108 protein-coding genes and 1 riboswitch (2 of these 109 only partly in view) are annotated in these 113660 nt (G+C 61.1%); of the genes, 34 read left to right on the plus strand and 74 right to left on the minus strand.

Going from position 1 to position 113660, the window contains the following annotated elements:
* From yegS to gutQ, 9 genes are all read left to right on the plus strand, one after another.
* A protein-coding gene (gene yegS, locus ATE40_RS14990) for a lipid kinase YegS (RefSeq protein ID WP_019452397.1) crosses the window boundary here: on the plus strand, positions 1–694 show its 3' portion. Its footprint begins 212 nt before the window's first position; 694 of the gene's 906 nt are visible here — the last part of the coding sequence; the start codon falls outside the window, past its left edge; its stop codon occupies positions 692–694.
* A gap of 272 nt (positions 695–966) precedes the next feature.
* Positions 967–2016, plus strand: coding sequence for a class I fructose-bisphosphate aldolase (fbaB, locus tag ATE40_RS14995; RefSeq protein ID WP_019452396.1), 1050 nt, complete (start codon positions 967–969; stop codon positions 2014–2016).
* A 235-nt stretch (positions 2017–2251) separates the two neighbouring features.
* Complete coding sequence (srlA, locus tag ATE40_RS15000) at positions 2252–2800, plus strand: PTS glucitol/sorbitol transporter subunit IIC (RefSeq protein WP_004941528.1); 549 nt, start codon at positions 2252–2254, stop codon at positions 2798–2800.
* Positions 2801–2815: 15 nt separating this feature from the next.
* On the plus strand, positions 2816–3796 hold the full coding sequence (gene srlE, locus ATE40_RS15005) for a PTS glucitol/sorbitol transporter subunit IIB (protein ID WP_063919872.1): 981 nt from the start codon (positions 2816–2818) through the stop codon (positions 3794–3796).
* 22 nt (positions 3797–3818) lie between these two features.
* Positions 3819–4181 carry a PTS glucitol/sorbitol transporter subunit IIA gene (gene srlB, locus ATE40_RS15010; RefSeq protein WP_019452394.1) on the plus strand — a complete coding sequence of 121 codons (363 nt, stop codon included), beginning with the start codon at positions 3819–3821 and terminating at the stop codon, positions 4179–4181.
* A 10-nt stretch (positions 4182–4191) separates the two neighbouring features.
* Positions 4192–4971 (plus strand): sorbitol-6-phosphate dehydrogenase, encoded by a 780-nt coding sequence (srlD, locus tag ATE40_RS15015; protein ID WP_025159563.1) that lies wholly within the window; start codon positions 4192–4194, stop codon positions 4969–4971.
* A gap of 45 nt (positions 4972–5016) precedes the next feature.
* The gene (gene gutM, locus ATE40_RS15020) at positions 5017–5373 is read left to right on the plus strand and encodes a transcriptional regulator GutM (protein WP_019452392.1); all 357 of its coding nucleotides are present in this window, start codon (positions 5017–5019) and stop codon (positions 5371–5373) included.
* Between the two features lie 83 nt (positions 5374–5456).
* A complete protein-coding gene (gene srlR / locus ATE40_RS15025; protein WP_063919873.1) occupies positions 5457–6230 on the plus strand; it encodes a glucitol operon DNA-binding transcriptional repressor SrlR in 774 nt (257 codons plus the stop codon).
* Positions 6223–7194: an arabinose-5-phosphate isomerase GutQ gene (gene gutQ / locus ATE40_RS15030; RefSeq protein WP_063919874.1), complete on the plus strand. Its 972-nt coding sequence runs from the start codon at positions 6223–6225 to the stop codon at positions 7192–7194. The genes srlR and gutQ overlap by 8 nt, the downstream gene beginning before the upstream one ends.
* A 39-nt stretch (positions 7195–7233) precedes the next feature.
* Here the strand turns inward: gutQ and ATE40_RS15035 are convergent, their stop codons facing one another.
* From ATE40_RS15035 to thiM, 3 genes are all read right to left on the minus strand, one after another.
* Entirely contained in the window at positions 7234–7692 is a 459-nt protein-coding gene (locus tag ATE40_RS15035; protein ID WP_019452389.1) for an inhibitor of vertebrate lysozyme family protein, read from the minus strand.
* A gap of 84 nt (positions 7693–7776) precedes the next feature.
* Complete coding sequence (gene thiD, locus ATE40_RS15040) at positions 7777–8577, minus strand: bifunctional hydroxymethylpyrimidine kinase/phosphomethylpyrimidine kinase (RefSeq protein ID WP_063919875.1); 801 nt, start codon at positions 8575–8577, stop codon at positions 7777–7779.
* Positions 8577–9368, minus strand: coding sequence for a hydroxyethylthiazole kinase (thiM, locus tag ATE40_RS15045; protein ID WP_063919876.1), 792 nt, complete (start codon positions 9366–9368; stop codon positions 8577–8579). Before thiM ends, thiD begins: the two co-directional genes overlap by 1 nt.
* Before the next feature lie 35 nt (positions 9369–9403).
* Positions 9404–9500: riboswitch (TPP riboswitch) on the minus strand.
* Positions 9501–9511: 11 nt separating this feature from the next.
* Between thiM and ATE40_RS15050 the strand changes: the two genes are divergently transcribed.
* A complete protein-coding gene (locus tag ATE40_RS15050; RefSeq protein ID WP_019452386.1) occupies positions 9512–9703 on the plus strand; it encodes a hypothetical protein in 192 nt (63 codons plus the stop codon).
* 132 nt (positions 9704–9835) lie between these two features.
* Positions 9836–10675: an AraC family transcriptional regulator gene (locus tag ATE40_RS15055; RefSeq protein ID WP_063919877.1), complete on the plus strand. Its 840-nt coding sequence runs from the start codon at positions 9836–9838 to the stop codon at positions 10673–10675.
* A gap of 6 nt (positions 10676–10681) precedes the next feature.
* Here ATE40_RS15055 and ATE40_RS15060 read toward each other — a convergent pair whose 3' ends face one another.
* The 4 genes from ATE40_RS15060 to ATE40_RS15075 form a co-directional block, all read right to left on the minus strand.
* Positions 10682–11002, minus strand: a complete 321-nt coding sequence (locus ATE40_RS15060; RefSeq protein WP_019452384.1) for an AzlD domain-containing protein — start codon at positions 11000–11002, stop codon at positions 10682–10684.
* Positions 10999–11709, minus strand: coding sequence for an AzlC family ABC transporter permease (locus ATE40_RS15065; RefSeq protein WP_019452383.1), 711 nt, complete (start codon positions 11707–11709; stop codon positions 10999–11001). Before ATE40_RS15065 ends, ATE40_RS15060 begins: the two co-directional genes overlap by 4 nt.
* A gap of 66 nt (positions 11710–11775) precedes the next feature.
* The gene (gene eno, locus ATE40_RS15070; RefSeq protein WP_063919878.1) at positions 11776–13029 is read right to left on the minus strand and encodes a phosphopyruvate hydratase; all 1254 of its coding nucleotides are present in this window, start codon (positions 13027–13029) and stop codon (positions 11776–11778) included.
* Position 13030: 1 nt separating this feature from the next.
* The gene (locus ATE40_RS15075) at positions 13031–14728 is read right to left on the minus strand and encodes a hypothetical protein (protein ID WP_156785433.1); all 1698 of its coding nucleotides are present in this window, start codon (positions 14726–14728) and stop codon (positions 13031–13033) included.
* Positions 14729–14811: 83 nt separating this feature from the next.
* On the opposite strand from ATE40_RS15075, the gene ATE40_RS24760 reads away from it, so the two are divergent.
* Positions 14812–15255: a hypothetical protein gene (locus ATE40_RS24760; RefSeq protein ID WP_154747528.1), complete on the plus strand. Its 444-nt coding sequence runs from the start codon at positions 14812–14814 to the stop codon at positions 15253–15255.
* A 51-nt stretch (positions 15256–15306) separates the two neighbouring features.
* Here ATE40_RS24760 and ATE40_RS15085 read toward each other — a convergent pair whose 3' ends face one another.
* Both ATE40_RS15085 and ATE40_RS15090 read right to left on the minus strand, forming a co-directional pair.
* The gene (locus ATE40_RS15085; RefSeq protein ID WP_063919881.1) at positions 15307–15705 is read right to left on the minus strand and encodes an aconitase X swivel domain-containing protein; all 399 of its coding nucleotides are present in this window, start codon (positions 15703–15705) and stop codon (positions 15307–15309) included.
* Positions 15702–17018, minus strand: coding sequence for an aconitase X (locus ATE40_RS15090; RefSeq protein ID WP_063919882.1), 1317 nt, complete (start codon positions 17016–17018; stop codon positions 15702–15704). The genes ATE40_RS15085 and ATE40_RS15090 overlap by 4 nt, the downstream gene beginning before the upstream one ends.
* 178 nt (positions 17019–17196) lie before the next feature.
* Here ATE40_RS15090 and ATE40_RS15095 point away from each other — a divergent pair, with 178 nt between their 5' ends.
* Both ATE40_RS15095 and ATE40_RS15100 read left to right on the plus strand, forming a co-directional pair.
* Complete coding sequence (locus ATE40_RS15095) at positions 17197–17622, plus strand: GNAT family N-acetyltransferase (protein ID WP_019452377.1); 426 nt, start codon at positions 17197–17199, stop codon at positions 17620–17622.
* A gap of 101 nt (positions 17623–17723) precedes the next feature.
* Entirely contained in the window at positions 17724–18404 is a 681-nt protein-coding gene (locus ATE40_RS15100; protein WP_063919883.1) for a class I SAM-dependent methyltransferase, read from the plus strand.
* Here ATE40_RS15100 and ATE40_RS15105 read toward each other — a convergent pair.
* On the minus strand, positions 18381–19610 hold the full coding sequence (locus ATE40_RS15105) for an MFS transporter (protein ID WP_063919884.1): 1230 nt from the start codon (positions 19608–19610) through the stop codon (positions 18381–18383). The two genes, ATE40_RS15100 and ATE40_RS15105, sit on opposite strands and share 24 nt — an antisense overlap.
* A 94-nt stretch (positions 19611–19704) precedes the next feature.
* Here ATE40_RS15105 and ATE40_RS15110 point away from each other — a divergent pair, with 94 nt between their 5' ends.
* Positions 19705–20145: a winged helix-turn-helix transcriptional regulator gene (locus ATE40_RS15110; RefSeq protein ID WP_025159561.1), complete on the plus strand. Its 441-nt coding sequence runs from the start codon at positions 19705–19707 to the stop codon at positions 20143–20145.
* Positions 20146–20250: 105 nt separating this feature from the next.
* On the plus strand, positions 20251–21120 hold the full coding sequence (gene rluF, locus ATE40_RS15115) for a 23S rRNA pseudouridine(2604) synthase RluF (protein WP_063919885.1): 870 nt from the start codon (positions 20251–20253) through the stop codon (positions 21118–21120).
* A 146-nt stretch (positions 21121–21266) separates the two neighbouring features.
* Here rluF and ATE40_RS15120 read toward each other — a convergent pair whose 3' ends face one another.
* Entirely contained in the window at positions 21267–24314 is a 3048-nt protein-coding gene (locus ATE40_RS15120) for an autotransporter family protein (protein ID WP_063919886.1), read from the minus strand.
* Positions 24315–24509: 195 nt separating this feature from the next.
* The gene (locus ATE40_RS15125) at positions 24510–24824 is read right to left on the minus strand and encodes a lipoprotein (RefSeq protein WP_004941478.1); all 315 of its coding nucleotides are present in this window, start codon (positions 24822–24824) and stop codon (positions 24510–24512) included.
* Positions 24825–24999: 175 nt separating this feature from the next.
* Between ATE40_RS15125 and ATE40_RS15130 the strand changes: the two genes are divergently transcribed.
* Positions 25000–25632, plus strand: coding sequence for a response regulator transcription factor (locus tag ATE40_RS15130; RefSeq protein WP_063919887.1), 633 nt, complete (start codon positions 25000–25002; stop codon positions 25630–25632).
* Complete coding sequence (locus ATE40_RS15135) at positions 25629–27410, plus strand: hybrid sensor histidine kinase/response regulator (RefSeq protein WP_063919888.1); 1782 nt, start codon at positions 25629–25631, stop codon at positions 27408–27410. The genes ATE40_RS15130 and ATE40_RS15135 overlap by 4 nt, the downstream gene beginning before the upstream one ends.
* Before the next feature lie 14 nt (positions 27411–27424).
* Here the strand turns inward: ATE40_RS15135 and ATE40_RS15140 are convergent, their stop codons facing one another.
* Positions 27425–28258 carry an enoyl-CoA hydratase/isomerase family protein gene (locus ATE40_RS15140; RefSeq protein ID WP_025159559.1) on the minus strand — a complete coding sequence of 278 codons (834 nt, stop codon included), beginning with the start codon at positions 28256–28258 and terminating at the stop codon, positions 27425–27427.
* 123 nt (positions 28259–28381) lie between these two features.
* On the opposite strand from ATE40_RS15140, the gene ATE40_RS15145 reads away from it, so the two are divergent.
* Positions 28382–28744, plus strand: a complete 363-nt coding sequence (locus ATE40_RS15145) for a winged helix-turn-helix transcriptional regulator (RefSeq protein ID WP_063919889.1) — start codon at positions 28382–28384, stop codon at positions 28742–28744.
* Between the two features lie 269 nt (positions 28745–29013).
* On the opposite strand, the gene guaA is transcribed toward ATE40_RS15145, so the two are convergent.
* Positions 29014–30591 (minus strand): glutamine-hydrolyzing GMP synthase, encoded by a 1578-nt coding sequence (guaA, locus tag ATE40_RS15150; RefSeq protein ID WP_019452367.1) that lies wholly within the window; start codon positions 30589–30591, stop codon positions 29014–29016.
* A gap of 101 nt (positions 30592–30692) precedes the next feature.
* Complete coding sequence (gene guaB / locus ATE40_RS15155) at positions 30693–32156, minus strand: IMP dehydrogenase (RefSeq protein WP_026036091.1); 1464 nt, start codon at positions 32154–32156, stop codon at positions 30693–30695.
* A 170-nt stretch (positions 32157–32326) separates the two neighbouring features.
* Between guaB and xseA the strand changes: the two genes are divergently transcribed.
* Entirely contained in the window at positions 32327–33703 is a 1377-nt protein-coding gene (xseA, locus tag ATE40_RS15160; protein WP_038872505.1) for an exodeoxyribonuclease VII large subunit, read from the plus strand.
* 3 nt (positions 33704–33706) lie between these two features.
* Here xseA and ATE40_RS15165 read toward each other — a convergent pair whose 3' ends face one another.
* Both ATE40_RS15165 and ATE40_RS15170 read right to left on the minus strand, forming a co-directional pair.
* The gene (locus tag ATE40_RS15165) at positions 33707–36073 is read right to left on the minus strand and encodes a glycoside hydrolase family 31 protein (RefSeq protein ID WP_063919890.1); all 2367 of its coding nucleotides are present in this window, start codon (positions 36071–36073) and stop codon (positions 33707–33709) included.
* An 11-nt stretch (positions 36074–36084) separates the two neighbouring features.
* Positions 36085–37395: an MFS transporter gene (locus ATE40_RS15170; RefSeq protein WP_019452363.1), complete on the minus strand. Its 1311-nt coding sequence runs from the start codon at positions 37393–37395 to the stop codon at positions 36085–36087.
* Between the two features lie 358 nt (positions 37396–37753).
* Here ATE40_RS15170 and ATE40_RS15175 point away from each other — a divergent pair, with 358 nt between their 5' ends.
* The 3 genes from ATE40_RS15175 (at position 37754) to ATE40_RS15185 (ending at position 40253) form a co-directional block, all read left to right on the plus strand.
* Positions 37754–38824, plus strand: a complete 1071-nt coding sequence (locus tag ATE40_RS15175; RefSeq protein ID WP_025159557.1) for a LacI family DNA-binding transcriptional regulator — start codon at positions 37754–37756, stop codon at positions 38822–38824.
* 62 nt (positions 38825–38886) lie between these two features.
* On the plus strand, positions 38887–39912 hold the full coding sequence (locus tag ATE40_RS15180) for a M4 family metallopeptidase (protein ID WP_019452361.1): 1026 nt from the start codon (positions 38887–38889) through the stop codon (positions 39910–39912).
* The gene (locus tag ATE40_RS15185; RefSeq protein WP_019452360.1) at positions 39912–40253 is read left to right on the plus strand and encodes a protealysin inhibitor emfourin; all 342 of its coding nucleotides are present in this window, start codon (positions 39912–39914) and stop codon (positions 40251–40253) included. The genes ATE40_RS15180 and ATE40_RS15185 overlap by 1 nt, the downstream gene beginning before the upstream one ends.
* 4 nt (positions 40254–40257) lie before the next feature.
* Here the strand turns inward: ATE40_RS15185 and ATE40_RS15190 are convergent, their stop codons facing one another.
* From ATE40_RS15190 to trmJ, 22 genes are all read right to left on the minus strand, one after another.
* Positions 40258–40479 carry a zinc ribbon domain-containing protein gene (locus tag ATE40_RS15190; RefSeq protein WP_019452359.1) on the minus strand — a complete coding sequence of 74 codons (222 nt, stop codon included), beginning with the start codon at positions 40477–40479 and terminating at the stop codon, positions 40258–40260.
* A 13-nt stretch (positions 40480–40492) separates the two neighbouring features.
* Entirely contained in the window at positions 40493–41449 is a 957-nt protein-coding gene (locus ATE40_RS15195; protein WP_019452358.1) for an AEC family transporter, read from the minus strand.
* Positions 41450–41548: 99 nt separating this feature from the next.
* Positions 41549–43039 carry a ribosome biogenesis GTPase Der gene (der, locus tag ATE40_RS15200; RefSeq protein WP_019452357.1) on the minus strand — a complete coding sequence of 497 codons (1491 nt, stop codon included), beginning with the start codon at positions 43037–43039 and terminating at the stop codon, positions 41549–41551.
* Between the two features lie 255 nt (positions 43040–43294).
* Positions 43295–44476, minus strand: coding sequence for an outer membrane protein assembly factor BamB (gene bamB / locus ATE40_RS15205; protein ID WP_019452356.1), 1182 nt, complete (start codon positions 44474–44476; stop codon positions 43295–43297).
* Between the two features lie 11 nt (positions 44477–44487).
* Entirely contained in the window at positions 44488–45108 is a 621-nt protein-coding gene (locus ATE40_RS15210; protein ID WP_019452355.1) for a YfgM family protein, read from the minus strand.
* A 13-nt stretch (positions 45109–45121) separates the two neighbouring features.
* Positions 45122–46396 (minus strand): histidine--tRNA ligase, encoded by a 1275-nt coding sequence (hisS, locus tag ATE40_RS15215; protein WP_025159556.1) that lies wholly within the window; start codon positions 46394–46396, stop codon positions 45122–45124.
* 139 nt (positions 46397–46535) lie between these two features.
* Positions 46536–47657, minus strand: a complete 1122-nt coding sequence (gene ispG, locus ATE40_RS15220; RefSeq protein WP_016929756.1) for a flavodoxin-dependent (E)-4-hydroxy-3-methylbut-2-enyl-diphosphate synthase — start codon at positions 47655–47657, stop codon at positions 46536–46538.
* Positions 47658–47702: 45 nt separating this feature from the next.
* On the minus strand, positions 47703–48677 hold the full coding sequence (gene rodZ, locus ATE40_RS15225) for a cytoskeleton protein RodZ (RefSeq protein WP_063919891.1): 975 nt from the start codon (positions 48675–48677) through the stop codon (positions 47703–47705).
* Positions 48667–49416, minus strand: a complete 750-nt coding sequence (gene pilW / locus ATE40_RS15230; RefSeq protein ID WP_025159554.1) for a type IV pilus biogenesis/stability protein PilW — start codon at positions 49414–49416, stop codon at positions 48667–48669. The genes rodZ and pilW overlap by 11 nt, the downstream gene beginning before the upstream one ends.
* Before the next feature lie 98 nt (positions 49417–49514).
* Positions 49515–50711, minus strand: a complete 1197-nt coding sequence (gene rlmN, locus ATE40_RS15235) for a dual-specificity RNA methyltransferase RlmN (protein WP_004941426.1) — start codon at positions 50709–50711, stop codon at positions 49515–49517.
* A 232-nt stretch (positions 50712–50943) separates the two neighbouring features.
* Complete coding sequence (ndk, locus tag ATE40_RS15240) at positions 50944–51369, minus strand: nucleoside-diphosphate kinase (protein WP_004941424.1); 426 nt, start codon at positions 51367–51369, stop codon at positions 50944–50946.
* A gap of 162 nt (positions 51370–51531) precedes the next feature.
* Positions 51532–52362, minus strand: a complete 831-nt coding sequence (gene sseB, locus ATE40_RS15245; protein WP_063919892.1) for an enhanced serine sensitivity protein SseB — start codon at positions 52360–52362, stop codon at positions 51532–51534.
* A gap of 89 nt (positions 52363–52451) precedes the next feature.
* Positions 52452–53747 (minus strand): aminopeptidase PepB, encoded by a 1296-nt coding sequence (gene pepB, locus ATE40_RS15250; protein WP_025159553.1) that lies wholly within the window; start codon positions 53745–53747, stop codon positions 52452–52454.
* A gap of 223 nt (positions 53748–53970) precedes the next feature.
* Positions 53971–54171: a Fe-S cluster assembly protein IscX gene (gene iscX, locus ATE40_RS15255; RefSeq protein WP_006327336.1), complete on the minus strand. Its 201-nt coding sequence runs from the start codon at positions 54169–54171 to the stop codon at positions 53971–53973.
* 32 nt (positions 54172–54203) lie between these two features.
* A complete protein-coding gene (fdx, locus tag ATE40_RS15260; protein ID WP_004941417.1) occupies positions 54204–54539 on the minus strand; it encodes an ISC system 2Fe-2S type ferredoxin in 336 nt (111 codons plus the stop codon).
* A gap of 2 nt (positions 54540–54541) precedes the next feature.
* Positions 54542–56392 carry a Fe-S protein assembly chaperone HscA gene (gene hscA / locus ATE40_RS15265; protein ID WP_063919893.1) on the minus strand — a complete coding sequence of 617 codons (1851 nt, stop codon included), beginning with the start codon at positions 56390–56392 and terminating at the stop codon, positions 54542–54544.
* A 32-nt stretch (positions 56393–56424) separates the two neighbouring features.
* Positions 56425–56946, minus strand: coding sequence for a co-chaperone HscB (hscB, locus tag ATE40_RS15270; protein ID WP_063919894.1), 522 nt, complete (start codon positions 56944–56946; stop codon positions 56425–56427).
* Between the two features lie 62 nt (positions 56947–57008).
* Positions 57009–57332: an iron-sulfur cluster assembly protein IscA gene (gene iscA / locus ATE40_RS15275; RefSeq protein WP_004941410.1), complete on the minus strand. Its 324-nt coding sequence runs from the start codon at positions 57330–57332 to the stop codon at positions 57009–57011.
* 54 nt (positions 57333–57386) lie between these two features.
* Entirely contained in the window at positions 57387–57773 is a 387-nt protein-coding gene (gene iscU / locus ATE40_RS15280) for a Fe-S cluster assembly scaffold IscU (RefSeq protein ID WP_004941408.1), read from the minus strand.
* A 24-nt stretch (positions 57774–57797) separates the two neighbouring features.
* On the minus strand, positions 57798–59012 hold the full coding sequence (iscS, locus tag ATE40_RS15285) for a cysteine desulfurase (RefSeq protein ID WP_015378780.1): 1215 nt from the start codon (positions 59010–59012) through the stop codon (positions 57798–57800).
* Between the two features lie 54 nt (positions 59013–59066).
* On the minus strand, positions 59067–59561 hold the full coding sequence (iscR, locus tag ATE40_RS15290) for a Fe-S cluster assembly transcriptional regulator IscR (protein ID WP_025159551.1): 495 nt from the start codon (positions 59559–59561) through the stop codon (positions 59067–59069).
* 193 nt (positions 59562–59754) lie between these two features.
* Positions 59755–60489: a tRNA (cytosine(32)/uridine(32)-2'-O)-methyltransferase TrmJ gene (gene trmJ, locus ATE40_RS15295; RefSeq protein ID WP_019452346.1), complete on the minus strand. Its 735-nt coding sequence runs from the start codon at positions 60487–60489 to the stop codon at positions 59755–59757.
* Positions 60490–60608: 119 nt separating this feature from the next.
* On the opposite strand from trmJ, the gene suhB reads away from it, so the two are divergent.
* A complete protein-coding gene (suhB, locus tag ATE40_RS15300) occupies positions 60609–61412 on the plus strand; it encodes an inositol-1-monophosphatase (RefSeq protein WP_004941400.1) in 804 nt (267 codons plus the stop codon).
* Between the two features lie 56 nt (positions 61413–61468).
* Here the strand turns inward: suhB and ATE40_RS15305 are convergent, their stop codons facing one another.
* Both ATE40_RS15305 and ATE40_RS15310 read right to left on the minus strand, forming a co-directional pair.
* Positions 61469–62491, minus strand: a complete 1023-nt coding sequence (locus ATE40_RS15305) for a nickel/cobalt transporter (RefSeq protein ID WP_063919895.1) — start codon at positions 62489–62491, stop codon at positions 61469–61471.
* On the minus strand, positions 62482–63117 hold the full coding sequence (locus ATE40_RS15310; RefSeq protein ID WP_063919896.1) for a DUF1007 family protein: 636 nt from the start codon (positions 63115–63117) through the stop codon (positions 62482–62484). The genes ATE40_RS15305 and ATE40_RS15310 overlap by 10 nt, the downstream gene beginning before the upstream one ends.
* A gap of 181 nt (positions 63118–63298) precedes the next feature.
* Between ATE40_RS15310 and csiE the strand changes: the two genes are divergently transcribed.
* Entirely contained in the window at positions 63299–64564 is a 1266-nt protein-coding gene (gene csiE / locus ATE40_RS15315; RefSeq protein ID WP_063919897.1) for a stationary phase inducible protein CsiE, read from the plus strand.
* A 6-nt stretch (positions 64565–64570) separates the two neighbouring features.
* Here the strand turns inward: csiE and ATE40_RS15320 are convergent, their stop codons facing one another.
* The gene (locus ATE40_RS15320; RefSeq protein WP_019452342.1) at positions 64571–65716 is read right to left on the minus strand and encodes a 3-phenylpropionate MFS transporter; all 1146 of its coding nucleotides are present in this window, start codon (positions 65714–65716) and stop codon (positions 64571–64573) included.
* Between the two features lie 156 nt (positions 65717–65872).
* Positions 65873–67126, minus strand: a complete 1254-nt coding sequence (gene glyA / locus ATE40_RS15325; protein ID WP_004941389.1) for a serine hydroxymethyltransferase — start codon at positions 67124–67126, stop codon at positions 65873–65875.
* A 356-nt stretch (positions 67127–67482) separates the two neighbouring features.
* Between glyA and hmpA the strand changes: the two genes are divergently transcribed.
* A complete protein-coding gene (gene hmpA, locus ATE40_RS15330) occupies positions 67483–68673 on the plus strand; it encodes an NO-inducible flavohemoprotein (protein ID WP_019452341.1) in 1191 nt (396 codons plus the stop codon).
* Between the two features lie 37 nt (positions 68674–68710).
* Here the strand turns inward: hmpA and ATE40_RS15335 are convergent, their stop codons facing one another.
* The 15 genes from ATE40_RS15335 to purL form a co-directional block, all read right to left on the minus strand.
* Positions 68711–69895, minus strand: coding sequence for a c-type cytochrome (locus tag ATE40_RS15335; protein ID WP_063919898.1), 1185 nt, complete (start codon positions 69893–69895; stop codon positions 68711–68713).
* Positions 69892–71802, minus strand: coding sequence for an NAD(P)-binding protein (locus ATE40_RS15340; protein ID WP_063919899.1), 1911 nt, complete (start codon positions 71800–71802; stop codon positions 69892–69894). Before ATE40_RS15340 ends, ATE40_RS15335 begins: the two co-directional genes overlap by 4 nt.
* A gap of 139 nt (positions 71803–71941) precedes the next feature.
* On the minus strand, positions 71942–73366 hold the full coding sequence (gene patD, locus ATE40_RS15345; RefSeq protein ID WP_019452338.1) for an aminobutyraldehyde dehydrogenase: 1425 nt from the start codon (positions 73364–73366) through the stop codon (positions 71942–71944).
* A 35-nt stretch (positions 73367–73401) separates the two neighbouring features.
* Entirely contained in the window at positions 73402–74208 is an 807-nt protein-coding gene (locus ATE40_RS15350; RefSeq protein WP_016929774.1) for an ABC transporter permease, read from the minus strand.
* A complete protein-coding gene (locus ATE40_RS15355) occupies positions 74198–75142 on the minus strand; it encodes an ABC transporter permease (protein ID WP_019452337.1) in 945 nt (314 codons plus the stop codon). The genes ATE40_RS15350 and ATE40_RS15355 overlap by 11 nt, the downstream gene beginning before the upstream one ends.
* Before the next feature lies 1 nt (position 75143).
* A complete protein-coding gene (locus ATE40_RS15360) occupies positions 75144–76172 on the minus strand; it encodes an ABC transporter ATP-binding protein (RefSeq protein ID WP_019452336.1) in 1029 nt (342 codons plus the stop codon).
* Between the two features lie 53 nt (positions 76173–76225).
* Complete coding sequence (ydcS, locus tag ATE40_RS15365; RefSeq protein ID WP_063919900.1) at positions 76226–77380, minus strand: putative ABC transporter substrate-binding protein YdcS; 1155 nt, start codon at positions 77378–77380, stop codon at positions 76226–76228.
* Positions 77381–77452: 72 nt separating this feature from the next.
* Entirely contained in the window at positions 77453–78916 is a 1464-nt protein-coding gene (locus ATE40_RS15370; RefSeq protein ID WP_025159549.1) for a gamma-aminobutyraldehyde dehydrogenase, read from the minus strand.
* 115 nt (positions 78917–79031) lie between these two features.
* Positions 79032–79955: a LysR substrate-binding domain-containing protein gene (locus tag ATE40_RS15375; RefSeq protein ID WP_019452333.1), complete on the minus strand. Its 924-nt coding sequence runs from the start codon at positions 79953–79955 to the stop codon at positions 79032–79034.
* Between the two features lie 216 nt (positions 79956–80171).
* Complete coding sequence (glnB, locus tag ATE40_RS15380) at positions 80172–80510, minus strand: nitrogen regulatory protein P-II (protein ID WP_004847623.1); 339 nt, start codon at positions 80508–80510, stop codon at positions 80172–80174.
* 11 nt (positions 80511–80521) lie between these two features.
* On the minus strand, positions 80522–82144 hold the full coding sequence (locus ATE40_RS15385) for an NAD+ synthase (protein WP_019452332.1): 1623 nt from the start codon (positions 82142–82144) through the stop codon (positions 80522–80524).
* 130 nt (positions 82145–82274) lie between these two features.
* Entirely contained in the window at positions 82275–83612 is a 1338-nt protein-coding gene (gene glrR, locus ATE40_RS15390; protein WP_019452331.1) for a two-component system response regulator GlrR, read from the minus strand.
* Entirely contained in the window at positions 83609–84481 is an 873-nt protein-coding gene (qseG, locus tag ATE40_RS15395) for a two-component system QseEF-associated lipoprotein QseG (protein ID WP_063919901.1), read from the minus strand. The genes glrR and qseG overlap by 4 nt, the downstream gene beginning before the upstream one ends.
* 3 nt (positions 84482–84484) lie before the next feature.
* A complete protein-coding gene (locus tag ATE40_RS15400) occupies positions 84485–85921 on the minus strand; it encodes a sensor histidine kinase (protein ID WP_019452329.1) in 1437 nt (478 codons plus the stop codon).
* Positions 85922–86808: 887 nt separating this feature from the next.
* A complete protein-coding gene (gene purL, locus ATE40_RS15405; RefSeq protein ID WP_063919975.1) occupies positions 86809–90699 on the minus strand; it encodes a phosphoribosylformylglycinamidine synthase in 3891 nt (1296 codons plus the stop codon).
* Between the two features lie 277 nt (positions 90700–90976).
* On the opposite strand from purL, the gene mltF reads away from it, so the two are divergent.
* The gene (gene mltF / locus ATE40_RS15410) at positions 90977–92437 is read left to right on the plus strand and encodes a membrane-bound lytic murein transglycosylase MltF (protein WP_019452327.1); all 1461 of its coding nucleotides are present in this window, start codon (positions 90977–90979) and stop codon (positions 92435–92437) included.
* Here the strand turns inward: mltF and tadA are convergent, their stop codons facing one another.
* On the minus strand, positions 92438–92944 hold the full coding sequence (gene tadA, locus ATE40_RS15415) for a tRNA adenosine(34) deaminase TadA (protein ID WP_019452326.1): 507 nt from the start codon (positions 92942–92944) through the stop codon (positions 92438–92440). It lies immediately after the preceding gene.
* Between the two features lie 117 nt (positions 92945–93061).
* On the opposite strand from tadA, the gene ATE40_RS15420 reads away from it, so the two are divergent.
* The gene (locus ATE40_RS15420) at positions 93062–94114 is read left to right on the plus strand and encodes a DUF2157 domain-containing protein (protein WP_063919902.1); all 1053 of its coding nucleotides are present in this window, start codon (positions 93062–93064) and stop codon (positions 94112–94114) included.
* Positions 94115–94162: 48 nt separating this feature from the next.
* Here ATE40_RS15420 and yfhb read toward each other — a convergent pair whose 3' ends face one another.
* From yfhb to murQ, 3 genes are read right to left on the minus strand one after another with little or no spacing between them, the layout of a single operon-like run.
* Positions 94163–94819, minus strand: a complete 657-nt coding sequence (gene yfhb, locus ATE40_RS15425; RefSeq protein ID WP_019452324.1) for a phosphatidylglycerophosphatase C — start codon at positions 94817–94819, stop codon at positions 94163–94165.
* Between the two features lie 3 nt (positions 94820–94822).
* Positions 94823–96190 carry a PTS transporter subunit EIIC gene (locus ATE40_RS15430; RefSeq protein ID WP_063919903.1) on the minus strand — a complete coding sequence of 456 codons (1368 nt, stop codon included), beginning with the start codon at positions 96188–96190 and terminating at the stop codon, positions 94823–94825.
* Positions 96191–96208: 18 nt separating this feature from the next.
* On the minus strand, positions 96209–97102 hold the full coding sequence (gene murQ, locus ATE40_RS15435; RefSeq protein WP_063919904.1) for an N-acetylmuramic acid 6-phosphate etherase: 894 nt from the start codon (positions 97100–97102) through the stop codon (positions 96209–96211).
* A gap of 167 nt (positions 97103–97269) precedes the next feature.
* On the opposite strand from murQ, the gene ATE40_RS15440 reads away from it, so the two are divergent.
* From ATE40_RS15440 to ATE40_RS15450, 3 genes are all read left to right on the plus strand, one after another.
* Positions 97270–98118 (plus strand): MurR/RpiR family transcriptional regulator, encoded by an 849-nt coding sequence (locus tag ATE40_RS15440; RefSeq protein WP_063919905.1) that lies wholly within the window; start codon positions 97270–97272, stop codon positions 98116–98118.
* Positions 98119–98261: 143 nt separating this feature from the next.
* Entirely contained in the window at positions 98262–99806 is a 1545-nt protein-coding gene (locus tag ATE40_RS24290) for a phosphoethanolamine transferase (protein WP_218186328.1), read from the plus strand.
* Between the two features lie 91 nt (positions 99807–99897).
* Complete coding sequence (locus ATE40_RS15450; protein WP_063919906.1) at positions 99898–100158, plus strand: YfhL family 4Fe-4S dicluster ferredoxin; 261 nt, start codon at positions 99898–99900, stop codon at positions 100156–100158.
* Between the two features lie 46 nt (positions 100159–100204).
* Here ATE40_RS15450 and acpS read toward each other — a convergent pair whose 3' ends face one another.
* The 7 genes from acpS to lepA all read right to left on the minus strand — a co-directional run bounded on the left by acpS (position 100205) and on the right by lepA (position 106757).
* Positions 100205–100585, minus strand: a complete 381-nt coding sequence (acpS, locus tag ATE40_RS15455; RefSeq protein WP_019452319.1) for a holo-ACP synthase — start codon at positions 100583–100585, stop codon at positions 100205–100207.
* Positions 100585–101316: a pyridoxine 5'-phosphate synthase gene (gene pdxJ, locus ATE40_RS15460; RefSeq protein WP_063919907.1), complete on the minus strand. Its 732-nt coding sequence runs from the start codon at positions 101314–101316 to the stop codon at positions 100585–100587. The genes acpS and pdxJ overlap by 1 nt, the downstream gene beginning before the upstream one ends.
* 71 nt (positions 101317–101387) lie before the next feature.
* Positions 101388–102119 carry a DNA repair protein RecO gene (recO, locus tag ATE40_RS15465; protein ID WP_019452317.1) on the minus strand — a complete coding sequence of 244 codons (732 nt, stop codon included), beginning with the start codon at positions 102117–102119 and terminating at the stop codon, positions 101388–101390.
* A gap of 6 nt (positions 102120–102125) precedes the next feature.
* Entirely contained in the window at positions 102126–103034 is a 909-nt protein-coding gene (era, locus tag ATE40_RS15470; protein ID WP_004929162.1) for a GTPase Era, read from the minus strand.
* Positions 103031–103711 (minus strand): ribonuclease III, encoded by a 681-nt coding sequence (gene rnc / locus ATE40_RS15475; RefSeq protein WP_004929158.1) that lies wholly within the window; start codon positions 103709–103711, stop codon positions 103031–103033. Before rnc ends, era begins: the two co-directional genes overlap by 4 nt.
* A 236-nt stretch (positions 103712–103947) precedes the next feature.
* Entirely contained in the window at positions 103948–104925 is a 978-nt protein-coding gene (gene lepB, locus ATE40_RS15480; RefSeq protein WP_063919908.1) for a signal peptidase I, read from the minus strand.
* A gap of 32 nt (positions 104926–104957) precedes the next feature.
* The gene (gene lepA / locus ATE40_RS15485; protein WP_019452315.1) at positions 104958–106757 is read right to left on the minus strand and encodes a translation elongation factor 4; all 1800 of its coding nucleotides are present in this window, start codon (positions 106755–106757) and stop codon (positions 104958–104960) included.
* Positions 106758–107276: 519 nt separating this feature from the next.
* On the opposite strand from lepA, the gene ATE40_RS15490 reads away from it, so the two are divergent.
* A complete protein-coding gene (locus tag ATE40_RS15490) occupies positions 107277–108113 on the plus strand; it encodes a hypothetical protein (protein ID WP_063919909.1) in 837 nt (278 codons plus the stop codon).
* Here the strand turns inward: ATE40_RS15490 and rseC are convergent.
* The 4 genes from rseC to rpoE are packed head-to-tail and all read right to left on the minus strand — an operon-like array spanning position 108110 to position 110801.
* Positions 108110–108586: a SoxR-reducing system protein RseC gene (gene rseC, locus ATE40_RS15495; RefSeq protein WP_063919910.1), complete on the minus strand. Its 477-nt coding sequence runs from the start codon at positions 108584–108586 to the stop codon at positions 108110–108112. The two genes, ATE40_RS15490 and rseC, sit on opposite strands and share 4 nt — an antisense overlap.
* Positions 108586–109542 carry a sigma-E factor regulatory protein RseB gene (gene rseB, locus ATE40_RS15500; protein ID WP_019452312.1) on the minus strand — a complete coding sequence of 319 codons (957 nt, stop codon included), beginning with the start codon at positions 109540–109542 and terminating at the stop codon, positions 108586–108588. Before rseB ends, rseC begins: the two co-directional genes overlap by 1 nt.
* Positions 109542–110195: an anti-sigma-E factor RseA gene (gene rseA / locus ATE40_RS15505; protein ID WP_019452311.1), complete on the minus strand. Its 654-nt coding sequence runs from the start codon at positions 110193–110195 to the stop codon at positions 109542–109544. Before rseA ends, rseB begins: the two co-directional genes overlap by 1 nt.
* 30 nt (positions 110196–110225) lie before the next feature.
* On the minus strand, positions 110226–110801 hold the full coding sequence (rpoE, locus tag ATE40_RS15510; RefSeq protein ID WP_004929136.1) for an RNA polymerase sigma factor RpoE: 576 nt from the start codon (positions 110799–110801) through the stop codon (positions 110226–110228).
* A gap of 214 nt (positions 110802–111015) precedes the next feature.
* On the opposite strand from rpoE, the gene nadB reads away from it, so the two are divergent.
* Positions 111016–112617 carry an L-aspartate oxidase gene (gene nadB, locus ATE40_RS15515; RefSeq protein WP_019452310.1) on the plus strand — a complete coding sequence of 534 codons (1602 nt, stop codon included), beginning with the start codon at positions 111016–111018 and terminating at the stop codon, positions 112615–112617.
* Positions 112618–112655: 38 nt separating this feature from the next.
* On the opposite strand, the gene trmN is transcribed toward nadB, so the two are convergent.
* Complete coding sequence (trmN, locus tag ATE40_RS15520) at positions 112656–113402, minus strand: tRNA(1)(Val) (adenine(37)-N(6))-methyltransferase TrmN (RefSeq protein ID WP_420819980.1); 747 nt, start codon at positions 113400–113402, stop codon at positions 112656–112658.
* Between the two features lie 132 nt (positions 113403–113534).
* On the opposite strand from trmN, the gene srmB reads away from it, so the two are divergent.
* Positions 113535–113660: the 5' portion of an ATP-dependent RNA helicase SrmB gene (gene srmB, locus ATE40_RS15525; protein ID WP_016929798.1), read on the plus strand. Its footprint extends 1197 nt past the window's final position; the window shows 126 of its 1323 coding nt (coding positions 1–126); it begins with the start codon at positions 113535–113537; its stop codon lies off the right edge, out of view.

Genomic DNA, 113660 nt, shown 5'->3' on the forward strand with positions numbered 1-113660 from the left:
CATCAACGAGGTGGCCGCCGCACTGGTGCAGTTGCCGACGCACGGCCGACCCGTGCTGGGCATTCTGCCGCTCGGCACCGCCAACGACTTCGCCATGGCCTGCAATATTCCCCCTTCGCCGGAACAGGCGCTGCAACTGGCGATCAAGGGCCGCTCGGTGCCTATCGATCTGGCCAGGGTCAACGGCGAACGCTACTTCATCAACATGGCCACTGGCGGCTTCGGCACCCGCATCACCACCGAAACGCCGGAGAAGCTGAAGGCGGCACTGGGCGGCGTTTCCTACTTCGTCCACGGCTTACTGCGCATGGATACGCTGCAGGCCGATCGCTGTGAAATCCGCGGGCCGGACTTCCGCTGGGCCGGTGAAGCGCTGGTGATCGGCATCGGCAACGGTAAGCAGGCCGGCGGCGGTCAGGAACTGTGCCCCACTGCGCTGATCAACGACGGCCTGCTGCAGCTGCGTCTGCTGATCGCCGATGAACTGCTGCCGGCGCTGGTCGCCGCCCTGTTCAACGACGAAGAAAGCAACAGCATCCTCAGCGCGGCGCTGCCTTGGCTGGAGATCGACGCGCCGCATGAAATCACCTTCAACCTTGACGGCGAGCCGCTCAAAGGCCGCCATTTCCGCATCGAAGTGTTGCCGCAGGCCATCGAATGCCGCCTGCCGCCTAACTGCGCCCTGCTGGGCTGATTCTGTCGGGCGCAGCCGCTGCGCCCGATCGCCCTGCAGAACACCGAGTGGTTCGAGATCGAATAATCAACCGCTTGGCAAGCCGGGGGCGATCGTCCCCGCGTATTTGGCCGCGCAAATGGCATTTCTTCTCAATCGCATCTATTGTTTGTCCTTGCCGGAGCAAGTTCGGTAGCATCGCTTTACAGCTTCAATCACCGCTTTTTTACTGCGCCGGTGGTCAAAAACCCATGCATTGCCGGTGTATGAAGAAGCTTAATCGGGAGTGAATCATGACTGATATTGTGCAGTTGCTAGGAAAGGAAGCGGAAGATCTGCTGCAACACCGCTGTACCACTATCCCCGCCGAGAATCTCTACCTGCCGGGCGCCGACTTCGTCGACCGCGTAATGATCGATAACAACCGCCCGAACACGGTGTTGCGTTCGATGCAAACCCTGTTCAACCACGGCCGCCTGGCCGGCACCGGCTACCTGTCTATCCTGCCGGTCGACCAGGGCATCGAGCACTCTGCCGCCGCGTCGTTCGCCGCCAACCCGCTGTATTTCGATCCGAAGAATATCGTCGAGCTGGCGATTGAAGCCGGCTGTAACTGCGTCGCCTCCACCTACGGCGTGCTGGCGTCGGTATCGCGCCGCTACGCGCACAAGATCCCGTTCCTGGTCAAAATCAACCACAACGAAACGCTGAGCTACCCGACCCAGTACGACCAGACCCTGTACGCCAGCGTCGAGCAGGCGTTCAACATGGGTGCGGTGGCGGTCGGCGCCACCATTTACTTCGGCTCCGAGCAGTCGCGCCGCCAGATCGAAGAGATCTCTATCGCCTTTGAGCGCGCGCATGAGCTGGGCATGGTCACGGTGCTGTGGGCCTATCTGCGTAATCCGGCGTTCAACAAGGACGGCGTGGACTACCACTCCAGCGCCGATCTGACCGGCCAGGCCAACCACATCGCCGCCACCATCGGCGCCGACATCGTCAAACAGAAAATGGCGGAAAACAACGGCGGCTACCGCGCGGTGAAATTCGGCTATACCGATGACCGCGTCTACGACAAGCTGACCACCGATCACCCGATCGATCTGGTGCGCTACCAACTGGCCAACTGCTACATGGGCCGCGCTGGGCTGATCAACTCCGGCGGCGCCGCCGGTGAGAACGATCTGCAGGAATCGGTGCGCACCGCGGTGATCAACAAACGCGCCGGCGGCATGGGCCTGATCCTGGGGCGCAAGGCGTTCAAGAAATCGATGAAAGACGGCGTAGCACTGATCAACGCCGTGCAAGACGCCTACCTGGACAAGAAGGTCACCATCGCCTGATGTGACAGACCACCTGTCCCAAAGCCCGGCTCGCCGGGCTTTTTTGTGCCCGTCCCCCACTTTTCAAGCCGCATACCTTCTCTTTCTTTCACTTTAAACTTTCAAAATAAAATATTTATCTTTCAAATTGTGATCTATTTAAAACAAATAGCCCAACAAAGTGACTACTGTAAGGCCCATGGCGACAGAGCCGCCGTTCGCTCCAGGCCATATAAGTCCATTACAGGAGAACATAATGATTGAGCTAATCACCCACGGCGCCGAGTGGTTTATCGGCCTGTTTCAGAAAGGCGGTGAAGTGTTTGTCGGCATGGTGACCGGCATTTTACCTTTGTTGATCAGCCTGTTGGTTATCATGAACGCACTGATCAAATTTGTTGGCCAGGAACGTATCGAACGATTGGCGCAGCGCTGCGCGGGCAACCCCGTCTCGCGTTATCTGCTGCTGCCGCTGATCGGCACCTTTGTCTTCTGCAACCCGATGACCCTCAGCCTGGGGCGCTTCATGCCGGAGAAATACAAGCCGAGCTACTACGCGGCGGCCTCTTACAGCTGCCACTCGATGAACGGTCTGTTCCCGCACATCAACCCCGGCGAGCTGTTCGTTTACCTCGGCATCGCCAGCGGCCTGACCACCCTCGGCCTGCCGCTCGGCCCGCTGGCGGTGAGCTATTTCCTGGTGGGGCTGTTCACTAACTTCTTCCGCGGCTGGGTTACCGATCTCACCACCAGCCTGTTCGAACGCAAGATGGGCATCCGTCTGGATCGCCAGGTGCAACTTTAATTCGTGGAGTGCAGCATGAGTGCTTATATCCGTATTGAAAAAGGCGCCAGCGGCTGGGGCGGCCCCCTGGAACTGCCGATCGAACCCGGCAAGAAAGTGGTGTACATCACCGCCGGTACCCGGCCTTCCATCGTCGATCGCCTCAGCGAATTGACCGGCTGGCCGGCCGTCGACGGTTTCAAAGAGGGCGAGCCGCCGGCGGACGAAATCGGCGTGGCGGTGATCGACTGCGGCGGCACCCTGCGCTGCGGCCTGTACCCGAAACGCCGCATTCCGACGGTCAACATCCACGCCACCGGCCAGTCCGGCCCGCTGGCGCAGTTTATCCTCGAAGACATCTATGTCTCCGGCGTGCGCGACCACAACATCAGCCGAATCGAAACGGCGGAAACCCCGCCCGCCGCCGCCGTGGCTGCGCCGCCCAAAGCGCGCGACTACGACACCAGCAAGAAGATCACCGAGCAAAGCGACGGGCTGCTGGCGAAGGTCGGCATGGGCATGGGCTCGGTGGTGGCGGTGTTCTTCCAGGCCGGGCGCGACACCATCGACACCGTGCTGAAGACCATTCTGCCGTTTATGGCGTTCGTCTCGGCGCTGATCGGCATCATCATGGCCTCCGGCCTCGGGGACTTTATCGCTCACGGCCTGACGCCGCTGGCCAACAGCCCGATCGGGCTGGTGACGCTGGCGCTGATCTGCTCGTTCCCGCTGCTGTCGCCGTTCCTCGGCCCCGGCGCGGTCATCGCCCAGGTGATCGGCGTGCTGGTCGGGGTGCAGATCGGCCTCGGCCATATTCCGCCGCAGCTGGCGCTGCCCGCGCTGTTCGCCATCAACGCGCAGGCCGCCTGCGACTTCATTCCGGTCGGCCTGTCGCTGGCGGAAGCCAAACAGGACACCGTGCGGGTCGGCGTGCCGTCGGTGCTGGTCGGCCGCTTCCTGACCGGCGCCCCGACGGTGTTGATCGCCTGGGCCGCCTCGGCCTTCATTTATCAATAGTGTGATTTTCAGGGAGACGTTCATGCACACCATTTTTCATACCACCATCACGCAAATCGGCGGCTGCGCCCGCGAGGCGTTGCTGGACAATATGCTGATCACCTTTCGTGAAGGCGCGCCGGCGGACATCGAAGAGTTCTGCTTTATCCACCGCCACGGCGCGACCGCCGGCGAACTGCAGGTGGGCGGCGTGATGGAGCTGGCGCAGCGGCGCTACGCCATTACCGCCGTCGGCAGCGTCGCCACGCAGAATCTGCGCGAGCTGGGCCATATCACCGTACGCTTCGACGGCGAAGCCGAAGCCGAATTCCCTGGCTCGATCCACGTATCCGGCCCGACGCCGACCGATATCCCGTTGGGCAGCACGCTGTCATTTATCGCATAAGGAGTAGACCATGTCTGAAGTAGCTGTAGTGATTGGCGGCGGCCAAACGTTAGGTGCATTTTTGAGCCACGGGCTGGCGCAGGCCGGTTATCGGGTGGCGGTGGCCGATCTGAACGCCGACAACGCCAATCGGGTGGCGCAGCAGATCAACGAAGAGTACGGCTCAGGCAGCGCCTGCGGTTTTCAGGCCGACGCCACCGACGAGCAGAGCGTGATCGCGCTGGCGGCGGCGGTTGACCGGGCGTTCGGCCAGGCTAATCTGCTGGTGTACAGCGCCGGCATCGCCAAGGCGGCGCCGATCACCGATTTCCCGCTGGGCGACTTCGATCGCTCGCTGCAGGTGAACCTGGTGGGCTATTTCCTCTGCGCCCGCGAGTTCTCGCGGCTGATGATCCGCGACGGCATCGCCGGGCGCATCATTCAGATCAATTCTAAATCCGGCAAGGTCGGCAGCAAGCACAACTCTGGCTACAGCGCCGCCAAGTTCGGCGGCGTGGGGCTGACGCAGTCGCTGGCGCTCGATCTGGCGGAGTACGGCATCACCGTGCATTCGCTAATGCTCGGCAACCTGCTGAAATCGCCGATGTTCCAGTCGCTGCTGCCACAGTACGCGCAAAAATTGGGCATCGCGCCGGATCAGGTGGAGCAGTACTACATCGACAAGGTGCCGCTGAAACGCGGCTGCGACTACCAGGACGTGCTGAACACCCTGCTGTTCTACGCCAGCGATAAGGCCTCTTACTGCACCGGCCAATCGATCAACATCACCGGCGGCCAGGTGATGTTCTGACGCCAATCGACGCCCCCTTCAGCAGAGGGGGCTAAGGAGAACTCCATGACACAAGCTCTGATCGCCTTCGCGCTGCTGGCCTGGCTGCTGCAAATCGCCTTCGGCTGGTGGCAACTGCAGCGCTTCAACCGCGCCTTCGACGGCCTGTGCCGGCTGGGCGTCGTCGGCGTCGGCCGTTCCGGTGGCCGTTTTCGCCCGCGAGTGGTGCTGGCGCTGGCCTTCGACGCCGACCGGCGGGTATGCGGCAGCCTGTTGCTGCGCGGCCTGACCGTTTTCGCCCGGCCCCGCCCGTTGCCTCGATTGCACGGTTTGCATCAGCAGGATTTACGCCCGGATGTGATCTTCCCCGAGGATCGCGCATGCCAGTCTGCACTATCGTTAGCGATTGAACCCAAATCGTGATATTTTCACATTAAAAGACATTACCTTTCATAGTGAATTATTCAGCGAGAGGAAATGCCCAACTCTTGTGAACGGGAATCGCGATGAAACCAAAGCAGCGGCAGGCCGCTATCCTTGAATATCTGCAGCAGCATGGCAAAACGGCAGTGGACGCCCTGGCCGAGCATTTCTCCACCACCGGCACCACCATCCGCAAGGATCTCACCCTGCTGGAAGAAGAAGGCGAGGTGATCCGCACCTACGGCGGCGTGGTGCTCAGCCGCGACGACGGCGATCAGCCGATCGACCGCAAAACCCATATCAACACCGAGAAAAAACGCCAGATCGCCAGCGCCGCCGTGGCGCTGATCGCCGACGGCGACTCGCTGATCTTCGACGCCGGCAGCACGGTGCTGCAGATGGTGCCGCACCTGGCGCAGTTCAATAACATCACGGTAATGACCAACAGCCTGACCATCGTCAACGCGCTGGTGGAGCTGGACAACGATCAGACTATCCTGATGCCCGGCGGCACCTACCGCAAGAAGTCGGCCTCGTTCCACGGCAGCCTGGCGGAATCGGCGTTTCAGCAATTCAGCTTCGACAAGCTGTTTATCGGCGCGGACGGCGTCGATCTCAACGCCGGCGTCACCACCTTCAACGAAGTGCACAACGTCAGCAAGGCGATGTGCGAAGCCGCCAGCCGCATTATTCTGTTGGTAGACTCCTCGAAATTCGGCCGCAAGAGCCCGAACGTGGTGTGCGAACTCAGCGCCGTCGACACGCTGATCACCGACAGAGACATCAACCCCGATTACCTCGCCGCCCTGCAGGCGAAAGGCATCAATATCTTTCTGGTAGGAGACCCCGATGAGTAACGCCAACGCCCTGCTCGCCTTCGCCCGCGAAACGCTGGAGATCGAGCTGACCGAAGCGCAGCGCCTGCTGGCGCGCCTCGACGACAACTTCGTCTGCGCCTGCGAGCTGCTGCTGAACTGCCGTGGCAAAGCGGTGATTTCCGGCATCGGCAAGTCCGGCCATATCGGCAAGAAGATCGCCGCGTCGCTGGCCAGCACCGGCACGCCGTCGTTCTTCGTGCACCCGGCGGAAGCGCTGCACGGCGATCTCGGCATGATCGGCGCCGACGACGTGGTGGTGTTCATCTCCTACTCCGGCCGCGCCAAAGAGCTGGACCTGATCCTGCCGCTGCTGGCGGAGAACGGCATTCCGGTGATCGCCATCACCGGCGGCAAAGAGTCTCCTCTGGCGCAGGCCGCGGCCTGCGTACTGGATATCGGCGTCGAGCGCGAAGCCTGCCCGATGGGGCTGGCGCCGACCTCCAGCGCGGTCAACACTCTGATGATGGGCGACGCCCTGGCGATGGCGCTGATGCGCCATCGCGGTTTCAACGCGGAAGACTTCGCCCGTTCGCACCCGGGCGGCAGCCTGGGGGCGCGCCTGCTGAACCGCGTGCATCACCTGATGCGCACCGGCGATCGCCTGCCGCGCGTGAGCGAAAGCGCCAACGTGATGGAAGCGATGCTGGAACTGAGCCGCACCGGGCTCGGGTTAGTGGCGGTCTGCGACACGCAGCAACGGGTGGTGGGGGTGTTTACCGACGGCGACCTGCGCCGCTGGCTGGTGAAAGGCAATAGCCTGCAGGATCCGCTCAGCCCGGCGATCACCCGCCCCGGCTATCGGCTGCCGGAGCAGTGGCGTGCCGGCGAAGCGCTGGAAGCGCTGCACGAACAGCACATCAGCGCAGCCCCGGTGGTCGATATGGACGGCGTACTGGTGGGGGCGCTCAACCTGCACGATCTGCATCAGGCCGGCATCGGCTGATCGGTGCTGGGGGCGCCTGCAGCGGCGCCCCCAGCCAGATTATTTCCAGTCAGGATTGTTCTCGAACTGCTGCTTCAGCAGTGCCTTCATATCTTCATCCGGCTTGCCGAGCCACTGATACTTGGCGTACTTCTTCGGGTGATCGACGGCTTCCGGCCGGTCCGCCACCTCGACCCGCACGCCCCAGGCCTGGGATTTATCCGCGCTGAACGCTACGATTAAAAAGTTGTTGCCGCAGTCGTGCGGTTTGCACAGGTTGCCAACCAGATACTCTTTGCCCTTCCAGTTCAGATTCTGCGCCGGCGTAGAGGTGCCGACGCCCTTGCGTGCCCAGCCCGGCATCCGCGCCTGGCCTTTCACCATATTTTGCCAGCTGGCCTGATACCCCGGCTGCTGAATCAAATCCGATGTGGTGACGATCTGCTGGGCCAAGCTGCCCGCGCTGAAGCTAAGCAGTACGCCGAAGAGGGCGCAACGCAGCGTCTGGTGTCCCGTCATAGTGCTTCTCCCTAGGTTAAATCAGGTTTCGCCCGTAAAACCGGGCCTGAACTAGTCAGACCACGGTTGCGGCAAAAAGTTGACTCACCACCAGGCGTGGAAATGATGCACCGGCCCGATGCCGTGCCCCACTTCCAGCGTATCCGCCTGTTGCAGCGCTTTTTGCAGGTAGTCCTTGGCGGCGGCTACCGTCGCCGCCCAGTCGGCATGGCGCGGGCGCAGCGCCGCCAGCGCGGCCGAGAGCGTGCAACCGGTGCCGTGGGTGTGGCGGGTGGCGACGCGCGGCGCGGTAAAGCGCTGCTCGCCTTCTGCGGTAAACAGCCAGTCCGGGCTCTCGCTTTCGCTCAGGTGGCCGCCCTTCATCAACACCGCCTGGCAGCCCATCGCCAGCAGCGCCCGCCCCTGTTCGCGCATCTGCGCTTCATCTTCCGCCGGCGCGCACGCCAGCAGCGCCGCCGCTTCCGGCAGATTCGGCGTAATGATCGACACCAGTGGCAACAGCTCGCTGCGAATCGAGGCCACCGCCTCTGGCGCCAGCAACGGATCGCCGCTTTTCGCCAGCATCACGGTATCCAGCACCACGAACTCCGGCCGATAATGGCGCAGGCGTTCGGCCACCGCCTGCACGATGTCGGCGTTGGCCAGCATGCCGATCTTGACGCTGTCGATGCGCACGTCGCTGAACACCGAGTCCAGCTGCGCGGCGACGAACGCCGGATCGATGTAATACACCGACTGCACGCCGCGGGTATTCTGCGCCACCAGCGCGGTGATCACCGAAGTGCCGTAGGCGCCAAGCGCCGAGAAAGCTTTCAGATCGGCCTGAATACCGGCGCCGCCGCTGGGATCGGTGCCGGCGATGGTCAGCGCGTTGATACGATTCATCACAGATCCTCCCCGCGCAGTTGATACAACGCGTCGAGGAACGCCGGTGTAAAGCTGCCCGGCCCGGCGGCCTGTTTGGCTGCGAGGCCGCCGCAATGGGACATCGCCCGGCAGGCGGTCGCCACGTTGTCCAGGCGATCGCCCGGCAGCGCGCAAAACGCCGCCACCACCGCCGACAGCGCGCAGCCGGTGCCCACCACCCGCGTCATCAGCGGGGAGCCGCCTTCGATCGCCCAGTCGCGCTGGCCGTCGGTGACGTAATCCACCACGCCGGTGACCGCCACCACCGCGCCGCTGCGCAGCGCCAGCTCACGCGCGGCGGGCAGTGCCGCCAGCGAATCGTCACCGCTGTCCACGCCGCGGCCGCTGGCCAGCAACCCGCTGAGCGCCATGATTTCCGAGGCATTGCCGCGTATCGCCGCCGGTTGCTCGTCCAGCAGCTGTTTAGCGAAGGCGGTGCGGTAGGAGAGCGCGCCGACCGCCACCGGATCCAGCGTCCAGGGCTTGCCGGCCTGATTGGCGGCGGCCACCGCCGCCCGCATCGATTCGGCGCGCAGCGCGTTGAGGGTGCCGACGTTGATCAGCAGGCCGTCGGCCAGCGCGCTGAACTGCGCCGCTTCTTGCGGCTCCACCACCATCGCCGGGGAGGCACCGAGCGCCAGCAACACGTTGGCGGTCAGCGATTGCACCACTTCGTTGGTCAGGCAGTGGATCAGCGGAGGCCGCTGTTGGAATTGGGTTAGACAGGCCGCGGCGCGAGCGCCGGGTAGTGCATCAGGTCGAGCGATCATATTCCTCCCAACCGGCGTTCAAGAAGGCGGCGCCGGTTGGGCGGCCGTGACTTCCCTACGCTGGCATTATCCAGATCAGGTAATACGGGTATTTCTCAGCCTTCACCAGGAAGGGCACCCCGAGTCATGAAAATCAATAGGTTGTGATCAACGCTGCGTTAATCCCTGAGCGGGATCATGCCAGCGGCGGCGCGGACAAACAAGCGATTAAATTGGCCGAGCGCCTGGCGGAGCAGACGCTGGGCAGAATGTGGCAGAAGCGGCCCGCCGTCGGCCTGCGGCCCGAAAACATCAAGTTTACTGATAATAAAAAAACTGACCGATGCCGTCATTGAGGCGGGAAAACACGCTCACTCCTTATCAAACCGGAGCGAAAACGTGACCTGATGCAAGCGACGCAAGCACGGGCTAGACACAACTCATCAATTCTCATTACTATAGCCACACATTTTATGAGTCATGATGCTATGCCAGAAATCACTGAATCCATCTTCGTCAATTCAGATCTGCTTAATGAACATTTTGACCCCGACGCCATCGATACGCCCATCGTGTCGATCTACGCCACTTTCTCAGATGAGAAAGAACATTCGTTACGTTCAAGAATGCATTCGCATGCCAAAGGCCAGCTGGTCTACGTCAAATCGGGCGCCGCTATCGTCATGCTGGAAGCGCGCATTTGCTCCGTGTTGCCGCATCAGTTGCTTTGGATCCCCGGCGGCGTTGCCCACAATGTGATCCTGCGCGACAACGTCGATTTTCGCGCCGTCTATCTCGACCAACAGCGCTTCGCTCCGCTGTCGAAAAACGTCGAGGTCTTTACCCTCACTCCGCTGCTGGAAGAGGTTATCGAAACCATGTGCCGTTCCCCTTTCCACACCGACTGGATGGCGGGAACCGAGTTCCATCTGCAATCTCTGCTCATCGACAAAATCCGCGTCGCCGCCCATTCCCCCGCCTGGCCGGCCTTGCCGAACGATGCCCGGGTGCGCAATTACCTGCAGTGTTACCATTTGAAAGGTGAAATGGTGCCGCGATTGAATGAGCTGGCGTCCCATTGCGGCGCTTCCGAGCGCACCATCCATCGTCTGTTCGTTCAGGGAACCGGCATGTGTTATCAGCAGTGGCGCCAGCAGGTGCGTTTGAAACTGGCCCTGGAGTTGCTGACCACCGATAAACCGATCACCGAGATCGCTCACTATCTCGAGTTCTCCACCACCAGCGCCTTCATCTCCTTTTTCAAACACCACCGGGACGTGACGCCGAAAAAATACCGCGACCAATTGCACAAGCCCAACACGCGCTGAGCGTTGTCAGCCAAGCCCGCGAATCAGCCAAAACGCCGCCATCCCGAGCAACAGCATCAAGGTGGCGTTGCGCGTTTTCCACATCACCAGCGTCGCCACGATCGCCGCGCACAGTTTCGGCGCGCCTTCGGCCGACAGCGCCGAGGGTGAAGCGATCAGGGCCGGCACGATCAGAGACACGATGGCCGTGGCCGGGATCAGTTTCAACCATTCGCCCACCCGCTCGGGAAACGGCACACGATCGTTGAGCCACAAAAAGGAATAACGCAGTAAAAACGTGCCCAGCGTGCTGATGGCCAGCACCCATAGAATCGTCGTCTCGCTCATGACGGCTCCTCGCTGCGTTGAGGCCCTCTGCCCTTGTGATACAAACCGCCGGCCAAGACGCCCGCGGCCATCGAAAACAAGAACCCCAGGTTATAGGGCCATCCGCAGGTAAAGGCGGAAACCAGCCCGGCAACCGCGGCCGCCACCACGATGGGGGCGTTTTTCAACATTGGCACCAGGAGCGAGATAAAGCACAGGGTGATGGCGAACTCCAGATGCCAGGCGGCGGGAATTAACGGACCGGCGAGGATCCCCGCCGCCGTCCCCGTTTGCCACACCAGCCACATCGGCAGCGCCGTGCCGAAGTAATACAGCGTTTTTTCTTTCGCGCTCAGCGGCTGGGCCTGGCAGCGCAAAAACGTCAGCGCGTAAGTCTGGTCGATCAATACCTGCGCCGCCGCCAGCTTGGTCAGCGGGCTGAACTGGAGCCTGAGCTGAGACAGCCCGGCGCTGTAGATGGCATAGCGAAAATTGATCGCAATGTGCGTGACGATCACCACCAACGGTGCGGCGCCGGCCGTCATCAGCGTGGCAGCGGCAATTTGCGAAGCCCCGGACATTAACAACAACGACGACAGTTGAGCCACCCAGGGCGTCATTCCCGCCTGAATGGCGCTGACGCCGGTCAGGACGGCGAAGGGCAGCAAACCCAGCAACAGAGGCATGGCGTCTTTACTGCCCTGAACAAAGAAAGGCATCGGCTTCATGGTAGGCTTCTCGTGGATCCCCCTTGCCCACGGTAACGGGGCAAGGGGTAAAAAGCGCGGGCGGGTTCAGACGGCCTGCGCATCGGCGATCGCATCCTGCAACCGCAGCAGCTGATTGTATTTGCCCATCGCCTCGGTGCGCGCCAGCGAACCGAACTTCACCTTGGTGGCGTTCAGCGCCACCGCCAAATCGGCAATGCTGGTGTCTTCGGTTTCACCGGATCGCCGTGAGAACACGACGCCGTATCCGGCTGCCTTGGCTGACGCCACCAGGCTCATGGTTTCGCTCAGCGTGCCGACCTGATTCGGTTTCACCAAAATGGAGTTGGCCATCTTCAGGGCGATGCCCTGTTCAAAACGCGCCAGATTAGTCGTGAACAGATCGTCGCCCACCAGCTCGATTTGGCCACCCAGCCGCCGCGTCAGCGCAATCCAGCCCTCGAAGTCGTCCTCCCCCAGCGGATCTTCCATCAGCACGATCGGATAGCGCTCGCAGAGCGACGCCAGGTAATCAATAAAGGCCGTGGTCGTCAGCGTCCGCCCTTCCGCCGCCAGGTGATAGCGGCCATCTTTAAAGAACATCTCGGCCGCGATGTCCATGCTCAAGCCGACGTCCACGCCCGGCTCATAGCCCGCTTTGCCGATGGCTTCCAGCAACAGCGCCAGCCCCTGCTCATTGGAGCTCAGCGGCGGCAGAAATCCCCCCGTGCCGGAAACGCCGGTGCCGATCCCGCGCGCCATCAGCAGGGCTTTCAGCGCCATATGCACGTTTTTACCCACCTGCAGCGCCGCTTCAAGATGCGCCGCATTCAGCGCGATCACCTGATAATCCTGAAAATCGCAGTTGCCGTCGCCATGCATGCCGCCGGACAACATCGAGAAAATGGGCTGCGGCATGGATTTCGCCTGCCCGCGGCTGACGTAATCGCACAGCGACTGATTGCTGTGCACTGCCGCCGCATTCGCCACCGCCAGCGACACGCCGAGGATCGCATTGGCCCCCAGCCGGCTTTTGTTGGCGGTGCCGTCCAACGCTATCAGCATGCGGTCTATCTCGTCTTGCGCATAGGGCGACATGCCGCGCAGCCGCGGCTTAATCACGGTGTGCACGATGTCTATCGCCCGCAAAACGCCCTGCCCGCTGAAGCGCCGCGGATCGTTATCACGCACCTCGATCGCCTCATGCTTGCCCTTGGAACACCCCGTTGGAATGATGCTGCGGCCACGCTTGCCGCTGTCCAGCACCACTTCGACCTCCAGCGTAATGTCCGCGCGTGAGTCAAACACTTCACGCGCGCGTATGTCCATAATGGTCGGCATGCTAGTGATTCCTTAAGTTTGCTGGCGCGGCCCGGAAGTCTTCAAGGGTGCGCGCAAGTTGCCCGCCGGGCAGCGTCAACGGCGTGAGCACCGCATCGCAATAGAGGCCCCAGCTCGCCAGAATGGCGGAATGCCCGCCCCGCCCCCCCGCGACCACCAGATCGATATCCTGGGCGCTGCGCGTCGCCGGCATGGGATCGCGGCCGGCAAACTGCGCCGGCCTCACGGGCACCAGACCTTTGCCCTGCACGGCGCCAAGCGGGTTATGGATATGTGCGTGCAGATATTCCCGCAGCGCGCTCTTGCTCCAGCCCGCGTTATGCAGCATCTGGGCGTGATCGGGCGTCAGGACAATCAAAATCCGTCCCGGAATGTACGCATTCATGCGCCCCAGGTGGGTGGCGCTGTCGACAATCACGTCGAGCAGGCTGCCCGCCGTTTGGCTCAGAAAATCAACCACGTCGGTCGGCGGTTCCGCCTTCATCAGATACACGCTGGTGGCTTCAGGCCCGAATCGTTCTTCGTTCAAGGTCGGCCAGGGGCTGTTGACCAGGCTTTCCGCAAAACAGTAAGTAAACTCGACCGGCGAGCCGAGGCAGCCCAGATCCGCCTTGCCCGGGTAGGCGCGGCACACGTTGAGGATGGTCAGGTTAACCGCACGGCCAATGGTGGCGTTGGCCCGGAACCCCGGCCCCATACAGCCCTGGCCGGAACTGATCCCCAGTTCAGCGGCGATCGGCCCGCTGACCAACACCAGATTGCCGCCGTTGTACGAGGTGGTGATGGATTGCTGGAAGTTGAATGCGGGATCGGCCATCGCGCGCAGCGTCGCCGTCACGATAGGTAAGAATGCGGGTTTGCAGCCGGCCAGGATGCTGTTGATGACCACATCGCGCACCCGAATGTCTTTGCCCGAGGGGCCCGCTTCCGGGATCAGCACGGTATCCAGCGGTTCGGGGCAGTAGGCCAGCATGGCGGCAAAACGCGCCGGCGTCGGCGGGATCACCGGCAAACCGTCACCGATAGACTGGCGTTCATACTCCGCCATCAGCGCGTCCAGGCCGTGGTAAGGCATCATGTCCGCCCCGGAATGGCCTCGGTCAAGATCCATTTTCGGATGAAGCGCCGCGGCGGCAGGCCTATCGCCGGCGCCGGTGAGCGCCTCCAGAACGTAAGCGCGCCGGGCGTCAACCTGCCGGCGAATATCGCTGACGGAGCTTGCCTGATAGATGTCGAGACGGCAAATGCACAGCTGCCCCGCTCGATAATGGGCCACGTGCTCGGCCAGATTGTCGCCGGGGGGCGAGGCGATCAATAACGTGGCGACGCCCCTTTTCTCCAACTCGATGGCGAGGATGGTGGTCATCACCGAAGTGCCCATGTCCGCTAACGCCACAACGGCGGCCTGCACCCCTGTTTGCGCCAACTGGTCAGCCAACACGCGGATCTGTGCCGTCATCGTGCCACGCACGGACTGACGAACATGTTCGATGTGATGAATGCCGAGTTCATTCAAGATCGTTTCAAGACGGGTGAATATTTCGCGGTAATGACAGAAGTCCAGCTTGGTATTGTCAAAAAACAGGACTTTGCCATCCCGTAATGCCTGCAGACTGGGGCGCGGCGCCAACTGTAATTCGTAAAAATGGTTCTCTCCACGCGGATCGAAAATAGCTTCGGCCAACTCATTGTTCATCATTATCATTGTTCACCCTGAGGTTTTCGGGATGAAAATAGTAGCAAGCCGTCTAAATGACGAAATATAAGAAATACGCCAGTTAATTGCCAAAGTCCGCCAAGCTAAGACCGCCTGCCGCGCTTTCACCTTTTCATCGGCGGGCATTTGCTTTACTCTGGGGCGGCGTATTTCCGCCCGCCGCGCGTTTTGGACAGACTACCATGCATCGACTCTACACCTACCTTTGCGCTATCCATGCGCTGCCGTCACCGGTGAAAACGGTCAAGACCACGGAAACCCTCGAGCGTTTCCCCGAGGGGGAAAACATGATCGAAGAACGCGAGATCCTTTACACCTTTAATAATGGCGTGCAGGTTTTATATAAAATGGAATCCGATACCTTCCAGTCGGATGATATTTGCCGGGAATGCTGGATAAGTTATGACGTGGTGCATGATGGCGGATACGCCATCTCGCCGCAGAAAAAGCAGTTTTATAACCGCTGCCAGGAAAGTTTCTGGCTGAAAATGCAGGCTGACCGCGATTGAAAATATAACAGCGCCAGCCATTCTCCAACCGGCGCTTTATTGATCCGTTGGCTAACCCGCCTCGATGGCGATATCTTCACCGTCGATCGCCACCCGTTGACCGTGCTTGAACAGCGCCAAGACGTCCTCGTCGAAGCGGTCAAAAATGGGGATGTCTATCGCCATCGCCGACTCAAACAGAATCGGATCTGCGTGATTGCAAATAATTGCCGCCGGGGCGTTGCCCTGCTGAAACGCCTCGTAAATTAAAAACGGCGCCATGGTTCCCCCTTTGCCGCCCGGGCACACCAGCGCCTTGCCCGCCAGCGACTCGCCATAGCGCGGATGATGCGGGATCAGCAGCGCCCCGGTCTGAGGATCAAAGTCGCCGATAAACGAAAACGCCTGTTCGACGAGAAACACCTCGGCAACCACCCAACCAGGGTTCAGCGGTCTGGCCTGTAATTTCATGCGGTCACCTGCGGTGTGAGAGGGGTGGAGTCAAGCAATGACCGGATGCAGCATTCGATGTCCGCAACGCCTACGGAGAGGCGTTTCTGGTTCAGCTGCGAGATGTAATGAGCGGCTTTCATCGACGACGTCATAACGGCGTTCACCTGCGCGGGTATAGGAGAGTCGGGAATGGTAGACATGCAGGCGCTGACCATGACACCGCCCGCACGCTCAATGGCCGCCACATAGCCCATTTCCCTGGCGAGCTGATATTGCTGATGCGCCAAGCCAATCCACAAATGTTTATGGCGCGGGATCTGCCGCCCGGCCAGTAGCTTAGCGAGTAAACGGATCTCCTGAATGCTGAGGTGCGGGCACCCCAGCACCACCATATCGGTCGCCGCCACCTCCCGCTGCGCCGTCACGCCGGCCAGTGGCGACAACAGGGGCCCCCCCGCCCCGCTCTGCGGCGCATAAAGCGCCAGCGAGCGCCGCAGGATCTCGCGATCGACCGAGATCTTTTTCACCGGGCGGCGCCCGCCTAGCGCTTCTTTCAGCGTGCCGGCTTCCGGCGTGACCCCGAGAACATGACAGACCCCCACGGCCCCCGTGACCGTCAGCGGGATCATGATCTGCTTGAGAAAGTCCATGCCAAGTTCACGATCGATGCCGTCGATCACGATATTGTGCGATTTGGCCTGCGCCCCCAGGTAATAGCCGATCGCGCTGAGCTCGGTTTTTGAGAGCCGATTCGCATCGAGGCCGTCAAACGTGACCGATACCTCCGCCAGCCGGTTGCTCTCCAGGAACAAACCATAATAAGGCGAACGCCCCGTAATGGCCGCCGCCAGCGTAAGCAGCGCCCCGTCTCGATTGCAGCGCGCACCGATCGTCGAATTCACCAATACCTGGCCACCGGAACCGATCCAGGAGACGTAGTCGCCTTTTTTCGGCAGGCTGCCCACCATCGCCGGGTAGCAGGTGTAGGTTTGGTTAAAGCCCTTCTCCGCGAACAGGGCCGCCCGGCGTTTCACATCGGGCAGTTTCGTCTGCGCATACTGCGTATCGATACCCATCGCTGGCCAGGCGCTGGGGCAAAGCGCCGACATGTGGGGATGCAAGGTGGTCATGACCGGCAGTGTCTCCACCCCCTCCGTCAGCGTTTCCAGCAGCCCCAAGGGTATATTGGGAATAACGTGTGCGCTGGCGATATTGACCAGCTTCGGCGCGCCAAAAGCGTTCGAGAAATTGACGAGCACCTGCATGCACTTTTGCGCGCCTGGCCCGGCCGCGCCGGCAAGATATGCCCGATCCGTTTCGGTGAGTTGCATAAGTCACTGATTCCTTGGAAGGAGCCCCAGAGCGGCCCCTGCAATATTGAGCGTGACGAAAAATTAACACCACAAACAGAATGGAAATATCAATAATCAGAAGATTAATAACAATAAGCGGCCAACTTGCGCCACGGCGATGCGCTATAGTTGGAAGCACAAACCACCGGGAGATGCCATGCAGATAAGACCTTACCAAGAGGCCGATCGCCCCTTCTTGCGCACGCTATACCTGGCATCGCGCAAGGCGGCGTTCGGTTGGCGCGATACCTCAAACTACCAGTTGGAAGATTTCGACAGCGCGACGCTGGGCGAAGCGATTTGGGTGGCGGAAGACGGCGGCACGCTGCTGGGATTCGTCTCCGTCTACCGCGAAGACAACTTCATTCATAACCTGTATGTCGATCCCCATCAGCCGCCGCGCGGCGTCGGCAGTGCGTTGCTGCAGGCGGCACAAGCTACCTTCACCGCCACCGGCTCGCTGAAATGCCTGGTGAAAAATGAAAAGGCGCTGGCGTTCTACCGCAAGCACGGCTGGCGCGTCATCTCTACCGGCAACGACGGCGAAGAAGATTATTACCTGATGCATTCGCCGGTTCGTTAGCGCCGCATGTCCTGTCACAGAATCCATTAACGATAATGGATTTCATTACCATTTAGGCATACCCTTCTTTGCTTCTCTCGATGAACTTTGCAAGGAAGGTTATGCAACATCAAACGGATACTCGCTTCCCCGATGCTGCGGCGGCAGACTACGATCGCCGTATTCTGACCCTGGTGCCCGGCTATCAGTTTGCCCAGGCGCTGCTGACGGCGACGCTCGTGCAGACGCTGCCGAATGACGCCACATTGTTGTTGGCCGGTTGCGGCACCGGCAGCGAACTGGAGGCGCTGGCCGCCGCCAACGTAAGCTGGCGTTTCAGCGCCGTGGAACCCTCCGCCGGCATGCTGGCGGCCGCACGCGCCAAGGCCGAAGCCGCAGGTTACACACAGCGGGTGAGCTTCCAGCCAACCCTGCTGCAACAAGCGCCGCAAACTCGCCACGACGCGGCGGTGTGCTCATTGGTGCTGCACTTTATCGCCGACGATGGCGCAAAACTGGATTTCCTGCGGCAGTTGGCACAGCGTCTCTCCCCCGCCGCACCGCTGCTGCTGTTCGACTATCAACCGGAGGGCCTGCCCGCCAGCCACTACCAACACTGGCTGCAAAGCACCGGGCATTCGGCGGCGCAGGCGCAGGAAACGATCGAACGCATCCGCCGTAACTGGCACCCGATGACGGCGGCGCGTAGCCGTCTCCTCCTGGCGGAAAGCGGCTTCACCGCGCCTCAGGCGTTGTGCGGTGCGCTGGGGTTCCAGCTTTCACTGCTCCACCGCCGCAGCTGAGCCCGGCATCCGGCGCAGCGTCAGCCACCAAAACAGCAACGCGCTCAGGCTGACGCCAGCACCCAGCCAGCAGACGCCGCGCCAGCCCGCCCAGGCGTACATATGGGTGCCGGCAAAGGCGCCCAGCCCGCTGCCGACGGCGTAAAACAACATGTAGCAGCCCACCAGGCGGCTGTGCGACTGAGGGTGGGCGCTGAAGATCATGCTCTGGTTCAGTACGTGGATCGCCTGCCCCGCCAGATCCAACAACACAATGCCCGCCACCAGCCAAGCCAGGCCGCTGCCGAGCAAACCGAGCGGCAGCCAGGCCAGCGTCAACAGCAGCAGACACACGCCGCTGGCCGCCTGCCCCAGCCCGCGATCCGCCAGATGCCCGGCGCGCACCGCCGCCAGCGCCCCCACCGCGCCGACCAGGCCGAACGCCCCCACCGCCGCATGCGTGAAGTTGAACGGCGCCTGGCTCAGCGGCAACACCAGCGAACTCCAAAAGAGGCTGAAGGCGCCGAACATCAGCAGCGCCAGCATGCCGCGAATTTGCAGCGTGCGATCATGCCGCAACAGGGTCAGCATTGAACACAGCAAGGCGGGATAACTCAGCGTGCTGGGAGAGGTGCGCGGCGCAGGCAGCAATCGCGACAGGATCGGCAGCAGCACCAGCGTCACCCCAGCGGAAAAGAAGTACACCGTGCGCCAGCCGCCGACGTCCGCCAGCGCGCCGGACAGGGTGCGCGCCAGCAGCAGCCCCAACACCACGCCACCCTGCGCTGCACCGACCACCCGTCCGCGCTCCTGCGGCGCAGCCAGTGCGGCGGCGAAAGCGATCAGTCCCTGCGTCATGGCGGTGCCCAGTAACCCCACCAGCAACATGCCCGCCAGCAGCCAAGGCGCGCCGTGCGCCCACCCCACCAGCAGCAGCGCGCCGATCAGCCCCAGCTGTTGCCCCGCCAGCAGCCGATGCCGGTTCAGCCGATCCCCCAACGGCACCACCAACAGTAGCGCCAGCGCACAGCCCAGTTGGGTCACGGTGATCACCATACCGACCGCCGCCAGACTGATGGAAAAATCACGGGCGATGGCGTCCAGCAGCGGCTGCGCATAGTAAACGTTGGCCACGCTAAAGGCGCTGGCGGCGGCCAACAGCAGCACCAGGGAGGCCGGCAGGCGCCCCAGCGCCGCACAAGGAGGATCCAGCAGTTTGTCGCTCATGCACACCTCAGACTGGTTTCATTATTAAACCCAATGAACTTTAGGCGTGGAGGTTTTATAATGCAACCAGAATGTGCAGCTGGAGATAACCGCCGTGAAACGTAAAAGCCTGGAAGACGCGCCCTGCCCGGTGGCGCGCACGCTGGATGTGATTGGCGACTGGTGGTCGCTGCTGATCGTGCGCGACGCCTTCGACGGCGTCACCCGTTTCAGCGAGTTTCAAAAAGGGCTGGGGATGGCGAAGAATATCCTTGCCACCCGGCTGCGCGCCCTGGTGACGCACGGCGTGCTGGAGATCGTGCCCGCCGCGGACGGTAGCGCCTATCAGGAATATGTGCTGACCGAGAAAGGCCGCGCGCTGTTTCCGGTGATCGTCGGCCTGCGCCAGTGGGGGGAGGATCATCTGTTCGCCGAGGGAGAACCGCATTCGACGCTGGTGGAAAGCGACAGCGGCCGCCCCGTACCGCGCCTGACGCCGATCGGCAGCGCCGGGCAGACGCTGACCCCGCTCAATACCCGGGTGGTGAAGGTATGAAGGGTCTTAATAAGGCCTGCGTTACCTTGCGCTATTGCATCTATTCTCGAACAGCTTCCGCAATCCCCTGCGGGTAATGTATAGTCCGCGTTTTACGGAGATCCCATGCTGACTAACTCATCCATTCGTCTGAACAAATACATTAGCGAGAGCGGCATCTGCTCACGCCGCGACGCCGATCGATACATCGAACAGGGCAACGTTTTCATCAACGGTAAACGCGCCACCGTTGGCGCTCAGGTATTTGCCGGCGATGTCGTGAAGGTTAACGGCCAGCTGATCGAACCGCGTAATGAAGAAGATCTGGTGCTGATTGCGCTGAACAAACCGGTCGGTATCGTCACCACCACCGAAGACGGCGAACGCGACAACATCGCCGACTTCGTCAACCACAGCAAACGTATCTTCCCGATCGGCCGTTTGGACAAGGATTCGCAGGGGCTGATCTTTCTGACCAACCACGGTGACCTGGTCAACAAGATCCTGCGCGCCGGCAACAATCACGAGAAAGAGTATCTGGTGACGGTCAACAAGCCGGTGACCGACGAGTTTATTCGCGGCATGGGCGCCGGCGTGCCGATGCTGGGCACGGTGACCAAAAAGTGCAAGGTGAAGAAAGAGGCGCCTTTCGTGTTCCGCATCACGCTGGTGCAAGGGCTGAACCGCCAGATCCGCCGCATGTGCGAACACTTCGGCTACGAGGTCACCAAGCTGGAACGCACGCGCATCATGAACGTCAGCCTGAAAGGGTTGCCGCTGGGCGAGTGGCGCGATCTGACCGATGACGAGCTGATTGAGCTGTTCAAGCTGATCGAGGGCTCTTCGTCCGAGGCCAAGCCGGCGAAGAAAGCCCCGGCCAAATCCGCCCCGGCGAAAAAGCCGAGCGCCGGTGGGCCAAAAGGCGCCGACAAAGCCGCTGTGCCGGCCGGCCGCAAACGCTTTACCCAACCAGGGCGCAAGAAAAAAGGGCGTTAATCCCCCGCTCGCTCTCGCCAAGCCCACCCACCATGGCGCGGGCTTTTGCATCATAAAAGTCCGTCGCAAGCCGCCACTGAGCTCTCACCATAAAAAAGGCCCGCATCAAGCGGGCCTGTAAGTACCAGAGAAGTCTAGAGGAAAAATCAGAACGACCAGCGCAAATTGGCGTTGACCGAATTGACGCGGGTATCTGCGCCAAATTGCCCCTGATAGCCGACATCCAGCGTCGCGGCGCGCGACAGCTTCACGCTCACGCCGATATCGCCCACCATCACGTTGTCATCCACGGCCTGGCCCTGCGTGACGAACGCGTCGCTGCCGGCAAACGCCATGCGCGATGAGGTGTTCTTATCGCCGTAGGCATGCTGCCAGCCGAGCGAGCCGTAAAGGCTGACGTTCTTCGGCAGTTCGGTCACGCCGCGCACCCCGAGCGTGGAGTAGAAGGTGTTCATCGTTTCATTGCGCACGCTCAGCGCCGCCGCGCCGCCCGACTCCTGGAAGCTGTCGGTATGCAGGCGGATGTAGCTCAGATTGATGAACGGTTCGATGTTCATCTCAGGCTGGCCGAAACGGTAACCCGCTTCGGTGAACGCCAGCAATGAGTTGGCGTCGTAATCCGACTTCAGCCGATCCGAGAAGCCGCTGAAATCGACGTTGCGCTTACCTTCAATCTTGTGCCAGGTGTAACCCAGCGCGCCGCGCAGCGAGAACGCATCCTGCTGCCCTGCCGCATACAGGCCGAGGTGGTAGTTCTCGGTATCGGCCTTGGAACGGCGGCTGTCGACGTCATAATCGCCGCGGCTGTAGCCGAAGTAGCCGCCGATGCGTACGTTATGATCGGTCAGCTTGCGATCCGCCCCCAACAGGAAGCCGGTGGTATTACCGTCCAGCTTGCCCACGTTGCCGTTGCCGCTGTTTCTGCCCCAGGAGCTGAAGGTCTGCCCCCAGACGCCGCTGTTTTGCGCCGGCGCCGGTTGCACCAGCGACATCGCCAACGGCGGCACCGGCAGGCTGTCGTTGTCGAACAGGCGCAGCATGCGCTGGTTCAGCACGTTGAACAGCTGGGTGCTGCCGGCGATCAGGTTAGACTGCATCGACGGATAGACTTCGCCGGACAGCTGATTGAACGCCTCGCGCGCTTCCGGCGCGCTCAGCAGCAGCAGCGAGTTATACAGCGCCAGCGAAGGGCCGCTCTGCGTCAGCGTTGAGAGCGCACCGGCGGTATTCCATTGGTTGCCGCTCTCGGCCACCGTTTGGAAAATGCCCGGTTTGCCGCTGCCCGGATTCTCACCGCCTGGGTTTTCACCCCCCGGATTCTCGCCCCCCGGATTTTCACCGCCTGGGTTTTCCCCGCCCGGATTCTCGCCCCCTGGATTCTCACCGCCTGGGTTTTCCCCACCCGGATTCTCGCCGCCTGGATTTTCACCGCCCGTATCTTTCTGCGCGATGGTCAGATCGACGGCGTTGGCACTGTGGTTCAACGCCACATCGAGGAAAGCAGACTTGGAGACCGCCGCCGCGAACTGGCCATCAATGCCGCCGTCCGAGGTCAGAATGCGGTAGCTTTGGCCGGTTTTATAGCTGGTTTGCGGATCCAGCGCCGTAACCTGCACCTTGGCCCGATCGCTGATGGTGGTTTTGCCCGCCACCAGCAGCTGGTCACTGCGGCCGTCGCCGGCGATATCGACGTCGTAGAAGGATTCGCCGATAAAGTTCAGGTAGCGTTTCAGCGTCAGCGTGCCGATATTGCCGTCGCCGGGCGAGATATGGCCGCCGGACTGGATCTCGGTCTGGCCCAACGTGCCGTTGCCGCCCAGCGTGCCGCCGGCCTTGATCGAGGCGGCGCTGCTGTAGCCCTGCCCGTTATTGACGTCGGAGCCCGCCGTCGCGTTGAGGATCAGTGTGCCGCCGTTCTCGGCACCGAGAGTTTGGATCTCGAAGATATCGTCTTCTTTCTGGGTATTGATGTCGCTGGCGATGATGAGCTTGCCGCCGCGCGCGGTGACGTTGGCCTGCAACTCAGTGAGATCGCCGTTCAGCGTGGTGTGCCCGGCGGTGTTGATCACCTCGCCTTCGCCGCTCATCTTGTTGCTGAAAACGTAATTGCCGTCGGTATGGTTAAAGTACACATAGCTGCGGAACAATCCGCCCCGCAGGGCGATCGCCGTCTGGGCATCGATGGCTCCAGCAGCGCCCGCCGCGCCGAGCGTCGGCTCGGTCAATCCGGTGCCGGTATCCATGTTGCCGCGGCTGCCGATAATCAGCGCGCCGCGGTTCGAGCCGGAGCCGGTCTTGCCCAGCACCACTTCGTTGGCGCCGGCGGAGAATGTCCCGCCGTCCATGACCGCCAACACGCCGTTGCCGTAATCGCCGACGTTGACGCTGCTGCCGCTGGTAAAGCGCGAGCCGCTGCCGGCGACCACCAGCTCGGCGGTTTTACGCGCGCCGGAGACGCCCGCCACCTGAATATTACCGACGTTGACCACGCCGCCGTTCAGCACATCCAGATCGCCGTAAAGCGTGAGCGCGCGGCCAACGTTCCACTGGGAATTGGCCCCCGTGACCGTGGCTTTCGGGCTCAGCGTATCGGTCTCGTTCGGCCCGCTGCCATTACCGATGCGCGCGTCAAAGGCGGTGTTCAGCACCGCGCCGTCTTCAATCGCCAGCGTGGATCGCGCCCCTAAGTCGGTGCCGACGCTGAGAAAATTGCTGGTGACGCGGGAACCCGCGCCGGTGGCGATCAGGTGGCTGTCATAGCCACGCGTGGTACCGACCACGATCTCTTTTGCGCTGGCCAGCGCGCCGTCTTCAACCCGCAAGGTGCCCCGCCCCAGATTCAGGCCGCCGCGCAGTACGAACTGATCGTTCACCGCGTTCAGCTCGGCGTTCGGCCCGCGGACCGTGACCAGGCTGTCATGAATTTGGCCGTTGAACATCCGGCCGATATTGATGTTATAGGCGCTGATCTTGCCATTATCGATCAGCAGGTTGCCGCTTTGATTACGGCCGACGTAAACGTCCCCGGTGTAGGCCAATGATTCGGTAATGCGTGAGTCGCCGTCAAAAATGGCATCGTCTGCACGAGCGAGATCGGCGGGCGCCAGCATCAACAACGGCGCGGAAAATAGAGCGAGGTAAAGTTTGGAAAGCGGCGTTTTAACCGCTAAAGGGTGCGATGTCTTGTCATTCACGGGCTATCTCCGTACTCATTAGCGTGATGTCGCGGAATTTATTGTTATCGAGAAACTCAATGCGCTAGAGGAGGTATGAGGCGTTATTCCGCGCACGCCGGTTTATTGATCGTCGAAGCAAAAGCTTATTGCCCCCCGGCGCTGGCGCTCCGACGATGGAAAACCAAGAAGCGGTAATACCGCCCCCAAAGCGAATTATTTATGCGTGACGACCGGCGTACAGGTCGGCGCGCTCAGCGATGGCGAGGAACCTAAAATTCCCGGCATCATCAACGACGAGCAATCGAAAATTCGGCCCTTTTCCGTGGTGGCGCGATATGAAAGTTTTTGCCCGCCCAGCGCATCCGGCTGCGCGCCATTGACGTTGGTCACGGTAATTTCGTCCGATGAGCCGAGGCCCAACATTTTGGCGGTTTCCGCCTGCAGCAGCGGAATGGCCTGATCGGTTTTCAGGGTGGAACAACCGGCTAGCATCATCGTAACGGTTAAAGCGATAAGTGGTTTTTTCATAAATTATCCTTTATAACCAATCAGTTGAATTTATTGATTGGCTTTATGTTTTCTCTTATCCAAATCCTCGAATAATATATTTCCCTTTCCTAAACGAAAAAACCCTCCTAAAGTAGGGAGGGTTGATAATAATTCATCAGACCTATCTGATATTTGAAGGCGAAAGGAGAATCCTTTGGGGCAGGATTATGCGTTGGTCGTTGATGACCATCCATTGGTAGCAAGCGGCATCGCTAATTTTCTCAGCACGCATTGCCGATTCAAACAGGCGCATGTGGTGACCAATGAGGAAAATTGCTACCGTCATATTAGGGAAAATGGCCCACCGCGTTTACTGGTGATCGATTTCTGGCTCTCTTCCGCTACGGCGTTGAAATTACTTAAGGAAGTCAAACAGCTTTATCCCCAGGTGCGAATACTGGTGGTGAGCGGCGACGAGAATAACGATATCTGGCAGAAAGTGCATAATGCCGGCGGGCACGGATTTATATTAAAAAACGAGCCACCTGAATTATTCGCCAAGGCAGTTTTTGCGCTAAATGACAATCAGGAGTGGTTCCCCGAAGAGAATGAAACCATCGCTAAAAAAAACCACGATCATTTAAATAAATTCAATTTAACACCACGGCAAATTGACGTGTTAAATATGATGCTGCGCGGCCTGCCAAATAAAAGGATCGCAGCGCAGCTGTCTATTTCCGAGCCGACCGTCAAAGAGCATATCAGCAATATCTTGAAAAAGATCGGCGTCAACAGCCGGGTGGAAGCCATCACGCTGTTGCACGGCAAGCGGGAGCCGTCGTCATGAGGTTTTTCCAGAATTTACAAAATGATGGCATTTCGTCGCGCGCGCAGATCCGCCTGCTGGATAACACCTTCATGCGGTTGGTGTTCAGCTTTACCGCCGTGCCTTTCGTCGGCATCCCTTTCGCCATCTGGATTTATTTGCTGGGCGATGAGCTCGGCCCAACCATTACCTGGATCATCGTTTACCTGCTATGCGCCGTGGCGATCCGAATAGGGTACCGCCGCTATCAGCGCGAGGCTAAAGAAAATGATGAAGACACCGTGCTGCGCCGCTGGCTGCCGCGCATTAATAAGGTGGCCTTTATTCACGGGCTGGGGATCTCCTCACTCTATTTAATTACCCCACAGACCCATAACTTTGACTTTTTTCTGCTGCTCAATATCAGCATCGCCGCGATCGTCGCCGCCAACGCCACGCACCTGACGCCGGTCATCAGCACCTTTACCCGCTTTTTCTTCGCTTCCTGGGGGCTGCTGAACATCGGCATCATCTGGCGGCTGGAAGACGTGATGTTCATCGTGCTGATGCTGAACTTGCTATACGGCTTCGCCATTTACCGCCACGCGTTAACCTCGCATGCGTTCTTTATTCAGCAGGCGCTGCTCGAAGAACAAAGCTCGCGCCTGGCGGAGCAGTTCCGCCAGGCCAAAGAAGAGGCGGAACAGGCGCTGCTGGATAAGAACCAGTTCCTGACCACCGCCAGCCACGACCTGCGCCAGCCGGTGCACGCCATGGGTTTTCTGATCGAAGCCATCATCCACAAAAACCGCGACGACAGCCTGACGCCACAGCTGCTGGATCTGCAGCAGAGCGTGCGTTCGGTGCATTTGATGTTCAATTCGCTGCTCGATCTCAGCAAGATCGAATCCGGCAACGTGCGCACCGCCGCCACCCATGTGGATATCGGCGCCCTGCTCGACTCGGTGATCACCCTGTTCCGCGAAGAGGCCAACAGCCGCACCCTGGCGCTGCGCACCTGGCGGCCCAAACGGCGCATCAGCGTGATGGGCGACCCGCTGCTGGTGCGGCAATCGCTGATCAACCTGATCCAAAACGCCCTGCGCTACACGCAACGGGGCGGCGTGCTGATCGCCATCCGCCCGCGCGGCGCCGAGTGCCTGGTGGAAGTGTGGGACACCGGCGTGGGCATTGCCGACGAAGAGAAAAGCAAAATCTTCTCCCCTTACTACCGCCCCGAGCTGGCGTGGAAGATAGACAGCGCCGGCCACGGGCTGGGGCTGGCGGTGGTGGCGCGCTGCGCCAAGCTGATGAAGGTGAAGTACGGCATGCACTCCGTCGAAGGCAAAGGCTCGCGCTTCTGGATGCGCTTCACGCAATACAGCGGCGAAGATAAAGCGCCGGAAACCGCCGCCGCCTACGACAACACCGCCACGCCTACCCGCTATGCGCCGCTGCGAGGCGCCTGCCTGGTGGTGGACGACGATCCCTTGGTGACCTCCGCCTGGGAGAGTCTGATGAGCACCTGGGGCATCACCGTGCGCTGCGCGGCCTCCGCTGAGGAAGCCTTCGCCATCGTCGACGGCGGCTTCACGCCGTTCGCCGTGCTGTGCGACCAGCGCCTGCGCTCCGGCGAGAGCGGCTTCGACATCCTGCAGGCGCTGTTCGAACGCCTGCCGGACGTAAGCGGTGCGATGGTCAGCGGCGAGTTCAACTCGCAGATATTGCAAGAGGCCGAGCAGGAAGGCTATCTGGTGCTGCGTAAGCCGCTGGAGCCGGCCAGGCTGCATGCGCTGCTGACGCAGTGGGGGGCCGGCTAGCGCGATGCGGTACCTTAGCGGGCAAGATGGCGCAGCAGGCTTTCAAGGTTGCGCTCCCCCTCCGGGGTTTGCGCCCCGGCCTTCAGCCCGCCGCGAATCAACTGTTCCGCAGCCGGGCGGGCAAACAATCCCGCCCAGGCGTCGTGCTCGCGATAAAAACCAGCCTGCAAATCCGGTGCGGGCATCGCCTGTTTGGCCGCTGCAATCACGCCCTCAGGCAGTGCCGCGATATTGCGCGCTAGCCGATCGACGAAATCATCCAGCTCGGCGGCAGGCAAGGCGCGGTTAATCCAGCCATACCGCTCTGCGGTAGCGGCATCGATAAGGTCGGCGCCCAGGATCACTTCCAGAGCGCGGCCGCGAGTCATTCGGCTCGTCAGATACTGCGTCGCGCCACCGCCGGGCGTAATGCCCATCAAGGCTTCGCACTGGGCCAGCCCCGCCAGCTCTTGTGCGGCGAAAGCCATATCGGCCGCCGCAACAAACTCGGCCCCGCCGCCGCGCGCCAGCCCGCTCAACTTAACGAGAGTGACCTGCGGCTGGCTGCGAAGCAGTTCGCCAAACGCCTGGAACGGATTTAGCCCCTCCGGCGCGTTGCTCGCCAGTTCGTCGAAAGCGTGCGGCTCATCGATCAAGGTCATGTCGACGTGAGCGATGAAAAACGCTGGGTTCGCGCTCTGGAACACCAACACGCGCGTATCCGGATCGTCACGCACCGCCAGCAATAAACGGCTGATTTCCGACATCAGCGCCACATCAAGCACGTTTACCGGCGGGTTATCGATAGCGATGGTCATCACGCCGTGCGCATGAGACAGCCTGAGTTTGCTGAAATCTGTATCTGTCATCTCAATGTCCTTTTACCTGGGGGGATAAGTGCGGGTTTTTCGCGCCATGTGTCGAATGGTATACTTTGCATACCTGGCGTCAATTACGCACCTTAAGCATCCCAGGGATGCAGGAGGATACCGATGGAAAAGAACGACCTTGTTTACCGCGCTGACTGCCCAAGCCGCATAGTGCTCGATCAGATTGCCGATAAATGGTCCATGATGGTGCTGGAAGTGCTGCGCGAGCCGCAGCGCTTCAACGCCATCAAGCGCCGTTTGGACGGCGTCACGCAACGCGTGCTGACCCAGACGCTGCGCAAGCTGGAACGCAACGGTATGGTGCATCGCAAAGTGTTGGATGGGCGGGTGCTTGGCGTTGAGTATTCGCTGACGCCGCTTGGCAAATCCCTGCAGGGGCCGTTCTCGATACTGTTCGACTGGACGTTGGGGAATATCGAGGCGATTCAGGAGTGCCAGCGCAAGTATGATGAGCAGGACGAGTGATGCGGTCCCCCATAGATAGGTTCAGAGAGATCGAGCATGGCCCGTTCTTTTTAACGTAACCGATGGTCCCTACTTTCTTCATGCCCCCTGGCGCTATCAATCATACCAAGGTCTGAACATAGGCCATATTTAGACCACAAACGATGTTCGGCTTTACTTATGGTTGGCATCAAGCAGAAAATATTTGGTCATATAAAGAAAAACCCTCTGTAAAAACAGAGGGTTTCAGTCACGTCGGCCTAGTTACGAACAGGCTGTGAAGGGATTAATCATTCCCACTCAATCGTCGCCGGCGGCTTGCCGCTGATGTCGTACACCACGCGGGAGATGCCGTTTACTTCGTTGATGATGCGGTTGGAGACGCGGCCGAGGAAGTCATACGGCAGGTGCGCCCAATGCGCGGTCATGAAGTCGATGGTTTCTACCGCACGCAGGGAAACGACCCAGTCGTATTTGCGGCCGTCGCCCATCACGCCGACCGAACGCACCGGCAGGAACACGGTGAACGCCTGGCTGACTTTGTTGTACAGGTCGGCTTTGTGCAGCTCTTCGATGAAGATGGCGTCTGCGCGGCGCAGCAGATCGCAGTACTCTTTCTTCACTTCGCCCAGCACGCGCACACCCAGACCCGGGCCCGGGAACGGGTGACGGAACAGCATGTCGTACGGCAGGCCCAGCTCCAGGCCGATCTTGCGCACTTCGTCTTTGAACAGCTCTTTCAGCGGCTCGACCAGGCCCAGCTTCATCTCTTTCGGCAGGCCGCCCACGTTGTGGTGCGATTTGATCACGTGCGCTTTGCCGGTGGCGGAAGCGGCGGATTCGATCACGTCCGGGTAGATGGTGCCCTGTGCCAGCCATTTCACCTGCTCTTGCTTGCAGGCTTCTTCGTCGAACACTTCAACGAACACGCGGCCGATGATTTTACGCTTGGCTTCCGGCTCGTCCACGCCCGCCAGCGCGGTCAGGAAGCGGTTTTCCGCCTCGACGTGCACGATGTTCAGGCCGAAGTGGTCACCGAACATTTCCATTACCTGCTTGGCTTCGTTCAGGCGCAGCAAGCCGTTGTCGACGAACACGCAGGTCAGGCGTTTGCCGATGGCGCGGTGCAGCAGCATCGCGGTCACGGAGGAGTCAACGCCGCCGGACAGGCCGAGGATCACGTGGTCTTCACCCACCTGCTCGCGGATGCGCTCGACCGCATCTTCGATGATGGTGGCCGGGGTCCACAGGGCTTCACACTGGCAGATGTCCAGTACGAAACGCTCCAGCATGCGCTGGCCCTGACGAGTGTGGGTCACTTCCGGGTGGAACTGCACGCCGTAGAAGCGTTTTTCTTCGTTGGCCATAATGGCGAACGGGCAGGTGTCGGTGCTGGCGATGGTCACGAAGTCGGACGGGATCGCTGTCACTTTGTCGCCGTGGCTCATCCACACGTCCAGCAGCGGTTTGCCGGCCGGGCTGATGGCGTCTTCGATGTCGCGCAGCAGCGCGCTCTCTTTGACGATTTCCACCTGCGCGTAGCCGAACTCGCGTTCGTTGGAGCCCTGCACATGGCCACCCAGCTGCATCGCCATGGTCTGCATGCCGTAGCACACGCCCAGCACCGGCACGCCGGCGTTGAACACGTAGTCCGGGGCGCGCGGGCTGCCGGCTTCGGTGGTGCTTTCCGGGCCGCCGGACAGGATGATGCCGCTTGGGTTGAATTCGCGGATCTGCTCTTCGCTAACGTCCCAGGCCCACAGTTCGCAGTAAACGCCGATTTCGCGCACACGGCGGGCGACCAGTTGGGTGTATTGCGAACCGAAGTCCAGTATGAGGATGCGATGCTTATGGATATTTTGTGTCATTGAGGCGAATTCCAGCAACAAGAGAAAAAGAGCGAAAATGTGTGTTTCGGGATGGGGCTTGGCGCCCCACCCCGGCCTCTCACTCAGGAGAGGTTAAGGCATTAGCCCATGCGGTAGTTCGGTGACTCTTTGGTGATGGTCACGTCATGCACGTGGCTTTCCTGAATGCCGGCGCCGCTGATGCGCACGAACTCCGCCTTGGTGCGCAGATCGTCGATGGTGGCGCAGCCGGTCAGGCCCATGCAGGAGCGCAGGCCGCCCATCTGCTGGTGCACGATGGCTTTCAGCATGCCTTTATAGGCCACGCGGCCTTCGATACCTTCCGGCACCAGTTTGTCGGCGGCGTTATCGGTCTGGAAGTAACGGTCGGAAGAGCCTTTGGACATCGCGCCCAGCGAGCCCATGCCGCGGTAAGATTTGAACGAGCGGCCCTGATACAGCTCGATTTCGCCCGGGGACTCTTCGGTACCCGCCAGCATGGAGCCGACCATCACGCAGGATGCGCCCGCGGCGATCGCTTTGGCGATGTCGCCGGAGAAGCGGATGCCGCCGTCGGCGATAACCGGGATGCCGGTGCCTTCCAGCGCTTCCACCGCGTCGGCGATGGCGGTGATCTGCGGCACGCCCACGCCGGTCACGATACGGGTAGTACAGATAGAGCCAGGGCCGATACCGACTTTCACCGCGCTCACACCGGCTTCAGCCAGCGCTTTGGCGCCCGCTGCGGTCGCGACGTTGCCGCCGACGATCTGCAGATCCGGGTATTTGGCGCGGGTTTCGCGAATGCGCTGCAACACGCCTTCGGAGTGGCCGTGCGAGGAGTCGATCAGCAGAACGTCAACGCCCGCTGCCACCAGCGCGTCAACGCGCTCTTCGTTGCCGGCGCCGGCGCCAACCGCCGCGCCTACGCGCAGACGGCCGTGCTCGTCTTTACAGGCGTTCGGCTTACGTTCCGCTTTCTGGAAGTCTTTAACGGTGATCATGCCCAGCAGGTGGAAGCTGTCGTCCACCACCAGCGCTTTCTCTACGCGCTTTTCGTGCATCTTCTGCAGCACCACGTCGCGTGCTTCACCTTCTTTCACGGTGACCAAGCGATCTTTCGGCGTCATGACTGCGGTGACCGGCTGGGTCAGATCGGTCACGAAACGCACGTCGCGGCCGGTGATGATGCCGACCAGCTCGTTGTCTTCGGTAACGACCGGGTAACCGGCGAAGCCGTTGCGCGCGGTCAGCTCTTTCACTTCCTGCAGCGTGGTGGTCGGGGTAACGGTCTGCGGGTCGGTGACTACGCCGCTTTCATGTTTCTTCACGCGGCTGACTTCTTCAGCCTGACGCTCGATGGACATGTTTTTGTGGATGAAGCCCAGGCCGCCTTCCTGCGCCAGCGCGATGGCCAGGCCGGATTCGGTAACGGTATCCATGGCTGCGGACAGCATAGGGATGTTCAGGCGGATGGTTTTGGTCAGTTGGGTGCCGAGCTCTGCAGTGTTAGGCAGAACCGTGGAGTGGGCTGGAACCAGGAGGACGTCGTCAAACGTCAGAGCTTCTTTAGCGATACGTAGCATGGGCAATATCTCACCAGGGTGGGCTGTGAAAAAGATAAAATATTGCCGCGGCATTATACAGAGCGGAATCGGTTGCCTCCAGCACTTTCTTACAAAAAGTCTTGATTACCTTTTTCAGCCATGTAGTATCGACCAATTAAGTGATTGTTTTGAAATTTGATCTGGGTCACATGACGCTACCTGTTTCGCCTTCCATTTTTACCGTAAGCCGCCTCAATCAGACGGTTCGCCAACTGCTGGAAATGGAAATGGGGCAGATTTGGCTCTCCGCCGAGATCTCCAACCTCTCCCAGCCCGCCTCCGGCCACTGGTATTTCACGCTGAAAGACGACCGCGCCCAGGTGCGCTGCGCGATGTTCCGCAACAGCAACCGCCGCGTCACCTTCCGGCCGCAAAACGGCCAACAGGTATTGGTGCGCGCCAGCATCACGCTGTATGAACCGCGCGGCGACTATCAGCTGATCGCCGAGAGCATGCAGCCCGCCGGCGACGGCCTGCTGCAGCAACAGTTCGAGCAGCTGAAACAGCGCCTGAGCGCCGAAGGGCTGTTCGATCAGCAGTTCAAGCAGCCGCTGCCCGCCCCGGCCAAACGCGTCGGGGTGATCACCTCAGCCAGCGGCGCGGCGCTGCACGATATTCTGCAGGTATTGCAGCGGCGCGATCCGTCGCTGCCGATCGTCATCTATCCCACCTCGGTGCAGGGCGCGGAAGCGCCGATGCAGATCGTGCGCGCCATCGAGACCGCCAACCGCCGCGACGAATGCGACGTGCTGATCGTCGGCCGCGGCGGCGGTTCGCTGGAGGATCTGTGGAGCTTCAACGACGAACGCGTGGCGCGGGCGATCTTCGCCAGCCGTATTCCGATCGTCAGCGCCGTCGGCCATGAAACCGACGTCACCATCGCCGACTTCGTTGCCGACCTGCGCGCGCCGACCCCATCCGCCGCCGCCGAACTGGTCAGCCGCAATCAGCTCGAGCTGTTGCGCCAGCTGCAGTCGCAGCAGCAGCGGCTGGAGATGGCGATGGATTACTACCTGGCGCAGCGCCAGCAGCAGTTCACCCGCATTCACCACCGTTTACAGCAGCAGCATCCGCATCTGCGCCTGGCGCGCCAGCAGACGCTGCTGTTCAAGCTGCAGCGCCGGATGGAAGACGGCATGCAGCAACAGCTGCGCCTGGCCGCCCGCCGCAGCGAGCGCGCCCAGCAGCGGTTGGCGCAGGTGCAGCCGCAGGGCCGCATTCACCGCTACCAACAGCGCGTGCAGCAGCAGGAATACCGTCTGCAGCAGGCGATGGAGCGGCAGCTCAACGCCTACCGCCAGCGCTTCGGCGTGGCCTGCAGCCAGCTGGAGACCGTCAGCCCGCTGGCGACGCTGGCGCGCGGCTACAGCGTGACGCAAACCCCGCGCGGCGAGCTGCTGAAAACCACCAAACAGGCGCAGGTCGGCGAACTGCTGAAAACCCGTCTGCAGGATGGCTGGGTGGAAAGCGAGGTGAAAACCATTACCGTCGCCAAAAAGCCGCGCAAGAAACGCGCGGCCGAATAGCCCCTACTCCAGCGTAAAGCGCTCGCCCGGTTCGCCGTTCACCCACAGCGCGCGCGTTTCGCCTTCCGGCAGGCTGAGCGTCAGCGTGCGCCAGGCCGGGCGAAAACGCCCTTCCGTCGCGATATCCAGCATGATGCGCTGATTGTCGCAGCGCATTTCCCAGCGCAGCCACAGCGCATCGCCCTGCCGCCAACCTTCGCTTTCGCCGTCGTCCTCAAACAACAGCCCGCTGCTCACGCCGCAACCCTTGAGCGGAAACAGCCGCAGCTCGCGCCGATCGTCGGCGGCCACGTCCACATGCGCCAGCCGCTGCGACAACGGCAGCGCCGCCCCGGCGCGCACCAGCAGCGGCAACCGCTCCAGCGGCGCCGCCAGCGTCACCGTCTGGCCACCGCCGAACCACTGGCAGCTGTAGAAGCAGTACCAGCCTTCGCCGTTGTCCGGCAGATATACCGAACGCCGGCGCTGCCCCGGCTCCACCACGCTGGCCACCAGCAGATCGCGGCCGATCAGGAAATCGTCGTTCTCGCCAAAGGTGCGCGCATCCTGTTCGTGGTCGAGGAAGGTCGGGCGCAGCATCGGCTCGTCGTCGGCGCAGGCCTGCCACAACAGGGTGTAGAAATACGGCAACAGCCGGTAACGCAGGTTGATCGCCTCACGCACCGCCGGGGTGGCGCTCGGGTACATCCAGGGCTCGTTGACCGTGGCGTCGTCGTTCCAGGAATGAATGGTGAAACGCGGATGCATCACGCCATTTTGCACCCAGCGCACCAGCAGCTCCGCGTCCGGCTTGTCGCCGGAGAAGCCGCCGACGTCGTGGCCGAGGTTATACAACCCGGACAGGCTCATACCCAGCCCCATGCGGATGTTGTAGCGCAGCGTCTGCCAGCTGGTGCGGTTGTCGCCGCTCCAGGTCTGCACATAGCGCTGCATGCCGGCGCAGCCGGAGCGCGAGATCAGGTACGGCCGCTTCTGCGGCGCGAAACGCTGCTGGGCCTCCATCGAGGCGCGCATCATCAGCAGCGGCATCACCGGGCGAATGTGCTTGATGGCGATCGGCCGCCCGAAGCCATGGCAGCGCGCTTCGCCGTCCCACACTTCGTACTCGTTGTTGTCGTTCCAGGTCGAGTCAATGCCCATCTCCAGCAGCTGCTGCGTGACGCCCTGCTGCCACCAGCGCACCGCCGCCGGGTTGGTGAAGTCGAGGTGCGATCCTTCGTCATCCCAGAAGCTGGAGCGCTCGGGCGCGTCGCTTTGCGAGTCGCGGATAAACAGCCCCTGCGCCGCCACCTCCCGGTACTGCGGGTGATCCTGCAGCAGGCACGGTTTGATGTTGGCCGCCAGCCTGAGGCCGGCGTCGTGAAACGCCTGGCTGAGCAGCTTGGGCTGCGGCACCTTGTCGTAGTTCCAGTTGAACACGTAGCGCTTGTGGTTAATCGAGGTGTAGCCGGACGACAGCTGGAAGGAGTCGCAGGGAATGGCGTGTTGACGGCACAGCGCGATGAACTGCTGCAGCTGTTGCTGGGCGTCCGGCGCGTCGGTGTAGTGCATGGTCGAGCCGCTGTAGCCCAGGCTCCACTTCGGCCCGAAGTGGGTGCGGCCGGTCAGGCGCACGAAGGCCTTGGTGACGTCCAGTACCTGCGGCCCGAGGAACAGGTAGTAATCCAGATCGCCCGCTTCGGCCTGATAGCGACGATAGGCCGCGTGGTAGTTGTCGATCTCGTTGCCCAGATCCAGCCAGCAGCTGCTCAGGTTATCGTAGAACAGGCCGAAGCTCGCCTCCGGCCCGCGGGTGATGGTGAACGGAATGTGTTTGTACAGCGGATCGGTGCTGGCGGCGTTGTAACCCATGGCGTCCAGGTTGCGCATCTCGAAGCGGCGGCCGGTGCGCTCCAGATCGCCGGCTTTCTCCCCCAGGCCGTAATAGCGCTCATCGGCGAAACGCCGCTGGTAGTGCGCCACACCGTCGCCGTGCGCATTGAGCAGGTAGGCGCTGGTCGGCCGATCCGCCGCCAGCGGCCGCCATTCGCCGGCGGCGTTGCAATACTCCCAGGCCAGCCACAGCGGCTGATGCACCGTCACGCGCAGCAGCGGCGTGCTGACCACCAGCCGATCGCCTGCCTGGCGCAGCTGATAGCCCGGCAGGCTGAAACCGGCGACGCTGAGCCGTTCGCGCCCCTCCCAGGGCACATCCTCCTGCGGCGCGATGCTCCAGGTGCGATCCAGCGCCAGCTCACCGTCGCGTTTGATCAGCACGCGGAACAGATCTTTTTCCAGCACGTACAGACAGAAGCGGTGGCGTTCATCGACCAGCAGCTCAATATGCTCGGCATGCTGCGCCACCAACGTCCAGTTTTTCAACGTTTTCATAAGTATTCCACTTAGCTGTGTGAAGGGGTTTTGTTACCGCCGCGCTCGGCGATCAGGGCAATCAGGAACACAGCGCCGATCAGATCGAAGAAGCCCATGGCGATGAACAGCGGGTTGAAGCCGATGGTGTCGGACACCGCGCCGATCAGCAGCGTGAACAGGAAGCTGGCGATCCAGGCGCTGGAGCCGCGCATGCCGTTGACCGTCGCCATCTGGTTTTTATCGAACGACTCCACCACCAGTGCGCTGAGCATGCAGGAGATCACCTGATGGCCGAAGCCGCCGATCGAGATCAGCGCGATCGCCACATAGGGATCCTGGGTGATCGCCACGAACGCCAGCGACACCATCAGGAAGGCGCCGGTCACCGAGCTGGCGACCACCGAGTTGACGCGGCTGCAGCCGAACCACTTGCGGTACAGGGTGGTGAGATAACCGCTGGCGACGCTGCCGATGTCCGCCGCCAGGAACGGCAGCCAGGCGAACATCGCGATCTGTTTCAGATCCATGCCGCGTTCGGTAGCCAGGTACAGCGGCACCCAGAAGCTGAACACCGCCCAGGCCGGCTCGGCGAGAAAGGCCGGGATGGCGATGCCGTAGAATTTCTTGTTCTTGCACAGGCTGGCCAACGAGGTGAGGAACGGCAGCTTCGGCAGCACCGGTTCGTTGTCTTCCCGGATCAGATCCAGCTCTTGCTGGCTGAGGTTCGGGTGCTGCTGCGGCGAGTGGTAGAACAGCCACCACAGCACCACCCAGATCAGCGCCAGCCCGCCGGAGAACAGGAACGCCCCCTGCCAGCCGAAGGAGACATGAGCGATGACGATGATCGGCGGCGCCAGCATGGCGCCGATGGAGAAGCCGACGCCCGCCCAGCCGGCGGCGATCGGCCGCTCCTTCTTCGGGAACCAGTCGGAGATCGCCTTGGCGTTGGCCGGGGTGGCCGCCGCCTCCGCGCCGCCCATGAAGAAACGCAGAATGGCCAGTTGCAGCCAGCTGCCGGCGCCGGCGTGCAGCATGCATACCACCGCCCAAATGCCGGCGCAGATCAAAAAGCCCATCTTCAGGCCGATCACGTCGATCAGCCAGCCGCAGATCGGCTGAAACACCGTGTAGGCCAGCTGGAACGAGGCCACCACCCAGGCGTATTGCTCGGTGCTCATGTTCAGACTGGTTTTCAGCTCCGGCGCCAGAATGCCCAGCGAGTTGCGGGTGATGTAGTTGACCGTGACGCCCAGCAAGAACAGCGCCAGCATCCACCAGCGCAGCGATTTGAACTTGCGCCGGCCGCTCTGCACGACCGCCTGATTGATCTCCACACTCATCGATTCTCTCCCCGCGGCCGCCGGTTACGACGACGCGCGTTTCGGTAGGTACGTTGCGCTATCAAAAAAGGAGCGGTGAAAACGGGTCGGCGCCGTATCGTCGGCCGACGGACAGTCACAACCCCATGATTTATTTTTTGTTTTCTTTTTTGCACACCGTTAAAATTGGACTGACAGGTCGCCAAAATTGGTGTACCAATGCAGACTACTCAGCGATAGCGCACAGCGAAACGGGGTTTTTTGCAAAGATTTTCACAGGCGGGTGAAAAAATAGTCATAATGGCCGGCAAAGCCGGTCAAGATGCTGAAAAGCCGCAGTGAAAATATTCTCACGGATGAATTTGAAGGAGATCACAAAATGAACGGAAAGCTGAAAATCCAGGAGATCGCCCGCCAAACCGGGCTGTCGATCAGCACCGTTTCCCGCGTGCTGGCGGGCAAGGCCAACACCAGCGCCGAGGCGCGCCGCAAGGTGCTGGACTGTGCGCAGCAAAACGGCATTCTGCAGGGCATTTCCAGCGGCCGGCTGATGCTGAACAACGTGATGGTGTTCGCGCCGCAGCGCGCGTTCGACGTGCGCACCGATATCTTCTATTACAAGGTCATTCAGGGCATCGCCGCCGCGCTGATGCAGCACGAGGTGCGCATCCGCTACTGCGGGCTGGAAGAGCAGCACAGCGACGGCGCGCTGTTTCTGGAAAAGATGAGCGATCCGCATACCGAAGCGGCGCTGCTCATCGGCATCGACGACGAGCATATCCACACTCTGGCCGCCGACCTGCACAAGCCGTGCGTGTTGATTAACTGCAGCGATCGGCAGATGCGGCTGGACAGCGTTTCGCCGGATCATCAGCTGATCGGCGACTACTCCGCCAGCTACCTGTTCCAACAGGGGCACAGCCACATCCTCAATCTGCAGTGCCTGCGCCGCCACACCATGGAGCTGCGGCTGGCGGGCATCCGCCAGGCCTACGATCGGCATCACCTGCCGTTCGACGATGGCCGCCATCTGGTGACCACCTCCGGCTTCGGCAGCGAAGAGGCCGAGCAGGCGCTGACCACCTATCTGAACCGCGCCCCGCTGCCGACGGCGATCCTGGCCGGCGGCGACTACATGGCGGTCGGGGCGGTCAAGGCGCTCAATAAACTGGGGCTGAGCGTGCCGGGCGACGTCTCGGTGATGAGCACCGACGGCTTCAACCTGGCGGAAATCCACGACGTGCCGCTGACCTCGGTGCAGGTGCCGCGCGATGAGCTGGGCTACGAGGCGATCCAGCTGCTGCAGCGGCGCATGCTGCGCCCCGACGCGCCGCCGTGCAATCTGCTGCTGCACGGCCGGCTGGCGGTGCGCGCCTCAGTGCGGCGCGTCAGCCCGCACAAGAGCGCGCCGGCGGTGAGCACGCATAACCACAGGCTTTATGACGAGTAGACTACACTTAGGCTCAGTGCATTCATTCGATGAGGTAAAATTTTTGCCTAAGGAGAGCCACTATGTCAGCCCAGCGCATGCGTTCCGTCATTCCTCCCTACATGCTGCGCCGCATCATTGAACACGGCAACGCCCCGCAGCGCGACTGCGCGCTGCACACCCTGAACCACGTGCAAAGCCTGCTCGGCAACAAGCCGCTGCGTTCACCAACCGAAAAGAACGCCAGAGCCGGTGAAGCGATCCGCGATATCTACGACGCCCAAAACGGCACCCAACTGCCCGGCAAACAGGTGCGCAAAGAGGGGCAACCCAGCAACCACGACGTGGCGGTGGACGAAGCCTACGACTACCTCGGCGTCACCTACGATTTCTTCTGGCAGGCCTACCGCCGCAATTCGCTGGACAATAAAGGGCTGCCGCTGACCGGCAGCGTGCACTACGGCAAGGAGTACCAGAACGCCTTCTGGAACGGCCAGCAGATGGTGTTCGGCGACGGCGACGGCGAGATCTTCAACCGTTTCACCATCGCCATCGACGTAGTCGGCCACGAGCTGGCGCACGGGGTGACCGAGAGCGAAGCCGGGCTGATCTACTACCAACAATCCGGGGCGCTCAACGAATCGCTGTCCGACGTGTTCGGCTCGCTGGTCAAGCAGTTCCATCTGCAGCAAACCGCCGATAAAGCCGACTGGCTGATCGGTGCCGGGCTGCTCGCCAAGGGCATCAAAGGCAAAGGGCTGCGTTCGATGTCGGCGCCCGGCACTGCCTACGACGACCCGCTGCTGGGCAAGGACCCGCAGCCCGCCAGCATGCAGGATTATATTCAGACCAAGGAAGACAATGGCGGCGTGCACCTCAACTCCGGCATTCCCAATCGCGCCTTCTACCTGGCGGCAACCGCCCTGGGCGGCTTCGCCTGGGAGAAAGCCGGCTACGTTTGGTATGACACGGTGTGCGACAAAGCGCTGCCGCAAAACGCCGACTTCGCCACCTTTGCCCGCGCCACGGTGAAACATGCGCAAGCGCGTTTCGATCAGAGCGTGGCGGACAAGGTGCAGCAAGCCTGGCATCAGGTGGGGGTGGAATAATGAAACCGCTGCCGACGCTCAATCAGGATACGGTCATTGAGCTGGCGCGCGAGGGAGGCTTCGCCTACATTCCCAAACTGGCGGGCCAGCGCCGCATCGCGCTGGCCGATATCACGCCGGAGCAGCGGCAGCGTCTGAATCAGTTGCTGAACCAGACACTGCCCTATGCGCAGGAAGAAGGCCAACCCGCCTCCCCCGGCTGCGGCGACCAGCGCTACTACCGCGTGCAGATCAACTACACCAGCCCCACCCTGAGCAGCGAGATCGTGCTGCTAATCCCGGAGAGCAGCGCGCCGCAGGCGCTGGTGGATCTGTGGAAAACCGGCCAGGTGGATGAGTGAGGGCTTACAGCGGCTGATAACTGAAATTCACCCGCTTTTTGGAGATCAGCCCGTGCCCGTTCTGGCACAGGTAATCCACCGCCCCGCAGGCTTTCAATTCTTGCAGCGGCTGCCCGCATTCCGGGCAGCTCGCCAGCTGCCGATAATCGCGCTGACAGGCTTCACAATGGTAGTGACCCGCTACCCAATTCATGATCTGACGGCATTGCGGACAGTGCGCTTCCATAACGACTCCCAAATTAAATCGCGCCCCATGAGCGCAGGAAATAGATCCCCAACGCGGTGGTGAAGAACGAACCGACGGTGGTGATGGCGATAATATTGGCCGCCAGCGTGGCGTTGCCGCCCATGGCGCGCGTCATCACATAGCTGCCTGAGGCGGTCGGCGTGGCGGAAAACAGGAAAATAATCCCCAGCGCCGCGCCCTGAAATCCGCACAGCCAGCCGGCCAGCGTCATCAGGAACGGCACCAGAAACAGCTTCGCCGCCGACGACAGCGCCGCCACGTTGGACGAGCGGAACATGGCGCGAAAATCCAGGCTGGCACCGGTGCACAGCAGCGCCAGCGGCAGCGACAGCGCGGAGATATAGCTGCCGGTTTGGCGAATCACGGCCGGGATGCCCAGCCCGGTTTGCGCATACGCCAACCCGCACACCAGGCCGATGATCAGCGGGTTGGTGACGATGCTGCGCAGCAGCGACAGGTGGCTGATTTTCTTGCCCTGTCCGCCCTGCAAGCTGCGCGTGAGGGTGATGACCGACAGCACGTTGAACAGGATCACCGTCACCGTCAGGTACAGCGAGGCGAGCGCAATGCCTTCGCTGCCATAGGCGGTCATGGCGTAGGCCAGGCCGACGATGGCGGTGTTGGCGCGAAAACCGCCCTGCACGAATACCCCGCGCTCACGCGGCTCTTTCACCAGCCACCTGGCCGCCAGCTCCAAGAGCAGGAAGGTCGCCAGCGTGCCGACTGCGCCGAACAGCACCAGCGGCAGGTTACCGAGCAGCTGCGGGTGGTTGGTGGCGATGCTGAAAAACAGCAGGCACGGCAGCGCCAGATTGAACACCAGGCGGGTCGCGCCGTCGACGAAGCGATCATCCATCAGGCGCCAATGGCGCAGCAGGATCCCCAGCAGCATCATTAACAGATTCGGCACGGTGACGTTGAACGCAAAACTCCAGGTTTCCCAGGACATGGTGTTCCTTCAGGCAGGCGAGGTAATCTTCAGATAATAAAACGATTTCGGGCCAATAAAAAAGGGGCGCGGCATCACTGCCGCGCCCCTCATGAGCAATTACTTGCTCTTTTTCAGGTGGCTCATCAGGCGCTTGCGCTTGCGCATCTGGGTCGGCGTCAGCAGGTTGCGTTTGCCGGCGAACGGGTTGTCACCCTCTTTGAACTGGATGCGGATCGGCGTCCCCATCACGTTCAGCGAGCGGCGGAAGTAGTTCATCAGATAGCGCTTGTAGGAATCGGCCAGATCGCTGACCTGGTTGCCGTGGATCACCACGATCGGCGGGTTGTAACCGCCGGCGTGGGCGTATTTCAGCTTCACACGGCGGCCGCGCACCAACGGCGGCTGATGATCGTCAACCGCCATCTGCATGATTTTGGTCAGCATCGAGGTGTTTACGCGACGGGTTGCGCACTCGTAGGCTTCCTGTACCGATTCGAACAGGTTGCCGACGCCGCTGCCGTGCAGCGCGGAAATGAAGTGCACGCGCGCGAAGTCGACGAAGCCCAGACGCAGATCGAGCATCTCTTTCACGTGCTCGCGATCTTCTTCGCTCATGCCGTCCCACTTGTTGACCGCAATCACCAGTGAGCGCCCACTATTGAGGATAAAGCCGAGCAGCGAGAGATCCTGATCGGAAATGCCTTCACGCGCGTCGATCACCAGCAGCACCACGTTGGCGTCTTCAATCGCCTGCAGGGTCTTGATCACCGAGAATTTCTCGACGGTTTCCGTCACCTTGCCGCGTTTACGCACCCCGGCGGTGTCGATCAGCACGTATTCACGTTCGTCGCGCACCATCGGAATATAGATGCTGTCGCGGGTGGTGCCCGGCATGTCGTACACCACCACGCGCTCCTCGCCGAGGATGCGGTTAGTGAGCGTAGACTTACCTACGTTCGGGCGGCCGACGATCGCCAGCTTGATCGGCAGATCCTGCGGATTGAACTCTTCTTCCGGCTCTTCGTCTTCTTCGCCTTCCAGCGTTTCACCGTTTTGCTCGGCCCAGTAAGCGGCGTTGGCCTCTTCCTCGGTCAGCTCGACGTCTTCCGGTTTTTCCGGCACGAACGGCACCAGCACGTGTTCGATCAGCTGGGTCACGCCGCGGCCGTGAGAAGCGGCGATAGCGAACACTTCACCCAGGCCGAGCGAATAGAAATCAGCGGTGGCGGTGTCCGGATCCAGACCGTCGGTTTTGTTGGCTACCAGGAAGGTCGCCTTCTGGCGGCTGCGCAGGTGCTGGGCAATGCCCTGATCCGCCGGCATCAGGCCGGCGCGGGCGTCGACCATGAACAGCACGATGTCCGCTTCTTCGATCGCCAGCAGCGACTGACCGGCCATGCGCGTTTCTACGCCGTCTTCGGTGCCGTCGATACCGCCGGTATCGACGATGATGAATTCATTGCCTTCGATTTCAGCACGACCATACTTGCGGTCACGCGTCAGCCCCGGGAAATCCGCCACCAGCGCATCGCGCGTATGGGTTAAACGGTTGAACAAGGTGGATTTACCCACATTCGGGCGCCCGACCAGCGCGACGACAGGTATCATTGTTGAAGCCTCATTACTTAATAATCAATGCGTTACTGCACTGTGGATAGACACCAGCGGTGCAGCTTATAAAATACGAAACGGCCCCTGAACACTCAGGAGCCGTTTTCCCCTTCATCTTTCGCGCCACAGCGGCGTTGTCTGCACACCTTCGCCCCGGTCACTCAGTTCACTAAGCTCCCGAGGACTCATGCGCTTGCCGCCTGGCTGCAACCCGAAAGCTTTCGGGTGCAAGAAGGGTCACGACGAGCGGCGTTAGCGGGTGAAAGCGTAAACTTTCCCGCCGCGAGCCTGGATGACCAGCTTGTCGCTGGCCACCATCGGCGCAGACAGGAAGCCGGAGCTGTCCACTTCCTGCTGGGCGACAAAACGACCATCGGTGGTGTTGATCCAGTGCAGATAGCCTTCGGCGTCACCGGTCACCAGATAACCATTATACATCACTGGCGGCGTCAGGTTACGGTGCAGCAGATCGCTCTGCGTCCATACGGTCACGCCGCCTTCGGTGCTGAGCGCCACCACGCGATCGTTCTGGTCGATCAGGTAGATGCGGCCCGCGTCGACGATGAAATCATTCACCGAACCCAGTTCGCGTTTCCAGATGATCTGACCGGAACGCAGATCCAGCGCCGTCAGGTTGCCGTTGTAACCCAGCGCGTAGACCACGCCGTCAACGATCACCGGCGTGGTGTCCACGTCGTTCAGGCGATCAATTTCGGTTGCGCCGCTCGGCTGAGAGATGCGCTGTTGCCAGATAATCTGGCCCTGCTGCATCAGCACCGCGCTGACGCGGCCGTTGTCACCGCCGACGATGGCGGCGCCAAAGGCGACGGCCGGCGCGGATTCACCGCGCAGCGACAGCGAAGGCATATCCAGGTTAACCGTCCACTTCACCGCACCGTCGGCTTCGTTCAGCGCCTGCAGCATGCCGTTGGAGGTATGCACCAGCACCATGCCGTCGCTGACAACCGGACGGGAGATCGCTTCGCCGGCCACTTTGGTCTGCCAAGCGATGGCGCCGTCGGCGGTGTTCAATGCGTAAACCACCGCTTTTTCGCTGCCGACGTAAACCTTGTCACCTGCGACCGTCAGGCCGCCCGACAGCAGCGCAGACAGGTTGCTGGAGAAGAAACCGGTTTTCTCGGAGAGATTGACCTTCCACTTCTCGTTGCCGCTGTCGGCGTCCATCGCTTTCACGATGCCGAAGCGATCGGCGGCGTAAATGGTACTGTCCTGATAGGCCGGACGCAGGTGGGAGTAATACTCACCGATACCGTCGCCCACCGAGGTGCTCCACGCCTTGTTCGGCGTAAACTGATTTTCAACTTTCGGCAACGGCGACATGGTAACCACGTCTTCTTCGCTGTTAAACAGCGAGCAACCACTCAGCAAGGCAGCGGAAACCAGTCCGACCAAGAGTGTTTTACGCAATTGCATGGGAATTCCCCTTAGCTGGACAAGTTATTCAATTTCATGCGCAGCAGAACCTGCAGCGCCTGAGAAGCGTTGGACTCAATGCCTTTGCTGTAAGCTTCGCGCGCGCCCTTGGCGTCGCCCTTGGCCAGCAGCACGTCGCCGCGCACATCCTGCATCATCGCCGCCCAACCTTCGCCTTTCACGCCATCCAGCGTTTTCAGCGCTTCATCCAGCTTTTTCTCCTGCAGCTGGACGCGCGCCAGACGCAGGTCGATCATCGCCAACAGGTTGTCGTCTTTGGTCTGGCCCTGCGCCAGCGCCAGTTGCTGTTCCGCCTTGGCAAAATCATTCTGTTCGACAAAATGCTTGGCCAACTGCAACGCGGCCAATACGCCGTAGCTGTTGCTGTTAGCCTGGACAAATTTCTCCGCGGCGGCCACGTCATCCGGTTTGCCGGCCGCCAGACGATCGCTGGCTTCCTGATAGGATTGCGATGCAGCCATCATGTTGGAGTTTTCATGGCTCTGCCAGTAACGCCAGCCAACCAGGGCACCAATTCCGAGCACCACGCCCACCGCCAGCGCTTTGCCGTTTTCGGCAAAGAACCGACGCAGTGCGTCGACTTGTTCGTTTTCAGTGGTATAGACTTCCACGGTGTCCTTCTCCTTAACCTAACATCAAAGCCAGACGCGCAGCGACTTCGCTTTGCGCCAGCGTTTCTTGTTCACCACTGCGCAGGTCTTTCACCACTACCTGCTGCGCCGCCACTTCGCTCTCACCCAGGATCAGCGCGATGCGCGCGCCCCATTTGTCCGCACGGGTGATCTGCTTTTTGAAGTTGCCGCCGCCGTAATTGGTCATCAGCTTCAGCTGCGGCGCCGCGTCGCGCACCTGTTCAGCCAGCTGCATCGCCGCGCTCTGGGTGCCCGCGCCGGAAGAGATGACGTACACGTCGATAGCCGACGGCGCCTTGAATTCCGGGTTAACCGCCTGCACCAGCAGCACCAGACGCTCGAGGCCCATGGCGAAACCGACCGCCGGGGTGGCGCGGCCACCCAGCTGCTCGACCAGGCCGTCGTAACGGCCGCCCGCACAGACGGTGCCCTGCGCGCCCAGGCTGGTGGTCACCCACTCAAACACGGTGCGGTTGTAGTAATCCAGACCGCGCACCAGGCGCTCGTTAACGGTATATGGGATACCTGCCTGCGCCAAAAGTTCACACAGACCGGCGAAGTGAGCACGGGATTCTTCGTCCAGGTACTCGGACAGGCGCGGCGCGTCGTTCAGCAACGCCTGCACCTCAGGATTCTTGGAGTCCAACACGCGCAGCGGGTTGCTGTACATGCGGCGTTTGCAGTCTTCGTCCAGCACCTCGACGTGCTGCTCGAGGAACGCCACCAGCGCGTCGCGGTAGTTGGCGCGCGCCTCCAGCGAACCGATGGAGTTCAGCTCCAGCTTGACGTGCTCGGCGATGCCCAGCGCTTTCCACCAGCGGGCGGTCAGCAGGATCAGCTCGGCGTCGATGTCCGGGCCTTGCAGGCCGAACACTTCCGCGCCCAGCTGATGGAACTGGCGATAGCGGCCCTTCTGCGGGCGCTCGTAGCGGAACATCGGGCCGATGTACCACAGACGCTGTTCCTGATTGTACAGCAGACCATGCTCGATGCCGGCGCGCACGCAGCCAGCCGTCCCTTCCGGACGCAGCGTCAGGCTTTCGCCGTTGCGGTCTTCGAAGGTATACATCTCTTTTTCCACGACGTCGGTCACTTCGCCGATCGCGCGTTTGAATAGCGGGGTCTGCTCTACAATCGGCAACCGGATTTCGCTGTAACCGTAGCTGCCCAGCACCTGCTTGAGGGTGCCTTCAATACGCTGCCATAATGCCGTTTCTTCCGGCAGGTAGTCGTTCATGCCGCGAATGGCTTGAATGTTCTTTGCCACGTGAGTTCTCTGTCCGTTGTCTGTAAAAATGAACCCGATTATAGGGACTTTGCCGCCCGGTATTCAACGCGGATGCGGTTTTCTGCCCTTCAGGTTCATAAACAAGCGGGCCAACAGGCCCGCCGTGTAGCGATAACGCTTATTTTTCCAGCAGGTTGACCGTGATGCGGTTGCTTTCGTCCATCATCGCGGCCTTGGCGCGAATCTTCGCTTCCAGCTGGTCGATCATCTGTTCGTTGTCGAAACGCTCTTTCTGACGCACGCCGTCTTCATAGAAGCCGCTCTTCTTGTGGCCGCCGGTCACGCCCATGGTGGACACCAGCGCTTCGCCCGGGCCGTTCACCACGCAGCCGATGATCGAGACGTCCATCGGCGTAATGATGTCTTCCAGACGCTGCTCCAGCGCATTCACCGTGCCGATCACGTCAAATTCCTGACGCGAACAGGTCGGGCAGGCGATGAAGTTGATGCCGCGCGCGCGGATGCGCAGCGACTTCAGGATGTCGAAACCGACCTTCACCTCTTCAACCGGATCCGCCGCCAGCGAGATGCGCAGGGTGTCGCCGATGCCTTCAGACAGCAGCATGCCCAGGCCGATGGCCGACTTGACCGACCCGCTGCGCGCGCCGCCGGCTTCGGTGATACCCAGATGCAGCGGCTGATCGATGCGCGACGCCAGCAGACGGTAGGATTGTACCGCCAGGAACACGTCCGACGCCTTAACGCTGACCTTGAACTGGTCGAAGTTGAGGCGATCGAGGATGTCCACGTGGCGCATGGCGGATTCCAGCAGCGCTTCCGGCGTAGGTTCGCCGTACTTTTCCTGCAGGTCTTTCTCCAGCGAGCCGCCGTTGACGCCGATGCGGATCGGGATGTTCTTGTCGCGGGCGCAGTCCACCACCGAGCGAATGCGCGATTCGTTGCCGATGTTGCCCGGATTGATGCGCAGGCAGTCTACGCCGTATTCGGCCACCTGCAGCGCGATGCGATAATCGAAGTGGATATCGGCGACCAGCGGCACGTTGACCTGCTGCTTGATCAGCTTGAACGCCTCGGCGGCGTCCATGGTAGGAACCGAAACGCGGACGATGTCGACGCCCACGCGCTCCAGCGCTTTAATCTGATTAACCGTTGCTTCAACATCGGTGGTACGGGTGTTGGTCATCGACTGCACGGCAATCGGCGCGCCATCACCAATAGGCACCTTGCCGACGTAAATGCGCGTTGATTTTCGACGGTTGATGGGCGCTTGGTTATGCATTACTTACTCTCCATTGCTGCTCTGACATCACGACCAGCCGCGCGATTACTGCGCGGCGACGGTCAGGCGAGCAACACGGTTTGACTTAACGAACCGGCTTAAATCGACCGGCTTACCCTGATACTGGATCTGTACTGCCGCCGGCGCGCCGATGGTCAGTTTGTACGGCGCCGTGCCGGTCAGGTTCAGCTTGCCGCCCTTCTTCTGGGTGCCGCTGAACAGTGTTTTACCGCTGGCGTCGCTCACCTGCAGCCAGCAGTCGGCGGAGAAGTCCATCACCAGCGCGTTCGGATCGGCCGCCGGCGCAGCCACGCCCGCATCGGCGGTCGGCAGCGGCGCTTGTGCCGCCGGCGCGGTTTCCGGCAGGGTGGTCTGGCTTGGCGACACCACGGCAGGCTGCTGCTGAGCCGCGCCTGGCGCCTGGGCGGTAGCCGCCGGCGCCTGAGCCGCTGCGCCGGTATCGGCCGGCGCAGCGCTGTTGTCGGTCAACGGCACGTTGGTGCCGGCGTCGGCGTTGCCGTCGGTCAGCGGCACGGACTGCCCTTCGTTATTCTGTGAAAGCTGCGCCGAGGATTGATCGGCCATAGTGGCGATCTCTTCCTGCTGCGCCTTGTGGTTTTGCCACCACCAGGCGCCGGTCAGGCCGATCACCACGAACACGATAAGCCAGGTGAAGCTCATCAGCCAGCCGTCGCGTTTCTTGCGGCGCTTGCCCAGCGAGAAGCTTTGCATCGGCGCCACTTTCGCCATCTTCAACGGCGCCTGCTTGGCCAGCATCGGCAGCAGTTCGTCTTCCGGCAAATGCACCAGCTTGGCGTAGGAACGGATGTAGCCGCGCACGAAGGTGGACGCGAGGTCAGCGGAAACGCTGTCTTCCTCGATATCGCGCACGGTGGACATTTTGAGACACAGGCGTTCTGCAACGGTCTGTTGGCTCAGCCCGAGTTGCTCACGGGCCTGACGCAGGCGCTGGCCCGTCGTCATGGATACGGTTTTATCTTGGGAGGCTTCAGTATTCATTAGCTAAGAACTGCTGGTACTGTTTGGATTGTGGAAAACTTCGCGCTAGCTGCTTGCCATAGCGTTGAACGCTATCCTGACGGCCGGCTAACGCGGCGAAACGAATCTGTAACCATAAGCTGCTGGCGCTGGCCGGCAGAACATGCTGATAAACATCCAATAAAAGTTGCGACTGGGCGCGCTTCCCTTCTCCAAATTGCTTTTCGGCCTCCGCCAACAGCGGAGTGCCTTTGTCCGGATCGACCTTCAGCGCGCGGCTCAACAGCGTGCGCGCCTCATCGTTTTGTCCGGCCTTGAGAAAACAGTAACCTGCGTTTTCCAGGCTGTCGGCAACCTGGCCATAATCGGGCGCCAGCGCCGCAGCGCTAAACTGCTGTTGCGCCGGTACATACTGCCCTAAACCGCAAAGAAACGCACCGTAATTATTCAGTACGGTGCCATTGCCTGGCGCAAGTTTGAGCGCTTGCCGATAACGCTGTTCGGCCGCGGCGTTTTCACCGTTCCGCTGCGCATAAAGCGCCATGCCCAACTGCGTGCGGTAATCCTGCGGGGCCGCGTCCAGCGCCTTTTCAAGGTTCTGGCGCGCGGCGTCCATGTCGCCTTGCTGCAGGTACTCCAGCCCCAGCTGCAGGCGCGTCTGGCCCGCCTCAGAGACCTGTGCTTCCTTTTCCGGCGCTGAACCGGAACACCCGGCCAACAACCCGGCCGCCAGCCACACACCCCACAGTTTCAGCTTCATGCCCGCATTCATTTCCTTATCGGCCGTCAGCTAACGCCCACCAGCGACACGCTTTCGCATAACAGGCTGTTAGATAACAAAAAATGGTGCTATAGGATTCAGACCGCCCGTACGTTGATAGGTTCCCCGGCCATTTTCTTCTTCAGGGTACGCTTGGTACGGTCGATCACTTCACCCGCCAGTTGCCCGCAGGCGGCGTCGATATCGTCACCACGGGTTTTACGAACAATAGTCGTAAAGCCGTATTCCATCAACACCTTGGAGAAACGATCCACCCGGCTGTTGGAGCTGCGGCCGTAGGGAGCGCCCGGGAACGGGTTCCATGGGATCAGGTTGATCTTGCACGGCGTGTCTTTCAACACTTCCGCCAGCTGATGCGCGTCATCGGTGCTGTCGTTGATATGATCCAGCATCACGTACTCGACGGTGACGCGGCCCTGGTTAGCGTTGGATTTCTCCAGATAGCGACGCACCGCGGACAGGAAGGTCTCGATGTTGTACTTGCGGTTGATCGGCACGATCTCATCGCGGATGGTGTCGTTCGGCGCGTGCAGCGAAATAGCCAGCGCCACGTCGATCATGTCGCCCAGCTTGTCCAGCGCCGGCACCACGCCGGAGGTAGACAGGGTCACACGGCGTTTGGACAGGCCAAAGCCGAAGTCGTCCAGCATGATTTCCATCGCCGGCACCACGTTGTTCAGGTTGAGCAGCGGCTCGCCCATGCCCATCATCACCACGTTGGTGATCGGGCGTTGGCCGGTCACCTTCAGCGCGCCGATGATCTTCGCCGCGCGCCACACCTGGCCGATGATTTCCGACACGCGCAGGTTGCGGTTGAAGCCCTGCTGCGCCGTCGAACAGAATTTGCACTCCAGCGCGCAGCCTACCTGCGAGGAGACGCACAGCGTCGCGCGATCGGCTTCCGGGATATACACGGTTTCGACCTGCTGATCGCCCACCTTGATCGCCCACTTGATGGTGCCGTCGGCCGAACGCTGTTCTTCCGCCACTTCCGGCGCGCGGATTTCCGCCACGCGCTGCAGCTTGCCGCGCAGGACTTTGTTGATGTCGGTCATCTGCTCGAAATCGTCGCAGCAGTAGTGGTAAATCCACTTCATCACCTGATCGGCGCGGAACGGTTTTTCGCCCATTTCGGCGAAGAACTCACGCATTTGCTGGCGGTTCAGATCCAGCAGGTTGATTTTGGCCGCAGCCGGTTGCTCCACGTTAACGGAGGGGGTAGTCAGCGAATTATTTTCAGACACGGTGTGCTCGGACGTGATGGGTTCTAACATAATGATCTCTGGCCTCGTTATTACACGTTATGGCGCTAAAGAATGGAAAGTAAGTTGTGCATTTCAGCCCGCATGATTCGGGTGGCGGCACTAAAAACACGCCCCTGACAAGTCGTCTTATCAGGGGCGCGGCATTGTACAAATTTTAGTAGCGTGTTTCTATGGCTGAAAGGCATTCAGGGCATTTTTATTGTTTCAGCCGGTGAATGCCTGGTTATCAGCAATGGCACGATTAACGTGCGCAGATTTCGCTTTCGTTGAAGAAGTAAGCGATTTCACGCTGTGCGGATTCAACGGAGTCGGAACCGTGAACGGCGTTAGCGGTGAAGCTGTCCGCGTAGTCGGCGCGCAGGGTGCCGGCCAGTGCGTTGTCCGGGTTGGTTGCACCCATGATGTCGCGGTTGCGCTGCACGGCGTTTTCAGATTCCAGAACCTGCACCATGATTGGGCCGGAGGTCATGAACTCAACCAGACCGTCGAAGAATGGGCGGCCTTTGTGCTCAGCGTAGAAGCCTTCAGCTTGCTCGCGAGTCAGACGCAGCATTTTAGCGGCGATGATTTTGAAACCGGCGCGCTCGAAACGCGCGTAGATAGCGCCGATGTCGTTGTTGGCTACAGCGTTTGGTTTAACGATGGAAAAGGTACGTTCTACGGTCATGATGGCCTCTGTATGACTTCCAAAACAGGCCGGTCTGCAATGTTGCCGGCCTTCTCAAGTGGCGCAGATTATATGTGCGCCGTTAACGCTTGCCTACGGGAAAATCAACATTTCATTAAAAAAATATGATCTTCATTCGCCATTTTCGGCGGTGCGCCGACGTTATTGGGTCTTGTCGGTAGACGGGATCAAATTGCGCAGCCAACTGCCCCAGCGCCGCTGATAAAACGGCTGCGTATGGGAGATCAGGTAGTGGCTGATGCCTCGCTCTTTCTCCGACACCAGGCAGAAGTCCACCGGCTCGTCATTCGGCGCCGTTTCGCTGGCGACGCTGCCGGCCTCGTTGATCAGCGCCTCGATCTCCGCCGGCTCGGCGTCCACTTCCAGCCCGATCAGTAAATTCGGCTTCTCGTCCGCCGCCTGGTCGTGCATCAGCGCCAGAAACGCGCGGCGCACCGGCTTGCGCTGGCTGAACAGCGTGGTCAACGCATCCACCATCGCCGACGGATATTCCTCGGGCTGCCCCAGCAGGATTTGGGTCTCTTTGTCGACGTAATGCTCCACCGGTTTGACGACGCCGCCGGTCGCCAGCAGCATCGCCACCTCTTCCGGATAAAACTCTTTGCCGTATTCCGCCTTCGGGTTGAGGAACAGATCCGCGCCCTGGGTAATCTCGAACAGCACCCGCGCCGGCATGGCGATAAACGGCTGTTCGTCCTCAACCGCCTTCTGCAACGCATCCAGCGAAGTGAAGAACGGAATGATGCTGCCGCCGTCCTGCTTTTCCCAATGCTGGATATTGACCGGCGTATCCGCGTTCAGCGTGATGTCGCCATCCTGCTGCACCTGCTCGCTGTCGCCGAGGATCAGCACCGTGGCGTCGAGCAGTTCACGGAAGAACGCCGGGCGATGGGCCGGCTCCGTCACCGCCAGCTTCAGCAGGCGTTCAAGTTCGTTCTCGCTCGGGGCGGCATCGTGATGATGGGCACTCATGGCAAACTCCAGGGATCAAAGAGCGAGGCCCAGCATGCTGGGCCTCGAAGATAATGCGCATTCTAGCGCCCGACGCGGCGGGCATTCAATTATTTGGCTTTGCTCAGCAGCAGATTGGCCAGGGTGCGCACGCCCAGACCGGTCGCGCCGGCCGACCACTGCTCCACCGCGCCTTTGCGGTAGGTGGCTGAACAGTCGATGTGCAACCAGCCTTGCTGGTAGTTTTTAACGAAGTGCGACAGGAAGGCCGCCGCGGTGCTGGCGCCAGCGGTGTAGGCCGGGCCGGCCACGTTGTTCAGCTCGGCGAAGTTGGACGGCAGCTGGCTGCGGTGGAACTCGGCCAGCGGCAGGCGCCAGAACGGCTCTTGCTCGGCGGCGGCGCTGCTGAGCAGCTCTTGCGCCAGCGCGTCGTCAAAGCTGAACAGCGCATGGTAGTCGTTGCCTACCGCAGTTTTGGCCGCGCCGGTCAGGGTGGCGCAGTCGATAATCAGCTGCGGGTTCTGCTCAGAAGCGTCGATCAGGCCGTCGGCCAGCACCAGGCGCCCTTCCGCATCGGTGTTCATCACCTCAACGGTTTTGCCGTTGCGGTAGCGAATGATGTCGCCCAGTTTGAAGGCGTTGCCGCTGACCATGTTGTCGGCGCAGCACAGGTACAGCTTCACGCGCTGCTTCAGGCCGCGCGCCGCCGCCAGCGCCAGGGCGCCGGTGATGGTGGCCGCGCCGCCCATGTCAGCCTTCATCGAATCCATAAAGGCGCTTTGCTTCAGGCTGTAGCCGCCGGTGTCGAAGGTGATGCCCTTGCCGACCAGGCACGCGAACACCGGCGCGTCCGGGTTGCCGGTCGGGTTGAAGTCGAGCGCCAGCAGTACCGGCGGGCGTTCGGAACCGCGGCCGACGGTGTGGATGCCGGCATAGTTCTGCTCACGCAGATCTTCGCCCTTGGTGATGCGATAGCTGACGGCATCGCAGCCGACGTCGCACATCAGATCGACGGCGCGGGTCGCCAGTTGCTCCGGCCCCAGCTCTTCCGCCGGCATGTTGATGGTGTCGCGCACCCAGTCAACGATCTTCAGGCGCTTATCCAGCTCCTGACGCGCGGCTTCCGGCAGCTCGGCCCATTCGACGTTGCGCTGCCCTTTCGGCCCGCGGTAGCCTTGCCAAAACGCCCAGCTGTTTTCCAAATCCCAACCGTCGCCGGCCAGCTTGACGTTTTTAATGCCCTGACCATCAATTTTGCGGCCCGCACGCTGGACAGCGCCCAGCTTGTCGGCGCCAGTCAGGTGGATGGTCATCCCTTCGCCGTTGGTGCTCAGCAGCGCTTTCTCGCCCCAGCGGGCGTCGGCAGGTTGTTGCGACAGCGTGACCTGCATGAATTCTGTTGTCATAGCCTTCTTACTCCGGATGTTCCCTTTATTATTTCATTAGGGCTTTATTGCATACCCTATGGATTTCAAATTGCAGCTAGGCGCCCAGCGATCTCATCCCCAGGAGCTTACTCAGGTAAGTGACTGGGGGGTGATCGTGCAGGTAACAACGCTGCGGTTTGAAAGACGACGGGTATGTCGGATACAAAATAAACGGGCCGCCCATGGCAGCCCGTTACGCTATTTACTCCGCTTCATCTAACCAGACCAGCAGGATCGCTTCCAGTATTTTTTCGTTGGAAGCCTGTGGATCGTCATCGAACTCTTCCAGATCGCAGATCCACTGATGCATGTCGGTAAAACGCACGGTTTTCGGATCGGTGTCCGGGTATTGGTCGTACAGGGCTTCGCCGATTTCACGGCTGTCGGTCCACTTCAGTCCCATTATGATCTCCTGGTTGGCGCCGCGGCTAACAATTAATGCTCACGCGCGTGGTTGACGGTGTAACGCGGCATTTCGACCACCAGATCTTCGTCGGCGACCAGCGCCTGGCAGCTCAGACGGCTTTCCGGCTCCAGCCCCCACGCTTTGTCCAGCATGTCGTCTTCCAGCTCGCTGCTTTCTTCCAGCGAATCGAAGCCTTCACGCACGATGCAGTGGCAGGTGGTGCAGGCGCAGGATTTCTCGCAGGCGTGCTCGATTTCAATGCCGTTGCGCAGCGCAACGTTGAGGATCGACTCCCCTTTTTCGGCTTCCAGAACCGCCCCTTCCGGGCAAAGATCTTGATGGGGCAGGAAAACAATTTTAGGCATGGTTAAACCTCATCCACAGAATGGCCAGCCAGCGCGCGGCGAATGGAAGCGTCCATGCGGCGCGCGGCAAAATCTTGCGTTTGTGCATCTAATGTTTTGATAGCGTCTTCGATAGCGGCGGGATCTTCACCCTGCGCCGCCTGCTGCAACGCCTGGGTCGCGGCGGCGATCGCCTGGCTTTCCGCCTCGCTCAGCAGCGCGGCGTCGGTGGCCAGCGCGCCCTGCAGGCTTTCCAGCACTCGCGCGGCTTCCACGCGTTGCTCCGCCAGCTTGCGTGCGCCCACGTCGCTTTGCGCGTTGGCCATCGAGTCTTTGATCATGCCGGCGATTTCGCTGTCCGACAGACCGTACGACGGCTTGACCTGGATCGAGGCTTCAACGCCGGTGGATTTCTCCATCGCGGTGACGCTCAGCAGGCCGTCCGCGTCCACCTGGAAGGTCACGCGAATGTGCGCGCCCCCGGCAGGCAGCGGCGGCAGGCCACGCAGCGTAAAGCGCGCCAGCGAACGGCAATCCTGCACCAGCTCGCGCTCGCCCTGCAGCACGTGGATCATCATCGCGCTCTGGCCGTCTTTAAAGGTGGTGAACTCCTGCGCGCGCGCCACCGGGATAGTGGTGTTGCGCGGGATCACTTTCTCCACCAGACCGCCCATGGTTTCGAGACCCAGCGACAGCGGGATCACGTCCAGCAGCAGCATGTCGCTGTCCGGCTTGTTGCCCACCAGGATGTCGGCCTGGATCGCGGCGCCGATGGCGACCACTTTATCCGGATCGATCGACGTCAGCGGCGTGCGGCCGAAGAAGGCCCCCACCTGCTCACGCACCAGCGGCACGCGGGTAGAACCGCCGACCATCACCGCTTCCAGCACCTCGTCGGCGGTGACGCCGGCGTCTTTCAGCGCGCGGCGGCAAGCCATCAGCGTGCGTTTCACCAGCGGGGCGATCAGCGCTTCAAACTGGGCGCGGGTCACCTCGCCCTGCCAGCCTGCCACCTCAACGCGCGCGCTGTCGGCATCGCTCAACGCGATTTTGGCGGCGATGGCGGCATCCAGCAGTTGGCGCTGCACGCCGTGGTCGCTGCGATCGGTCACGCCGGCCTGCTCGCGCAGCCAGTCGGCCAACAGATGATCGAAGTCGTCGCCGCCCAGCGCGGAATCGCCGCCGGTCGCCAGCACTTCGAACACGCCGCGGCTGAGACGAAGAATAGAGATATCAAAGGTGCCGCCGCCCAGATCGTAAACCGCGATCACCCCTTCCTGGCCGGAATCCAGCCCATAGGCGATCGCCGCCGCGGTCGGTTCGTTCAGCAGGCGCAGGACGTGCAGGCCGGCCAGACGCGCCGCGTCTTTGGTACCCTGGCGCTGCGCGTCGTCGAAGTAGGCGGGAACGGTGATCACCACACCGTCCAGCTCCCCTTCCAGCGCCGCTTGCGCGCGCGCGGACAGGGCCCGCAGGATATCGGCGGAGACGCCGACCGGGTTAACCGGGCCGGCGGCAGTGACGATCAGCGGCAGGCCGTTGTCGCTGGCCTGGAATTGATACGGCAGGTTCGGGTAACGTTGCTGCACGTCCGCCAACGAGCGGCCCATCATGCGTTTGATGGAGCTGACGGTATTGGCCGGATCCTGCGCCGCCTGTTGGCGCGCCTCCCAGCCGACGCGCTGCGCGTCCGCCTGATAATGCACCACCGAAGGCAGCAAATGGCGCCCCTGTTCGTCGGCCAGCGTTTCCGCCTGCCCGCTGCGCACCGTGGCGACCAGCGAGTTGGTGGTGCCTAAGTCGATGCCGGCGGCCAAGCGTCGCTGGTGCGGCGCGGCGCTGAGGCCAGGCTCACTAATTTGTAATAAGGCCATGTTGAAGCTTCCACAATCAGAATCAGAAGGTGTTACTCAAAACCCAGCAGTTTTTCTTCGAGTTGTTCAACCTGTTGCTGGAGTTTGTCCAAAAAGCGCAGCTTGCGCACGGTGTCAGCGGCGGCCGCCCACTGCTCGCTATCCAACTGCTGCAGCATCAGCGCGCTGCGCTGTTTGACCGAGGCTGCCAGCCGCGCGCCGAAATCGGCCAGCAGGCTTTCCGCCTCCGGCTTGCGCTCAATGGCGTCGAGCTCTTCGCGCAGTTCCAGCTGTTCCATCAGAAACGCGGTGTCGCGCATCGTATGCTGTTCGTTGCCCAGATCGAAGCCGTGCAAAGATAGCATATACTCCGCGCGTTTTAACGGGTGCTTCAGCGCCTGGTAGGCTTCGTTGATGGTCGCCGCCTGCTGCAACGCCATCAGGCGTTCGCGCTCCGGCTGGTTGGCGAAACGATCGGGGTGGAATTGGCGCTGCAGATCCTGGAAGCGGGACGCAAGCAGGCTGCCGTCCACGGTATAGCGAACTGGCAGCCCGAATAAAGTAAAGTAATCCATAGCGTGCTCTGGGCGTTAGCGGATGAAGTTCCCCCGCCGAGGCGGGGGAGCACGATGGACTGTCAGACGTTGAAACTCTCGCCGCAGCCGCATTCGCTTGAGACGTTCGGGTTGTTGAACTTGAAGCCTTCGTTCAGGCCTTCCTTAACGAAATCAAGCTCGGTGCCGTCAAGGTAGACCAGGCTCTTGCCGTCGATGATCACCTTGATGCCTTTGTCTTCAAACACGATGTCGTCATCGTTGGCTTCGTCAACAAATTCCAGCACGTACGCCATCCCGGAGCAGCCGGAAGTTCGCACTCCCAGACGCAGGCCGAGACCTTTGCCGCGGTTCGTCAAAAACGCCTGAACACGCTGCGCAGCGCTGTCGCTCATGGTAATAGACATCACAACCTCACACTTCACATCAAAGCCCGGCGCGGCCGGGCCGACTCAGACAAATTACTTGGCGCTATGCTTGCTCTTATAGTCGGCAATCGCTGCTTTGATGGCGTCTTCAGCCAGGATCGAGCAGTGAATTTTGACCGGCGGCAATTCCAGCTCTTCGGCGATCTGGGTGTTTTTGATCGCTTCAGCCTGATCCAACGACTTGCCTTTCATCCATTCGGTCACCAGCGAGCTGGAGGCGATGGCGGAACCGCAGCCGTAAGTTTTAAAGCGCGCGTCTTCGATGATGCCTTCATCGTTAACCTTGATCTGCAGCTTCATGACGTCGCCGCAAGCCGGCGCCCCTACCATGCCGCTGCCGACGGTAGGATCTTCGTTGTCGAAAGAACCCACGTTGCGCGGGTTTTCATAATGATCGATTACTTTTTCGCTGTAAGCCATGACCTTGCTCCTGAAACCTGAGAATTAATGATGCGCCCATTCGATGCTGTTGATATCCACGCCCTGCTTGAACATCTCCCACAGCGGGGACAGATCGCGCAGACGGCCGATGGATTTACGCACCAGTTGAATGGTGTAGTCGATCTCTTCTTCCGTGGTGAAACGCCCCAGGGAGAAACGGATCGAGCTGTGCGCCAATTCATCGCTCATGCCCAGCGCGCGCAGCACGTAGGACGGCTCGAGGCTGGCGGAGGTACAGGCTGAACCGGAAGAAACGGCCAAGTCTTTCAGCGCCATGATCAGCGACTCGCCTTCAACATAGTTGAAGCTGACGTTCAGGATGTTCGGTGCGCCGTGCTCCAGATCGCCGTTCAGATACACTTCTTCCATATCTTTCACGCCGTTCCACAGACGATCGCGCAGGGTGCGCAGACGCGCCATCTCTTCGGTCATCTCTTCTTTGGCGATGCGGTAAGCTTCGCCCATGCCGACGATCTGGTGAACAGGCAGGGTGCCGGAACGCATGCCGCGCTCGTGACCACCGCCGTGCACCTGCGCTTCGATGCGGATACGCGGCTTGCGGCGCACGTACAGCGCGCCGATGCCTTTCGGGCCATAGATTTTGTGGCCGGAGAACGACATCAGGTCGACTTTCAGCTTGCTCAGATCGATAGGCAGTTTGCCCACGCTCTGGGTAGCGTCAACGTGGTAGATGATACCGCGCGCGCGGCACATTTCGCCGATCGCTTCGATGTCCTGCACCACGCCGATCTCGTTGTTGACGTGCATGATGGAGACCAGGATGGTGTCATCGCGCATCGCCGCTTCGAGATCCTGCAGGCTGATGATGCCGTTGCTCTGCGGCGCCAGGTAGGTCACTTCGAACCCTTCGCGCTCCAGCTGACGGCAGGTGTCCAGCACGGCTTTGTGTTCGGTTTTGCTGGTGATGATGTGCTTGCCTTTTTTCTGGTAGAAATTGGCAGCGCCTTTGATCGCCAGGTTGTCGGATTCGGTCGCCCCGGAGGTGAAGACGATTTCGCGCGGGTCGGCGCCCACCAGTTCGGCGATTTGGTTACGGGCGATGTCTACCGCCTCTTCCGCCTGCCAACCGAAACGGTGGGAACGGGAAGCCGGGTTGCCGAAAGTGCCGTCCAGGGTCAAAAACTGCATCATCTTCTCAGCAACGCGCGGGTCGACCGGCGTCGTTGCTGAGTAATCCAGATAAATCGGTAATTTCATTGCTCTTGTGCTCCGTACATCACTTCCAAAAACTAAAATAATTTCGCCAGCTGCTTATGCGCGCAGATTAACGTTGATAGTTTCTTGCGGACGACCGTTGGCCGTGCGGCGCGTATCGTTGTTTTGACGATCTGCCACCATCAGCACTTCCTGGTTGTTGACCAGTTCAGCCAGCGTAATGTTGTTCAGGAACCCGCTGATGCGCTCGCTCAGATCGCGCCACAGGGCGTGGGTCAAGCAGCGATCGCCGCCCTGGCAGCCTTCTTTGCCCTGGCAACGGGTTGCATCTACCGATTCATCGACAGCAGTGATGACAGCGCCAACGGCGATCTCACCCGCGTCTTTACCCAGCAGATAACCACCGCCCGGACCGCGCACGCTGGCCACCAGGCCATTCTTGCGCAGACGGGAGAATAATTGTTCCAGATAAGAGAGCGAAATACCCTGGCGTTCGGAAATGTCCGCCAGTGGCACCGGCCCTTCCTGGGAATGCAGCGCTACGTCGAGCATAGCGGTTACGGCATAACGGCCTTTGGATGTCAGTCTCATAGCTCAATGGTTACCTGTTGGTCAAATATGGCCGAAAGTCTGACATTCCTGAGTAAATCAGTCAACTATTTAACCTAGTAATTAACTCAAGTATTAGCACGTTTTGTACTTAGCAAGAACAAAGGTATATAAAATACATGTTATAACCTTTGGATAACTAATACTATTGTCGCCCACCGTTACGCCGCATCAATTAATTACCTTGATGTTTGTCCTGTTTCTCGATCGACGTCAGCATGCCGCGCAGGATATTCAGCTCCTGCCCTTCCGGGCGCGCGCGGGTGAACAACCGACGCAGGCGGTTCATCACCTGGCCCGGATGGGACGGGCGAATAAAGCCGGTGCGCTGCAGCGTCTGCTCCAGGTGCTGATAGAAGCGCTCGAGGTCATCCACCAGCGGATACGGCGTCTCTTCCAGCTGCGGCGCGCCCGCCTGTTGGCGATCGAGGTAAGCCACGCGCACTTCGTACGCCAGGATCTGCACCGCCATCGCCAGGTTCAGCGAGCTGTAGTCCGGGTTGGCCGGAATGGCGACGTGGTAGTGGCACTTCTGCAATTCATCGTTGGTCAGCCCGACGCGTTCACGGCCGAACACCAGCGCCACCGGCGCGTGCTCGCCTTCGTGCACCGAACGCACGCCGCATTCACGCGGCTCCAGCATCGGCCACGGCAAGGTGCGGGAGCGCGCGCTGGTACCCACCACCAGGCTGCAGCCGGCGATGGCGTCATCGAGGGTATCGACGATAGTGGCGTTGCCGATCACGTCGCTGGCACCGGCGGCCAGGGCGATGGCCTGAGAATCGGGTTTGATCAGCGGATTAACCAGATAAAGGTTGGTTAAACCCATGGTTTTCATGGCTCTGGCGGTCGAGCCCATGTTGCCGGTATGTGAAGTCTCTACCAGAACAATGCGGATATTGTGCAGCATACAAACTCTGAGCGTGGCGGAAAATCGCAGCATCTTAACACAGCCGTAGGCAATTTGCCGAACAGCTGCTATACTTCGCGCCGTTTCCTGTTCTTTAACATCCTAGTTGGAAGATACCCATGCATCCGATGCTGACTATCGCCGTGCGCGCTGCGCGCAAGGCCGGTAACCTGATTGCCAAAAACTACGAAACCCCTGACGCTGTAGAAGCGAGCCAGAAAGGGACCAACGACTTCGTCACCAACGTCGATCGCGATGCAGAGCATCTGATCATCGACGTCATCCGCAAGTCTTATCCGCAACACAGCATCGTGAGCGAAGAGCGCGGCGAACTGATCGGCGAAGATCGCGATGTACAATGGGTGATCGATCCACTGGATGGCACTGCAAACTTCATCAAACGCTTCCCTCATTTCTCCGTTTCCATCGCCGTACGCATCAAAGGCCGTACTGAAGTGGCCGTGGTTTACGATCCGATGCGCAACGAACTGTTCACCGCCACTCGCGGCCAGGGCGCACAGCTCAACGGTTACCGCCTGCGCGGTACCAACGCCAAAGATCTGGATGGCACCATCCTGGCGACCGGCTTCCCGTTCAAAGTCAAACAGCACGCTACGCCTTACATCAACATCGTCGGCAAACTGTTCACCCAGTGCGCGGACTTCCGCCGCACCGGTTCCGCCGCGCTGGATCTGGCCTATGTGGCCGCCGGCCGCGTAGACGGTTTCTTCGAAATCGGCCTGAAGCCGTGGGACTTCGCTGCGGGCGAGCTGCTGGTGCGTGAAGCCGGCGGCCTGGTGACCGACTTCGTCGGCGGCCACAACCACTTCAGCTCCGGCAACGTGGTAGCGGGCAACCCGCGCGTGGTGAAAGCCATGTTGGCCACCATGCGTGAAGAACTGAGCGAAGCGCTGAAGCGTTAATCGTCAGAAGCGAATCGAAAAAAAGCGCTGCCGATGCAGCGCTTTTTTTATGCCCGTTAGCGAGAGAAGGGGCGGATGCCGCCGCCGAATTCCGGCTGCGCGCTGACGTACAGCAGCAGCCCGGCGGCCAGCAGGATCAGGCCACCGGCCAGCGCCAGCGAGCCCCAGGCTACCGCGCTCCAGGCGGCGGGTGCGCGCGAACGGCTGAGGCGCACCGCCAGCCGGCGGCTGTAATGCACCAGCAGCGCCAGCATGGAAATGGTCAAGGATGTGCCGAATGCCATCGCCAGCGCGGAAAGCACGCCCCAGCCGAACACGCCGATCACCTTGGAGAACAGCAGTACCAAAATCGCCCCCGAGCAGGGGCGCATGCCCATCGCCAGCACGATGGCGGTTCGGGTGCGCCAGTCGCTCCCCGCCTGTAGCTCGCTGTCGCTCGGCAGATGCCGGTGCCCGCAGCCGCAGTCGGCGCTGTGCACATGATCCGCCGCCAGCGGCGTCAGGCTGTTGATGCGCAGCGCCGGCGCCGGGCGCATCGCTTTGATCGCCGCAAACAGACGTTTCAGCGCGCGCCAACTCAGCAGCGCGCCAAGCAGCATCACCAGAATAAAACTGCCCTTCTCCAGCCAAAAGCTGCTTTGGTGCAGCTGGCGCGAAGAGAGCTGCAACACCACCAACATCAACGTCACCAGCGCGATCGCCACCAGCCCCTGCACCAGCGACGCGGCGAAGGTCAGCTTCAGGCTACTTTTCAGCCGCGCCGGGTGGGTGGCCAGATAGGTGGCGATCACCACTTTACCGTGGCCGGGCCCAAGCGCATGCAAAACGCCATAACCGAGGCTGAACAGCATCAGCGCCAGCCCGGCCTGCTGCGGCGCGGCCTTCACCTGCTGCAACAGCCCCGCCATCTGTTGATGCAGCGCTTTTTGCCATACCACGCTCTGCATCAGCAGCTGCGGCCAGTAGTGCCACGCCAGCAGCGCGGCGGCCGTCAGCGCCAGCGTGAACGGCAGCAGCGGCCACAGGCCAAAGACCCAGTGGCGTCGGCTTGTCGTCGGCGGAGAGAAATTTAGCGACATTGCAGCGTCACCCGCTGGGCAAACTGTTGCCCCAGCGCCAGGTCTTCGCCGGGCGAGTCGTTCTTGTCGAGCGACAGCGCATAGGCCTGCAGCGACGCATTCGGCTTCGGCGTCATCAGCTTGTAACTGCACTGCTGCGCCATCTCCGGCGGCAGATGCAGCGCATTTTGGTCTTTATAGGTCATATCCACGAAATAAGTCGGATCGTAAGTAGAAAGTTGAAACGGCTTGCCCGCCAACGGCTGCGGCTCGGCCAACGGCATCACGAACTCCAACACCGCCTGGTTGCCCTGGCGCGACAGGTGATATTCGCTGGGCAAGTTCAGGTATTTCACCGGCTTGCCGTCACGATAAAGATCGGTGAAATAGTGCTGCCCCAGCACGTTGGCCATCACTTCCGCCGCCAGCTTTTTCCACACTTCCGAATCGCTCTTGGCGTTTTTCGCATCGTAGAGCAGATCCGCCGAGGTGATTTCATCCATCACCCACACCATTTTCAGGCCGACCAGCCGCTGGTCTTTGGCGACGAAGGTGGTGTTCATGTCGATAAAGCTGTGCGGATGAGCGGCCGCTCCAGCGCTGAACACGGCGCCGAGGGCAGCCAAAAGACGACGTAACTTCATCATTATCCTGTCTTACCTGCATTTGTTATAACGTAACACAAATAACTGCCGAACGGTCTGCCGCTCCCGGCAATATTTGTGACGAAAGTTGTAAGCCGAAGTAAAAGCCGCGCTGTCATCCTGACGTTACAAAGCCTTTTGCTATGCTTAGGCATAATCGCAACCTTATATGCCGGAAGGTGATATGAGCCTGGACACCTCTCCCGTGCCTGAGCTCTCCGGACAACAACGGCGCTGTCATCTGCTGCTGATGCTGTACACGCCGGAGCCCGAGTTACAGCTGGAGACCTTAAGCCGAATCAATGGCGTCACCCCCCCGATAACCCGGCAAGATATAGCCGAGGTGGCCAGTGAAATCCAGCGTTTCCACCATCTGGAGATCGCCGTCGATCCCGACCATGGCTACCAACTGCGGGGCAGCGCGCTCGATCAACGCCTGTGCCTGATCCATTGGCTGCGGCGGGCCCTGCGTTGCAGCCCGCAGTTCGTCGAAAGCGACTTCGCCCCGCGCCTGCGGCTGGCGCTGGCGGCCGATGCCGGGTCGGCGTCGCAGCTGGCTCAAGCGATAGACGCCTGCGAACCGCTGCTCAACCGCCACTTCGACGCGCGCGACCGCCAATTCCTGCTGCATTACCTGCTCTACTGCGCCTGGCAAAACCGCCTGCAGCGCCATCCGCGTTTCGACGCCGTTCAACGCGACTGGCTGCGGCAAAAGCCGGAGCAGCAAGCCGCCGCCTGGCTACATCAGGCCTGCAACCGGCTGTTTAACCAGCCGCCGCACGCGGACGAGCGCGATTTTCTGGCGCTGACCTTCACCATGTTGAAAAATCACAGCTACCACAGCGATGACTCGGCGCAAGAACAGCGGCTGATGGCGGCAATCGACAGCATGGTCGTGCGTTTCCAGCAGCTTTCCGGCATGGCTTTCAGCAGCAAAGCGGAGCTGGTCAGCCAGCTGTTCGCCCACCTGGCGCCGGCGCTGGAGCGCTGCCGTTTCGCCATCGGCATTGACAATATGCTGCTGGAAGAAGTGGTGCGTAAATACCCGCGGCTGATGCGCACCACGCAGGATGCGCTGAAGCCGCTGGAACAGGAGTACGGCGTGCAGTTTTCCAACGAGGAAGCGGGCCTGGTGGCCATCAGCTTCGGTGCCTGGCTGATGCAGGACAACGCACTACAGGAAAAACAGGTGCTGCTGCTGACGCTGGATAACCCGCAGTTGGAAGAGGAAGTGGAATATCAGCTCCGCGAGCTCACGCTACTGCCGCTGAACATCAAGTATCTGCCGCTGGGCGACTACCTGCGCGGCGGAGCGCCGCAGGGCGTCACGCTGGTGATCACCCCTTATGCGGCGGTGCACAGCGCTCCGCACCCACCGCTGATCTACACCGAGCTGCCGCTGGAAAGCCGGCAGCGCGAGGCCATCCGCGCGCTGCTGGAAGCCCCTTAATCAACATCAACGGCTGACGCTGACCGCCGGTGGCCGGATGAACAAGGCCGGCGCCGCGACCGCCGCCATCACCCAGAATACCCCGCCCTGCCAATGTTCGAACAGGAACCCGGCGATCACCGTCATGACGGCGATACCGCCGCCCATCGCCAACGCCGAATACACCGCCTGCAGCCGGATCACCTCCTGCCCCTGACGCGCGGCGATAAAGCGCATCGCCGCCAGGTGGCACACGGTAAAGGTGCCGCAGTGCAAGATCTGAATCAGCAGCAACCAGCCCAGTTCGGTACTGTAGGCCATCAGGCTCCAGCGCAACACGCCGCAGCAGGCGGAGAGCAACAGCAGGTTGCGCGCATTCCAGCGGCGGAACAGCACGTTGCTGCTGGCGAAAATAATCACCTCCGCCACCACGCCCAGCGACCACAGGTAGCCGATGGTCGAGGCCGAATAACCGGCCTCCTGCCAGTAAATGGAGCCAAAGCTGTAGTAGCCGGCATGCGCCCCCTGCAGCAACGTGACGCACAGCAGGAAGCGCCAGACCGGCCCTTCTTTCAGCAGCGCCCACAGCGAACGCTCGTCCCCGCTGTGCGTGCGCGCTTCACCCTGCGGCATAACGTTCGGCTTCAACAGCATGCCCAGCAGCATCGCCAGCACGCTGAGGATCAGGCTGTAGAGAATGGCGTTATGGCCCCACACCGCCACCAGTTGCCCGGTCAGCGCCGAGCCGATGACGAACGCCAGCGACCCCCACAGCCGCACCCGGCCGTAGTCCATGCGGATTTGCTTCTGCCAGGTGGCGGCCAGGGCGTCGGTCAGCGGCACCAGCGGCGAAAAGAACAGGTTGAAACCGGCGATCACCAGCATCAGCCAACCCCAACCGTTGCCGAAGCAGAAACCGACCGCGAAGGCCAACGTCAACAGGGCCAACAGGCGCAGGGCGGAGACCAGATGAGAGGGATCTTTAACGCGGGGAGCAATCAGCAAGCTACCGAGGAAGCGGGCCACCAGACCGGCGCCGAGTAAAATGCCGATGGTTTCGGGCGCGATGCCCTCGCCTTTCAGCCACACGCCCCAGAACGGTAAGAAGATGCCATAGGAAAAGAAGTAGGTGAAATAACTGAGAGCGAGCCAACGCGTTGATTGCAGAACCATGATCCCTCCGGTGTGAGGGCAATACTTTGACAGAGCTCACACCGCCCGGCAATCTTCATTCCACTTCAATGCATTAGAGTGCCAAACAGTTCACAGTTTGCCGCAAGCGGCCATAAAAAAACCCGCCGCAGCGGGTTTTTTCAGGCGAAAGCGGGATTAGGCGTAAACCGGCAGGCGGGCGCAGATATCCAGCACTTTCTTCTTGGTGCGTTCGATGGTGGCTTCATCGTTGATGTTGTCCAGCACATCGCAGATCCAACCGGCCAGCTCGCGCACGTCGGCTTCTTTGAAGCCGCGACGAGTCACGGCCGGGGTGCCGATACGCACGCCGGAGGTGACGAACGGGCTCTTCGGATCGTTCGGCACGCTGTTTTTGTTGACGGTGATGTTGGCGCGGCCCAGGGCAGCGTCAGCTTCTTTACCGGTCAGGTTTTTGTCGACCAGATCCAGCAGGAACAGGTGGTTATGGGTGCCGCCGGAGACCACTTTGTAGCCGCGCTGCAGGAACACTTCCACCATCGCCTTGGCGTTGACCGCCACTTGCTGCTGGTAAACCTTGAACTCAGGCTCCATCGCTTCTTTCAGCGCCACCGCCTTGCCGGCGATCACGTGCATCAGCGGGCCGCCCTGGCCGCCAGGGAACACGGCAGAGTTCAGCTTCTTGTACAGCTCTTCGTCGCCGCCCTTCGCCAGGATCAGGCCGCCGCGCGGACCCGCCAGGGTTTTGTGGGTGGTGGTAGTGACGATGTGCGCGTGCGGCACCGGGTTCGGGTACACGCCGGCGGCGATCAGGCCCGCCACGTGCGCCATGTCGACGAACAGGTAAGCGCCGATGCTGTCGGCGATTTCGCGCATTTTGGCCCAGTCAACCACGCCGGAGTAAGCGGAGAAGCCGCCGATGATCATTTTCGGCTTGTGGGTCTGCGCCTGTTTGGCCAGATCGTCATAGTCGATTTGACCTTTGTCGTCGATGCCGTAAGGCACCACGTTATACAGCTTGCCGGACAGGTTGACCGGGGAACCGTGGGTCAGGTGACCGCCGTGCGCCAGGTTCATGCCCAGAATGGTGTCGCCCGGCTGCAGCAGCGCGGTGTACACGGCGAAGTTAGCCTGGGAGCCTGAGTGCGGCTGCACGTTGGCGTAATCGGCGCCGAACAATTCTTTGGCGCGATCGATAGCCAGCTGTTCAACGATATCCACGTATTCACAGCCGCCGTAGTAACGCTTGCCCGGATAGCCTTCAGCGTATTTGTTGGTCAGCTGGGAACCCTGAGCCTGCATCACGCGCGGGCTGGTGTAGTTCTCAGACGCGATCAGCTCGATGTGCTCTTCCTGACGCACCACTTCCTGCTCCATGGCGCGCCACAGTTCAGCATCGTAATCGGCAATGTTCATTTCACGCTTTAACATCCGGCATCTCCTGACTTAAATCAGCTAACTAAAAAATCACCAAATAACTACCCGTTTGGGTTCTGGGCCACAGTGTAAACCGTTTCCCCCCACCGAAGATAGGTCTTGACAGAGGTTTTTACGCAAACGATTGGCATAAGGCAGCGCAAGGCTTTGATCCGCGAAATGTCCCCGTTTATCAACGGACATTTCCTCATGCGAACAATGCGCTTTTTTCATGTTCTGTGAACACGATCGACGCCTGAAGAACACCGCAACGAAAACAAGGGCATTTACAAGCGACGCGGAACCCAATAAGATGCATTTAAAATACATCATTAAAATTCTCGTCAAGAGCCAACCCAAGGAGCGCTCCCATGCTGGATAGCCAAACCATCGCCACCGTGAAATCCACCATTCCCCTGCTGGCTGCAACCGGGCCGAAGCTGACCGCCCACTTTTACGATCGCATGTTCGCGCACAACCCGGAATTGAAAGACATTTTCAACATGAGCAATCAGCGCAACGGCGATCAGCGTCAGGCGCTGTTCGACGCCATCTGCGCCTATGCCGCCAACATCGAGAACCTGGCGGCGCTGCTGCCGGCGGTGGAGCGCATCGCGCAGAAGCACACCAGCTTCAATATTCAGCCGGAGCAGTACAACATCGTCGGCGGCCACCTGCTGGCAACGCTGGACGAGATGTTCAGCCCGGGTCAGGAAGTGCTGGACGCCTGGGGCAAAGCCTACGGCGTGCTGGCCAACGTGTTTATTCAGCGTGAAGAGCAGATTTATCAGCAGAGCGAAGCCGATAACGGCGGCTGGCGCGATCTGCGCGCATTCCGCATCCTGAAGAAACAGCCGCAGAGCGACGTGATCTGCAGCTTCGTGCTGGCGCCGGTGGACGGCGGCCGGGTGGCGGACTTCAAACCGGGGCAGTATCTGGCGGTCTACATCAAGCACGACAGCCTGGAGCATCAGGAAATTCGCCAGTACTCGCTGACCACCTCGCCGAACGGCGAGTTCTACCGCATCGCGGTAAAGCGTGAAGATCAGGGTAAAGTGTCCAACTACCTGCATCAGCAGGCGCAGGAAGGCGACGTGATCTACATCGCCCCGCCGCACGGCGACTTCTTCCTCGACGTGGCGCCGACTACGCCGGTGGCGCTGATCTCCGCCGGCGTCGGCCAAACCCCGATGCTCGGCATGCTCAACACCCTGCACGACAACCAGCATCAGGCGCAGGTCCACTGGCTGCACGCGGCGGAAAACGGCGACGTGCACGCCTTTGCCGATGAAGTGGCGGATATTGCCGGGCGCATGCCGAATCTGAGCCGCCATGTGTGGTACCGCGAGCCGGGCGCCGATGACGTGGAAGGCCGCGATTACCACAGCCGCGGATTGATGGATTTGAGCGCGCTGCGGGGCAGCCTGGCCGATCCGCAGATGCACTATTACTTCTGCGGCCCGGTAGCCTTCATGCAGTTTGTGGGGAAACAGCTGCTGGAGATGGGCGTAGAGGCCGAACGCATCCACTACGAATGCTTCGGCCCGCATAAGGTGCTGTAATGCTTGCGGAGCGCGGCCGTCAGACCGCGCTCCCCCTTCATTTCTCCTGCAGTTTGCGCGCGTCCTGCACCTGCTGTACCGTCACCGGCGCCGCCTGGTTGCCCCAGCTTCCCCGCAGATAGCTCATCAGATCGGCCGCTTGCCGATCGTTCAACGCCCAGCCGTAAGCCGGCATGTCGAACGCCATCGCCTGTTGCGTGGTCGGCGTATGCGCCCCTTCCAGCACCACCCGCAGCGCGGTCAGCGGATTGTCCGCCGTCACCGTGGCGTTGCCCGCCAGCGCCGGAATGGCGAAGTCGGTGCCCTCGCCCTGGTTGCCGTGGCAGGTCGAGCAGTACATCGCATAGGTCGCCTTGCCGCCCGGATTATCCGCCTGCGCAGCAGATGAGGCAGGTTTGGCGGCGCTTTCCGGTGCCAGGCTGCGCAGGTACACCGCGATGGCGTTCAGATCGCCGTCGCTGAGGTACTGCGTACTGTGGGTCACCACCTCGCTCATCGGCCCGGCGACCGCCGCATGGCGGCTGCGGCCGGTTTTCAGCAGCGCCGTCACCTCTTCCGGCGGCAGGCCGCGCAGATTGGAAGCGTACCAGCCGTCGAGTTCGGCGCCGCTCAGGAACACTGTTTCCTTGCCATCCAGCCCCTTCTCCTGCATCGCCCAGCCGCGCGGCGTGTGGCAGCTGCCGCAGTGGCCGGCACCCTGCACCAGGTAGGCGCCGCGGTTCCACTCGGCGCTCTGCTGCGGATCCGCCTGATACGGCTGGTCGTCGTGGAACAGCTGGTTCCACACCGCCAGCGGCCAGCGCATCGACAGCGGCCAACTAATGTCGCTGGCGCGGTTGGCGACGTTCTGTGCCGGCACCTCGTTCATCAGATAGTCATACAGCGCACGCATGTCTTCCGCGCTCATTTTGGCGTACGAGGTGTACGGCATCGCCGGGTAGAGCCGGTGACCGTCTTTGGCCACCCCCTGGCGCATGGCGCGATCGAATTCCTCGAACGAATAGGCGCCGATGCCGTGCAGCTTGTCCGGCGTGATGTTGGTGGCGTAGATGGCCCCGAGCGGCGTCGGGAACTTCATGCCGCCCGCCAGTTCAGCGCCGCCCGGCGCGGTGTGGCAGGCGGTGCAGTCGCCGGCTTTGGCGACGTATTCCCCGGCCGACATCGCCTGGGCCGAACCGCCGGCCGCCAGCAGGCTCAACAGGTACAGCGAACGCAGACTCATGCACCCTCCTTGGCGGCAACCTTGCCGTAGGCCAGTTCGTTAACCGCGCGCCACGCCTGGTCGATCGCCGAGTTAGCGTACGGGCTCCAGTCAGCATCGGAGTTGGCGATAACAATCTTGCCGATCGGCTGCCGCGCCGTTTCGATGATTTTCTTGGCTTCTTCTTCGTCGTCAAACAGCCCGTTGAGGAAGTAGGAGTAACCGTGCGACCAGCGGTTGACGGTGATCGCCTGAATATCGCGCTGATGATCGAAACCGGCCTCGCCCAGCATGCCCTGCAGCTGTTCGCGGATCATCTGCTCGTGTACCTCAAACGGCGTGCCCAGCAGCAGCGCGCGCCCTTTGCGCGACTGCTCACCCGGGCTGAGGCCGCTGCCCGGCAGCGTCGGTACATACACCATATGCAGGCCGATTGGCCGATCCGGATCGCGCGGATGCTGATAGCCGCCCATGCTCACCGGATAATCCAGCTTCACGCGGCTGTACGGTGCGGCCGGCGAGTAGATCTCGTGCACGCCCAGCTTGATGAACGGCTGCCAGTTGCGGATCACCACCTTGCTGTACACCAGCGGCGACTTGACGTTCTGCTTCAACGCCTCCTGCTGCTCGTGCGACATCTCCGGCACCAGATACGGGATCATCATGTTGTAGCCGGCCATCACCACCTGGCCCGCGCGCACTTTGGTCATCTTCTCGCCGGTCATATAGGTGACTTCCACCTTGTCGCCGACGTTGGCCGCGTGCAGCCCGGTGCTGTTCAAACGCAGCTTCACCGGCGACTCCGGCCGATCGAGCTGGCTGTAGTCGAATTTGGCCAGCACCACGTCGTCCATGTCCTTGCCGGCCGGCGCCACCGCCGGGATCAGATTGCGCACCATCAGGCGCGCCAGCGTGGCGTTGCCGTCCGGGAAATGGAACACATAAGGATCGTCGAGATCCGCCTGCGACTCTTCGTCCAGCGGCGGCAGATTCATGCCGCCGAGGCCCGGCAGATCGCAGATGCGCGCATCGCTGCACGAGGTGCCGTCGATGCCCACCGCCTGGAAATCGTTGGTGGTCTGCTGGAAGTAGCGGATCGCCAGCTCGCTCAGCCCAACCTTCTCACGCAGGAACTGGGTGTAGCTGTGGGTGTCGAGCCATTCGACCTTCTGCTCCAGCGTCATCTCCGGCAGATAATCTTTCTCCACCGTATGCAGCGCGATCAGCGCCTGGCGGTCGCTTTCCGGCAGCGGGAAATCGCCGATGAACTCTGCGTAAGGCCGCCCGTTGAGGCGATCGCGCGGAATGTCGTCCGCCACCGTGCGGCCCGGATCGCCGCTCACCACCTTATCGACGCCGAAGTTTTTGCGATCGAAATAAACGCCGCGGCTCAGGTTCAGATCCGGATAGAAATTGGTGTCAAAAGCCTGCTCCAACCGATCGATATCGACGCCGATCTTGCGCAGCAGCCCCATCGCCACCGGGCTGAAGTTGGAACGCGGCGACTGCAGCGATTCGCTGCCGCCGTAGCCGAGCAACATGCCGTCGTCGCTGTTGAATTCGTTGCGCTTGGCGTGGCCGCCGAAGTCGTCATGGTTGTCGATCAGCAGAATACGCTGCTGCTCGCCCTTCAGCTGCTGCCAGAAACAGGCGGCCGCCAGGCCGCTGATGCCGGCGCCCACCACCACCAGATCGAACTCTTCAACGGCGGGCACGCTGCCGAAGTCAAAGGTTTTTCCGTCGCGCCCCAGCTGATGCGCATGCTCGAACGAGCCCGGATGGTTGCCCCGCAGCCCGGTCAGCGCCGGCGGGTAGTACAGGGTTTGATTGGCGGTTTGCGGTGACGCGCGCAGGATTTGCAGCGGCGTCAACCCGGCGGCGATGGTGATCGCCACCCCGTTGAGAAAATCGCGTCGGGTGATACCCATATAGGCTTCCTTTCAATTTTTCCCCGTCGCACGTCAAATTGCGGCGTTGCCGCCTGAAATGCATAGGGGAATATTATTATCATCGGCCGGCCGGGGCCGGCCCAAAGGCCGCGCTATTGTGCGGATAATTATTGTAAAATCAATGTTTGAACATCACATGACGAATGGCCGTGTAATCCTCCAGCCCGTACATCGACATATCCTTGCCGTAGCCGGACAGTTTCTGGCCGCCGTGCGGCATCTCGCTCACCAGCATGAAGTGGGTGTTCACCCAGGTGCAGCCGTATTGCAGGCGGGCGCTTAAGCGATGCGCGCGGCCCACGTCGCGGGTCCACACGGACGAGGCCAACCCGTAGTTGGATTCGTTCGCCCAGGCCAGCACCTGCTCTTCGTCGTCGAACGGCGTCACCGTCACCACCGGGCCGAACACTTCGCGCTGCACGATCTCATCTTCCTGGCGCGCGCCGGCCAGCAGCGTCGGCTGGAAATAGTAGCCCGGCCCCTTCACCTTCTCGCCGCCGGTCACTACCTGCACGTGCGGCAACGCTTTGGCTCGCTCGACGAAACCGGCGACCCGCTCCAGATGCTGGGCGGTAATCAACGGCCCCAGTTCGGTGCTCTCATCGTCCGGCGCGCCGATCTTCAGGCTGGCCACCGCCTCGCCCAGCCGCTTCACCAGCTCGGGATAAATGCTTTTCTGCGCGTAGATGCGGCAGGCGGCGGTGCAATCCTGCCCGGCGTTGTAGAACCCGAAGCCGCGAATGCCTTCCACCACCTGTTGCAAATCGGCGTCGTCGAACACCAGCACCGGCGCCTTGCCGCCCAGCTCCATATGGGTGCGTTTAATGCCGGCGGCGGTGTGGGCGATGATGTGCTCGCCGGTGGCGATCGACCCGGTCAGCGACACCATGCGCACCTTGTCATGCCCGGTCAGCCGATCGCCGACGCTGGCGCCGCGGCCGAACAGCACGTTGAGCACGCCCGGCGGGAACAACCCGGCGGCCAGTTCGGCCAGTTTGAAGGTGGTCAGCGGCGTCTGCTCCGAAGGCTTGATCACCACGCAGTTGCCCGCCGCCAACGCTGGCGCCAGTTTCCAGGCCGCCATCATCAGCGGGTAGTTCCACGGCGCGATCGAGGCCACCACGCCGAGCGGATCGCGGCGGATCATCGAGGTGTGCCCGGCCAGATACTCGCCGGCCGCCATGCCGGTCAGGCAGCGGCTGGCACCGGCGAAGAAGCGAAACACGTCGGCCACCGCCGGCAGCTCGTCGTTCAGCACGCAGTGATAAGGCTTGCCGCAGTTGAGCGACTCCAGCCTGGCGAAGGTCTCGGCATGCTCGTCGATCAGATCCGCCAGCTTGAGCAGATGCTCGGCGCGCTCTTTCGGCGTGGTTTGCCCCCAGGCGGCGAACGCGGCGTCTGCCGCCAGCACCGCGCGATCGACCTGCTCCGGGCTGGCCTCCGCCACCTGCGCGATCACTTCGCCGGTCGCCGGGTTATACACCGGCTGGGTCGCGCCCTGGCCATTCACCAGTTGGCCGTCAATCAACAGTTGGCTTTGCATAGGGTTATCCTTTTATCAGAGGTCGGGTAAGGAAATTATTTGCCGCTGCCGGCGACGCTTTCCCCACCTTTGGTCAGGTAGTAAGCGCCGAGGATCGGCAGCATGGTCAACAGCATCACCGACAGCGCCACCACGTTGGTGATCGGCACGTCGCGCGGGCGACCGAGCTGGTTCAACAGCCACAGCGGCAGCGTGCGCTCGTGGCCGGCGGTAAAGGTGGTCACGATGATTTCATCGAACGACAGCGCGAATGCCAGCATGCCGCCGGCCAGCAGCGCCGAGCCGAGGTTCGGCAGGATCACATAGCGGAAGGTTTGCCACCCGTCGGCGCCGAGGTCCATCGAAGCCTCGATCAGGCTGTATGAGGTGCGGCGGAACCGGGCGATGACGTTGTTGAACACGATCACCACGCAGAAAGTCGCATGGCCGACGACGATGGTCAGGATGCCCGGCTCGATGTTCAGCGCCTTGAACGCCGCCAGCAACGCCAGGCCGGTGACGATCCCCGGCAGCGCGATCGGCAGCAGCAGCAGCAGCGAAATGCTGTCCTTGCCGAAGAAATCGCGCCGATAGAGCGCCGCCGCCGCCAGGGTGCCGAGCACCAGCGCGATGGCGGTCGCCAGGCAGGCGATCTGCGCCGACAGCAGCACCGCATCGATGATGTCCTGCCGTCCGGCGGCGACGTTAAACCAATGCAGCGTGAAGCCCTTCGGCGGGAAGCTGAAGGCTGCGTCCTCGGTGTTGAAGGCGTAGATGGCGATGATCGCCAACGGGAAATGCAGGAAGACAAGTCCGCCCCAGGCGGCCAGCTTCAGCCCTAAGGGCGCGCGTTCAGAGTGCATCGAAGGCCCCCAGACGTTTGACGATGGAAAGGTAGATGGCGATCAGGACGATCGGCACCAGCGTAAAGGCCGCGGCCATCGGCATATTGCCGATCGCGCCCTGCTGGGCGTACACCATGCTGCCGATGAAATAGCCCGGCGGCCCCACCAGCTGCGGCACGATAAAGTCGCCCAGCGTCAGCGAGAAGGTGAAGATCGACCCGGCGGCGATGCCCGGTACCGCCAGCGGCAAAATGACGTGACGGAAGGTCTGTGCCGGCCGGGCGCCCAAATCCGCCGAGGCATGCAGCAGCGAGGGCGGCAGGCGCTCCAGCGCCGCCTGGATCGGCAGGATCATGAACGGCAGCCAGATATAGACGAACACCAGAAAACGCCCCAGGCCCGAGGTCGACAGCGTGTTGCCGCCGACGCCGGGCACCGTCAGCAGCGAAGCCAACAGCGGCTCCAGCCCCAGGTGCTGCAGGAACCACTGCGCCACGCCGTCTTTCGCCAACAGCAGAGTCCAGGCATAGGCTTTGACGATATAGCTGGCCCACATCGGCATCATCACCGCGATGTAAAAGAACGCTTTGACGCGGCCGCTGGTGTAGCGCGCCATGTAATAGGCGATCGGGAACGCCAGTGCCGCGCTGGCCAGCGACACCAGCACCGCCATGGTCAGCGTGCGCAGGATGATGTCGTAGTTGGCCGGGTTGAACAGCGCCGCCAGGTTGGCGAAAGTCAGATCCGGCGTCACCGCCATGGTGAAATCGTCGAAGGTGTAAAAACCCTGCCACAGCAGCGTCAGCAGCGAACCGAGGTACACCGCGCCAAACCACAGCAGCGGCGGCACCAGCAACAGCAGCAGGTACAACGTCGGCCGGCGATAAAGCCAGGTCGACAGCGCGCGCACGCTACCGCCGCGCGCCGAGGGGGAATCGATGCTCATGTCCATCTCACCTCTCCTCCAGCAGCGGCACCATCGCCGCGCGCGGCCAGCAGGCGACAATCGGCTGGCCGATCTGCCGCTGTTGCCCTGCGGCGATCCACTGCGGATTGGCCTGGCTGACCAGCAGCTTTTCGCCGCCGTTCAGCGCGATCTCATACCGCGTGGCCGCGCCCTGGTAATGGATTTCCTGCAGCGTGCCCTGCACCTGGATCTCGTCCTGCGCCGCGCCGCCTTGCTCCAGCAGGCGGATATGTTCCGGCCGGATCGAGAAGGTCCGGCTTTCGCCGAGCAGACGCTGCGCCAGCTCGCTGCGCACCACGTTGGAGGTGCCGACGAACTCGGCAACGAACGGCGTCTTCGGCCGCATGTAAAGCTCGCGCGGCGTATCCACCTGTTCGATGCGGCCGTTATTGAACACCGCCACCCGATCGGACATCGACAGCGCTTCGCTTTGATCGTGGGTGACGAAGATAAAGGTGATGCCCAGCTGGCGCTGCAGCTTCTTCAGCTCGCCCTGCATCTGCTCGCGCAGCTTGAGATCCAGCGCGCCGAGCGGTTCGTCCAGCAGCAGCACCCGCGGCCGATTGACCAGCGCGCGCGCCAACGCCACGCGCTGCCGCTGGCCGCCCGACAGGTGCGCCGGCTTGCGTTCGGCGACGAAACCGAGCGCCACGCTCTCCAGCGCCTCTTGCGCCCGCGCCAGCCGCTCGCGTTTGGCGACGCCCTTCACCATCAGGCCGTAGGCGACGTTTTCCAGCACCGACATGTGCGGGAACAGCGCATAATCCTGAAACACGGTGTTCACGTCGCGCTGGTACGGCGGCAGGTTGGCAGCTTCCTGGCCGTGGATACGAATCGAGCCGGAAGTGAGCTGTTCAAAGCCGGCGATCAGGCGCAGGCAGGTGGTTTTGCCCGAACCGGACGGCCCGAGCATGGAGAAGAATTCCCCGTCCTGAATGTCGATGGATACCCGATCCACGGCGCGAACATCGCCGAAAGTCCGCGAAACATCGATGAATTGCACGGCAATGGTCATTTTCTGTGCTCCATACTGATGTAAATCGGGCGCAGCGGGCTGCGCCCCGCGGCTTAGCGGCCGCCCATGATGGCGATGTAATCCTGGGTCCAGCGGCTGTACGGCACGAACTTGCCGCCCTGCGCCTGCGGCGTTTTCCAGAAGGCGATTTTGTCGAACTGGTTAAAGCCGTTGGTTTCGCAGCCCTTCTCACCCAGCAGCGCGCTGGCCTTGCAGCCCGCCGGCGAAGCCGGCACCGAACCGAACCAGGCCGCCACGTCGCCCTGCACCTTCGGCTCCAGAGACCAGTTCATCCACTGGTAGGCGCAACTCGGGTGTTTGGCGTCGGCATGCAGCATGGTGGTGTCCGCCCAGCCGGTCACGCCCTCTTTCGGGAACACGGTGGCGATCGGCTGCCCTTCGCCCTTCAGGGCGTTGGCCTGATACGGCCAGGCGCTGGAGGCCACCACGCCTTCGTTTTTAAAGTCGCTCATCTGCACCGAGGTATCGTGCCAGTAGCGGTGGATCAGCGCGTGCTGGCTACGCAGCAGTTTCAGCGCCGCCTGGTACTGCTCTTCGTTGAGCTGGTAAGGATCGCTGATGCCGAGCTGCGGCTGGGTGGCCTTCAGGAACAGCGCCGCGTCGGCGATGTAGATCGGGCCGTCGTAAGCCTGCACCCGCCCCTGGTTGCTCTTGCCGTCCGGCAGGTTCTGCTGCTGGAAGATCACCGCCCAGCTGTCCGGCGGCGTCGGGAAGGTTTTGGTGTTGTAAATCAGCAGGTTCGGCCCCCACTGGTACGGCGTGCCGTAGGTTTTGCCGTCCACGGTGTACCAGGCGCCGTTCAGCAAGCGCGGATCGATGTTCTTCCAGTTCGGGATCAGCGCGGTGTTGATCGGCTGCACCCGCTTGCCGAAGATCAGACGCAGCGAGGCGTCGCCGGAGGCGGTCACCAGATCGTAGCCGCCCTTGGCCATCAGGCTGACCATTTCATCGGAGGTGGCGGCGGTCTTCACGTTCACCGCGCAGCCGGTTTGCTTTTCAAACTGGGTGACCCAGTCGTAGTTTTTATCCGACTGGCCACGTTCGATGTAGCCGGGCCAGGCGATGATATCCAGCCGGCCTTCGCCTTTGCCCAGCGACTGCGGCAGATCGGCCGCCTGGGCCAGGCCGCACAGCACGGTGAGGCAGAGCGCGGAGACGGTGGTGGTGACTGCGGTAGTTTTTCCCATCGTAATTACCCCTGTGTTGCTTATCGGTGTGCGGCAGGGAACGGCTGCCGCCTGATTTTCTTGATATAACCGTTAGAAGCTGGCTTTGAACTTCGCCATAACGTGCCTGACAACGCTGTAATCCTGCAGCGAATCGCTGGACAGATCCTTGCCGTAGCCGGAGCGTTTCAGGCCGCCGTGCGGCATCTCGCTCGCCAAGGTGAAATGGGTATTGATCCAGGTGCTGCCGTACTGCAGATGGGCGGCGATGTGCAGCGCCCTGTCGATATTTTGCGTCCACACCGACGAAGCCAGCCCGTATTCCGAGTCGTTGGCCCACTCGACCGCCTGCTCCAGGTGCTCGAAGCGCGTGACGCTGACCACCGGGCCGAACACCTCGCGCTGCACGATTTCGTCGCTTTGCAGGCAGCCCGCCAGCAGGGTCGGCTGGTAATAGAACCCCGGCCCGGAGTGGGCCGCGGCACCGGTGATCAATTCGATATGCGGTTGGCTGAGCGCCCGCTCGACGAAGCTGGCGACGCGATCGCGCTGGCGGCTACTTATCAACGGGCCGATCTCGTTGTCCTGATCGCGCTTGCGGGCGAAGCGCAGGCTGGCGACCGCCTCGCCCAGCGCGTCCACCAGTTTGGGATAGATGCCGGCCTGCGCGTAGATGCGGCAGGCGGCGGTGCAGTCCTGGCCGGCGTTGTAATAGCCGTAGGTGCGAATGCCGTTGACCACTTCGTCGAGATCGGCGTCGTCGCAGACGATCACCGGCGCCTTGCCCCCCAGTTCCAGGTGGGTGCGCTTGACGCTTTTGGCCGCCGCCTGAAGAATTTTTTGCCCGGTGACGATATCGCCGGTGACCGACACCAGCCGCACCTGCGGGTGCCCTACCAGTTGGCTGCCGACCCCTTCACCGCCGCCGTAGACAATGTTCAGCACGCCCGGCGGCAGGATCTCCTGCAGCGCCGGCACCAGCGCCAGAATGGTCAGCGGCGTATGTTCGGAGGGTTTAAACACCACGGTATTGCCCGCCGCCAACGCCGGCGCGATCTTCCACGCCGCCATCATCAGCGGATAGTTCCAGGGGGCGATCGAGGCCACCACGCCGACCGGATCGCGGCGGATCATCGAGGTGTGTCCCGGCACATACTCGCCGGCCAGCTGCCCTTGCTGCGTGCGGACCGCGCCGGCGAAGAAGCGGAACACGTCGACCGCCGCCGGCAGATCGTCATTGAGCGCCTGATGCAGCGGCTTGCCGCAGTTGAGGGCTTCCAGCTGCGCCAGCTGCGGCGCCTGCCGCTCGATGGCGTCGGCGATGCGCAGCAATAAGGCGGCGCGCTGGCCTGGCGTGGTGCGCGACCAGTGGCCGAACGCCTGCTGCGCGGCTTTCACCGCGCTGCCGACCTGCGCCGCAGAGGCTTCGGTCAGGGCGATCAGCGTCTCGCCGTTGGCCGGATTGACAATGCACTCCTGCTGGCCTTCGCCGTCGACAAGCTGACCGTTAATGAACTGCTGACAGGACAAACCTGAGAGAACCTGCACATCTGCCATCGCCTGACGCCCCTAAGTGACAAAAACGTTAACCAAATGTGAATAAGTTAGTTTTAATCAGCCTAAGCGAGCCTCTGGCGGGCAACAAATTCTAAATACTGAACGCCGCGTTCGATTAAATCGAATGCTTAAGCCCAGCGGCGTGTTTGCTGCCGTTCTCGCGCGCAATGGTCAGGAACGGCGTCACCAGCTCCGGCCGCGCGCTGCCGCGCCGCCACGCCAGCCCGATATCCAGCGGCTCCAGCAGATCGTCCAGCTTGCGCGCCTCGATCATGTTGCCCTCGAGCGACCAGGCGCGGTACGCCATGTCCGGCAGGATAGACACCCCCATCCCCGCCGCCACCAGGCTACGCACCGCCTCGGTCGAGGCGGTTTTCATGGCGATCTCCGGCTTCAACCCGGCGCGCGACCAGATGCGCCGCGCGTGCACGTCCATTTCATCAGCGTTGAGCTGGATCAGCGGCTGTTTGGCCACGTCCGCCAGGCTGATGCTCTCGTGATCCAGCAGCGGGTGCAACGGCGGCAGCCACAGGCGATACGGCGAGTGCATCAGCACCTCGGTCTGCAGCGCATCGCGGTCTTCGATGTTCGACAGGATCAGCACGCCGATGTCGATCTCGCCGCTGACCAGCAGATGCTCGATATACGGGCGCTCGTCTTCAACCACCTGCACGGTGACGTTGGGATAGGCCGATTTAAAGCGCGTGAGCAGTTCCACCAGGAAGTAACCGGCCACCAGGCTGGTGACGCCGACGGTCAGCTTGCCGGTCAGGCTCTCGGTGCCGATCTGCAGGCTGCGCTTGGCGTTGTCCACCGTCGCCAGGATCAGATACGACTGGCGCAAGAACTGGTGCCCCTGATGGGTCAGCGTCATGCCCTTGGCGTGGCGATCGAACAGCCGCACGCCGATCTCGGTTTCCAGCTGCTGGATCGCCAGCGTCAGTGAAGACTGGGAGACAAACACCGCCTGGGCGCCGGCGGAGATCGACCCGGTTTCCGCCACGGCGATGAAGTGGCGGATTTGGCGTAACGTCATCATGGGGGTGATTCCTCAAGCAAAAACATTGCGTTGAGTGTAGACGCCGGCCATGAAGCGATCGGGAAAAGTATCAAAAACGCGATAGCGTTCGCTTTTTTAGAATGCCAACAGGCAAAAATGGGGGAAACAATGAGGCGAAGAAGTGCGATGTGCGGGGAACAGAAATGACAAGGGCGCAGCATGCTGCGCCCTGATGGCCGAGGACCCTTGCGAGGATCAGATCGCTTCTTCGTCCTGCTCGCCGGTACGGATGCGCACCACGCGCGCCACGTCGAAGACGAAGATTTTGCCGTCGCCGATCTTGCCGGTCTGCGCGGTTTGCATGATGGTTTCCACGCAGGTGTCGACGATGTCGTCGGCAACCACGATCTCGATCTTCACCTTAGGCAGAAAATCGACCATGTATTCGGCGCCGCGGTACAGCTCGGTGTGGCCCTTTTGGCGGCCGAAGCCTTTGACTTCAGTGACCGTCATGCCGGTGATGCCCACTTCGGCCAGCGCTTCGCGGACGTCATCCAGTTTGAACGGCTTGATAATCGCGTCGATCTTTTTCATCTTCTTTCCCTTTACCAATTTTTGCGGCCAAAACCGGATGTGATGGGGTAGCGGCGGTCTTTGCCGAAGTTACGGGCGGTGATGCGCGGCCCGACGGCGGCCTGACGCCGCTTGTATTCGTTGATGTCCACCAGGCGGATCACCTTGCGCACGATCGCTTCGTCGAACCCTTCGGCCACCAGATCGGCGACCGACTTGTCGCGCTCGACGTAACCTTCCAGGATCGCATCCAGGATATCGTACGGCGGCAGGCTGTCCTGATCGACCTGATCCGGCGCCAGCTCGGCGGACGGCGGACGATCGATCACCCGCTGCGGGATCACGTAGGAGACGGTGTTACGGTATTCAGACAGCTTGAACACCAGCGTTTTCGGCACGTCTTTCAGCACGTCGAAACCGCCGGCCATATCGCCGTACAGCGTGGCGTAACCCACCGCCATTTCGCTCTTGTTGCCGGTGGTCAGCACGATGCTGCGGCGTTTGTTGGACAGCGCCATCAGCACCACTCCACGGCAACGCGCCTGCAGGTTCTCTTCGGTGGTGTCGCGCTCGGTGCCGGCGAACATCGGCGACAGCTGGCCCATAAAGGCATCGAACATCGGCTCGATGGAGACGATATCGAACTCCACGCCAAGGATTTCCGCCTCTTCTTTGGCGTCGGCGATGCTGATATCCGCGGTATAGCGGAACGGCATCATCAGCGCCTGCACCTTGTCTTTGCCCAGCGCATCCACGGCGATCGCCAGCGTCAGCGCCGAGTCGATGCCGCCGGACAGGCCCAGCACAGCGCCTTTAAAGCCGTTTTTGGTCACGTAGTCGCGCACCGCCAGCACCAGCGCCTGGTACACCTGCGCCAGCTGCGGCAGCTCAGCGGCCGGATCGGCCATCGGCACCACGGCCAGATCGTTGAATTCCAGGCGGGTCACCTGCTCGTCGAAGGCCGCCAGACGGTGAGTCATGGTGCCGGCGGCGTCGAAGACCTTGGAGCAGCCGTCGAAGATCAGCTCATCCTGGCCGCCGACCTGGTTGAGGTACACCAGCGGCAGCTGAGTGCGCTGGCAGTGGCCGGCCATCAGCGTTTTGCGGATATACGGCTTTTCGCGGTTATACGGCGAGGCGTTGATCGACAGGATAATCTCCGCACCGGCCGCCTTGGCGGCGTCGATCGGCTCAGGGAACCACAGATCTTCGCAGATCAGCAGCCCCAGACGGTAGCCTTTCAGCTCCACCACGCAGGTGTCGTTGCCGGCGTGGAAATAGCGCTTCTCATCGAACACGCCGTAGTTCGGCAACTGCTGCTTGAAGTAGCGGGTCAGCAGGCGGCCCTCGGCGAACAGCGACAGCGCGTTGTACAGCTTGTCGCCTTCGCGCCACGGGTGGCCGACCAGGATCGCCGTCTCGGCGGAGGCCTGCTGCAGGCGCAGCAGCTGCGCATCGCAGCGCTGGTAGAAGTCATTGCGATACAGCAGATCTTCCGGCGGATAACCGGACAGCGCCAGTTCGGTGAACATGACCAGATCGGCTCCCGCCTTCTGCTGCTCCTGCACGATTTGCAACATGCGTTCGGTGTTGCCTTCAATGTCGCCGACCAGCAGGTTCAACTGGGCCAGGGCGATGGAAAGTGATCTGCTCATTTGTGTACGATCCCGCTTAATACGTTCCATGGTGCTCTACGCCGGGACATGCCGCGGCAAAGAGAACGGAGTGTAAATCATTCCGCCGGATTTGTTGAGAACCTGCATGGCAGGCACCGGCGGAACACTGTCATTCTTTAAAATCGTTGGCGTCCAGCTCGTGGCGCGACAGCAATTTGTAAAACTCGGTGCGGTTGCGGCCCGCCATGCGCGCGGCCTGTGTCACGTTGCCCTTGGTGATCTGCAGCAGCTTGCGCAGATAGTGCAACTCGAACTGATTGCGCGCTTCGGCAAAGGTCGGCAGCGCGGTGTTTTCCCCTTCCAGCGCCTGTTCCACCAGCGCTTCACTGATCACCGGCGCCGAGGTCAGCGCCACGCACTGTTCGATAACGTTGACCAGTTGACGCACATTGCCCGGCCAGCTGGCGGTCATCAGCCGTTTCATGGCGTCGGTCGAGAAACTGCGCACGAACGGCTTGTGCCGCTGAGCCGCTTCGCGCAACAGGTGGTTGGCCAGCAGCGGAATGTCTTCGGCCCGCTCGTTTAGCGCCGGGATCTTCAGGTTCACCACGTTGAGGCGGTAGTAAAGGTCTTCGCGGAACTCGTTCTTCGCCATCGCCTTTTGCAGATCGCGGTGGGTGGCGGAGATGATGCGCACGTCGATGTCCAGATCGCGGTTGCTGCCCAGCGGCCGCACCTTGCGCTCCTGCAGCACGCGCAGCAGCTTCACCTGCAGCGACAGCGGCATATCGCCGATCTCGTCGAGGAACAGCGTGCCGCCCGCCGCCGCCTGGAACAGCCCTTCACGGCTGCTGACCGCGCCGGTGAAGGCGCCCTTGGCGTGGCCAAACAGTTCGGATTCCAGCAGCTGCTCCGGCAACGCGCCGCAGTTGATGGCGATGAATGCCTTACCGGCGCGCGGGCTGGCGCGGTGGATCGCCTGCGCCAACACCTCTTTACCGGTGCCGCTCTGACCGTTGATCAGTACGCTGACGTCGGACTGCGCCACCATATTCACCTGCTCCAGCAGGCGCAGCATCAACGGGCTGCGGGTGACGATGTCTTCGCGCCAGGCGTCGTCACCGGCCGGTGCCGACAGCGACAGCGCTTCATCGATAGCCTTGTACAGCGCATCGCGATCCACCGGCTTGGTGAGGAAGCTGAACACCCCCTGCTGAGTCGCGGCCACCGCATCGGGAATCGAGCCGTGCGCGGTGAGAATGATCACCGGCATGCCCGGCTGATGTTTCTGGATCTCGGCGAACAGCGCCATGCCGTCCATCTCGTCCATGCGCAGATCGCTGATCACCAGATCGATCTGCTCGCGCGCCAACAGGCGCAGCGCTTCCTGGCCGCTTTCGGCGGTGGTGACGTGAAAACCTTCGCTGGTCAGGCGCATGCCCAACAGCTTCAGCAGGCTGGGATCGTCGTCAACCAATAACAGGTTGGCCGGTTTGCGTGCGGTCATTGCGCGTGGGACTCCTTATTGGCGGGGTGCGGCGTATAGGTGTCTTCCGGTTCAACCGGCAGCGCGGTGCCCTTTTCCGGTTCGTCCTGCGACTCGGCGCCTTTGGCGGCCGCGCCATTTTTACCGGCGGCCTCGCCCTTTTGCGAGCCTGCACCATTTTCCGGGATTTCGCCTTGCAGCTGCTTGCGTGACGAGAGCTGGCGCTCGATGTCGGTCAGGTTTTCCAGCTTACGCGAGGTGTCCTGCAGCTGCGCTTGCAAGCGCGCCTGGTTCTGACGCAGCGAATCGATCTGGCTGTCGCTGCTTTCCTGCAGATGCTGATAGCGCGCTTTTTCATCGAACAGCGTGATCTGCAGCATTTGCTGCTGGCGCCACAGCTGCGTCAGCGGACGCAGCGAACCGGGGAATTCCATGCGGTAGCTATTGATCCGATCGATTATCTGGCGGCGTTCGCCGGAGGTCGGCTGTGCGCTTCCCAGCAGGATGCTCTGCTTGAAAACGCCGGACCAGCTGTCGCCAGGCACCGTTTTCGCCAGCGCGCGCGCCTGAGTCGAGCCGATGCGATCGGCGCAGTCCATCGCGCGCAGCCAGTAGAGCGAGTTATCCAACGCGTCCTTATCGTCCAATTGCCACAGGGTATCGCAGGCCGCAGTACGGTAATCGATCACCTTGGTATCCGGGATCGCCTCTTGCTGCTGAGGATTCAGGCCGCCGCTGACGGCGCGATCGACACAGCCCGCCAGCAACAGCGGCATAAAGAAAACGGCGCCCAACCAGCTGATCGGGCGTTTGCCGAGCGGCGCTCTGTGCGTGGCACGCGGTGAACGTTCGGTCTGTGAAAGACGAAGGCGTTTAGACCATGTGTACATTATTTATTCATTCTCGGCGGTTAACGGCAGTTCAATGCGGAAGCAGACGTCTGCACCGGCGACCGTCGCCAGTTGCAGCTCACCGCGCATGCGACGGATACAGTCCTGAGCGATGCTCAACCCCAGTCCGCTTCCTTTTACCGCCCCTTTTCGCTGGTGACTACCCTGGAAAAAAGGCTCGAAAATCATGGCTCTTTCAGCCTCGGGGATCGGCGTGCCGGTATTGGCGACGTCGATTTGCACCCGTTGTCCAACCTGACGGCTGCGGATCCAAATGTTACCGGATTCCTTGCCGTAGTGCACCGCATTGGAGTAGAGATTATCCAGCACGCGCATTAATAGCGTAGGCTCTGCCCAGCAGATTTCCGCCTTCAGATCGATATCGGTGGCGATCATTTTCGCCCGTGCCGGCAAACTGTGCGCGGCGACCACCAGATCGACCATGTCGCGCAGCTCGACGTTCTCGTGTTCCGCCGGGCCGTCGGCCAGTTTGCGGTTGTAATCCAGCAGTTGTTCAATCAGCTGTTGCAGATGACGGCTGCTGTTGTCGAGGATCGCCACCACCTCTTTTTGATCGGAGGTCAGCGGCCCCGCCACTTCGTCGGCCAGCAGTTCGGTGCCTTCACGCATGCTGGCCAGCGGCGTTTTCAACTCGTGCGAGATATGGCGCAAGAACTCGTGGCGCTGCGACTCCAGCCACGCCAACCGTTCGCTCAGCCAGATGATGCGCTGCGCCAGCGAACGCAGCTCGCGCGGCCCTTTGAACGACGCAGTGCTGCCCAGCGCGCGCCCTTCCCCCAGACGGTTGATCATCCGCTCCACGGCCTTGACCGGCCCGATGATCATGCGGGTGAACAGCACCACCAGCAGCACGCTGACCAGGAACAGCAGCAGCGCCTGCCAGCCGAAGAACTGACCGCGCTCGGCGATGGCCTGCTGCAGCTGCTGGCCGCGTGAAAACACCACCGCGCGCGTGGCCTGCACCATTTCGGCATTGGAGCGCGAGAACGACTCGAGCAGGGCCGAGGCCTCTTGGTCCGGCCCGCTGTTATGGCATTTGATCGCCGCCAGCTGGGTCAGCAACTGACGCAGCGTTTGGTAATAACGTTCGTCCGGCAGGATCGGCGCGTGGGCGTCCAGCATCTGCGAATACTGTTTGCGCTGGTTCTGATACAGCTTCTGCAGCGTAGGATCGACCAGCACGCAGTACTGACGATAGCTGCGCTCCATCTCCAGCGCCACGCTGGTCATCGCCTCGCTGCGCCGCGCGTCCACCAGCGTGGTGCGGTTGATGTCCGCCGCCTGTGCGCTGAGGTGATCCAGGCTTTGATAAGCCTGATAAGCCAACACCAACAGCGGTAGCAGCACCAACAGGAACGCCAGCAACACCAGCTGCCGCAGCGAACGGGGGAATAAACGCCATTTTTTCAACGAAATCATCTCATTCTCTCAGCTCTGTCACGATGCTAACTGACTCGCCGGAAAGAGAAAAGCCCGGCAAGGGAGAATCCTGAACGCGCAAGGAAAAAGCCGCGGGATCGGTGAAGCGTGCGCAGAAGCGCAGCGCACCGACGACACGCGGCAGCAATACGATAAACGGGAATAAAAGCGATACTGTTTGGACAACGTCTGTGTTCGCGGGCATAGGCGACGAAACAGGGATAAACGCAGCGTTGAGAATTGACGCCGGGGCAAGAAGTTTGCCCCGCCGCAAGGAAAGTGTGGATGCCCTTGAGTCTCGTCCCCAGGGTGATGTAGCGCAGCGGCTGGCATCGAACAGGACGAATAGCATCCGTAAGTATCCAGGATTGATGAACCCTTCATCACAGTTGGATACAGGCGGTGCCTCACTCCACGTGTCGCCCGATGCTTGATAAAGCCGCTTGCACGGTCTGTTATCGGTTTGGTTGGACGATAGGCACCATTTCTTTGGCATCATTCGGAGGCTTATGAGGTGATTTGCCGTCTAATTACGGCGCCGTCATAAAAAGTTGAATGAGCAACCGCTGAGAATAATGCACGTTGCATGCCAACTTTGCAATAAAAATCATAACATACTGATTTTAATTTAAAATAAATTAACAACGACAAATATTCTCACTCATCAGGCACCGATGGGCGATGAAAAAAACGCCGCGCTGTCGCCAAACGCAGACAACTAAAGCCAAACCCAATTAGCATTAATAAAATCAACCAGTTAAATGTCTCCATTTAGCGACAGGAAAAATAGCCCTTGTCGCAAAATGCAGACACTGCCGCCCGGCGGTGAACAGCGGCCATAAAAAAGGGCGCAATTGCTTGCGCCCTCTGTACGGTGGTGGTCGTTTTTAGCCCAACTGCTTACGGGCATTGCGGAACATGCGCATCCACGGGCTGTCCTCGCCCCACTCTTCCGGGTGCCAGGAGTTGCTGACCGTGCGGAACACGCGTTCCGGGTGCGGCATCATCACCGTAGCGCGCCCGCTGGCGCTGGTCACGGCGGTAATGCCGTTCGGCGAACCGTTCGGGTTGGCCGGGTAAGCCTCCGTTACCTGACCGGCGTTGTTGACGAACCGCAGCGCCACCAGGCCGTGGCTTTCCAGCGCCGCCAGATGCGCCGTATCGCGCACTTCGACATGCCCTTCACCGTGGGAAACGGCGATCGGCATACGAGAACCGGTCATGCCCTGCAGGAACAGCGACGGGCTGGCCGCCACCTCCACCAGGCTGAAGCGCGCCTCGAAGCGATCCGACAGGTTGCGCACAAAGCGCGGCCAGTGTTCGGCGCCCGGGATCAGCTCGCGCAGGTTAGACATCATCTGGCAGCCGTTGCATACGCCCAGCGCCAGCGTCTGCGGACGGTGGAAGAACGCTTCGAACTCGTCGCGCACCCGCTCGTTGAACAGGATAGACTTCGCCCAGCCTTCGCCGGCGCCCAGTACGTCGCCGTAAGAGAAGCCGCCGCAGGCCACCAGCGTGTGGAAGTCCTGCAGATCGCGGCGCCCCGCCAGCAGATCGCTCATGTGCACGTCCACCGCGTCAAAGCCGGCACGGTGGAACGCCGCCGCCATCTCAACGTGGGAGTTCACCCCCTGCTCGCGCAGCACCGCCACTTTCGGGCGAGCGCCCTTGGCGATATACGGCGCCGCGATGTCTTCCTCTGGTGCGAAGGTCAGTTTCACGCTCAGGCCGGGATCTTGTTCATCCTGCTTGGCCTGATGTTCCTGATCGGCGCACGCCGGGTTGTCGCGCAGGCGCTGCATCTGCCAGGTGGTTTCCGCCCACCAGGTGCGCAGGGTATTGCGGCTTTCGCTGTACAGCGCCTTGCCGTGTTGCTGAATGACGAAACGATCGCCGGCCTGCGCGCTGCCGATGTGATGCACGTTGTCGGTCAAACCGTGTTGAGCGAACGCCTGCTTCACGTCGTCAAGACGTTCGGCGCTCACCTGAATCACCGCGCCCAGTTCTTCGTTGAACAGCACCGCCAACGCATCGTCGCCGAGGCCGTCCAGGTTAACTTCCACGCCGCAGTGGCCGGCGAAGGCCATCTCCGCCAGCGTCACCAGCAGGCCGCCGTCGGCGCGGTCGTGATAAGCCAGCAGCGCGCGATCGGCCACCAACTGCTGCATGGCGTTGAAGAAGCCCGCCAGCTGCGCGACGTCGCGCACGTCGGCCGGTTTGTCGCCCAGTTGGCGATAAACCTGCGCCAGCGCGGTGGCGCCCAGCGCGTTATGGCCGTTGCCCAAGTCAATCAGCAGCAGCGCGTTGTCGCCCTTATCGGTGCGCAGCTGTGGCGTCACGGTGCCGCGCACGTCTTCCACGCGGGCGAAAGCGGTGATGACCAGCGACAGCGGCGAGGTCATTTCACGCTGTTCGTTGCCTTCCTGCCAACGGGTTTTCATCGACATGGAGTCTTTGCCCACCGGAATGGTGATGCCCAGCGCCGGGCACAGCTCTTCGCCCACCGCTTTCACCGCTTCGTACAGACCGGCGTCTTCGCCCGGGTGGCCGGCGGCGGCCATCCAGTTGGCGGACAGCTTCACGCGCTTCAGGCTACCGATCTCGGTGGCAGCCAGGTTGGTCAGCGCTTCCCCGACCGCCAGGCGACCGGAGGCGGCGAAGTCCAGCAGCGCCACCGGCGCGCGTTCGCCGATCGACATCGCTTCGCCGTAGTAGCTGTCCAGGCTGGCGGTGGTGACCGCGCAGTCGGCCACCGGGATCTGCCACGGGCCGACCATCTGATCACGCGCCACCATGCCGGTGACGGTGCGGTCGCCGATGGTGATCAGGAAGGTCTTCTCCGCAACGGCCGGCAGATGCAGCACGCGTTTCACCGCATCGGCCAGGGTGATGTTTTCGCGCTGTACCGCCTGGCCACGCGCCTGCAGGCGGGTGACGTCGCGGGTCATCTTCGGCGTCTTGCCGAGCAGCACGTCCAGCGGCATGTCGATCGGTTGATTGTCGAAGTGGCTATCGTTCAGCGTCAGGTGCTGCTCTTCGGTCGCTTCGCCGATCACCGCGTAAGGCGCGCGTTCGCGGCGGCAGATCTCGTCGAACTGCGCCATCTGCGCCGGGGCGATCGCCATCACGTAACGCTCCTGCGATTCGTTGCACCACACTTCCAGCGGACTCATGCCCGGCTCGTCGTTGAGAATATCGCGCAGTTCGAAACGGCCGCCGCGGCCGCCGTCGCTCACCAGCTCCGGCATGGCGTTGGACAGGCCGCCGGCGCCGACGTCATGAATGAACAGGATCGGGTTCTGGTCGCCCAGCTGCCAGCAGCGGTCGATCACTTCCTGACAGCGGCGTTCCATTTCCGGGTTGTCGCGCTGCACCGAAGCGAAATCCAGATCGGCGTCGGACTGGCCGGACGCCATCGAGGACGCCGCGCCGCCGCCCAGGCCGATATTCATCGCCGGGCCGCCCAGCACCACCAGCTTGGCGCCGACGGTGATTTCCCCTTTCTGCACGTGATCGGCGCGGATGTTGCCGATGCCGCCCGCCAGCATGATCGGTTTGTGGTAGCCGCGCAGCTCAACGCCGTTGTGGCTGTTGACGCGCTCTTCATAGGTACGGAAGTAGCCCAGCAGCGCCGGCCGGCCGAATTCGTTGTTGAACGCCGCGCCGCCCAGCGGGCCTTCGGTCATGATATCCAGCGCGGTGACGATGCGTTCCGGCTTGCCGAAATCTTGCTCCCACGGCTGTTCAAAGCCGGGAATGCGCAGGTTGGACACCGAGAAGCCCACCAGACCGGCCTTCGGCTTGGCGCCCCGGCCGGTAGCGCCCTCGTCGCGGATCTCGCCGCCGGATCCGGTCGCGGCGCCCGGCCACGGCGAGATCGCCGTCGGGTGGTTGTGGGTTTCCACTTTCATCAGGATGTGCGCTTCTTCCTGATGATAATCGTACGTGCCGTTCTCCGGCGCGGCGAAGAAGCGGCCGACCTGCGAGCCTTCCATCACGGCGGCGTTGTCTTTATACGCCGACAGCACGTAGTCCGGCGTCTGCTCGTAGGTATTCTTGATCATTTTGAACAGCGACTTGGGCTGCTGTTCGCCGTCGATGATCCAGTCGGCGTTGAAAATCTTGTGGCGGCAGTGCTCGGAGTTGGCCTGCGCGAACATATAAAGTTCGATATCCGTCGGGTTGCGCCCCAAACCGGTAAAGGCATTCAGCAGGTAGTCGATCTCATCCTGCGCCAGCGCCAGGCCGAGCCGGACGTTGGCCTGCTCCAGCGCGGCGCGCCCTGCGCCCAGCACGTCGACCGACTGATACGGCGCCGGCTGATGGTGCGCGAACAGCTGTTCGGCCTGTTGCAGCTCGCTGAAGACGGTTTCCATCATGCGATCGTGCAGCAACGCAGCGAGCTGCCGCCACTGGGCTTCCGTCAGTTCAGGCGCCTTGACGTAGAACGCCAGACCGCGCTCCAGCCGCAGCACCTGTTGCAGACCGCAGTTGTGGGCGATGTCGGTGGCTTTGGAAGACCAGGGTGAAATGGTGCCCGGACGCGGCGTAACCAGCAGCAGCCGGCCTTCAGGGGCGTGTTCGGCGAGAGAAGGACCGTACTTGAGCAGACGCTGAAGTTTGGCGTGTTCTTCGGCACTTAACGGTGCGCTGACATCGGCAAAGTGGACGTACTCGGCGTAGATATCACTGACGGGCAGGCGGGCGTCCTGACAGCGGGACAGCAGTTTGGTAATGCGAAAAGCCGATAAAGCGGGCGAACCACGCAGAATTTCCATAATCAAAGTTCTCTCGTCTTCGAAGCGACGGATAAGACGCTTCATTGGGCGCAACAGGGGAAAACGCGCGTCATTATAGAGAATCCTCCGCGCCGACGAAACCGTTTGCGTAGGGATTATTGATAAAAGCGTGCCGCACCGTCGAATTGTCATAACGTGTCAATAAAGTTGCACACTGGCGTTTTGTTGCGCAAAATGCCCCCGCACTGGTGATTTAACCATGAGAAAAGTCGTGGTTGCCGTCGCCGGTGTACCTGTGCCACCACTGGATAACTATTTGAAACGTCTTAAAATAAACTACATCCTCATCGGCGTTGTCACCCTGCTTCTGGCTCTCGCGCTGTGGCCCAACATCACCTGGCGCAGCGGCCAGGGCGGGCAACTCCAGGAGATCATTTCCCGCGGCGAGTTGCGTATCAGCACGCTGAATTCACCGCTGACCTATTTCAACACCAAGCAAGGGCCGGGTGGGCTCGACTACGAACTGGCCAAGCGCTTCGCCAACTACCTCGGGGTGAAGCTGGTGGTGATCCCCCATCAGAACATCAATGACCTGTTCGACGATCTGGACGACGATGACGCCGACCTGCTGGCGGCGGGCCTGATCTACAACCAGGAGCGCCTCAGCCGCGCGCGCACCGGCCCGGCCTACTATTCCGTTTCCCAACAGCTGGTGTACCGGCTGGGCACCGCGCGGCCGAAAAGCTTCGCCGACATTAAAGGCAAGCTGGCGGTCGCCTCCGGTTCCGCGCACGTCAGCACGTTAAAGCAGCTCAAGCAGGATAAATACCCGGACCTCGCCTGGGAGTCCTCCAGCGATCTCACCTCCAAAGAGCTGCTGGAACGGGTTGCCGACGGCAAGCTGGATTACACCCTCGGCGATTCGGTGACCATCGCGCTGCTGCAGCGCATCCATCCGCAGCTGGCGGTGGCATTCGACGTCACCGACGAAGAACCGGTCACCTGGTACCTCAAACGTGACGGCGACGACAGCCTGTACGCGGCGATGCTGGATTTCTACAGTCAGATGGTGGACGACGGCACCCTGGCGCGGCTGGAAGAGAAATACCTCGGCCACGTCGGCAGCTTCGACTATGTGGACACCAAAACCTTCCTGTCGGCCATCGACTCGGTGCTGCCCAACTTCCGCCCGCTGTTCGAGAAGCACGCCAACGAGATCGACTGGAAGCTGCTGGCGGCCATCGCCTATCAGGAATCGCACTGGAATCCGCAGGCCACCTCTCCCACCGGCGTGCGCGGCCTGATGATGCTGACCCGCGCCACCGCCGACGGCCTGGGGGTCAATGACCGCCTCGATCCGGAAGAGAGCATTCAGGGCGGCGCCCTTTACCTGCAGCGGCTGATGGCCAAGGTGCCGGACAGCGTGCCGGAAGACGAACGCATCTGGTTCTCGCTGGCGGCCTACAACATGGGTTGGGGCCATATGCTGGACGCGCGCAAGCTGACCAAGACGCAAAAAGGCAACCCGGACAGCTGGGTCGACGTCAAGCAGCGCCTGCCGATGCTCAGCCAAAAGCGCTACTATCCGCAGCTGACCTATGGCTATGCGCGCGGGCGTGAAGCCTACAACTATGTAGAAAACATCCGCCGCTACCAGGTCAGCCTGGTGGGCTATCTGCAGGAAAAAGAGAGAAAGGCGGCGCAGGCGGCCGCCGAGCAGGAGGCGTTGGGGAAAGGCTATCCGACGGTGATGCCGGAACTGGCGCTCAACTACTGATTATTCCGGTTTATCCGCCGCCCGTTGCGCCAGCCTGAGCGCTTTTTTCTGTTCGCGGCGCAGGCGGAAGAAATTGCTCAGGGTGGCGGCGCATTCGTCCGCCAGCACGCCCGAGACGATCTCCACCTGATGGTTCATGCCCGGATGGCGCAGAATGTCCACCAGCGAACCAGCAGCGCCGGTTTTCTCGTCGGCGGCGCCATACACCAGCCGACGGATGCGGCTGTGCACCATCGCGCCGGCGCACATCACACAGGGCTCCAGCGTGACGTACAGCGTGGCGTTCAGCAGGCGATAATTTTGCAGCACCGCGCCGCCCTGGCGCAGCGCCATGATCTCGGCGTGTGCGGTAGGATCGTGGCGGCCTATCGGCCGGTTCCAGCCCTCGCCGATGACCTGATTGTCCAGCACCAGCAGCGCACCCACCGGCACCTCGCCCTCTTCCTGCGCGCGCAGGGCCAACCGCAATGCCTGACGCATCCAGTATTCATCGTTATATTCAGTCATCGCATAATTCCTCGTGCGCTTTTGCGGCGGGCATTATACACACTAGCCCCACTTTGTCGTAACCGCGCGACAATGGCTATACTGGCCGAATCAGCAGGTGATTCAGGGACAAGAAACATGAAACTCAGTAAAAAGAACGCCGTCGTGGTGCGCAAGGCGCTGGACGGCTGGGTCGGCGAAGGCGCCTTAACGCCCGAGCAACAACAGCAACTGCTGCAGCATATGGATGTGCAACCTTTCGACTGGCGCCGGCTGGCGCGCTATGCGTTTCTGGCCGCGCTGGCCTCGCTGCTGATCGCCGTCACCAGCCTGTTCGCCGACAGCGAACTGCTGGCATGGCTCAGCGAGCTGTTCCGCTTCGACGCGCCGGTACGCATGGCGATCGCCGGCGTACTGGCGGCGCTGGCCTACGTCTGGGCGCTGCGTCGCCGCCGGCGGCATCCGGAGAAACGCTACGGCAACGAGGCGGCGCTGTTTGTCGCGGTGTTGCTCACCGCCTGCGCCTTATGGCAACTGGGGGTCTGGCTGGATAACGGCAGCGGGCGGGTTTCCGTGCTACTGCTGTTCGCCGCGCTGCTGTACGGCGCGATCGGCTGGTTCAGCCGCTCCGGACTGGTGTGGTGGTTCGCCCTGCTGTCGCTCGGCAACGCCTTCGGCGCCGAGACCGGCTACCTGTCCGGCTGGGGCGCCTACTGGCTCGGCATGAGCTACCCGATTCGCTTTATCGCCTTTGGCGCGGTGCTGATCGCCACCGCGCTGCTGCTGCGGCCGCTGTTGGCGCAGCGCGGTCTGCAGCGAGTGTCGCTGGCGATGGGGCTGCTGTACCTGTTCATCGCCCTGTGGCTGCTGTCTATCTTCGGCAACTACGGCGATCTCGACAGCTGGTACAGCGCACGCCAGATCGAGCTGTTCCACTGGAGCCTGCTGTTCGGGCTGGCCTCCCTCGCCGCCATCTGGCTGGGGTTGAAACATGACGACGCCATGCTGCGCGGTTTCGGGCTGACCTTCCTCGGCATTAACCTGTATACCCGCCTGTTCGAATTTTTCTGGGACAGCATGCCGAAGACGATTTTCTTCGCGCTGCTCGGGCTGAGCCTGTGGGCGTTGGGATATTATGCGGAGAAGATTTGGCAGCTGGGGCGCAAGCCACACGACGTGAGCGATGACTGATCGCAGTACCGATAACAACAACAAAGGGCGGAATCCTCCGCCCTTGGTTTATTCCAGCTGCTGCAGCTCACCCTGTTTGCTTACCCGCCAGCGGTGCTCACAAAAGAACAGCAGCGGATTGTCCTGCTTACTGTCGCTGTAACCACTGTACAGCTTCAGCGGCGCACCGAGCCGCTGCTCCAGCTGCACCACTTTCTGCTCCCCCAGGCAACGCAGGGTCAAGACCCAACCGCCGCAGCGGCGCGTGATGCGGCTGCCGATCAACCGCACCCGCGGCAGAAACGCCGAATCGCGATACACCTGCTCCACCAGCCGTTCCGGCGAGCCGGTAATCAGCCACACTTCGGCATCGTGCTCCTCCAGATACTGCCGCAGCCGCATTTGCACCACCGGAAACGCGGTGACCTTCTGGCGAAAGGCCTCGATAAACTGCCGCTCCAGCGCCTTCAGCGTCGCTTCGGAACGCCCGAAAGTGATCGCCCACAGCAGCAGGCTCATCGGCCAGCGCGCAGCGCGCCCCAGCAGCAACAGCGCCAGACCGATCGGCAGCAGCAGCGGCACCACCAGCAGCAGGTTCAGCGGTAGGCGGCGTAGCAGGAAGCGCAAGAAACTGCCGAACATATCCTCCTGATGCAGGGTGCCGTCCAGATCGAAAAACACCACGCGGCGCCCTTCTGCGGCCGGTTGTTGCTGCTTGTCGCTCAAACGCTACTCCTCGGGATCGTCGAACCCCATCATCCAGGTGAAGAGAAAACCAGCGATAATCGTAATCAGCATCCCCGCCAGATACAACATCACCTTACCTGAGACGATGGTCAACGCCAAAGGCAGCCCCGAAATGCCGAAGGTGATGACCGTCGCCACCTTCCAGTAGCTGATCAGCGCGCCGCCGACCGCGCCGCCGAGGCAGGCGCCGATAAACGGCCGGCCCAGCGGCAGCGTCACCCCAAAGATCAGCGGCTCGCCGATGCCGAGAATGCCGACCGGCAACGCCCCTTTGATCACCTTCTTCAGCCGCGCGTTACGGGTTTTCAACAGCACCGCCAGCGCCGCCCCCACCTGGCCAACGCCGGCCATCGCCAGGATCGGCAGCAGCGGGTTGGAACCGTGCGCCTGCACCAGCTCGACATGGATCGGCACCAGCCCCTGATGCAGGCCGGAGAGCACCAGCGGCAGGAACAGCCCCGAGAGCAACGCTCCCACCAGCAGCCCGCCCTTGTCGATCGCCAGATTGGCGCCGTGGGCGATGGCGTCGGAGATAATGCCGCCGATCGGCTGCAGAATCAGGATCGCCAACGAGGCGGTGACCAGCGTGGTCAGCAATGGGTTAAGGATCAGTTCGACCGACTCCGGCAACAGCGTGCGCAGGCGCTTCTCTACCCAGCACATCAACGCCACCACCAACAATACGGCGATCACCCCGCCGCGCCCCGGCTGCAGCGCCTCGCCAAACAAGGTGATCTGCGCCAGCGCCGGACTGGAAAGAATGCCGGCCATCACGCCGCCCATCGCCTGCGAGCCGCCAAACACCCGCGCAGCGTTAACCCCGACCAGAATGTTCATGATGGCGAACACCGCGCTGCCGAAGATAGCCAGCAGCCCCAGCACGTTCGGATAGTCCACCGCCAGCTGGCCGGCGATGTCGGGCCGTTTCAGCAGGTTGATGATGCCGGTGATCAGCCCCGAGGCGATAAACGCCGGGATCAGCGGAATAAAAACATCGGCCAGCTTTTTCAGCGCACCGCTCATCGGCGCCGCGTACTTTTGCTTGGCCTGCGCTTTTGTACGAGCGGCATCGCCGACGGCGGCAACGGGCTGCGCATCACCGCTCAACAGCCCGCGCATGGCGTCCACCACCTTGGCGGCGGCGCCCGGGCCGACGATAAACTGATGCTGTTCACCCTGCTTGATATAGCCCTTCACGCCCGGCAGCTGCCTGAGGGTGGCCAGATCCAGGCGCTGCTCATCGCTGACCTCGACGCGCACCCGCGTCATGCAGTTTTCCAGTTTGAGGATATTACCCTCGCCCCCCACGCCCGCCAGGATCTGTGTCGCCAATGCCGTTGTCTTGTCCATCGCCGCCCCCACCGTGAATTAACGCGCCAACGCCGCGCGCAGATAACCGTCGTGCTGCTGCAGCCGCTGCTGCGCCTCTTCAGCGCTGACACCGGCCAGAATCATCAGGATCGCCGGTTTGACCTCAAAGCCGGTCTGCGTCAGCGCCGCCTCCGCCTGAGCGCGTCCGGCGCCGGTGGCTTCCACCACGATGCGGCAAGCGCGATCCACCAGTTTGACGTTGGTGGCCTTCACGTCCACCATCAGGTTCTGATAGACCTTACCCAGCTTGACCATCGCGCCGGTCGACAGCATGTTGAGCACCAGTTTCTGCGCGGTGCCGGATTTCAGGCGAGTCGAGCCGGTCAGGGCCTCCGGCCCCACCACCGGCGAGATCGCCACCTGCGCTTCATGCGCGATAGGCGAGTCCGGGTTGCAGGAGATGGCCGCCGTCGGGCAGCCCAGCCCGCGGGCATAGCGCAGTGCGCCGATCACATAAGGCGTGCGCCCGGAGGCCGCCAGCCCCACCACCATATCGACGGCGGTCAGATTCAGCGCTCTGAGATCGGTTTCCCCCAGGGCTTCATCGTCTTCCGCCCCTTCCACCGCTTTGAGCAGCGCGCCCGGTCCGCCGGCGATCAGCCCCACCACCACACCGTGCGGCACGCCGAAAGTCGGCGGGCATTCGGAAGCATCCAGCACGCCCAGCCGGCCGCTGGTGCCGGCGCCCAAATAAATCAGCCGTCCGCCAGCCTTTAGCGCCGCCGCCGCCAGGTCAACCGCCTGCGCGATCGCCGGCAGCACCTTTTCGATCGCTTCCGGCACCTTGCGATCCTCCTGGTTAAAACAGCGGACCATGTCCAGCGTCGACATCTCATCCAGCCCCATGGTGGCCGGGTTGCGGGTTTCCGATACCAGTGCGCCTAAATTCATCTGTTCACCTTTGAATTTTTAATTCACAAAATTAAATCAATATTTGAATATTTTATTCAACAAAGCGAGCGCTATTTGCTATTTTAACGGTGAGCTCACAAAAATTTTCACCGCGCGTTTTCGCCCTCTGCATGGCAAAATGGCCGCTGGTTTCCAGGGAAAGAACAATGAGTACCCTTCTGCGCATTCGCCAGATGTATCCGACACTGGCGCAAAACGACCGCAAGCTGGCGGACTTTCTGCTGAATAACGCCGAGCAGGCGCGCCATCTCAGCTCGCAAAAGCTGGCCCAGCTGGCCGGCATCAGCCAATCGAGCGTGGTGAAGTTCGCCCAAAAGCTGGGCTATAAAGGCTTTCCGGCGCTGAAGCTGGCGCTGAGCGAAACGCTGGCCCAACCACAGGCCGAACCGGTGGTGACCGTTCACAACCACATCCTCAGCAGCGATACGCTGAAAATCGTCGGTGAAAAGCTGCTGGCGGAAAAGCAGGCGGCGCTGCGCGCGACGCTCGACATCAACAGCGAAGAGCGGCTGCATCAGGCATTGGACATGCTGCGCCAGGCGCGCCGGGTGATGCTAATCGGCATCGGCGCTTCCGGGCTGGTAGCCAAGGATTTTTCCTTCAAGCTGCTGAAAATCGGCGTAATGGCGGTAGCCGAAGCGGATATGCACGTCCAGCTAGCGGCGGTGCAGGCGCTGGATAAACGCGATCTGCTGGTGGCGATCTCATTCAGCGGCGAACGGCGTGAAATCAATCTGGCGGCGGAAGAGGCGCGCCAGGCCGGCGCCAGGGTGCTGGCGCTGACAAGCTTCTCACCCAATGGCCTGCAGCAGCGAGCCGATCACTGCCTGTATACCATCGCCGAAGAGCCCCATACCCGCAGCGCGGCCATCTCTTCCAGCACCGCCCAGTTCGCTCTGACCGATCTGCTGTTTATGGCGCTGATCCAGCACGATCTTGATCATGCGCGTGACCGTATCAGGCACAGCGAACAATTAATGAAAAAATTGGTTTGAGGCGTATAATGGCGGCCGATAAAAAGCCGCCAGTTCAATTATTTCCCTTCTCTGCATTCGAAAAATAATGTGCGGGCGGTTATTTAATCAATTATCGAACGATAGTTGAGCTTGCATGGACAGCATTATTTGGCGATATCATTATGAATACACACTCAGTAATTTTAGATAAGTTACGGCATTCCGTCGCTCATCCTCTTCTTCGTGCCAGTTTGTTTTATATCGTTACGGCATTGATATTAATCAAAGCCATGGGATACAGCGGTGGAAAAGGCATTGATATTCTTTTTATTGCACTTATTTTACTATTATTATCTATTCATTCGATTACTCGATACGGCCTGATTATTCCGTTTATTCTGCTGTGTGCGCTGTATGCGCCGGTCGGGGCTATTTACGGCACCCCTTCCGCTACCGTGATGTCAGCCCTGTTGCAAACCAACCTGATAGAAGCGACGGAGTTCTTGCAGACCCTGCCTGCCCGTTGTTATCTGCTGCCTGCCGCCATTCTGGTTATGCTGGCCATTCTCGGCCTATTTATTTGGCGGCAAGCCATTTCAAAACAAACAATACTTCCCTTGCTAGCCCTGCTGGCGATTATCATTATCGCCAGAGCCTTCAATGGCGGCGTGGCGAACCTTAAACTGCCTGACTTCTTTTTATCCATTTACTCGGCTTACCATCAATACCAACAGCAGGTTGATGAATTAAGTGCCGGTGCTTCAGCGCCGAATACCTGGTCAGTAACCGCAGGCGCGGCAACGGACGAAAACTATGTCATTATCGTCGGCGAAAGTATGCGCAGGGATCATATGTCCTTATTTGATTATCCGGTATCCACTACGCCGTTTCTGGATAATGCCAAAGGACGGTTTTACAGCAATTATATTTCCACCGCGCCAAATACCTTCGAATCGCTCCCTCGCACGCTGGCTTTAAGCAACGGCCACAACATTGCCATCGGAGATAATATCATCACCCTGGCAAAAGCCGCCGGCCTCAACACCCATTGGCTGTCCAATCAGGGCATGTTCGGACAATTCGATACGCCGGTGTCAAAAATCGCGATGTTCAGCGATAGCCATTATTTCCTGAAGAAAGGCGACTACCAATCGCGCAACACCAATGATGATGCGCTGCTGTCGATATTTGACCAATTATTGCGGCGCCAGGGGCAAGGCAACCTGTATGTGCTGCATCTGATGGGCTCACACGCCGACTTTTGCGAGCGGCTTAATGATGAACCACCAAGCATCGAGTCGCCGAATCAGGAACTGGCCTGCTACCTCTCCACCTATCGCAAGACCGACCGTTTCATCGAACAGGTTTATCAAAGTCTGAAACAGAACGGTGCGCCGTTTAAACTGTTCTATTTCTCCGATCACGGCCTTTCCCATAAGGATATCGGCGGCGGGCGTTCTTTGCGCCACAGCGGCGATACCCGGCAGAATTACCAGGTGCCGTTACTGGTGCTGACCGATCGTGATCGGCAACATCAGGTTATTGATGCCCCCTTGAGCGCTTTCGATTTTATCGGGCTGTTTGTTCAAGAAGCGGGAATACGAATCGCCTATCCGGAAGTGATGCCCACCATGCATATGGTGGATGCAGGCAAGCGCTGGGTGTTTGACGGGCAGAGAATGGTTGATTTCGATCAGTTGGCTGACGACCCGCCTGAGTTACCCTAAGCGGTAAGATGACGAAAAAACGCCCGTTGTGCGGTGATTCTATGATAGATTGCGCGCCAGCCCGAGCACACCGATGGAAAAATAACTGAAGATGGCACTGCTGATTACCAAGAAATGCATCAACTGCGACATGTGCGAGCCGGAATGCCCGAACCAGGCGATTTCGATGGGTGATGACATCTACCAGATCGATACCGATCGCTGCACCGAGTGCGTTGGCCATTACGATACGCCGACCTGCCAGCAGGTCTGCCCGATCGACAACACCATCATTACCGATCCGCTGCATCGCGAGACCAACGAGCAGCTGTGGGACAAATTCGTGGTGTTGCACCACGCCGATCGCCTTTAGCCCGCCGCAGAACTGACAAGGGCGCCACAGGGCGCCCTTTCTCTTTTCAGCTTTCGACGATCACCGTCGCGCAGGCATAGCGCCGTTCGTCGGCCAGCGAAACGTGGATCGCGGCGACCCCCATCTCCCCCGCCAGCTCGGCGGCGCGGCCGTGCAAACGAATATTCGGCTTGCCCAACGCATCGTTGAACACTTCGAACTGGTTGAACGCCAGGCCGTTGCGGATGCCGGTGCCGAACGCCTTGGCAGCGGCCTCTTTCACGGCGAAACGCTTGGCCAAAAAGCGGATCGGCTGCTGGTGCTGCTGATACAGCGCCCACTCGGCATCGCTCAGCACCCGGCGCGCCAGACGGTCGCCGCTGCGCTCCACTACCGCTTCGATACGCGCCATCTCAACGATGTCGGTACCCAGCCCGAGCACCGCCATTACCGGCGCGCTTCCCGCATCAGCACTTTCATATCGGCAACCGCGGCCGGCAGCCCGCACATGACCGCCTGGCCGATAATCGCATGGCCGATATTCAGCTCGTGCATTTCCGGCAGCGCGGCGATCGGCTGCACGTTGTGGTAAGTCAGACCGTGGCCGGCATTGACCTTCAGTCCCTTCTCGGCCGCGTAGGCGGCAGCCACCGCGATGCGGTGCAGCTCGGCCTGTACCGCCAGCTCGCCCTGCGCTTCGGCGTAGGCGCCGGTGTGAATTTCGATATAAGGAGCGCCCACCGCCACCGCCGCGTCAATCTGGCGATGAGCGGGATCGATGAACAGCGAAACCAGAATGCCCGCCTGCGCCAGGCGCTCGACCGCCACGCTCATTTTGTCCAGCTGGCCAGCGACGTCCAGGCCGCCTTCGGTGGTCACTTCTTCGCGTTTTTCCGGCACCAGGCAGCAGAAATGCGGCTTCAGCTCAACGGCGATGTCCAGCATCTCGTCGGTCACCGCCATCTCCAGATTCATGCGCGTCTGGATGGTCTGGCGCAACAGGCGCACGTCGCGGTCAGTGATGTGACGGCGGTCTTCGCGCAGATGCACGGTAATGCCGTCGGCCCCCGCCTGTTCGGCAATAAATGCCGCCTGAACCGGATCCGGGTATTGGGTTCCGCGCGCGTTACGTAACGTGGCGATGTGATCGATATTGACGCCCAGCAGCAAATCAGCCATGACAACCTCTAAATACGATTTTCAGTGCCAGCAGTGTACACGCGGGCGCAGGACGGCAAAAGGGGAAAAGGTCAGGCGTCGTCGACCGGCGTATTCGGCTGTTTGCGCACGAACTGGCGGAACAGTTCGCGGCTCTTCAACGGCTTGCCGCCGAGGTAGGGTTTCAGCGCCATGCGGGTGAAACGCTTGGCGGCGCGCAGCGTGTCGGCATCGGGAAACTGACGCTCCGCCAGCGCACGCAGTTCGCGGCCGGTGAAGCTGTAATGATCCACCACCAGGCTGGCGATAAAGCCTTTCTCTTCGCGGTAACGGTAGGTCATGGCGTCATCCACCGGCAGGCCGCTGCCGGCGCAGTGCAGAAAATCGAGGCCGTAGCCGAGGTGATGCAACAAGGCCAGCTCGAACTGGCGCAGCGCCTGCTCCGGCGAACTGTCTTCCGCCGCCAGCGCCTGCAGGCATTGCAGATAGTCGAAGAACAGCACCGAGTAGTTGGCTTCCTGCTCCAGCACCCGCGCCAGCAGTTCGTTCACATACAGGCCGCTGTAGAGCATCATGCCGCTGAGGGGTAAACCGAGAGAGACCGCTTCGGCGTTGCGCAGCGTTTTCACTTCGCCGCGGCCGCCCCAGCGCACTAACAGAGGGGTAAAGGGCTGCAGACAGCCCTTCAGATTGGAGCGGCGGCTGCGCGCGCCTTTCGCCAGCAAGCGCACCCGCCCATGACCTTCGGTAAACAGATCCAGCATCAGACTGGTTTCACTGTACGGCCGCCCATGCAGGACGAAAGCGCGCTCCCAGCCGTCCACGGATCGTTACTTCAGATCGTCAACGTAGCCCAGGCTGCGCAGCGCACGTTCGTCGTCCGCCCAACCGGATTTCACTTTCACCCACAGCTCCAGATGCACTTTGGCGTCGAACATCTGTTCCATGTCCTGGCGCGCTTCGATACCGATGGTTTTGATCTTGGCGCCCTTGTTGCCGATGACCATTTTCTTCTGGCCTTCGCGCTCGACCAGGATCAGGCCGTGCACATCGTAACCACCGCGATCGTTGGCCACAAACTGTTCGATTTCCACCGTCACCGAATACGGTAGCTCTTCACCCAGGAAACGCATCAGCTTCTCGCGGATGATCTCAGACGCCATAAAGCGCTGGGAGCGATCGGTGATGTAATCTTCCGGGAAGTGGTGTTCCGCTTCCGGCAGCAGTTTGCGCACGATACCGGCGATGGTGTCGACGTTCATCCCTTTCTCGGCGGAGATAGGCACCACGTCGAGGAAATTCATCTGCTGGCTGAGGAACGCGATGTGCGGCAACAGCTTGGATTTGTCGGTGACGTTATCAACCTTGTTGATCGCCAGCAATACCGGGCAGCGCAGGCTGCGCAGCTTGTTGACCACCATTTCGTCGTCGGCGGTCCAGTTGGTGCCTTCGACCACGAAGATCACCAGTTCGACGTCGCCGATCGAGCTGCTGGCCGCGCGGTTCATCAAACGGTTGATGGCGCGTTTTTCTTCGATGTGCAGCCCAGGGGTATCGACGTAGATCGCCTGATAGGCGCCATCGGTGTCGATGCCCATGATGCGGTGACGGGTCGTCTGCGGCTTACGCGACGTAATGGAAACCTTCTGCCCCAGCAGTTGGTTCAGCAACGTCGATTTGCCCACGTTCGGGCGGCCGACGATGGCGATGAAACCGCAGTGTTGTTTTACTTCGCTCATTCAAGCTCCAGCTTTTTCAGCGCTTGTTCCGCTGCCGCCTGCTCGGCTTTACGGCGGCTCGAGCCGGTGCCCACTACGGGCTCGCTCAAACCACTCACCTGGCAGTGGATGGTAAACTCTTGGTCGTGCGCTTCACCGCGAACCTGCACCACCAAATAAGAAGGCAACGGCAGATGACGCCCCTGCAAAAACTCCTGCAAACGGGTTTTCGGGTCTTTCTGCTTATCACCGGGGCTGATTTCGTCCAATCGGCTGCGATACCAGTCCAAAATCAGTCGTTCAACGGTCTGAATGTCGCTGTCCAGGAACACGCCGCCGATCAATGCCTCCACCGTATCCGCCAGGATTGACTCGCGGCGGAACCCACCACTTTTCAATTCGCCCGGCCCAAGCCGCAGACATTCACCCAGGTCAAACTCGCGCGCCATCTCCGCCAGCGTGTTGCCGCGCACCAGCGTGGCGCGCATGCGGCTCATATCGCCCTCGTCTACGCGAGGAAAGCGGTGATAGAGCGCATTGGCGATGACAAAGCTCAGAATCGAGTCACCCAGAAACTCAAGACGTTCATTGTGTTTACTGCTGGCGCTGCGGTGAGTCAAAGCCTGCAGTAAAAGCTCCTGCTGTTGAAAAGTGTAGCCCAGCTTCCGCTGCAGCCTGTTTATTACGATGGGATTCATGAGTTACCAATAGATCAAGAATGCGTCAAAAACTTGCAGCATACGGAACAGGCCTGCTTCGCTGAAAGCCGATCCAAAGCTGTTTCGTTTGCAGTGGCTCCCAGCAGAGAACCAACTTTTTATCGCTCGAGAAAGTATTCTACAACGAGTGGAAACATAATGCTGTGTTTATATCCCCTTAATCTTTCACGCCGCAGTAGGCTGCGGCGTGAAATTTACGGAAAATAAGTCAGCGATTAATGAATGCCGCCAATCCGGCTGAAACGCACGCCGGTCGGCCACTCACCTTCCTGCTTTTCAAAGCTCATCCAGATGGCCGTGGCTTTGCCCACCAGATTCTTCTCCGGCACAAAGCCCCAGTAACGGCTGTCCGCGCTGTTGTCGCGGTTGTCGCCCATCATGAAGTAATGCCCGGCAGGCACCACCCACTCCGCCAGCGGTTTACCCGGCTGTTGATAGTAAGCGCCCACCCGATCCTGTGCATCCGGCACAGTCAGGATACGGTGCGTCACGTTGCCCAGGCTCTCCTGACGCTCACGCAGGCGAATGCCGCCCGGCGGCACGTCGTCGTTCAGCGGGATCTGGTAGAAACCGTTGCTGGCCTCGCCCATGCCGCTGCGGCTGAACAACTGCACGAAGTCGCTCGGCTGCGCGTCGGCGTAGGTCACCGCCAGCGCGGTGTCGCAGGACTGCCCGCTGTTGCATGACGGCTGCACCGTGACGCGCTTATTTATCGGATCGTAAGTAATACGATCGCCCGGCAGGCCGATCACGCGCTTGATATAATCCAGTTTTGGATCCAGCGGATATTTAAATACCGCGATATCGCCGCGCTTCGGATGACCGGTTTCAATTAGCGTGGTCTGGGTAATCGGATCTTTAATGCCGTAAGCATATTTCTCCACCAGAATGAAATCGCCAATCAACAGCGTCGGCATCATTGAGCCGGACGGGATCTGGAACGGTTCGTAAATAAACGAACGCACCACAAACACCAGCAGCAGCACCGGGAAGACCGAAGCGCCGGTCTCTACCCAACCTGGCTGCTTCGCCACTTTCGCCAGCGTTTTATCGTCTACGGCGCCCGCAGTCTGTTCGTTGACCGCCGCGATCTTCGCGCGGCGGGCCGGCGCCCATTTAAAGCGCTCGAAGCACCAGATGATCCCGGTGACCAGGGTGGCCAACGCCAGGATCAGGGCAAACATATTCGCCATGCAAACTCCCTCGTTTCGCGAACTCGTCGCGGTTACTTGCCGTCTTTGCCCACGTGCAGAATGGCCAGGAACGCTTCCTGCGGCAGCTCGACGTTGCCGACCTGCTTCATGCGCTTCTTACCGTCTTTCTGTTTCTGCAGCAGCTTTTTCTTACGGCTGACGTCGCCGCCGTAGCACTTCGCCAACACGTTTTTACGCAATTGCTTCACGGTGGAGCGCGCGATGATGTGCGTGCCGATCGCCGCCTGAATCGCGATATCGAACTGCTGACGCGGGATCAGATCTTTCATCTTCTCCACCAGTTCACGGCCGCGATACTGCGAGTTGTCGCGGTGGGTGATCAGCGCCAGCGCATCCACGCGCTCGTTGTTGATCAGCACGTCCACGCGCACCATGTCGGAAGCCTGGAAGCGCTTGAAGTTGTAATCCAGCGACGCATAACCGCGCGACGTGGACTTCAGGCGGTCGAAGAAGTCGAGCACCACTTCCGCCATCGGGATTTCATAGGTCAGCGCCACCTGGTTGCCGTGGTAGACCATGTTGGTCTGTACGCCGCGCTTTTCTACGCACAGGGTGATGACGTTGCCCAGGTATTCCTGCGGCATCAGCATGTGACATTCGGCGATCGGCTCGCGCAGTTCCTGGATGTTGTTCAACGGCGGCAGCTTGGACGGGCTGTCGACGTAGATCACTTCCTTGCCGGTGGTTTCCACTTCGTAGACTACCGTCGGCGCGGTGGTGATCAGATCCAGATCGTATTCACGCTCCAGACGTTCCTGAATGATCTCCATGTGCAACAGACCGAGGAAGCCACAGCGGAAGCCGAAGCCCAACGCGGTGGAGCTTTCCGGTTCGTAGAACAGGGAGGCGTCGTTGAGGCTGAGCTTGCCCAGCGCATCGCGGAAGGATTCATAGTCGTCGGAGCTGATTGGGAACAGACCGGCGTACACCTGCGGCTTCACTTTCTTGAAGCCCGGCAGCGCTTTATCCGCCGGCTGACGCGCCTGCGTCAGGGTATCGCCCACCGGCGCACCGAGGATGTCTTTGATCGCACAGACCAGCCAACCCACTTCGCCACAGTTCAGCACGTCGCGATCGACCTGCTTCGGCGTGAAGATGCCCAGGCGATCGGCGTTGTACACCTGGCCGGTGCTCATGACCTTGATCTTGTCGCCCTTGCGCAGCGTACCGTTCTTGACGCGCACCAGAGACACGACGCCCAGGTAGTTATCGAACCAGGAGTCGATGATCAACGCCTGCAGCGGCGCATCCGGATCGCCCTGCGGCGCAGGAATGTCGCGCACCAGACGCTCCAGCACGTCGGGCACGCCGACGCCGGTTTTGGCCGAGCAGCGCACCGCATCGGTGGCGTCGATGCCGACGATGTCTTCAATTTCCTGCGCGGCGCGATCCGGATCGGCGGCCGGCAGGTCGATTTTGTTCAGCACCGGCACCACTTCCAGATCCATTTCGATCGCGGTGTAGCAGTTGGCCAGCGTCTGGGCTTCTACGCCCTGACCGGCGTCAACCACCAGCAGCGCGCCTTCGCAGGCCGCCAGCGAGCGGGAAACTTCATAGGAGAAGTCGACGTGGCCAGGGGTGTCGATAAAGTTGAGCTGATAGGTCTGCCCATCCAGCGCTTTATAATCCAGCGTAACGCTCTGCGCTTTGATGGTGATGCCGCGCTCGCGCTCCAGATCCATGGAATCGAGCACCTGCGCAGCCATTTCACGGTCGGACAAGCCGCCGCAGATTTGGATAATGCGGTCAGACAGCGTCGACTTACCGTGGTCAATATGGGCAATAATGGAGAAATTTCGTATATGCTTCATTATAAAAGTTTTTCTGCCTTGGTATTTCTGAATTACTCGCCTATAGAAACCCGCATGGACCTAAAGCGACAGTGAATGGGTTAGGCCGTCTTGCACCTGAATCGCTGCATTCTACATGCCACACCACTGAAAACCTAGCGATCGGTGCAGTGAAGGCACTCTATTATGCGCGGCTTAATGTTACAGGGCGCTCCAGGTTGTGAAAACAGATGTTAACACGAGCGATGCCACCCGAACCCAAGGCTGGCACCGCCTCCGCAGCAGCCAAACCCCGGTGTTAATACATAACCGGCCGCAACGCAATAAACCCTCTCCGAAATTATAAAAAAAGAATATTTGGATCAACCTCTTAGAATTCAATTTCGCCCCTCTGCGTTTAGGAAAAACCCCATATACGCCACTGCCTTCCCTCGGATAGAAAGGGCGTGAACTCCGCGACAAAACATTATTCCGGGCACTACATCGGCAGCCCACCGGGGTTCACCAGCATATCTGCGTACGTTGATTGGAAGGTGCATCATGATCGATAAAGGGCAAATGCTGAGCCGGCACGATTTTTCGAAGGTCAACTGGGGCATTCTGGCGGCGGCGGCGTTGCTGTTTAGCGTGGGGGCGGCGCTGTTGGTGCTGCCGCTGCTGAGCAGCATTGATGAGAGCGAAGCCATCACGCTGTTGCAGGCCGGCACGGGTACGATTTTACTCGGCTGTACGCTGCTGGCGCTGCGGCATTATCTGCGTCCGGCGCTAACCTACCGTCTGTATGAACACGGCGTGCGGGTCTTTGACGGCCATCATCACAAAGAGCGTTTCATCCCGTTTGAGAAAATCGGCGACATCTATCGCTTTCGCGGCGGTAAGGCTTTCGGCGGGTGGCTCGACGTCACGGCGTTTCGCACTGGCGCGGATCAGCCCTGGTGTACGGTCTTCAGCAATGTCGCCCATTCGTGGCGGCTGGCGGACGTGATCGTCGATCAGCAGTTGCAGCAGCGCGGGCCGCTGGCGTTGAATGCGCTTTATCAGGGGGAGACGGTGTCGTTTCACACCGTTGAGGGCGACGCGCGCTGGTTGTGGCAGCTGCTGCTCGGCAAGCGGCAAGGCACACCGGCGAATACGCTGCGGCTGAGCGCCACTCTGCTGACGACTGAACGGGGCAATGTGCCGATCGAACAGATCCGCGCGCTGGAAAACCATCCGCAGCGCGGCATCCGTTTACTCGACGGCCAGGGAAATGTGCTGTTCGCTATTAACTATGATTCGTTGCTCAGCGCCGATCTGTTCATCGCGCTGCTGGAACATATGATCCACAACCGCATCCCCGCCTATCACACCCCGGCGATGACGCGGCCGTCGGTTTAAATCAGCGGGGAGTTTTCCGCCTGCATGCGCATCGCGGTAGGCGGCAATCCAATCTGCAGCACCACCGGCTGATAATCGGCCTGCTCGCCCAGGCGCCGGGCCAACCGGCGCGCCAGCATAAAGGCCGCCCCGCCGCCCAACACGGCGCCGATCGCCGCCGAGGCGTCGCTGCCGAAGCCATATTGCAGCAGCGTACCGCCCAGCATCATACCCAGCAGCGGCGTCAGGTAAACCAGCATGGCGGAGCGCAGCAGGCTGCCTTCCGCAATACCGACCTCGACGCGCTGCCCCGGCTCGAGCGGCTGATCGATACGCACCTGCAGCTGATGCTCGGTTTCCGGCACCAGCTCGTTCAACGCGCGCGCGCCGCAGCCGGAGCGCGCAGTGCAGCTGCCGCAGCCGGCTTTGGGTTCACAGCGCAGCAGCGCTACGCCCTGTTGCCACGAAACCACCGTGGCCCACTCTTTCATCATTACGGCGATACCTTGAAAGAAATGCTGTCGGCGATGCGCTTGGCCGTCGCCGGCGGCAATTCGCCCACAATAGTGATTTCGTTGCCCGCGCGCACTTCGGTCTGAATGGTGCGGCGCCCCTGACGGTAGTACTGCTGCCCGGCTCCGCTGCCCGCCGGGCTGACGTTGACCGAGAAGCTGAACAGGCCGTCGCTGTAGAGCCGGGATTCAACCGGCACAGCGACGTTCGGCAATTTACGGCGATTGCGCGCCACCTCGTCCACCCCGGCCGGCAACCATCCGGTGCTCCAGCTCAGCTGGACCTTTTCCACCGCCGGCAGCGACAACAGCGGCGGCAAATTGGCTTTGAGCAGCCCCTGCATTGCGCCCTGCACGTCGGCGCCGACCGCGAAGGAGATCACCCGATATTGCTCCAGCGTTTCGCCGTCGCGATCGAGCAAATCCACCCGCAGCGGCAGCTTGGTGTCCTCGTCCATCCAGACGATGTAGCTGTAGCGGGAGCCGTCGCGCGCCACTACGCGCAGCACTTCACACGGCCGATCGGCGATGCGGGTGCTACCCACGGAAATGAAGTCGTAGTACTTGGCCAGGCGATCGAAATCGGCATAGACAATGGCCGGCAGCGCATCGACGATGTGATCGCCGGTGAGCGTGAACGGCTCAAGGCCGGGTTCGAAGTAGCTGATCCCGCCGCCGCGCTGCAGCACTTCGCGGCGTGGGCCGTCCATATGCAGCAGTTGGCCGAGCGGCACGTTGCCGATCACCGCATGGCGATAGCGCAACGACTCGATTCCCTGCTTGCTGATGCTGATGTAGGCGAGCTCGTAATTGAGAGAACGGCTGGCGCTGCTCATCTGTTGCAATAACGCCCCGGACGCAGTCGGCTGCGCCGGGGCGATGCTTGAATAGAGCAGGCTGCCCGTCAATAAACAAACGGAGAACCAGATTTGCTTCATTACTGCTGTTGCATTCCTAAAGACTGAGTTCCGGGAACCTGAATGGCAGCCTGTTGCGGGTTGCTTTGCTCAAGCTGCAGCTGATCCGAATGCAGGCGACGTTGCAGTTCATAGTCCTGCAGCATGGCGTTGATACGCTTGCGCTGTTCCTGCACCTGCTGCTGTTGGCCGCTGCCGGTGGAGAAACTGTCGGCCGGGACGCCCAGGCTGACCGGTGAGGCTTGGCCCATGATCGGCAGTGTAGTGAAGGCCGGCGATTCGGACGCGTTCGATGACGCAGCGGGCTGGTTGTAGTGCTGCACGCCGACGATCACCGCCAGCGACACGCAGGCCGCCATGCCGATTTGCGTAATCTGGCTGGCCCAAGGACGCACTTTGTGCCAGAACGGCATTTTCTGCCAGGTGTGCGGCTGCGGCTGAGATTCCTGAACGGCGGAAGGCACCAGCCGGGCAGGTTCTTTCTCAAGTGCAGCGGCGACGCGATCGGCGATATCGAAATGCATCACTTGTCCGATATCACCCCGCAGCGTGTCACGTATCAGGTGATAGCTCTGCCAGCTTTGTTGAAGCGTTCGATCTTGTGACAGAGAACTCAACAGCTCGCTGTCGAACGATTCACCATCCATCAGAGCGGAAAGCTTTTCTTTCTGCATGCCTAAGTACCCTTCCTGTGCCCGCCATTGCTAACGCTGGATCAGCGGTTGAACTTTATTATCGATAGCTTCCCGGGCGCGGAAAATACGCGAACGTACGGTTCCGACCGGGCAATCCATGATGGCAGCTATCTCTTCGTAGCTTAGACCATCCAACTCCCGCAGGGTAATCGCCATGCGAAGATCCTCTGGGAGCGACTCAATGGTACGGAAAACTATCTGTCTCAGCTCTTCTGACAACATTAAGTTCTCAGGGTTCGAAATTTCTTTCAGTGCGCCCGCACTTTCGTAATTTTCCGCATCGTTGGCGTCCACATCACTGGATGGCGGACGGCGCCCCTGAGCAACCAGATAATTCTTTGCCGTGTTCACGGCGATTCGATACAACCAGGTATAAAAAGCGCTGTCGCCACGGAACGATTCCAGTGCGCGATAGGCCTTGATAAACGACTCCTGCACCACATCGGGCACATCGCCCTGCGGCACATAGCGGGAAACGAGACTCGCCACCTTATGCTGATAGCGCACTACCAGTAGGTTAAACGATTTCTGGTCGCCCTTTTGGACCCGCTCAACCAGAACTTGATCCGTTAACTGCTCGCTCATCCGAGGTAAACTCTCCCCAAATCCGTCTCCACGCGTAAAATTGTACTGCCAGCCATACATTATTTTCCTGAGCAAGCACTCGCTTGGAGTTCATATAGAACACGAAGTTCCATATCGCCATTGTTTTTTCTGTTGATGTCACCCTATCCGTGGCTTTTGCCCGGACAGTTAGGCTAACATGAAATTCACTCTTCTTCTGCACACATCATACGTTATGCAACCATCATCTGAACATGTTAGCGATGTACTGATCGTCGGCAGCGGCGCTGCGGGCCTGTCACTGGCGCTGCGCCTGGCGCAGCATTGCAAGGTTACCGTTCTCAGCAAGGGGCCACTCAGCGAGGGGGCCACCTTTTACGCCCAGGGCGGGATCGCCGCGGTGTTCGATGAGACGGACAGCATTGCCTCACACGTTGATGACACTTTGATTGCCGGCGCCGGCCTGTGCGACAAAGAGGCCGTCGAGTTCATCGCCGGCAACGCGCGCCACTGCGTGCAGTGGCTGATCGATCAGGGCGTGCTGTTCGACACCGAGGTCAACGCGCAGGGCGAGGAGCATTATCACCTCACGCGCGAAGGCGGCCATAGCCATCGCCGCATCCTGCACGCCGCGGACGCTACCGGTAAGGAAGTAGAGACCACGCTGGTAGGGAAAGCAAGCGCTCACCCCAATATTTGCGTGATGGAACGCCGCAACGCGGTCGACCTTATCACGTCGAACAAAATCGGCCTGCCGGGCACCCGCCGCGTAGTGGGCGCTTACGTCTGGAACCGCGAGCTGGAGCGGGTGGAAACCTACCGCGCCAAAACAGTGGTGCTGGCGACCGGCGGCGCGGCCAAGGTGTACCAATACACCACCAACCCGGACATCTCCTCCGGCGACGGTATCGCCATGGCCTGGCGCGCCGGCTGCCGGGTCGCCAACCTGGAGTTCAACCAGTTCCATCCGACCTGCCTGTTCCACCCGCAGGCGCGCAACTTCCTGCTGACCGAAGCGCTGCGTGGCGAAGGGGCTTACCTGAAGCGCCCGGACGGCAGCCGCTTTATGCCGGATTTCGACCCGCGCGGCGAACTGGCCCCGCGCGATATCGTCGCCCGCGCCATCGACCATGAAATGAAGCGCCTGGGCGCCGACTGCATGTACCTGGACATCAGCCACAAGCCGGCGGAGTTCATCACCCAGCACTTCCCGATGATCCACGAAAAGTTGCTGACGCTGGGCTTCGATCTGACCCGGCAACCGATCCCGATCGTCCCGGCGGCGCACTACACCTGCGGCGGCGTGATGGTCGATCAGCACGGCCGCACCGATCTCGACGGGCTGTACGCCATCGGCGAGGTCAGCTACACCGGCCTGCACGGCGCCAACCGCATGGCGTCGAATTCGCTGCTGGAATGCCTGGTTTACGGTTGGTCGGCGGCGGAAGACATTCTGCAGCGTCTGCCCTTCATCCAGCAGGCCAAACAGGTGCCGCACTGGGATGAAAGCCGGGTGGACGATGCGGACGAACGGGTGGTGATTCAGCACAACTGGCACGAGCTGCGGCTGTTCATGTGGGATTACGTCGGCATCGTGCGCACCACCAAGCGGCTGGAGCGCGCCCTGCGCCGCATCAACACGCTGCAGGCGGAAATCGACGAATACTACGCCCACTTCCGCATCTCCAATAACCTGCTGGAGCTGCGCAATCTGGTGCAGGTGGCCGAGCTTATCGTGCGCAGTGCCATGGCGCGCAAAGAGAGCCGCGGCCTGCACTACACGCTGGACTACCCGGATTTGCTGCCGGAAGCGCTGCCGACCATCTTGCAGCCTTAAACCATGCGACAGGGCGCCTTATCGGCGCCCTTTTCTTTTCAGTAGAACAGGTAAAAGTCGGCTATCAACCGGCGGAAATCGTCGGTATAGCTGCCGTCGGCCTGTTTGATCGCCAGCGCCTGCTCCCGCAGCGGCGTTTCCTTACGCGTCAGCGCCAGCAGCACCCGGTGCAGCGGCGTGTCGGCCCGATCGCTGACGTTCACTTTCGCCGCCGTGTGCCAGCCGCTTTGCTGCGCCAATAGTTCAAATTCGGCGCCGATGTCGTGCGGCAGCACCACGCAGAACGTTCCTTGCTCCACCAGCAGCTGCGCCGCGCAGGCCAACAGCGCGTCGTGCGTCAGGGTTTCGGTGTAACGCGCGTTGTGGCGCGCCTGGTCGCGGCAGGCCACCGCCGGCTCGAAATACGGCGGGTTGCTGACGATCAGATCATACTCAGCGGCATGCTGTTGCGCATAATGGTGGATATCCTGCGCATGCACGCGGATGCGCTGCGGCCACGGCGATTCTGCCGCGTTTTCGCGCGCCTGGCCGGCGGCGGCTTCATCCAGCTCCACCGCGTCGATGGTCACTTCATCACCGCTGCGCTGCGCCAGCATCAGCGCGATCAGCCCGCTGCCGCTGCCGATATCCAGCACCCGGCGGGCCTGCCCCAGCGGCACCCAGGCACCGAGCAACACCCCGTCGGTGCCCACTTTCATGGCGCAACGATCGTGGGCGACAAAGAATTGTTTAAAGGTAAAACCCCCGCGGCGCGGGGTAAAATCGGCTTTCGAACGCTTGCTCACACTCATCACCTGGCTATAAAACTGGCGTAGCATAAGGCAATCTGATGGGCGGGAAAAGAGCGGCTTTCCGCTTAAATAGGTGAAGATCGCGGCCAACCCGTCTATAATCGGCGCCCCAAGTAGAGGTAGACCATGACAGCAACCACTTTTTCCGAACTCGAACTCGATGATCGCCTGATCGACGCGCTGCGCGACAAAGGCTACGATCGCCCCACTGCCATTCAGGCCGCTGCGATCCCGCCGGCGATGGACGGGCGC

This window comes from Serratia surfactantfaciens (assembly GCF_001642805.2).
Lineage (GTDB): Bacteria > Pseudomonadota > Gammaproteobacteria > Enterobacterales > Enterobacteriaceae > Serratia > Serratia surfactantfaciens.

Excerpts from the sequence above, each read along its gene's own strand:
- fbaB (WP_019452396.1), top strand. The coding sequence starts at position 967 with ATGACTGATATTGTGCAGTTGCTAGGAAAGGAAGCGGAAGATCTGCTG.
- srlA (WP_004941528.1), top strand. The coding sequence starts at position 2,252 with ATGATTGAGCTAATCACCCACGGCGCCGAGTGGTTTATCGGCCTGTTT.
- srlE (WP_063919872.1), top strand. The coding sequence starts at position 2,816 with ATGAGTGCTTATATCCGTATTGAAAAAGGCGCCAGCGGCTGGGGCGGC.
- srlB (WP_019452394.1), top strand. The coding sequence starts at position 3,819 with ATGCACACCATTTTTCATACCACCATCACGCAAATCGGCGGCTGCGCC.
- srlD (WP_025159563.1), top strand. The coding sequence starts at position 4,192 with ATGTCTGAAGTAGCTGTAGTGATTGGCGGCGGCCAAACGTTAGGTGCA.
- gutM (WP_019452392.1), top strand. The coding sequence starts at position 5,017 with ATGACACAAGCTCTGATCGCCTTCGCGCTGCTGGCCTGGCTGCTGCAA.
- srlR (WP_063919873.1), top strand. The coding sequence starts at position 5,457 with ATGAAACCAAAGCAGCGGCAGGCCGCTATCCTTGAATATCTGCAGCAG.
- gutQ (WP_063919874.1), top strand. The coding sequence starts at position 6,223 with ATGAGTAACGCCAACGCCCTGCTCGCCTTCGCCCGCGAAACGCTGGAG.
- ATE40_RS15035 (WP_019452389.1), bottom strand. The coding sequence starts at position 7,692 with ATGACGGGACACCAGACGCTGCGTTGCGCCCTCTTCGGCGTACTGCTT.
- thiD (WP_063919875.1), bottom strand. The coding sequence starts at position 8,577 with ATGAATCGTATCAACGCGCTGACCATCGCCGGCACCGATCCCAGCGGC.
- thiM (WP_063919876.1), bottom strand. The coding sequence starts at position 9,368 with ATGATCGCTCGACCTGATGCACTACCCGGCGCTCGCGCCGCGGCCTGT.
- ATE40_RS15055 (WP_063919877.1), top strand. The coding sequence starts at position 9,836 with ATGCCAGAAATCACTGAATCCATCTTCGTCAATTCAGATCTGCTTAAT.
- ATE40_RS15060 (WP_019452384.1), bottom strand. The coding sequence starts at position 11,002 with ATGAGCGAGACGACGATTCTATGGGTGCTGGCCATCAGCACGCTGGGC.
- ATE40_RS15065 (WP_019452383.1), bottom strand. The coding sequence starts at position 11,709 with ATGAAGCCGATGCCTTTCTTTGTTCAGGGCAGTAAAGACGCCATGCCT.
- eno (WP_063919878.1), bottom strand. The coding sequence starts at position 13,029 with ATGCCGACCATTATGGACATACGCGCGCGTGAAGTGTTTGACTCACGC.
- ATE40_RS15075 (WP_156785433.1), bottom strand. The coding sequence starts at position 14,728 with ATGATGAACAATGAGTTGGCCGAAGCTATTTTCGATCCGCGTGGAGAG.
- ATE40_RS15085 (WP_063919881.1), bottom strand. The coding sequence starts at position 15,705 with ATGAAATTACAGGCCAGACCGCTGAACCCTGGTTGGGTGGTTGCCGAG.
- ATE40_RS15090 (WP_063919882.1), bottom strand. The coding sequence starts at position 17,018 with ATGCAACTCACCGAAACGGATCGGGCATATCTTGCCGGCGCGGCCGGG.
- ATE40_RS15095 (WP_019452377.1), top strand. The coding sequence starts at position 17,197 with ATGCAGATAAGACCTTACCAAGAGGCCGATCGCCCCTTCTTGCGCACG.
- ATE40_RS15100 (WP_063919883.1), top strand. The coding sequence starts at position 17,724 with ATGCAACATCAAACGGATACTCGCTTCCCCGATGCTGCGGCGGCAGAC.
- ATE40_RS15105 (WP_063919884.1), bottom strand. The coding sequence starts at position 19,610 with ATGAGCGACAAACTGCTGGATCCTCCTTGTGCGGCGCTGGGGCGCCTG.
- rluF (WP_063919885.1), top strand. The coding sequence starts at position 20,251 with ATGCTGACTAACTCATCCATTCGTCTGAACAAATACATTAGCGAGAGC.
- ATE40_RS15125 (WP_004941478.1), bottom strand. The coding sequence starts at position 24,824 with ATGAAAAAACCACTTATCGCTTTAACCGTTACGATGATGCTAGCCGGT.
- ATE40_RS15135 (WP_063919888.1), top strand. The coding sequence starts at position 25,629 with ATGAGGTTTTTCCAGAATTTACAAAATGATGGCATTTCGTCGCGCGCG.
- ATE40_RS15140 (WP_025159559.1), bottom strand. The coding sequence starts at position 28,258 with ATGACAGATACAGATTTCAGCAAACTCAGGCTGTCTCATGCGCACGGC.
- ATE40_RS15145 (WP_063919889.1), top strand. The coding sequence starts at position 28,382 with ATGGAAAAGAACGACCTTGTTTACCGCGCTGACTGCCCAAGCCGCATA.
- guaA (WP_019452367.1), bottom strand. The coding sequence starts at position 30,591 with ATGACACAAAATATCCATAAGCATCGCATCCTCATACTGGACTTCGGT.
- guaB (WP_026036091.1), bottom strand. The coding sequence starts at position 32,156 with ATGCTACGTATCGCTAAAGAAGCTCTGACGTTTGACGACGTCCTCCTG.
- xseA (WP_038872505.1), top strand. The coding sequence starts at position 32,327 with ATGACGCTACCTGTTTCGCCTTCCATTTTTACCGTAAGCCGCCTCAAT.
- ATE40_RS15165 (WP_063919890.1), bottom strand. The coding sequence starts at position 36,073 with ATGAAAACGTTGAAAAACTGGACGTTGGTGGCGCAGCATGCCGAGCAT.
- ATE40_RS15170 (WP_019452363.1), bottom strand. The coding sequence starts at position 37,395 with ATGAGTGTGGAGATCAATCAGGCGGTCGTGCAGAGCGGCCGGCGCAAG.
- ATE40_RS15175 (WP_025159557.1), top strand. The coding sequence starts at position 37,754 with ATGAACGGAAAGCTGAAAATCCAGGAGATCGCCCGCCAAACCGGGCTG.
- ATE40_RS15180 (WP_019452361.1), top strand. The coding sequence starts at position 38,887 with ATGTCAGCCCAGCGCATGCGTTCCGTCATTCCTCCCTACATGCTGCGC.
- ATE40_RS15185 (WP_019452360.1), top strand. The coding sequence starts at position 39,912 with ATGAAACCGCTGCCGACGCTCAATCAGGATACGGTCATTGAGCTGGCG.
- ATE40_RS15190 (WP_019452359.1), bottom strand. The coding sequence starts at position 40,479 with ATGGAAGCGCACTGTCCGCAATGCCGTCAGATCATGAATTGGGTAGCG.
- ATE40_RS15195 (WP_019452358.1), bottom strand. The coding sequence starts at position 41,449 with ATGTCCTGGGAAACCTGGAGTTTTGCGTTCAACGTCACCGTGCCGAAT.
- der (WP_019452357.1), bottom strand. The coding sequence starts at position 43,039 with ATGATACCTGTCGTCGCGCTGGTCGGGCGCCCGAATGTGGGTAAATCC.
- bamB (WP_019452356.1), bottom strand. The coding sequence starts at position 44,476 with ATGCAATTGCGTAAAACACTCTTGGTCGGACTGGTTTCCGCTGCCTTG.
- ispG (WP_016929756.1), bottom strand. The coding sequence starts at position 47,657 with ATGCATAACCAAGCGCCCATCAACCGTCGAAAATCAACGCGCATTTAC.
- rodZ (WP_063919891.1), bottom strand. The coding sequence starts at position 48,677 with ATGAATACTGAAGCCTCCCAAGATAAAACCGTATCCATGACGACGGGC.
- pilW (WP_025159554.1), bottom strand. The coding sequence starts at position 49,416 with ATGAAGCTGAAACTGTGGGGTGTGTGGCTGGCGGCCGGGTTGTTGGCC.
- rlmN (WP_004941426.1), bottom strand. The coding sequence starts at position 50,711 with ATGTTAGAACCCATCACGTCCGAGCACACCGTGTCTGAAAATAATTCG.
- ndk (WP_004941424.1), bottom strand. The coding sequence starts at position 51,369 with ATGACCGTAGAACGTACCTTTTCCATCGTTAAACCAAACGCTGTAGCC.
- sseB (WP_063919892.1), bottom strand. The coding sequence starts at position 52,362 with ATGAGTGCCCATCATCACGATGCCGCCCCGAGCGAGAACGAACTTGAA.
- pepB (WP_025159553.1), bottom strand. The coding sequence starts at position 53,747 with ATGACAACAGAATTCATGCAGGTCACGCTGTCGCAACAACCTGCCGAC.
- iscX (WP_006327336.1), bottom strand. The coding sequence starts at position 54,171 with ATGGGACTGAAGTGGACCGACAGCCGTGAAATCGGCGAAGCCCTGTAC.
- fdx (WP_004941417.1), bottom strand. The coding sequence starts at position 54,539 with ATGCCTAAAATTGTTTTCCTGCCCCATCAAGATCTTTGCCCGGAAGGG.
- hscA (WP_063919893.1), bottom strand. The coding sequence starts at position 56,392 with ATGGCCTTATTACAAATTAGTGAGCCTGGCCTCAGCGCCGCGCCGCAC.
- hscB (WP_063919894.1), bottom strand. The coding sequence starts at position 56,946 with ATGGATTACTTTACTTTATTCGGGCTGCCAGTTCGCTATACCGTGGAC.
- iscA (WP_004941410.1), bottom strand. The coding sequence starts at position 57,332 with ATGTCTATTACCATGAGCGACAGCGCTGCGCAGCGTGTTCAGGCGTTT.
- iscU (WP_004941408.1), bottom strand. The coding sequence starts at position 57,773 with ATGGCTTACAGCGAAAAAGTAATCGATCATTATGAAAACCCGCGCAAC.
- iscS (WP_015378780.1), bottom strand. The coding sequence starts at position 59,012 with ATGAAATTACCGATTTATCTGGATTACTCAGCAACGACGCCGGTCGAC.
- iscR (WP_025159551.1), bottom strand. The coding sequence starts at position 59,561 with ATGAGACTGACATCCAAAGGCCGTTATGCCGTAACCGCTATGCTCGAC.
- trmJ (WP_019452346.1), bottom strand. The coding sequence starts at position 60,489 with ATGCTGCACAATATCCGCATTGTTCTGGTAGAGACTTCACATACCGGC.
- suhB (WP_004941400.1), top strand. The coding sequence starts at position 60,609 with ATGCATCCGATGCTGACTATCGCCGTGCGCGCTGCGCGCAAGGCCGGT.
- ATE40_RS15305 (WP_063919895.1), bottom strand. The coding sequence starts at position 62,491 with ATGTCGCTAAATTTCTCTCCGCCGACGACAAGCCGACGCCACTGGGTC.
- ATE40_RS15310 (WP_063919896.1), bottom strand. The coding sequence starts at position 63,117 with ATGATGAAGTTACGTCGTCTTTTGGCTGCCCTCGGCGCCGTGTTCAGC.
- csiE (WP_063919897.1), top strand. The coding sequence starts at position 63,299 with ATGAGCCTGGACACCTCTCCCGTGCCTGAGCTCTCCGGACAACAACGG.
- ATE40_RS15320 (WP_019452342.1), bottom strand. The coding sequence starts at position 65,716 with ATGGTTCTGCAATCAACGCGTTGGCTCGCTCTCAGTTATTTCACCTAC.
- glyA (WP_004941389.1), bottom strand. The coding sequence starts at position 67,126 with ATGTTAAAGCGTGAAATGAACATTGCCGATTACGATGCTGAACTGTGG.
- hmpA (WP_019452341.1), top strand. The coding sequence starts at position 67,483 with ATGCTGGATAGCCAAACCATCGCCACCGTGAAATCCACCATTCCCCTG.
- ATE40_RS15335 (WP_063919898.1), bottom strand. The coding sequence starts at position 69,895 with ATGAGTCTGCGTTCGCTGTACCTGTTGAGCCTGCTGGCGGCCGGCGGT.
- ATE40_RS15340 (WP_063919899.1), bottom strand. The coding sequence starts at position 71,802 with ATGGGTATCACCCGACGCGATTTTCTCAACGGGGTGGCGATCACCATC.
- patD (WP_019452338.1), bottom strand. The coding sequence starts at position 73,366 with ATGCAAAGCCAACTGTTGATTGACGGCCAACTGGTGAATGGCCAGGGC.
- ATE40_RS15350 (WP_016929774.1), bottom strand. The coding sequence starts at position 74,208 with ATGCACTCTGAACGCGCGCCCTTAGGGCTGAAGCTGGCCGCCTGGGGC.
- ATE40_RS15355 (WP_019452337.1), bottom strand. The coding sequence starts at position 75,142 with ATGGACATGAGCATCGATTCCCCCTCGGCGCGCGGCGGTAGCGTGCGC.
- ATE40_RS15360 (WP_019452336.1), bottom strand. The coding sequence starts at position 76,172 with ATGACCATTGCCGTGCAATTCATCGATGTTTCGCGGACTTTCGGCGAT.
- ydcS (WP_063919900.1), bottom strand. The coding sequence starts at position 77,380 with ATGGGAAAAACTACCGCAGTCACCACCACCGTCTCCGCGCTCTGCCTC.
- ATE40_RS15370 (WP_025159549.1), bottom strand. The coding sequence starts at position 78,916 with ATGGCAGATGTGCAGGTTCTCTCAGGTTTGTCCTGTCAGCAGTTCATT.
- ATE40_RS15375 (WP_019452333.1), bottom strand. The coding sequence starts at position 79,955 with ATGATGACGTTACGCCAAATCCGCCACTTCATCGCCGTGGCGGAAACC.
- glnB (WP_004847623.1), bottom strand. The coding sequence starts at position 80,510 with ATGAAAAAGATCGACGCGATTATCAAGCCGTTCAAACTGGATGACGTC.
- ATE40_RS15385 (WP_019452332.1), bottom strand. The coding sequence starts at position 82,144 with ATGAGCAGATCACTTTCCATCGCCCTGGCCCAGTTGAACCTGCTGGTC.
- glrR (WP_019452331.1), bottom strand. The coding sequence starts at position 83,612 with ATGACCGCACGCAAACCGGCCAACCTGTTATTGGTTGACGACGATCCC.
- qseG (WP_063919901.1), bottom strand. The coding sequence starts at position 84,481 with ATGTACACATGGTCTAAACGCCTTCGTCTTTCACAGACCGAACGTTCA.
- ATE40_RS15400 (WP_019452329.1), bottom strand. The coding sequence starts at position 85,921 with ATGATTTCGTTGAAAAAATGGCGTTTATTCCCCCGTTCGCTGCGGCAG.
- purL (WP_063919975.1), bottom strand. The coding sequence starts at position 90,699 with ATGGAAATTCTGCGTGGTTCGCCCGCTTTATCGGCTTTTCGCATTACC.
- tadA (WP_019452326.1), bottom strand. The coding sequence starts at position 92,944 with ATGACTGAATATAACGATGAATACTGGATGCGTCAGGCATTGCGGTTG.
- ATE40_RS15420 (WP_063919902.1), top strand. The coding sequence starts at position 93,062 with ATGAAACTCAGTAAAAAGAACGCCGTCGTGGTGCGCAAGGCGCTGGAC.
- ATE40_RS15430 (WP_063919903.1), bottom strand. The coding sequence starts at position 96,190 with ATGGACAAGACAACGGCATTGGCGACACAGATCCTGGCGGGCGTGGGG.
- murQ (WP_063919904.1), bottom strand. The coding sequence starts at position 97,102 with ATGAATTTAGGCGCACTGGTATCGGAAACCCGCAACCCGGCCACCATG.
- ATE40_RS15440 (WP_063919905.1), top strand. The coding sequence starts at position 97,270 with ATGAGTACCCTTCTGCGCATTCGCCAGATGTATCCGACACTGGCGCAA.
- ATE40_RS24290 (WP_218186328.1), top strand. The coding sequence starts at position 98,262 with ATGAATACACACTCAGTAATTTTAGATAAGTTACGGCATTCCGTCGCT.
- ATE40_RS15450 (WP_063919906.1), top strand. The coding sequence starts at position 99,898 with ATGGCACTGCTGATTACCAAGAAATGCATCAACTGCGACATGTGCGAG.
- acpS (WP_019452319.1), bottom strand. The coding sequence starts at position 100,585 with ATGGCGGTGCTCGGGCTGGGTACCGACATCGTTGAGATGGCGCGTATC.
- pdxJ (WP_063919907.1), bottom strand. The coding sequence starts at position 101,316 with ATGGCTGATTTGCTGCTGGGCGTCAATATCGATCACATCGCCACGTTA.
- era (WP_004929162.1), bottom strand. The coding sequence starts at position 103,034 with ATGAGCGAAGTAAAACAACACTGCGGTTTCATCGCCATCGTCGGCCGC.
- rnc (WP_004929158.1), bottom strand. The coding sequence starts at position 103,711 with ATGAATCCCATCGTAATAAACAGGCTGCAGCGGAAGCTGGGCTACACT.
- lepB (WP_063919908.1), bottom strand. The coding sequence starts at position 104,925 with ATGGCGAATATGTTTGCCCTGATCCTGGCGTTGGCCACCCTGGTCACC.
- lepA (WP_019452315.1), bottom strand. The coding sequence starts at position 106,757 with ATGAAGCATATACGAAATTTCTCCATTATTGCCCATATTGACCACGGT.
- ATE40_RS15490 (WP_063919909.1), top strand. The coding sequence starts at position 107,277 with ATGATCGATAAAGGGCAAATGCTGAGCCGGCACGATTTTTCGAAGGTC.
- rseC (WP_063919910.1), bottom strand. The coding sequence starts at position 108,586 with ATGATGAAAGAGTGGGCCACGGTGGTTTCGTGGCAACAGGGCGTAGCG.
- rseB (WP_019452312.1), bottom strand. The coding sequence starts at position 109,542 with ATGAAGCAAATCTGGTTCTCCGTTTGTTTATTGACGGGCAGCCTGCTC.
- rseA (WP_019452311.1), bottom strand. The coding sequence starts at position 110,195 with ATGCAGAAAGAAAAGCTTTCCGCTCTGATGGATGGTGAATCGTTCGAC.
- rpoE (WP_004929136.1), bottom strand. The coding sequence starts at position 110,801 with ATGAGCGAGCAGTTAACGGATCAAGTTCTGGTTGAGCGGGTCCAAAAG.
- nadB (WP_019452310.1), top strand. The coding sequence starts at position 111,016 with ATGCAACCATCATCTGAACATGTTAGCGATGTACTGATCGTCGGCAGC.